The sequence below is a fragment of the Chryseobacterium sp. PvR013 genome (genome assembly GCF_017833095.1).
GTDB classification, from domain to species: Bacteria; Bacteroidota; Bacteroidia; order Flavobacteriales; family Weeksellaceae; genus Chryseobacterium; species Chryseobacterium culicis_A.
Genome location: NZ_JAFIBT010000001.1, coordinates 3,107,398 through 3,222,740, shown reverse-complemented (window position 1 = coordinate 3,222,740; position 115,343 = coordinate 3,107,398). Strand labels below are relative to the sequence as shown.

Sequence of the window (115,343 nt, the reverse complement as noted above, 5' to 3'; positions counted from 1 at the left end):
AATTTCTGTCCGGAATATAATAGTCCAGATATTTTTTCTCAACAATTTTGCTGAGGTATAGGTACATCAAGGCAACTGCTGTGGTTCCGTCCACATCATAGTCACCATATACCAATATTTTTTCACCATTTTCAATTGCAGTGGCAATACGCTCTACGGCTTTTTGCATGTCTGCCATTAAAAACGGATTGTGTATATCGTTAAGATTAGGTTTGAAGAATTCTCTGGCCTTTTGATAATTGTCAATTCCCCTAAGAACGAGGACTTTAGATTCAAAAGTACCAAAACCAAGTGACGAACTTAGTCTGTCCACAACTTCCTCATCGGGTTCAGGCTTGTAAATCCATTTTTGACTCATTTCACAAAAATAAGGAAAAAAAATAGCATTCTGTGAAGAACTGAAACGAAGTTTTGACTTAATAATTGTTAAAAAAAAGCTACCTTCGTGCTCCAAATTTTAAATGACTATGAAAAAAATTACTCTATGCCTTCTTTTAGTGGGGGCTGCGTATTCGATCAACGCACAGAAAATTAACCTCGGAAAAGCTGCCGGAATGGTTTCAAATAGTGCAAAAGCCTTAACATTTACCAACGAAGATGCGATCAAATTATCCAAAGAATCTGTAGATTGGATGGATAAAAATAACCCTGTAGCAGGACCAAAAGATCCATACACTGTGAGACTGAACAAATTGTTTGGAAAACACAAATCTCAGGACGGTCTGAACTTAAACTATAAAGTCTATAAAGTGAAAGATATCAATGCATTTGCCTGTGCAGACGGAAGCGTACGTGTATTCTCTTCATTAATGGATATCATGACTGATAATGAATTACTCGCTGTAATCGGACACGAAATAGGTCACGTAAAAAATCAGGATACCAAAGATGCGATGAAATCAGCTTACCTGAAGGCTGCTGCTTTAGATGCCGCATCATCAGCTTCTTCTGCTGTAGCTACTCTTAATGAAACTCAGGTAGGAAAGATGGCCAATGCATTTTTAGATGCTTCCCACAGTAAAAAACAGGAGTCGGAAGCAGATACTTACTCTTATGATTTTATGAAAGCGAATAAATATGATGTAGTAGGAGCTTATACGGCATTCAAAAAGCTAGCTTTACTTTCAGAAGGAAGTACACAAACGAATTTTGAGAAAATGTTCAATTCTCACCCGGATAGTAATAAAAGGGCAGAGGCTGTTAAAAAGAAAGCTGAAAAAGAAGGGTTATGGAAAGATCCGGGAACGGTTTCTTTACCTACAGCAAAATTGACGAAATAATTATTTTATTTATTGTTTAAACAAAAATACCTCAAAGCACAGCTTTGAGGTATTTTTATATAGATTTTAATGTTGTTCGGATTAAGAATACATTTTTTCTCTTAATTCTTTTACCTTTTTATCAGCAAGGTATTCGTCATACGTCATTTCTCTGTCGATGATTCCTGCAGGAGTCAGTTCAATGATTCTGTTACAGACTGTTGAGAGCATTTCGTGGTCATGAGATGCCAGTAAAAGATTTCCTTTGAAGTTGGATAAAGAGTTGTTCAAAGTGGTGATACTTTCAAGGTCTAAGTGGTTGGTTGGTTCATCCAGTAAAAGAACGTTAGCTTTCTGAAGCATCATTCTACTGAACATACATCTCATTTTTTCACCTCCTGAAAGTACTTTACATGATTTTAAAGCCTCGTCACCTGAGAAAAGCATTCTTCCCAAAAATCCTCTTACGAATTCTTCGTGGCGCTCTTCGTCATTTTTTGTAAACTGTCTTAACCAGTCCACTAAACTTAGGTCTTCCTGGAAGAAATTGGTGTTGTCCAAAGGCATGTGAGACTGATTGGTAGTAACTCCCCAAGCAACAGTTCCTTTGTCAGCCTGAACATTTCCGGCTAGAATCTCAAAAAATTCTGTAATTGCTAAAGAGTTTTTAGAAAGTACAGCTACTTTATCTCCTTTTTTAAGGTTTAAATCAATATTAGAGAATAGTAATTCTCCATCTTTTGTTTTCTCAAGACCTTTTACATCTAGAATCTGATCCCCGGCCTCTCTTTCCATTTCGAAAATAATGGCAGGATATCTTCTTGAAGATGGTTTGATATCGTCAATATTTAATTTGTCGATCATTTTCTTTCTTGCAGTAGCCTGTTTTGCCTTAGCAACGTTAGAACTGAATCTGGCGATGAAATCCTGAAGTTCTTTTTTCTTCTCTTCAGCTTTCTTGTTTGCCTGAGCTCTTTGTCTTGTTGCCAGCTGAGATGCCTGATACCAGAAAGAGTAGTTCCCTGTATAAAGGTTAAGCTTAGAATAATCAAGGTCACCAATGTGTGTACAAACCGTATCTAAGAAGTGACGGTCGTGAGATACAACAATTACTGTGTTTTCATAGTCTGCAAGGAAATCCTCCAACCATGAGATGGTATCAATGTCAAGGTCATTGGTAGGCTCGTCCAGAATCAATACATCAGGATTTCCGAAAAGTGCCTGAGCCAAAAGAACCTTTACTTTGTCTTTGTTCTCGAGTTCACCCATCAGCTGCCAGTGCATATCATCAGTGATTCCTACGTTAGAAAGCATCGTCTGAGCATCAGATTCTGCTGTCCATCCTCCCATTTCATCATAAACTACACCTAGTTCACCGGCTTTAATACCGTCTTCGTCAGAGAAATCTTCTTTTGCGTATAACGCATCCATTTCCTCTTTTATCTCAAATAATTTCTTATTACCTCTTAAGACCGCTTCAAGAACAGTAAACTGATCATAAGCAAAGTGATCCTGCTCCAAAACTGACATTCTTTTCCCTGGTTCCAGAGATACGTGTCCTGTTGTAGGATCCTGCTTTCCTGTTAATATTTTCAGGAATGTAGACTTTCCCGCACCGTTTGCTCCGATGATTCCGTAGCAGTTTCCTTTGGTAAACATAATATTTACCTCGTCAAAAAGAATTCTTTTCCCGAATTGTAAAGATAAGTTAGATACTGTTAACATATAGTTTTGTAAATTTGGCGCAAAAATACGAAAAGAATTTGGGTATTTTGTAATATTATAATAGTCAAGTTTTTAAATGTATGGTATTTTTTATATATTTCATTAACGAAATTTTAAAATGATGAAGATTGAGAAAACAGTTAACATATTAAACAAAAGAGCCCGCTTTGAGTATGAAATTCTTGAAGAATACGAAGCCGGAATGGTTTTGACGGGTACAGAAATAAAATCTTTACGTTCATCCAAAGCATCTATAACAGAATCGTTCTGTCAGTTTATTGATGGGGAATTGTACATCATCAACATGATGATTGATGAGTATAAATTAGGAACTTTTTACAATCATAAAACAAAAAGGGAACGGAAATTGCTCTTGCACAAAAAAGAATTACAAAAACTTGAAAAAAAGTTAAAGGATGCTGGGAACACCATAGTACCTTTAAAATTATATATCACTGAAAGAGGGAAAGCGAAGGTGCTGATAGCGCTTGGTAGAGGGAAAAAGCTTTTCGATAAAAGGGAAGCAATAAAAGATAGAGAAAATAAACGGAACCTCGACAGAATATTAAAGAAAAGTTAAAAATCATTTGAAAAACTTTGTATATAAAGAAAAATTATATTTATTTTGCATTATCAATTATTTAATCATTTAATTCTATGAAAAATCTAAAATTAGGAATTTCAGCATTGGCGCTTACTGTTGCCTCTACTGTTTTCGCACAGACTACCAACAATCCGTGGTTAATCGGAGTTGGTGCTCATGCTGAAAACCATGTAGCAGCAAGAGGTAACTTCAGTAATACGTTCTCTGCTAACAATTTGACAAAAAGTATGTTCAATGTGAACAACTTTTCTATTACACCTCCACTATCTAAGTTAACAGTTGCTAGAAACGTTGGTAAAGGTTTAGTAATTGACTGGCAAACTTCTGTTGGAAATGTTGAAAACAAAAGATTCAACATGGGGAAAGAATTTTTCCTAATGACAGGTCTTGGTTTCCAGGCTCACGCTGCAGGTCTTTTATGGAACGAAGAATCTTGGTTTGATCCATATTTAAGAGTTGGTGCTAACTACTTAAGACATGACTATACAGCTCTTACTTTCCCTAGAACATCTGTTGATGCTAACGGTAACGCAATCGAAACTGTAACTAACGGTAAGGATGGTAATGAAAACGGTAAAGCTAACCACTTTACTGTAGCTACAGGTGCTGGTGCTAACTTCTGGGTAACTAAAAACTTCGGTCTTGGTGTACAAGGAGATTACGTATCAACTCCAGGTGACAAATCTACTGTTGCTAACTTTTGGCAAGCTTCTGCTTCTATCTTATTCAGATTTGGAAACAGAGACAGAGATAAGGATGGTATCCTAGATAAAGATGACCTTTGTCCAGATACTCCAGGTTTACCAGAATTCCAAGGATGTCCTGATACTGACGGTGACGGAGTTCCAGATAAAGACGATCAATGTCCAGAAGTGGCAGGTCCAGTTGAAAACAACGGATGCCCTTGGCCAGATACTGACGGTGATGGTGTAATCGACAAAGATGACGCTTGTCCTACAGTAGCAGGTCCTGCTGAAAACAATGGTTGTCCTTGGCCAGATACAGACGGTGACGGTATCCTAGATAAAGATGATGCTTGTCCTACTGTTCCAGGTCTTCCAGAATACAACGGATGTCCTAAACCAAAAGAAGTAACAGCTACTGATGTTGAGAAAAACCTTAAGAGTGTATACTTCGATTTCAACAAAGCTACAATCAAGCCTGAATCTAAAGGAGCTTTAGATACTGCTTCTGAAATCATTAAGAAAGATGGTGGTAGATTCCTATTAGTTGGTGAAACTGACAAAAAAGGAAGTGATGCTTACAACTTGAAATTATCTAAAGAAAGAGCTGCTTCTGTAGTTGCTGCTTTAGATGCAAGAGGTGTAGATATCAACGCATTAAAATCAGTTGGTATTGGAGAGCAAAATGCTAAAGTTGCAGAATCTGCTTCTGATGCTGAAAGACAAGCTGATAGAAAAGTAACTGTTAGATACATTGGTGATGACAGCGAATGGAACAAATATCAGAAATCTGATGTTGTTGCTCCAGCGAAAAAAGCTACTAAAAAAGCTACTAAAAAAGCTCCAGCTAAGAAAAAAGCTGCTGCTAAAAAGAAAAAATAATTAATTTTTCTAAATAATGAATACCTCCAATTTGATTGGAGGTATTTTTTTTTTGTTGACTTTTGAGTAATTTTGTTGGAAATTTAAAAATTAAAATGGGAAGAGCATTTGAATATAGAAAAGCGTCTAAAATGGCCAGATGGGATAAAATGGCCAAAACATTCTCTAAAATAGGAAAGGATATTGCACTGGCTGTAAAAGCTGGTGGAACAGATCCGGAATCCAATCCGGCCCTGAGAAGATGTATCCAGAATGCGAAAGGAGCAAACATGCCTAAGGATAATGTAGAACGTGCAATTAAGAAAGCTAGCGGTGCTGATGCTGAGAACTATGAAGAAATCACATATGAAGGTTACGGACAAGGTGGTGTTGCTTTTTTTGTAGAATGTACTACAAACAATACAACAAGAACGGTTGCCAACGTAAGAGCTGTTTTCAATAAGTTTGATGGTAACCTTGGGAAAAATGGTGAACTGGCATTTATCTTCGACAGAAAAGGAATTTTCACAATTGATTTGGCTCAGATCAAAATGGATTGGGATGATTTTGAAATGGAAATGATTGATGGCGGTGCTGAAGACGTAGAAAAAGACGAAGAGGAAGTAATGATTACAACTGCTTTTGAAGATTTCGGTTTGCTATCTCACAAGTTAGATGATCTGGGGATTGAAGCAAAAAGTGCAGAACTTCAAAGAATTCCAAACAATACAAAAGAAGTTAATGCAGAACAGTTCAAAGCTAATATGAAAATGCTTGAACGTTTCGAAGAGGATGACGACGTGCAAAACGTTTACCACAACATGGAAATCACAGAAGAGCTGATGAACTCTTTATAAAAAATAATATAGCATTCATATACAGTTAATTTTCAATTAGTTTCTTTGTACAAAACTATGAAAAGAAACGTTGAATTAGTTGTTATATCGGATGTTCATTTGGGAACTTATGGATGTAAGGCTAAAGAATTGTTGAGATATCTCAATTCCATCCAGCCTAAAACTTTAGTTTTAAACGGTGATATTATTGATATCTGGCAGTTTAAAAAGTCTTACTTCCCTAAACCTCATTTGAAAGTAATCAGAAAGATTCTTTCATTGGCTACCAAGAACACAGATGTCTATTACATTACAGGCAATCACGATGAAATGTTCCGTAAGTTCACAGATTTTGAATTGGGAAAGCTGAAAGTCTGTAATAAGATCTGTCTGAATATTGATCAGAAAAAGACCTGGATATTTCATGGAGATGTTTTCGATGCATCCGTCCAGCATTCAAAATGGATCGCCAAACTTGGCGGAAAAGGCTATGACCTTTTAATTGTTATCAATAATGTTGTAAATTGGTTCTTAGAAAAAATGGGTAAAGAGAAATACTCGTTTTCGAAAAAGATCAAAAACAATGTGAAAAAAGCAGTAAAATATATCGGTGATTTCGAACTGACCGCTTCTGAGCTGGCTATTGACAATCACTATGATTATGTGGTGTGTGGCCATATCCACCAGCCACAGATTCGTGAGGTTGTTAATAAAAAAGGATCCTGCACTTATCTGAATTCAGGTGACTGGATTGAAAATCTCTCCGCTTTAGAATACCATGATAAAGAATGGAAGATTTTTTATTATGATGAGCATAAACATTTACTGAAAGATGATGAAGCAGAAGACATTCCTGAAATGGATAATTCTGCGCTTTTAAAAATTGTAACCAACTTTTCCTAAATGAAGATTTTGTATGCATTCCAGGGTACTGGAAACGGACATGTAGCCAGAGCTCAGGAAATTATTCCTCTTCTCAAAAAATATGCATCTGTTGATACCCTGATCAGTGGACACCAATCGCAATTAAAGGCTGATTTCGACATTAATTACCAATACAGGGGTATTTCACTTCTTTATAACAAAACAGGCGGTTTATCCTACCGAAAAACGTTCACGGAAAATAAATTCCTTGAAGCTGCCAAAACAATCAGAGAACTGGAACTCTCCCGATATGATTTAATAATTAATGATTATGAGCCTTTGACAGGTTGGGCTGCCAAGCTGAAAAAGCTCCCGATGATAGAGCTTAGCCATCAGGCTTCCATGAGTTTTGCGGAAACACCCAAGCCAAAGGAAAAGGATTTTCTGGGTGAAATGATCTTAAAATACTACGTTCCCAGTGAAAGGAAAATCGGGTTTCATTTTGAAAACTATCATCCACAGATTAAAAAACCTGTGATCAGAAGAAAAATAAGAAATCTTAATCCTTATAAACAGGGATATTATCTTGTTTACCTTCCCAGTTTTGCAGATGAAAATATCATTAAGGTTTTAAGAAAGATTCCTGTGGAGTGGAAAGTATTTTCAAAATACAGCAAGGTACAGGTAAAAGTAAAAAATGTAGAAGTATTTCCTATAGATGAAAGCCAGTATCTGAAATATTTCGAAGGATGCGAGGGAATATTATGTAACGCAGGTTTTGAAACTCCGGCAGAAGCACTGTTTATGGATAAAAAACTATTTGTGATTCCTATCCACAATCAATATGAACAGGAATGTAATGCATGTGCTCTGGACAAAATGGGGATTCCCAATTCCAAGGTTTTAGATCTTCAGGAAATTATGGAGTGGGTAGCTTCTGACCATCATCTAAAAGTGGATTATCAGGATGATATTGAAGATATCTTGCTCAATGAAGTTTTAATTCTTTAAAAATATATCGTCCACATCACTCATTCTCATCATTACGGATCTTGCGTAAGAACAGTGAGGATATACTTTCCAGTTGTTTTCTCTGGCAAATCTGATGGCTTCTTCTACTAAAAATTTTCCCATTCCTCTTCCTTCAAATTCCGGATGTACAAGTACAAAAGAAATAATGAATTTATGGTCTTCAGGAAAAATGGTATAGGTAAGCCTACCAACTTCTTTTATTTCGTTATTTAAAGTAAGAACTCCGCCGTTTCCGGATTTATTGTTTTCAAATTTCATAATTCTGAACTTTAGGATTAAAGATACAAAAATTGCACCGACCTTTGCACAATCAACAATCAACAATCAACAATCAACAATCAACAATCAACAATCAATGGTCAATTTATAATACTATCAATTCTCGATTGACAATTCACTTGCGAAGCAAAATTCACGATTGACCGGACTAATTATCTTTCCCCGTATAATAGTTATAATCCTTAATAATAACATTAATAAACTGTCTTTCCGTCATTTTAGTGGCGTCTACTTCCAGTTTCAGAATGCTTTTGATTTTATCAGACAGTTTACTGATGATCTGGCGGTCATCAACTTTTAAGGCTTTTGTATAGTTATCTTTGATGATCCTCATATCATTATCACTCAAAGCAATTACCTGTGGGAAAGAAGGGATATAATTTTCATGGATATTCTCCAGGATGGTATGGGAGATATTGATATTGTTTTTTAGAGAAATAACAGCTGTTCCGGAAGCAATGTCACCCAAACGCTGGTTGTTTTTAGAAACAATCATAGAAATAAGTCCTACTACTCCGGCAAATGAAACATCTACAATTCTGAAAACCCAACGGATCATATAATCCGCGAAACTGGCCTGGTAACCGTCAATCTTTACCACTTTGATTTTCATGAGTTTTTTACCGGGAGTCTGCCCTTCCATAAGGCTTTCCAGAACAAGAGGATAAATATAAATAGGGAAAGTAAGAATGAGATATACCGCTCGTATGGACCAGTCATCAAGACCATCTAACAAATATCCCAAATCGAAAATATTGAAGAACAAATACAGGATAATCACCACATAAGCAATCCTGATCAGAAGATCAATAATGAAGGCAAGCATCCTTTCTCCTACGCCTGCAATATTAAAATTAATATTTACATTTTGTGAGGTATTTATCGCAATTTGAGACATATTTTTTATTATTTTAGCCTTAACAATTATGAGAGAAGTTTATTTCATTAAACAAAATAAAGAAAAATGGTTGGGAATAGAACAGGTTATTCAAGGGAAAATTAAAAAAAATCCTGATGACCTGTCTTCATTGTATATAAACCTGATCAATGATCTTTCTTTTGCCCAGACTTATTATCCTAAAAGCAATACTACAGTTTATCTGAATCATTTATCTGCCCAGATTTTCCAGAAGATCTATAAAACAAAAAGGGTAGAGGAGAACAGGTTCATTTATTTTTTCAAAACTGAGGTCCCATTGCTGATGTATCAGTACCGGCGATATCTGATGTATGCGTTTCTTTTTTTCATATTATTTACTTCAATCGGAGTACTTTCTGCCATTTACGACAAAGACTTTGTGAATATTATTTTGGGGGAAGGATATGTGAACGAAACCATTGAAAATATTAAGAATAATAATGCTGTAGGGGTTTATCAGAGTGGAAGTACCTGGGGCAGTACAATCGGGATTATTTTCAATAATATTCAGGTAGGGGCAAAACTGTATATTTATGGAATTGCAGGAGGAGTAGGGACATTATTTGCGTTGCTTTCCAACAGTGTGATGCTGGGAGCTTTCCAATACTTTTTCTATGATTATGGAGCATTGAAAGATAGTGCAAGAGGAATATGGCTTCATGGAGTTTTTGAAATTTTTGCGATGGTAGTAGAAGCGATGTGCGGATTGATTCTGGGAGCTTCTATTTTATTTCCGAGAACATTTTCAAGATTCAACTCTTTTAAAAAAGGATTTAAAGATTCATTTAAAATATTTTTAAGTACAGTTCCTTTCACTATTTGTGCGGGGATCATAGAAGGTTATGTCACAAGACATGCACTGAAGATGCCTTTGTTTCTGAACATAATCATTATTTTTGGTTCACTGGCAATTATAGGATTCTACTATTTTGTATATCCGTCTGTTGTCTATAAAAAAACTAATAAGCACATCAATGATACAATTTTATAAAAAAAGAGATTTTGGAACTTTTATCAGTGACAGTTTCAATTTTTTCAAATTATACGGAAAGAATTACTTTAAAAACTATATCCTGATCAATGGCTTACTGTTGATTTTAATGATAACTGTTGTAGTATTTGGGTATAAAGAACTCTTTTCACAGATATTCGGATCTAATCTAGGCGGTGAGAGCTATTATTTTGAACAATATTTTTCAGAAAACTCCGGTATGCTGATTACCGTAGGGCTGCTTACCTTCCTGCTTTTCATGGTTCTGATGATCGTCAATTATCTGTATCCGGTCTTTTACTTAAAAAGAATTGCACAAGGTGCAGAAAAGATAAAAGCTGATGAAATTCTGGGTGACTTTAAGAATAATGCCGGAAGAATTGCGAAGCTGTGTCTGGGAATGATCTTTATCGTTACTCCGATCATATTGTTCGTCGTAGGATTTTCTTACATCCTTATTTTTATTATTATCGGATTGTTCCTGATAATGCTTCTTTATCCTACCATATTTAATTTCACTACATTTCTGATGTATGATTATTTTAATTCGGACAGAGGTTTCTGGGAAAGCCTGAGCTATGCTTTAAGATCACAGTTTTCTTACCCGAATGGCAGTGAAAAATCACCGTACTGGAAATATTGGGGTGCTGCATTTGTAATGTTTATTATTATTTACATTGTAACCTCAATCTTCACATTTATTCCGATGATGTTTTTTTACGGATCGCTCCTTACGACAACACCGGATGGAAACTTTGAACAAAATCCTTTTACCGGAACGGTCGGCATTTTGTTTTTTGTTTTCTACGGAATTTCAATGCTGCTTTCATTTTTCCTTTCAAATCTGATGTATGTGAATGCAGGATTAATGTATTACGACAGCAGAACAGATCTTCATCAGAAAGTAGAACTTGCAGAAATAGACACGATTGGAATCAATGAATAAAATTATTTTTTTATTACTGCTTTTTTTCTCTCTTGGGTTAGTTCGCGCTCAGGACGATAATCCTACTACTGATGATCTGGTAGATTCATTATATACAACCGGGCATTATAGAAACATGCTGCGTGCAGATTCTGTAATGATGAAATATCCGGTATCAGAAAATGAGGTGTATCCGAAAACATTCAAAGAAAATATTCCATCAAGATATAAAGGAAATGAGTTTGATTATTCAGTATCAAAACCTAGGGAATCTTTCTTTCAAAAGTTGATGCGAAAGCTTAATCAGATTATACAGGGAATTTTTGGTGAAACCACATTAACGAAGTCTGCAGAGTTTACAACGGTTCTTATTCGCCTGTTTGCCATTATTCTTGTAGGTTTTCTGCTTTACTTCATTATTAAATACATCATGGGAAGAGATGGGAATTTTATTTTTGGTAAAAAGAATAAAAAGCTGGATCTTAACGTTCAGGAACTCCATGAGAATATCCATGAAATCAATTTCCCTGAAAGTATTGCAAAATTTGAACATGCAGGAGATTACCGTTCAGCAGTCCGTTATCAGTTTCTGTTTATTCTTAAAAAACTGAGTGATAAAAAACTGATTAACTGGAATCCGGAAAAAACCAATAAGGATTATGCCACAGAGATAAAGGCTCCCCATCTGAAAAACGATTTCTCTAATCTGTCTTATATTTTTGATTATGTCTGGTATGGAGAATTCAGTATTGAAGAACAGAGCTACCAGAAATTTAAAAATCAGTATCAGGCATTTAAACCATAACAATAACAACCATGAATAAAACTTTCAAAACATATGCTGCAATTTTCATCATTGTGATGGTTATTCTGGCATTGCTTGAAGTTAACAAAAAAGAAACGACAGACTGGCGCAAGAATTTTGATATCAATGAAAAATCTCCGTTCGGGCTGTTTGTTTTTAATAATGAAGCGAAAGCTCTTTTTAAAAATAACCTGAAGAAAATTGAGCAGGTTCCTTACGAATACTACAGCCAGCATAAAAAACAAGCCCACAATATTGTTGTTATTGAAAACAACCTTGATGGAGAATCATGGAAAAAGATACTGACTCAGGTGTCTGAAGGCTCAGATGCTTTTTTGATGGTAACCCGTATGCCTAAAGAAATTTCAGACAGCATCGGATATTACGATTCCGAGATCTCTTTTGAAGAAGAAAATGTATTGAAACTGACTGATAAAAAATTTCAGAATGATTTTATTAATCTGGATAAATTTCCATCGGGTAGAGGATTTTCATTTATAAAACCTAAAGTGGAAGTTTTAGGAAAAACGGTGGAGAAAAAAAATACAGATCAGGCCAACTTTATTAAAGTAAAGTTTGGAAAAGGAACTATTTATGCTCACTCTGAACCTCTTTTTCTGACCAATTATTATCTTCTGAAACCTGGGAATACGAAATATGCACAGGATGTATTTTCCTATCTTCAGGATAGAGAAACTCTTTGGTTTGTATCCAACAAAAGTTCAACATCACGTTTCTTTATGAGATTTGTATTGTCAAATCCGGCTTTAAAATATGCCTGGTGGGTGTTTTTAGGAGGACTTGTCTTGTTTATTTTCTTTAATGCAAAAAGAAAACAGAGAATAGTACCTGTCACAGAGCCATTAAGAAATACTTCCCTGGATTTTGTGAAAAGTATTGGAAATCTGTATCTTCAGGAAGGCGATTTTCATGATATGATGGCAAAGAAAGCTCAATATTTTCTGAACAAAGTGAGAATGGATTTGTTGATAGACACCCAGAATTTAGATGAGGAGTTTGCCAAAAAACTGCATCTGAAAACCGGAAAAACCATGGAGATGATCAATGAAGCTATACTGCTTATCAAAAAAGCGCAGGATCCTTACGCCAGTGTAATTAAAGAAGACCTTACAAGGATTAATAAACTCCTTGATGAAATATTTAAATAATATAATAATTAGATAATAATATAACGATGCAGCGAATGATAATGACAATCATGAGTATTCCCAGTAAGGGATGTAATTATTGCATTGATAATCGTTAGATCGGTAAATAAATTTTATTATGGAAAACTTTGATAACCCCAATATAGAAAACCAAAGCTCTATCAATCTTAATAAACAGGAAGAGCAGTTTCAGTCGAGAATTGATATGATTGAACTTCGTGCAAGCCTGGAGAAAGTAAAATCTGAGATCGGGAAAGTAATTGTAGGACAGGAGAAGATGATTGAGCATCTTTTAGCGGCATTGCTTTCAAACGGGCACGTCCTTATTGAAGGTGTTCCGGGAGTCGCCAAAACGATCACTGCAAAATTACTGGCCAAAACAATTGATGTAGGCTTCAGCAGAATTCAGTTTACACCGGATCTGATGCCTTCCGATATTCTGGGAACATCCGTATTTAATGTGAAAAACTCAGAGTTTGAATTTAAGAAAGGACCTATTTTTTCCAACTTCATCCTGATTGATGAGATCAACAGATCGCCTGCAAAAACACAATCAGCATTATTTGAAGTAATGGAAGAAAGGCAGATCACCATGGATGGTAACCGCTATACCCTGGAAGAACCTTTCCTGGTTATAGCGACTCAAAACCCTATTGAGCATGAAGGAACATACAGACTTCCGGAAGCTCAGTTAGACCGTTTTTTATTCAAAATCAATGTAGGATATCCTAATCTTGAGCAGGAAATTGCCATCATTAAAAATCAGCACGAAAGTAAAAAAGAAGATAAAACAGAAGGAATCAACCGTGTTATCACCGCTGAACAATTGAAAAACTACCAGAATCTGGTAAAAGAAATCATTGTGGAAAATCAGCTGATGGAATATATTGCTAAAATAATTATCAATACCAGAGAAAATCAATTCTTATATCTGGGTGCTTCTCCGAGAGCTTCACTGGCACTTCTTACGGCATCGAAAGCCTTTGCTGCTATAAAAGGAAGAGACTTTGTAACGCCTGAAGATATTAAAGAAGCAAGCTACGCTGTTTTAAGACACAGAGTCATTGTATCTCCGGAAAGAGAAATGGAAGGGCTTACTGCCGATGAAATTATCCGCCAGATTTTGGAAGGAATAGAGATTCCTAGGTAGGGAGTAGTTAATAGGTGGCAGGTAGCAGGTGGTGAATGTTTAAATAGTTACAAAATTATTATATATGGCAAACTTTAAAGAACTTTTAGTCTGGCAGAAGTCTATTGATTTTGTGACGGAAGTTTATAGAACTACTGAAATTTTTCCTAAAGCCGAAATCTATGGATTAGTATCACAGATCAGACGAGCCGCCATTTCTATACCATCTAATATTGCCGAAGGAAACTCTAGACGAAGTAAACCAGATTATCTGCAATTTTTAAAAATATCAAGAGGCAGTTGTGCAGAAGTAGAAACACAATTAGTTATTTCAAAAAATCTCAATTTTTTAAGCGAAGATGAGTATTTAAAATTAAATGAAAAGATTATAGAAATATCTAAAATGTTGAATGGGTTAATTAATTCCCTGCAATAATAATGAATGTGAAAAAGTTAAAAAACGACCCCCTAAAACCTTTCATCTGCAACCAGCAACCTAACCAATGAAAAACTTATACATCAATACACGTTTCTTTTTTACACTCATCGGAGTGGGGATTCTGTATGTTCTGGCATTTTTCTTTCCGGTGCTGATGTGGGCAGCCCATATCGTACTGTTGATCTGTTTTCTGGCAGCAATGGTAGATTTTCTGTTGCTTTTTAATCAAAAGAATGCATTGCAGGCTCAAAGGATTCTGCCGGAAAAGCTGTCCAACGGAGATGAGAATTTTGTGAAAATTGATATTAAAAATAATTACAGCTTTAGCATAAGCACCAAGATTATTGATGAAATTCCGTTCCAGTTTCAGAAAAGAGATTTTTTGATTGAAAAACAAATTGCTTCCGGAGCAAATACATTCTTTCAATACTCACTGGAGCCCAAGGAAAGGGGAGAATATAATTTTGGAGGCCTAAATATCTATGCATCTTCCCCATTAGGACTGATCTCAAAAAGATTCATTTTCCAGAAAGATGCGATGCTGCCTGCTTATCCGTCTTTTATTCATCTCAGAAAATATGAACTCATGGCGATTCAAAGTGAGTTTTTATTGGGCGGAATCAAAAAAGTCAGAAAGCTGGGACACACTATGGAATTTGAGCAGATCAAGGAATATGTACCCGGAGATGATATCAGAACAATCAACTGGAAAGCAACCTCTAAAACAAATCGTTTAATGGTCAACCAGTTTCAGGATGAAAAATCGCAGCGTATTTTTATGTTGATTGATAAAGGAAGAACCATGAAAATGCCTTTCAACGGATTAAGCTTACTGGATTATTCTATCAATGCCACGATGGCTTTATCTCATATTATTTTAAGAAAAGGTGACAGAGCCGGTATGATGACTTTTTCTAAAAAAGCTGAAAATAAAATTGCTGCTGATAATAAATCCGGACAACTGAAAAAAATCTCCGAAGCTCTTTATAATATTAAAACAGATTTCTTTGAAAGTGATTTCAACCGTTTGTATCAGGATGTAAAATATTCTATCAATCAAAGAAGCTTAATTCTGCTTTTTACCAATTTTGAAACGTTGGACGGACTGAACCGACAATTGAAATATCTCCGGGGAATTGCTAAAAACCATTTGCTGGTAGTTGTATTTTTCAAAAACTCAGAACTGCAGACACTGATCAACAAAAATCCTGAAAATATGCAGGAAATTTATGATGAGATCATTGCTGAAAAGTTCGAATTTGAAAAGAAACTGATCATTCAGGAACTCCGCAAATACGGAATCTATACCGTTTATACCCTTCCGGAAAATTTGAATATTGATGTTATCAATAAATATCTGGAGATAAAAGCGAGAGGAATTTTATAACTTTGTAGAAGCAATAAGCAATAAGCAATAAGCAATAAGCAATGAAAATTACACTTAACAGAATAAACGACGATTTTTTATTTGAATGTACCAATGCACAAGGGAATTCCATTCTTTTGGATAATACTTCCCAGCCAGGAGCAAAAGGAGTTTCTCCAATGGAAAGTGTACTGATGGCAGTAGCAGGCTGCAGCGGAATTGATGTGGTTTCTATTTTAAAGAAACAGCGTCAGGATATCAAAAGTTTTCAGGCAGAGGTAGAAGGAGAAAGAATACAGGTAGAAGATGCAAAACCTTTTAAGTCAATTACCGTTAAATTCCTTTTAGAAGGAGAAATTGATCCTAAAAAAGCATTAAAGGCTGCAGAACTTTCTTTTGAGAAATACTGTTCTGTATCCAAAACGTTAGAACCTAATGTCGAAATCGGTTACGAAGTCTATGTGAACGGAGAAAAAATATAATCTCTTATTTAAAAATAGAAAAAGCCGGATGAATCATCCGGCTTTTTTATTACTCATTACCTGTTACTGATTACTCATCTAGAAGGTAAGTCTTGGTTTTATCAATTTCGCCACAGTAGCAGTCCATCCTGTTTGGTGAGAAGCTCCTACACCGCGGCCGTTGTCTCCATGAAAATATTCAAAGAAGGTGATATAATCTCTGAAATGCTCATCATAATTGAACTTTGGATTACCTCCATTGAAAGCCCTTTGCCCATGTTCATCCTTTAAAAATATGGAGCAGAGCCTTTTGCTGATGTTTTGTGCCACTTCATCAAGATTTCTTTTATCACCACTTCCGGTTGGAAATTCTACTTTTAAACTATTTCCATAATAAAAATGGAAGCGTTGCAGACTTTCTACAATCAGGAAGTTGATAGGAAACCAGATGGGACCTCGCCAGTTGCTGTTTCCGCCAAACATCCGGCTGTCACTCTCTGCAGGAGTATAATACACCATATTTTCTGATCCGTGTACAGAGAATACAAAAGGATTTTCTTCATATACTTTAGACATTGCCCGAATTCCGTAAGAACTTAGAAACTCATTTTCATCCAGCATTCTGGTCAATACCTTTGTCAGTCTGTTTTTTCGAAGAATACTCATCAGGTGTTTTCTTCCATGTCCTTCCTCATCCCAGTGAGAGACCAGTTTGGTGAGTTCCGGTTTATTTTTTAGAATCCATTCCATTCTGGTTTTGAAATTCGGCATCTTTTCCAGTAAATGATGATCTACAATTTCAACCGCAAACATAGGAATCAAACCTACAATACTTCTTAATCTTAAAGAAACGCTTTCTCCATTTCCCAGCTGCAGAACATCATAGAAAAATCCGTCTTCTTCATTCCACAGGCCTTTCGTGCTTTCACCCAGATTTTCCATGGCCTCGGCGATATAAAGATAATGCTCAAAAAATTTAATAGCCATATCTTCATATACCTGATAATACTGGGCCAGTTCCATGGCAATACGCATCATATTCAATGCATACATCGCCATCCAGCTTGTGCCATCAGCCTGTTCAAGATGCTGGCCATCCTTTAATTCCATATTCCGGTCAAAGGCTCCGATATTATCAAGACCAAGGAATCCTCCACCAAAGATGTTTTTTCCGTTCTTATCCTTTCGGTTTACCCACCAGGTGAAATTAAGAAGCAGTTTCTGGAATACTTTTTCTAAGAATAGTAAATCCGGTTTTCCATTATTTTTTTCATCAATTTTAAAAACACGGAAGCACGACCACGCATGTACAGGCGGGTTCACGTCACTCATATTCCATTCATAAGCAGGAAGCTGTCCGTTAGGATGCATATACCATTCTTTGGTAAGGAGCAAAAGCTGTCCTTTGGCAAATTCTGCATCTATAATGGAGAAAGGCACACAATGAAATGCCAGATCCCATGTAGCATACCACGGATACTCCCATTTATCAGGCATGGAAATAATATCTTTATTATGAAGATGATTCCATTCTGTATTTCTTACATATTCATTGAAGTTTCTTGGAGCTTCCAAATTAGGATCTCCTTTCAGCCATTTTCCGATATTGTAATGATAGAACTGCTTATTCCAGAGAAGCCCTGCAAAAGCCTGTCGCTGAACATTTCTTTCATCTTCGTTAACGGTATCATTCTGAATTCCTTTATAAAACTCTTCGGCTTCCGCTTTACGGGTTTCAAAAATAGAGTCAAAGTTTTCAAAAGGCTTATCTGCCTCATCAGGACATAGCCTGAACTCAAAAACTTTTGATTCCCCGGCATCAATAATCTCATCAATAAGAAAAGCAGCTTTACTCCCTCTTTTTTCAGGATTTACAGTGTTTCCCTGATGAATAATAAAATCATTAATTCCATCCTTAAAATAGGTGTTTTCAGATGGGGGAGCTCCGTAAAGCTTTGGAGTATTGGTTTCATTGTCACAAAATACACTTTGTGCATTTGAATTTCGGGAATACAGTTTTTTGATTGAAATACTGTCGTGTCCAATATTGATACTTCCGTCGTGAGAAGTATTGAGCTCTCCTTTATAAGTATTGTATCCCCATTTCCAGTTGTTTCTAAACCATGCAGTAGGAGCCACAAGAATAGGGGCAGCATGCTGACTTCGGTTGCAGACTGTTACTCTGACCAGAATATCATTGTGATCCGCTTTACAATATTCGATGAAAATATCAAAATATTCATCATTATCGAAAATTCCGGTATCGAAAATCTCATACTCCGGTTCTTTCTTGCTACGTTTTCCGTTTTCTGCAACAAGCTCATCATAAGGAAACGCATTGATAGGATATTTATATACCATCTTCATATAGCTATGAGTAGGCGTATTGTCCAGATAATAAAAGATTTCTTTGATGTCTTCTCCATGATTCCCCTGAGGGTTACTCAATCCGAAGAATCGTTCTTTTACCATTTTATCTTTCTTATTCCAAAACGAAAAAGCAAAACAGAACAGCTGCTTTACATCAGAAATTCCGGCGATGCCTTCCTCTCCCCAGCGGTAAGTGTAGCTTTCAGCATTATTATGATTGGTAAAATTCCAGGCGTTTCCGTTTGGGCTATAATCTTCGCGTACATTTCCCCACTGCCGGTTGCTTACATAAGGTCCCCAGTTTTTCCATTTGGTATCTTGTAATCTTTCTTTTTCAGCGGTCATATCTCATCATTTTTCCATACGAAGTTAGTTTTTTTGAGAAGTAATTCCAATTTTTTTCATCTGAATAATTATTAATATAGTCTTGAAATACTTGTGTTTAAGGGCTTTTAAAAATATTAAAATAATTTTTTTTTGAAATTAAAAGAAAAGAACTACCTTTGCACCATTCGTTCATTCAAATATTGAAAATGTTATCAAGAAAGGTTGAGGGATTAGACCCTATGAAACCTTAGCAACCCTTTGTGCAAGCAAAGAAGGTGCTACGTTCTACCAAAATTATTTTGGACAGATAACTTACTGAAGTTCTTTTCAGCCATTTCCTGTGGCATTTTCAATTGTATTAAAATTTAATAGAATTGAAAATAGAACTAAACTATATTAATCTTTCGTATCAAACTTATTCTCAAAAGGAATACAATATCTCATTAAGCTATCAGCTTTTTGGGAAAGATCTGTTTACAGCCCCGATCATTTTAATCAACCATGCTCTTACCGGAAATTCAAATGTATCCGGAGAAAAAGGCTGGTGGAAACAATTGGTAGGAGAAAATCAGATTGTTGATACTGATCAATACACTGTTTTGTGTTTCAATATACCCGGAAACGGATATGACAATTTTTTAATTGAAGATTATGAAGACTTCACGCCTTCAGATATCGCTGCGATATTTCTGAAAGGTCTTGAAGCTTTACATATCAAAAATATATATGCCATTATTGGAGGTTCTCTGGGAGGAGGGATTGCCTGGGAAATGCTTGCCAAGCAGCCGGATCTCGCAGAAATATTTATTCCCATAGCCTGTGATTACAGAACACACGATTGGCTGCATGCCCAATGTCTGGTTCAGAAATTCTTATTGAATGATAAAGAAGAACCATTACAGAAAGCAAGAATTCATGCCATGTTGTGTTACAGAACTCCACAATCACTCAATGACAGATTTCAAAACCAATATAATAAGGAAAATCAACGCCTGGAATCAGAAGACTGGTTGGTTTATCATGGTAATGCATTAAACGAAAGGTTTAGTTTACAAGCGTACAAGCTGATGAATCATCTCCTGATGAATATCAATGCTGATGAAACAGCACTGGAGAGGATACAGGCACGAATGCACATGATCTCCGTAGATACAGACTTATTCTTCCCGGCTTCTGAAATCCGAATGTGTTTTGAAAACTTAAAAGAGAAAAATAAGGATGTTTCTTATCACGAGATCCAATCTATACACGGGCATGATGCCTTCCTAATGGAATATCAACAATTAAATAATATCATAAAAAACATTTTACAGAAGTAATGAAAAATGCTAACGAAATAAAATTTTTGAAGAACAGATCAATCGTCAAATTTGAAGGAGAAGATTTCCTTGGAGAAATTGGGATTGACGGACGTATTTTTAAGGCGCTTACTTTAGCGCGTATCAGTGTAGGAGTAATTTCTCAACAAGCTATAGAAAACGGAATTTCTATTTTGGTTCACGAAAATGATGCAGAAAAAGCAGTTGCTTGCCTTATTGATGAATTCGAAACAGAAAGAAAATCTGGAAAAGTTTCTCAGATCTATAGTATCAATAATGTTTCTGTGATTGGTTTTGTGGCAGAAGATTTCAATAAAGTCTTTGCTGAACTGGCCAGAAACAATGTTTTCCCATTATTGCTGAATCAGGTAGCTGGAGAAAACAGAGTCAACATCGTAGTGACTTCTTCACAGGATGAGAAAACAAGAAATATCATAGAATCTGAAATTTTCAAAAAACCAAAAACAGTTCATCTGGCAATTATTGGTCACGGAAACGTAGGAAAGACTTTGATAGAACAGGTTTTGGGATCTGCAGAAGAAATTAAGAAACGTAAAAAAATAGATCTTAAAGTAGTTGCTGTAGCCAACTCAAAGAAAATAGCCTTCAATAAAAAAGGATTTGATGCCAATTGGGGGGATGAGGTTTTAGCCGCGCAACATTCTTCTAACGTTGAAGAATTAATTAATTTCTCCAATGAAAATCAACTGGAGAACCTGATCGTTGTGGATAACACTGCAAGTAAGGATTTTGTGAAAAACTATCACGCTTTGGCAGAAAACGGATTCGATTTGGTTTCTTCCAATAAAATTTTCAATACCCTTCCTATTGAGGAATACAGAAAACTAAGATATACGTTGAGTAAAAATAACAGACGTTATCTGTATGAAACTAATGTAGGAGCCGGTCTTCCGTTAATTGACACCATCAAGTTATTACACCTTTCAGGAGAAAATATCACAAGAATCAAGGGCGTATTCTCTGGAACATTGAGCTATGTTTTCAATAATTTTTCTTTGAGAGACGATAAATTTTCAACCATCATCAGCGAAGCTTTGGAAAAAGGGTATACAGAACCGGATCCAAGAGAAGATTTATCAGGAAATGATGTAGCAAGAAAATTATTAATTCTGGCAAGAGAACTGGACTTAATCAATGAATTTGGAGATATCAATATCCAAAATCTGGTTCCTGAAAGCCTGCTTGAAGTTTCAAAATCAGAATTCCTTTCAAGATTGAATGAATTGGATGAAGAATACCAGAAAATTAAAGAAAATCAGGAGCCTGGTCATGTGCTGAGATATGTAGGTGATTTACATGGTGATCTGCAGAAAGACAAAGGAGAACTGGATGTGAAACTGATTTCTGTTCCTGCCACTTCAGCATTAGGACAGCTGAAAGGTTCAGATTCCATCTTTGAAATTTATACAGAAAGTTACGGAGAAAATCCGATTGTGATCATGGGAGCCGGAGCCGGAGCCCAGGTAACAGCAAGAGGGGTATTCGGAGATATTTTAAGAGTAAGTGAAACTAAATAATATTTAATATAACAATCTGATAATGTATCAGTTTACCAATAATTGGTGTCGTTATTCTGAGCAAAGCGAAGAATTTCATTGGTACATTGTTAGACTGCTATATTGATAAATCAATTAAAACTATATGGAAAATTTTGAAACATCAGCAATAAGAACGCAGACTGAAAGATCTCAGTTTGATGAGCATTCTACGCCATTATATCTTACTTCCAGTTTTATATTCCAGGATGCAGAGGATATGAGAGCAAGCTTTGCCGAAGAAAAACCTAAAAACCTATACAGCCGTTTTTCCAATCCGAATGTAACGGAGTTTACAGATAAAATAGCTAAAATGGAAGGGGCAGAAGCAGGATATGCCTTTGCAACGGGAATGGCAGCCATCTATTCTACATTTGCTGCCCTACTGAATGCCGGAGATCATATCATAAGCTGCCAGTCAGTTTTTGGATCTACACACACATTGTTTACCAAATATTTCCCGAAATGGAATATTGAAAGTTCTTATTTCAAAGCAGGAGATGCTGAGAATGTTGAACAATATATTAAACCCAATACAAAGATCTTATACCTTGAAACTCCTACCAATCCGGCGATTGAAATTTTGGATCTGGAGTTCTTCGGGCAGATTGCAAAAAAATACAATCTTATCTTTATTGTAGATAACTGTTTTGCAACGCCTTACCTTCAGCAACCGATTAAATATGGTGCAGATATTGTTGTACACTCCGCAACAAAACTGATTGACGGACAGGGAAGAGTGTTAGGAGGAATAGCAGTAGGAAAAGAAGACCTGATCAGAGAAATTTATCTTTTCGCAAGAAATACAGGGCCTGCATTGTCTCCTTTTAATGCATGGGTATTATCAAAAAGTCTGGAAACATTGTCTATTCGTGTAGAAAAGCACTGTGAGAATGCATTGAAGGTAGCAGAGTTTTTAGAAAGCCATCCTAACGTAGAATTAGTAAAATATCCATTCCTGAAATCTCACCCGAATTATGAAGTAGCCAAAAAGCAGATGAAACTTGGAGGAAATATCGTAGCATTTGAAATCAAAGGCGGAATAGAGGGCGGAAGAAACTTTTTAGATAAGATACAAATGTGTTCGCTGTCGGCTAACTTAGGTGATACAAGAACGATCGTTACCCATCCGGCATCTACAACCCACTCCAAACTTTCAGACGAAGAAAGAAATGAAGTAGGGATTACGGCAGGATTGGTTCGTTGCTCAGTAGGACTGGAAAATGTAGAGGATATCATAGCAGACTTGAAACAGGCTTTAGATTAATTAATCGTTCACAGTTTATAGAGCCAAATGGATAGAAACTACACAGAATTAGTAATTTGGAGAGAAGGAAGACAGTTGGTTACTCTAACTTATATTCTTACTGCAAATTTTCCTAAAGAAGAATTATTGGCTTTAACGAGTCACATAAGAAGAATGGCAACTTCAGTTTCGTTCAATATAACGGAAGGAAGTAGAACACAGGCTCCTGAAGATACTTTACAGTTCCTGCATATGGCCGGGAAATCTCTTTATAAACTGGAAACTCAATTCCATTTGGCTTTAGACCAACACTATATTTCTAAAGAAGATTTTGAAATAATCAATAAAAAAATCCTCTTATGTAAAAAACTGGTGAGCGGATTTATAAACTATAAATTGATAGAAAATGAAAAATTCAGAACAATTATATAAAGCTCTATCCGAAAGAATTTTAATTCTTGATGGTGCGATGGGAACTATGCTTCAGAGATACAAGTTTGAAGAAGAAGACTATCGTGGAGAGCGTTTCAAAGATTGGGAACATCCGGTGAAAGGAAATAATGACTTGCTTTCTCTGACACAGCCTCAGGCTATTGAAGAAGTTCATAAGAAATACCTGGAAGCAGGAGCTGATATCATTGAAACCAATACTTTCTCAGGAACTACCATTGCGATGGCAGATTATCACATGGAAGAATTGGTATATGACCTGAACTATGAGTCGGCAAAAATTGCCAGAAAAGCCTGTGACGAGTACACGGCAAAAAATCCGGACAAACCGAGATTTGTAGCGGGATCTATCGGGCCAACAAACAGAACGGCAAGTTTAAGTCCGGACGTTAATGATCCAGGATACAGAGCCATCACTTTCGAAGAATTGAGAGTGGCTTACAAACAGCAATGTGAAGCTTTGCTGGATGGTGGTTCAGATATTCTGTTGGTAGAAACCATCTTTGATACCCTGAATGCAAAAGCAGCCTTGTTTGCTATTGACGAACTACAGGATGAAAGAGGAATCAAAATTCCAATCATGGTGTCAGGAACGATTACCGATGCTTCAGGAAGAACTTTGAGTGGTCAGACCGCAGAAGCTTTTCTGATTTCAGTTTCCCATCTGAATTTATTAAGTGTAGGCTTTAACTGTGCATTGGGGGCAGATCAGCTGACTCCTTACCTTGAAACACTGGCCCATAATTCAGAATTCTACGTTTCAGCCTATCCGAATGCCGGTTTACCCAATGCTTTCGGAAAATATGATGAGACCCCGGAAGATATGGCAAGACAGATCAAAGAATATGTAGAAAAAGGATTAATCAATATTATCGGAGGATGCTGTGGGACTACACCTGAGCATATTAAGGCAATTGCGGATCTGGTAGAACAATATCCACCAAGGAAATTGAAGGAATTTGTGTGATTTGATAGATTTTTTTAATTAAAATCAAGAATGAAGGCTAAATTATAAATAGTAACTTTATGTAAACCACAAAGTTAAATATAATGGAAAAGCCAATTTATTTAAAAGATTCGGAAGATATCAGATTATTTAATGAGCTGAGAAAGAAAGTAAACCAGAGAGTGGAAGCCATTTCTGAGAACAGAGATATCTACATTCAGATCAAAGCGGTTGTGCTGCCATTGGTCTATATCGGGTTGTATTTCCTGGCTCTTTTGAATGCCGAAAAGCACTGGATCTATATTCTGAGTTTTGTTTTAATGGGAATTTTTTTGGTTTTAATTTATTTAAACTTAATTCATGAAGCCGCTCATAACAATATCTATAAAAGTAAAAGACTGAACGGGCTGGTTCTTCACATTTTTGATTTTATAGGAGCTAATTCCTACATCTGGAAAAAAAGACATATCGCAAGTCACCATGCTTATCCTAATGTGGATGGATGGGATACAGATATTGAACAGAGCGGATTGCTTTTAATTGTACCATGGATCAAAGCAAAAGGAGTACAGAAATATCAGGATAAGTTTTTCTTTTTAGTCTATCCGTTGTATCTATTCAATTGGATGTTTATAAGAGACTTCAGGGACTTCTTTGATAAGGAAAGGGTGATTTTAAAGACCCAGGGAAGAATACCTGTCATTGAGAAAGTAAAAATGATCAGTTATAAACTGTTCTATTTCTTTTATCAGATTGTGGTTCCTGTGATGTTCTTTAAAGTATCAATAGGATTGGCTTTAGGAGCATGGTTTTTACAGGTGATTTCAGCAAGTATTTTTGCATTGCTTGTTTTACTGCCTTTGCATCCGCTTCCTGATAATGCTTTTCCAAAATTAAATAAAGAAAATGGTCTCCCGTTTAGCTGGCTTCGTCACCAGTTTGAAGTGACCAATGATTTAAAAGAAAATAACTGGTGGGTAAGAAATGTGTTGGGAAATTTCAATTTTCATGTAGCCCATCATCTGTTCCCGAATTACAGTTATATGTATTATAACGAAATCACAGAGGAGATTGAGGAATTTGCTAAAGAACATGATTTAGCTTACAAAAGGTTTCCGCTGATTACAGCTTTAAGCAAGCATAGGGATTTATTGAGGCAGAATGCCCATAATGCCTACTATATTTTAGAAGAATAAAATGAAATATTTAAGATTATCAGGCCTCGAGCCTCTTATCATAACCCCGGAAAGTAATTTCATCAATGTTGGTGAAAGGACTAACGTTGCCGGATCCAAAAAGTTTTTAAGACTCATTAAAGAGGAGAAATTCTCTGAAGCATTAGATATTGCCCGCCATCAGGTAGAAGGAGGTGCCCAGATTCTGGATGTCAACTTCGATGATGGATTGATTGATGGAAAAGCATCCATGATCAAATTCCTGAACTTAATTGCTTCAGAACCGGATATCGCAAGAATTCCAATCATGGTAGACTCTTCCAAATGGGAAATCCTGGAGGCAGGTCTTCAGGTTGCTCAGGGAAAATGTGTAGTGAATTCTATCAGTTTAAAAGAAGGAGAGACAGAATTTATCAAACATGCCAAAGCCATTAAAAGATACGGTGCAGCAGTTATTGTAATGGCATTTGATGAGGTAGGGCAGGCTGACAGTTTTGAACGAAGAATTGAAATCTCAAAACGTTCTTATGATATTCTGGTGAACCAGATTGGCTTTCCTGCAGAAGATATCATTTTCGACTTAAATATCTTTCCGGTGGCAACAGGAATGGATGAACACAGAAGAAACGCCATCGATTTTATTGAAGCTACGCGCTGGGTAAGACAAAATCTTCCCTATGCATCCGTAAGTGGAGGAGTGAGTAATGTTTCTTTCTCCTTCCGTGGAAATGATACGGTGAGAGAAGCCATGCATTCTGTATTCCTTTACCATGCCATCCAGGCAGGAATGAATATTGGTATTGTAAACCCGGCGATGCTGGAGGTGTATGATGAAATCAATAAAGAACTTCTGGAACTTGTAGAAGATGTAATTCTGGATAAAAGAGAAGATGCTACAGAAAGACTTCTCGATTATTCAGAAAAACACAAATCTGTAAAAAAAGAAAAGACCGAAGACTTGGAATGGAGAAATAATCCATTACAGGAAAGAATTACTTATGCCCTGGTAAAAGGTATTGACCGTTTTATTGAAGAAGATGTAGAAGAAGCAAGACAATTGGCCGCAAGACCGCTTCATGTCATAGAAATCAATCTGATGACCGGAATGGGAGTGGTGGGAGATTTATTCGGAAGCGGAAAAATGTTCTTACCACAGGTTGTAAAGTCTGCAAGGGTAATGAAAAAAGCCGTGGCTTATTTACAGCCTTTCATTGAAGCTGAAAAAGACGGAGCAAAACCTGCCAACGGAAAAATATTAATGGCAACTGTAAAAGGTGACGTTCATGATATCGGTAAAAATATTGTGAGTGTCGTTTTAGGTTGTAACAATTATGAAATCGTTGACCTTGGAGTAATGGTTCCCGCTGAAAAGATTATCCAGACTGCTATTGAAGAAAAAGTAGACGTTATCGGACTGAGCGGACTGATTACCCCAAGTTTGGATGAAATGGTATACATCGCTTCAGAATTAGAAAGACAAAATTTAGATTTTCCGTTATTGATAGGTGGTGCTACAACGTCCAAGGCACATACTGCAGTGAAAATCGATTTAAAATATAAAAATGCTGTCGTTCACGTGAATGATGCATCAAGAGCCGTAAACGTCGTAAGCTCATTGCTGGGCGACAGGAATAAAGAATATGTTTCGGATTTAAAGAATGACTATTCCGATTTCAGGGAAAAGTTCCTGAACAGACAGGTAGATAAAGATTATGTCTCCATTGAAGAAGCAAGAGAGAATCATTTTAAAATTGATTGGGAAAACGAAGAAATTTTCACTCCGAATACGATAGGAATAAAAGTGATCGAAAATCAGGACCTGAGAGAAATTCTTCCTTTTATCGACTGGTCACCGTTTTTCAGAAGCTGGGATCTTCACGGAAAATACCCGAATATCCTGGAAGATGAGGTCGTAGGCGTTCAGGCGAAAGAATTATTCAAAGATGCCCAGGTGATTCTAAAGAGAATTCTTGATGAAAAGCTTTTAACAGCAAAAGCCATTTTCGGAATTTTTAAAGCCAACTCCAACGAATCTGATGATATCTTAATTTTTGATGAAAATAACAATGAGCAGGCTAAGTTTTTAACCCTAAGACAACAGGCTCAGAGATCAAAAGGAAAAGACTATCTGGCGCTAAGTGATTTCATTGCTCCTCAAAGTTCAGGAAAAACCGATTATGTAGGAGCATTCTGTGTAACCACCGGATTCGGAACTGATGAACTGTCTGCAGAATATGAAAAAGCCAACGATGATTACAATTCCATCATGGTGAAAGCCCTGGCAGACCGTTTTGCAGAAGCCTATGCTGAATTTTTACATAAAAAAGTAAGAACCGAGTACTGGGGATATGCCAATCAGGAAAGTTTAAGCAACGAAGAATTGATTGCCGAAAAATACAAAGGAATCCGTCCGGCACCGGGATATCCGGCTTGCCCTGATCACCTGGAAAAGAAAACCATCTGGGATCTTTTAAAAGTAGAAGAAAATACAGGCGTTTTCCTTACAGAAAGCCTTGCCATGTTCCCAACAGCATCAGTTTCCGGATATTATTTCGGAAGCCCGCACGCCAAATATTTCGGATTAGGAAAAATTACAGAAGACCAGCTTAAAGATTATGCAGCAAGAAGAGGTTGTAGCATCCAGGAAGCGAGAAAATGGTTGTCACCCAATTTAGCAGATTAACATTGACATGAAGATAACAGAACACATTAAAAACGCAAATGGAAAAACTTTATTCTCCTTAGAAGTTGTTCCGCCACAGAAAGGAATCGGGATTGAAGATCTCTATACCAATATAGATCCGCTAATGGAGTTCAAACCGCCTTTCATTGACGTTACCACATCCAGAGAAGAATACATTTATCTGGACAAAGGAAACGGCCTGATGGAACGCCGTATCACAAGAATGCGTCCGGGAACATTAGGAATCTGTGCGGCGATTCAGCATAAATACAATGTAGATACAGTACCCCATCTGCTTTGTGGAGGTTTCACAAAAGAAGAAACAGAATATCTGTTGGTAGACTGTATGTATCTGGGGATAGACAATGTAATGGCTTTAAGGGGAGATGCCATGAAAGGACATCAGTACTTTGAACCTACTCATGGCGGGCATGCAAGTGCTATGGATCTTGTGGGACAAATTAATAATCTGGGAAGAGGAAAATACCTTCATAACGAAGAACAGGTTTGTGATGAATTAAATAAATTCTGTATCGGAGTTGCCGGATATCCTGAAAAACATATGGAAGCTCCTTCCATGAATTATGACTTGAAATGGCTGAAGCAAAAAGTAGATGCTGGAGCAGATTATATTGTTACTCAAATGTTTTTTGACAATAAAAAGTACATTGAATTCGTTCAGAAAGCAAGAGAAATGGGAATTACCGTTCCTATTATTCCGGGGATCAAACCTATTGCCACCAAGAAACATTTGAAAATCCTGCCACAGGTATTCAAAATAGACCTTCCCGAAGAACTGATTAGTGAAGTGGAAAATGCAAAAAATAATGAAGCTGTAAAGCAGATCGGAATAGAATGGTCCATTGCCCAATGCAAAGAACTGCTGGATTTCGGAGTTCCTGTTTTGCATTTCTACTCAATGGGTAAAAGCGATAACATAAAAAAAGTAGCCGGTGAGCTATTCTAATAAAAGTACCAAAATGAAGGAACCCTGCTGTAAAAGGCAGGGTTTTTATTTTAATCAGAATCCGATACAGAAAATAAGATGAACTAAGTAAGCCGCAGGCTATACATCCGCTTAGAAAGAATCAATAAAGTTGATTCAACCTTTGCTCCATCAAAAATATAACAGTTGCAAATAAAGACTCTGCATCAAATAGCTTACAGTATTAAAAAAAAGTAAACTTGAACTTTTAGTTAATAAACACGCTTCAATAACTCCCATCTTCCTTACCCTAAAGAATCTCATGTCTCTCAAATTCCTTATTCCTGTCAAACAAATATCGATAAGTTACCAGTTTTCGGGTAACGGTTGTATCAAGAGCTTCAGCAATCTTAATCATTTTGGGATTAAAATCACCAATCCACTGCAGTTCTGTAATCGTAAAATCTGTATGCTTTCTCAAATGTAGAGTTCCTTCCCAGATCATATACCCGTCAATGCCCTTTTTCTGCCATTCCGGTACAACACCAAAAACAAGCCCCACCATTTTCTCATTCTTTTTAAATCGTTTTAAAAACAAGAACTTGAGTTTTTCGAAAATTCCAAACTTCCCATTCAGATATTTAAACCACTGATTGAGGTCAGGCATATTAATCCACATGGCAATAGGTTTTTCATTCTCATACACAAACCAGGAGATATGCTCATTGATAATAGGTTTCATTGTGTTGAACATTTTCAGAACCTTGGCTTCTTCCAGTTGTTTTCCTTCTCCATGGCAGGCCCATGCTTTGTTATAAACCTCAGTAAAGTCTTTCGCAAACTTAGCCAGGTTATTCTTTTTCATGGGTTGCGCTGAAATAGCAGGATTTCTTCTGTTTTTTTCGTGAGCAATGGTGAAAATCCTCGAAACTTCTGAAAATACAAGCCGGGTAAAACAAAGCTGTTCAAAATAAACCTGAAACCCATAATTTTCAAAGAGCTCTTTATAATAAGGGAGATTGTAATTCATCCCAAATAAAGGCTCAATAAAACCTTCCGTTAAAAGTCCCCAGAATTTATCCCGCTCCCCAAAATTGATAGGTCCGTCCATGGCTTCCATACCTTTTTCCAGAAGCCAGTTTTTACAGTGGTCAAAAATAAAGTTGGCAGTTTCCTGATCATTGATACAGTCGAAAAAACCAATTCCTCCCGTAGGTTGCTTTTGCTCATAACACCCATTGATAAAAACGGCTACTTTACCTACTGTTTGATTGTTCTTTTTAAACAGAAACCTTTTACATGTCCCATTTTTAAAGAACTTATTTTTTTCAGGATCAAAAATCTCCTCAATATGTTGATCTAAAGGGCGGATATAATTTTTGTCGCGTTCATAAAGGCGGACTGGGAATTCCAGAAATTCCCTTTTATGGTGTTTATTTTGTACTTCCTCGACAATAATCATAGGCTTTTTAATCAGAAATGGCTATAAAAGATAATGTTTTTCACCTTATTTGAAATAGAGAAATAGATATTATCCGTATTTTTGCTGCAAATTAAATAAAAATGGTTGATTTTACTGATAACGACGATGATATTTTCACTGGAAAAGAACATACGCCTATAAGGAAAGATGCTTTTGATAAATCGCCACAGGAAAAAATAGAAAAAATTACTGAGCTTTTTGGGGAGATTATGGAAACACTAGGAATGGATATGACAGATGATTCTCTGAAAGACTCTCCAAGACGTGTTGCCAAAATGTATGTGAACGAGATTTTCGGAGGACTTCTTCCTGAAAACAAACCAGGAATCTCTACTTTCTCCAATAAATACAAATACCGCCAGATGTTGGTGGAAAAAGATATCACCGTATACTCTTTCTGCGAACATCACTTTTTACCCATCATAGGAAGAGCCCACGTAGCTTATATTTCCAATGGTGAAGTAATCGGTCTCTCAAAAATCAACAGAATTGTTGATTACTATGCGAAAAGACCACAGGTTCAGGAAAGACTTACCATGCAGATTGTAGATGCTTTGAAAGAAGCATTGGGAACAAAAGATGTAGCCTGTATCATTGATGCAAAACACCTTTGTGTAAACTGCAGAGGAATAAAAGACACCGCAAGTTCTACGATTACCGCAGAATTAAGTGGTATTTTCAGAACAAACCCTATTACAAGACAGGAGTTCTTACATTATGTAGGAAGCCATGCCAAACTGGATTATTAATCAATGAAATACGAAATCCTTAAAAACATTATTGATGCCGAACTTCAGAGATTTCAAAATATCCCTGAAGAAGAATGGTCACATAGAAGTTTTTCAGAAAAATGGTCTAAAAAAGAAATTATTGGTCATCTTTGTGACAGTGCTTTTACAAATATCCGTAGATTTGTGGTAACCCAATACAAAGAGAACGAAAATATTGTATATGACCAGAATTTCTGGGTAAAAGCTCAGAACTATCAGAATGTTCCTACTTCAGATCTTATTGATCTTTGGAAGTCTTTGAACTATCAGATTGTTCATATCGTGGAAAATATTCCGGATGAAGCATTACAAAGAACCTGCGATACAACTAAAACAGAACCTCGGGTGTATACGTTGGAGTTTATTATCAATGATTATGTAGATCATTTACAGCATCATTTAAAAGCGATTTAATTATGATAAAATTTAAAAAAGTTTCACATAAGATTTTTATCACAACAATTATTTGTTGTGACAAAAGTAATTTTTAACTCAATTTTGAATCTTTAAAATCATTAAATCTTTTAACTTAAAAATACATGCAATTAAAAATATATAACTCTCTTACTGCGGAAAAAGAAATATTCAAACCTATTTTAGAAGGAAATGTCGGAATGTATGTCTGCGGACCTACAGTGTACAGCAATGTACATTTGGGAAATGTAAGAACTTTTCTTTCCTTCGATTTTATCTACCGTACCCTGACGCATTTGGGGTATAAAGTAAGATATGTAAGAAATATTACTGATGCAGGTCACCTTACCGATGATGGGAATGTAGATAACGACAGATTCGTAAAACAAACCAGGTTGGAAAAGCTGGAACCCATGGAAATCGTACAGAAATATACGGTAGACTTCCATAAAGTATTGGATATGTTCAATCTGTTGCCTCCTAATATCGAACCTACAGCTACAGGACATATTGTAGAACAGATAGAGCTGACTCAAAAACTGATTGAAAGAGGATTCGCTTACGAAAGCAACGGTTCAGTATACTTTGATGTATTAGAATACAACAAAAGGGGATTGAACTATGGTGAACTTTCAAAACGTAATATAGAAGAACTTTTTGCCAATACGAGAGATCTTGACGGACAGGGAGAAAAGAAAAACCCGCAGGATTTTGCATTGTGGAAAAAAGCATCTCCGGCTCACATTATGAGATGGAACTCTCCTTGGGGAGAAGGATTCCCGGGATGGCATCTTGAGTGTACTGCAATGAGTACTAAATATTTAGGTGAAACATTCGACATCCATGGAGGAGGAATGGATCTTAAATTCCCTCACCACGAATGTGAAATAGCACAAGGGAAAGCTTGCAATGACGCAGCACCGGTAAATTACTGGATGCATGCCAATATGTTGACAATGAACTCACAACGTATGAGCAAGTCTACAGGAAACTATATCCTTCCTATGCAATTGGTTACAGGAGACAATGATTTCTTTGAAAAACCTTTCCACCCTTCAATTGTACGTTTCTGCTTCCTGCAGGCACATTACAGAAGTGTGCTGGATATTTCAAACGATGCAATGCTGGCCAGTGAAAAAGGATTTATCAGACTGATGGAAGCCGTAAAAGTATTGAATTCCATTACGCCTGATGATACAAAACAATCCGGTTTCAGCCTGAAGGAGTGGAAAAATAAAGCATATGAAGCTTTAACAGACGATTTCAATTCACCAATCCTGATTGCTCACCTGTTTGAAGCAGTAAAATACATCTTCGCTTTGAATGATGGGAAAGAAACAATCTCAACTGCAGATCTTGAAGATTTAAAATCAACATTGAATGCCTTTATCTTTGACGTTTTGGGATTACAGACCATAGAAGAAAATAATAATGAAAAGCTTGATCAGACCCTAAAGGTGTTGATCGAACTGAGAAACCAGGCAAGAAAATCTAAGAATTTTGACCTTTCAGATCAGATCAGAGACAAACTGCTTGCTGAAGGAATCGAATTAAAAGACGGAAGAGACGGAACATCATACGTTCTGAACTAAAAATATAACTTCGTTTTATACCCATTCCGTAGGAGTCCCACATTTAGGATTCTTACGGAATGTTTTTTTTTACCCCTTTTACAAATATTAAATTACTTCTTTCACTCATCAACTCTCAATCTCTCAATCTCTCAAACTCTCAAACCCTCAAACTTAATGAGGAGCTATTTCCTGCTATCCATTCATACTCCTCACGCCTGCACGCTCCCACACTCAGACCCATCCACTCTCCAACCCAAGCTGCGGGGTAACCATTTCTATCAGGGCTAGGGGAGAGGTGTTGTTAATTATAAATGATGAATGATGAATGATGAATGATGAATGATGAATTCGGGGTTTGGGTCTTGAGTTTCGGGTTTCGTGTTCTGTTTTTTGATATTTGAGTTCCGGATTTTCAGGCTTCGTATTATTACGATCCTCATTTTATATTATCCTCATCAGTATTTATATTCCATAAGAACAAGCTTTATCTAGTTTTCATAACACACTTTTTTTGTATACCTATATTATATATTATATCCAGTATCCTCTGTGCAAGTCTGTGCCATCTGTGGGAAAAAATAACCACGCATCCCAACCAATACCCATTCTCACTACAATCATATTCAATATTAGCGTTGCTTGATCCCGTTTTCATTACACACTTTTTTTGTATACCTATATTATATCCATCATCCTCTGTGCAAATCCGTGCCATCTGTGGGAAAAAATAACCACGCATCCCAACCAATACCCATTCTCACTACAATCATATTCAATATTAGCATGCTTTATCCTGTTTTCACTACACATCTTTTTTGTATGCTATATTATATCTATGCTCCTCTTTGTAAATCTGTGCCACCTGTGGGAAAAAATTACAATGCATCCCAACCAATACCCATTCCCACTACAATCATATTCAATAGAAACGGGCTTTAGCCCGTTTTATTAAAAATATTCCTTTACTATGGCTTTAGCCAAAACTTACTCTTTACCTATATATAGTATATAAAAGACACCATACCTTCCATTACCCATTACCCATTACCCATTACTCATTACTCATGATTCCCCCTTTCGCGCTCAAACCCTCAAATTCTCAAATTCTCCCACCCTCAACCCCTCCCACTCGTAATCCCAAACATTTGTTTAAAATTTTTCTCACTTTGTATCAGTGGCTTATGTTCAAATATTACGAGGATATAACATTTATGTTAAATAAAGTTGTTTTGCGTTGCAATAAGTTGTTATCTTTGCCCCACTGAAAAACGAGAGTAGTTCAGTAGCGCAGAAGAGCTTTTAGCTAAGCAGAAACAATATGATACTTCAAAAAGAGACAAACAAAAAACTTTAATTTTTTTACAAAAAAGAGTTGTGAGTTTAAAAAGAGTTTGTATCTTTGCAGTCCCAATTACAGGGAGCGCAGGAGTAGGATGATTGAGGGTTTAGGAGAGATTAAGGTTACTTAAAAAACTTTAAAATTTTCTTCAAAAACATTTGGTCATTAAGAAATAAAGTTTTACTTTTGCACTCGCAAATACGGAGCGACACTGACAGAGAGATTGCTTCGTTACAAAGCGAAAGATATAAAGATCATTGACATACAATATAACAACCAAGTAAGGAAAAACTAAAGCGTTAAAAAACTTTGAGTGAGTCAGACAAACATACAATGGAGAGTTTGATCCTGGCTCAGGATGAACGCTAGCGGGAGGCCTAACACATGCAAGCCGAGCGGTAGAGATCTTTCGGGATCTTGAGAGCGGCGTACGGGTGCGGAACACGTGTGCAACCTGCCTTTATCTGGGGGATAGCCTTTCGAAAGGAAGATTAATACCCCATAATATTTTGAATGGCATCATTTAAAATTGAAAACTCCGGTGGATAGAGATGGGCACGCGCAAGATTAGATAGTTGGTGAGGTAACGGCTCACCAAGTCTGCGATCTTTAGGGGGCCTGAGAGGGTGATCCCCCACACTGGTACTGAGACACGGACCAGACTCCTACGGGAGGCAGCAGTGAGGAATATTGGACAATGGGTGAGAGCCTGATCCAGCCATCCCGCGTGAAGGACGACGGCCCTATGGGTTGTAAACTTCTTTTGTATAGGGATAAACCTTTCCACGTGTGGGAAGCTGAAGGTACTATACGAATAAGCACCGGCTAACTCCGTGCCAGCAGCCGCGGTAATACGGAGGGTGCAAGCGTTATCCGGATTTATTGGGTTTAAAGGGTCCGTAGGCGGATCTGTAAGTCAGTGGTGAAATCTCACAGCTTAACTGTGAAACTGCCATTGATACTGCAGGTCTTGAGTGTTATTGAAGTAGCTGGAATAAGTAGTGTAGCGGTGAAATGCATAGATATTACTTAGAACACCAATTGCGAAGGCAGGTTACTAAGCAACAACTGACGCTGATGGACGAAAGCGTGGGGAGCGAACAGGATTAGATACCCTGGTAGTCCACGCCGTAAACGATGCTAACTCGTTTTTGGGCTTTTGGGCTCAGAGACTAAGCGAAAGTGATAAGTTAGCCACCTGGGGAGTACGTTCGCAAGAATGAAACTCAAAGGAATTGACGGGGGCCCGCACAAGCGGTGGATTATGTGGTTTAATTCGATGATACGCGAGGAACCTTACCAAGGCTTAAATGGGAAATGACAGGTTTAGAAATAGACTTTTCTTCGGACATTTTTCAAGGTGCTGCATGGTTGTCGTCAGCTCGTGCCGTGAGGTGTTAGGTTAAGTCCTGCAACGAGCGCAACCCCTGTCACTAGTTGCCATCATTAAGTTGGGGACTCTAGTGAGACTGCCTACGCAAGTAGAGAGGAAGGTGGGGATGACGTCAAATCATCACGGCCCTTACGCCTTGGGCCACACACGTAATACAATGGCCAGTACAGAGGGCAGCTACACAGCGATGTGATGCAAATCTCGAAAGCTGGTCTCAGTTCGGATTGGAGTCTGCAACTCGACTCTATGAAGCTGGAATCGCTAGTAATCGCGCATCAGCCATGGCGCGGTGAATACGTTCCCGGGCCTTGTACACACCGCCCGTCAAGCCATGGAAGTCTGGGGTACCTGAAGTCGGTGACCGTAACAGGAGCTGCCTAGGGTAAAACAGGTAACTAGGGCTAAGTCGTAACAAGGTAGCCGTACCGGAAGGTGCGGCTGGAACATCTCATTTTAGAGCGTCTTTAGACGATAAACAAAATTAGTATCGTAAGATACAGTACTTACTTAAAGTTCAAGCTTTAGTTTTTTGTTTGGTTGCTATATAAAAATACAAAACCCACTAGAAATTAGTAAAGGGATAGAGAGATTTTAGATTATAAATTATAGATTTTAGATTTAAATAATCATTTAAAATTTTCAATTTAAAATTTAAAATTAATAATGAAGTCTCGTAGCTCAGCTGGTTAGAGCGCTACACTGATAATGTAGAGGTCGGCAGTTCGAGCCTGCCCGAGACTACTAATTGAAGGGATTATAGATTATAAATTATAGATTTTAGATTATAACGCATGTTTCATTTAAAATTTATAATCTAGAATTTACAATTTCTACTAGAGGGGAATTAGCTCAGCTGGCTAGAGCGCCTGCCTTGCACGCAGGAGGTCAAGGGTTCGACTCCCTTATTCTCCACAGTTTTGAAAGCTTAATTTAAAAGTTACGGATAGAGCCAAAAACAATATCTGTTCATTAAGCGGACAAGAAGACATTAAGATCATTGACATTAACGGTAAAGACATCACAAAGAGATAACCGAGCACTTTCGAGTGCCGAGTTTATAAAAATATCGATAGACGAGAGTTTATCAAAAAATACTGAACTAATTTAAATATTAGGAAAGAAATCGTTAAGGGCGTATGGCGGATGCCTAGGCTTTCAGAGGCGACGAAGGACGTGGTAAGCTGCGAAAAGCTGCGGGGATTGGCACACACGAATTGATCCGCAGATGTCCGAATGGGGCAACCCGGCTGGTTGAAGACCAGTCACCTCTTAGGAGGAGCAAACCCGGAGAACTGAAACATCTAAGTACCCGGAGGAAAAGAAATCGAAGAGATTCCGTAAGTAGTGGCGAGCGAAAGCGGATTAGCCCAAAAGTCTTTATATGTTTAGAGGAATGTTCTGGAAAGAACAATCATAGAAGGTGATAATCCTGTACTCGAAAGGCATATTTGGATGATAAATGAGTAGGGCGGGACACGTGAAATCCTGTCTGAATATGGGGGGACCATCCTCCAAGGCTAAATACTCCTGAAAGACCGATAGTGAACAAGTACTGTGAAGGAAAGGTGAAAAGCACTTCGAATAGAAGGGTGAAATAGAACCTGAAACCGTACGCCTACAAGCGGTCGGAGCACCTATATGGTGTGACGGCGTGCCTTTTGCATAATGAGCCTACGAGTTAATTTTACTAGCGAGGTTAAGGTATTAAGTACCGGAGCCGGAGCGAAAGCGAGTCTGAATAGGGCGTATAGTTAGTAGGATTAGACGCGAAACCTTGTGATCTACCCATGGGCAGGTTGAAGCTCTGGTAACACAGAGTGGAGGACCGAACCGGTTGACGTTGAAAAGTCTTCGGATGACCTGTGGGTAGGGGTGAAAGGCCAATCAAACTGGGAGATAGCTCGTACTCTCCGAAATGCATTTAGGTGCAGCGTCGTATATAAGTTTATTAGAGGTAGAGCTACTGATTGGATGCGGGGGTTTCATCGCCTACCAATTCCTGACAAACTCCGAATGCTAATAAATGTTCTACGGCAGTGAGGGCATGGGTGCTAAGGTCCATGTCCGAGAGGGAAAGAACCCAGACCAACAGCTAAGGTCCCAAAATATATGTTAAGTTGAAGCAACGCGGTTGGACTGCATTGACAGCTAGGATGTTGGCTTGGAAGCAGCCATTCATTTAAAGAGTGCGTAACAGCTCACTAGTCGAGCGGTCCGGCATGGATAATAATCGGGCATAAACATATTACCGAAGCTATGGATTTGTATTTTAGATACATCTGGTAGGAGAGCATTCTATTTGCGCCGAAGCAGTACTGTGAGGTATTGTGGAGCGGATAGAAAAGAAAATGTAGGCATAAGTAACGATAAAGCGGGCGAGAAACCCGCTCACCGAAAGACTAAGGTTTCCTCAGCCATGCTAATCAGCTGAGGGTTAGTCGGGACCTAACGCGAACCCGAAAGGGGTAGTGGATGGACAATGGGTTAATATTCCCATACTTGCTCACACTAAAAAGGGGACGGAGTGCCGTACTTACTGGAGACTGACGGAATAGTCAAGGCCTAGCCTTCGGGCGAAGCTGCTGTAGGGAAAGTGCTTCCAAGAAAAGCCGAAGTGAAGCAACCCGTACCAAAACCGACACAGGTAGTCGAGGAGAGAATCCTAAGGTGCTAGAGTGAATCATGGTTAAGGAACTAGGCAAAATAGTCTCGTAACTTCGGGAGAAGAGACGCCATCAGCAATGGTGGCCGCAGTAAAGAGGCCCAGGCGACTGTTTATCAAAAACACAGGACTCTGCAAAATCGAAAGATGCAGTATAGGGTCTGACACCTGCCCGGTGCTGGAAGGTTAAGGAAGGTGCTTAGGGTTAAACCGAAGGCATTGACTGAAGCCCCAGTAAACGGCGGCCGTAACTATAACGGTCCTAAGGTAGCGAAATTCCTTGTCGGGTAAGTTCCGACCTGCACGAATGGTGTAACGATCTGGGCACTGTCTCAACCATGAGCTCTGTGAAATTGTAGTATCGGTGAAGATGCCGATTACCCGCAATGGGACGAAAAGACCCTGTGAACCTTTACTATAACTTCGTATTGACTTTGAGTAAGTAATGTGTAGGATAGGTGGGAGGCTTTGAAGCAGGCACGCTAGTGTTTGTGGAGCCAACGTTGAAATACCACCCTTTACTTACTTGGAGCCTAACTTCTTTTAGAAGGACATTGCGTGGTGGGTAGTTTGACTGGGGTGGTCGCCTCCAAAAGAGTAACGGAGGCTTTCAAAGGTACCCTCAGCACGCTTGGTAACCGTGCGTAGAGTGTAATGGCATAAGGGTGCTTGACTGTGAGACCTACAAGTCGATCAGGTGCGAAAGCAGGACATAGTGATCCGGTGGTTCCGTATGGAAGGGCCATCGCTCATAGGATAAAAGGTACTCCGGGGATAACAGGCTAGTCTCCCCCAAGAGCTCACATCGACGGGGAGGTTCGGCACCTCGATGTCGGCTCGTCACATCCTGGGGCTGGAGAAGGTCCCAAGGGTTGGGCTGTTCGCCCATTAAAGTGGCACGCGAGCTGGGTTCAGAACGTCGTGAGACAGTTCGGTCTCTATCTATTGCGGGCGTTAGATGTTTGAGAGGGCTTGATTCTAGTACGAGAGGACCGAATTGAACAAACCTCTGGTGTATCAGTTGTACCGCCAGGTGCACTGCTGAGTAGCTACGTTTGGAAGAGATAAGCACTGAAAGCATATAAGTGCGAAACTCGCCTCAAGATGAGACATCTTTTAAGGGTCGTTGGAGATGACGACGTTGATAGGCTATAGGTGTAAAGACAGTAATGTCATAGCCAAGTAGTACTAATTACCCGTAGATTTATAGCCTGATATGGCGCACGGAAGTGCAGCAAGGTTACCTCTTTGTGAAAGTTTTTATCGATAAAATAGAAGTTAGAATCTAGATATTAGAAGTTAGTTTTTACTAATCTCTAAGTACTAATCTCTAACCTCTTATATACAACCTTTAGGGTGGTTTTAGCGGTGGGGCTCACCTGTTCCCATTCCGAACACAGAAGTTAAGCCCACCAGCGCCGATGGTACTGCTAACGCGGGAGAGTAGGCCGCCGCCAGTTTTTATTTTATTTTTAAAAATCCTTTATCTGATGATAAAGGATTTTTTTTGTTGTATACTATCCCCATAGCTACCTGCTTACCCTGACAAATCCCAACCCAACATAAATAATCAATAATGAGTAATAAGTAATATCTAACGTATGCTATCATTACCCATTACCCATTACCCATCTTTACCCCAACACACTTGTCACTCCGTAGGAGCCTCAATGATCCGGTACAAAATAAAATACGCTTTACTTAATATATCATCATAAACTTCTCTTTTTAAAACTTCAGCAAACTCCCATAGTGGTATTTGCATTCGAAGCTAAATCTAATTGAGTTTCTACCTTTAGTAAACTTCAGAATTTTCTTCCACAAGAAGAAGCTTGTTTTTTCCATTATCATTTTCTTTATGATATCTCATTCACATTTCGAAAAATTTAAGCAAGCAAAATAGATTTTTCCTATTTCCTTTCTCTGGCTTTTCTACGAATCTGTAAATATCTTTACAATACTCCACCGTTTATAATCTATCTTTTACCGATTAAAGCCTAACTCATTTTTTTAATCTTACAAATTAAATGCAGGTATGACTACAGTATTCAAATGCTGATTTAAAAAATAAATTACCAGAACTTGCCTCACACCTGTTTAGGTGATTACCATCTATTGATTCATTATTACTTGAAATTCACCTTATGAAACTGAATTTTATATACTATTTTTTTATGTGTCTCTGTATTTGCATATTGTGGATAAGTATATTTTATGTATAATGAATTGTTTATTAGGTTATTATGTGAATACTTTTCCACTTTTGGTATTTTTATCTTGCATAAAGTTGCGGGGTATGGTATAAGTTTCTATCTTTGCCCCACTGAAAAACGAGAGTAGTTCAGTAGCGCAGAAGAGCTTTTAGCTAAGCAGAAACAATATGATACTTCAAAAAGAGACAAACAAAAAACTTTAATTTTTTTATTAAAAAGAGTTGCGGGTTTAAAAAGAGTTTGTATCTTTGCAGTCCCAATTACAGGGAGCGCAGGAGTAGGATGATTGAGGGTTTGGGAGAGATTAAGGTTACTTAAAAAACTTTAAAATTTTCTTCAAAAACATTTGGTCATTAAGAAATAAAGTTTTACTTTTGCACTCGCAAATACGGAGCGACACTGACAGAGAGATTGCTTCGTTACAAAGCGAAAGATATAAAGATCATTGACATACAATATAACAACCAAGTAAGGAAAAACTAAAGCGTTAAAAAACTTTGAGTGAGTCAGACAAACATACAATGGAGAGTTTGATCCTGGCTCAGGATGAACGCTAGCGGGAGGCCTAACACATGCAAGCCGAGCGGTAGAGATCTTTCGGGATCTTGAGAGCGGCGTACGGGTGCGGAACACGTGTGCAACCTGCCTTTATCTGGGGGATAGCCTTTCGAAAGGAAGATTAATACCCCATAATATTTTGAATGGCATCATTTAAAATTGAAAACTCCGGTGGATAGAGATGGGCACGCGCAAGATTAGATAGTTGGTGAGGTAACGGCTCACCAAGTCTGCGATCTTTAGGGGGCCTGAGAGGGTGATCCCCCACACTGGTACTGAGACACGGACCAGACTCCTACGGGAGGCAGCAGTGAGGAATATTGGACAATGGGTGAGAGCCTGATCCAGCCATCCCGCGTGAAGGACGACGGCCCTATGGGTTGTAAACTTCTTTTGTATAGGGATAAACCTTTCCACGTGTGGGAAGCTGAAGGTACTATACGAATAAGCACCGGCTAACTCCGTGCCAGCAGCCGCGGTAATACGGAGGGTGCAAGCGTTATCCGGATTTATTGGGTTTAAAGGGTCCGTAGGCGGATCTGTAAGTCAGTGGTGAAATCTCACAGCTTAACTGTGAAACTGCCATTGATACTGCAGGTCTTGAGTGTTATTGAAGTAGCTGGAATAAGTAGTGTAGCGGTGAAATGCATAGATATTACTTAGAACACCAATTGCGAAGGCAGGTTACTAAGCAACAACTGACGCTGATGGACGAAAGCGTGGGGAGCGAACAGGATTAGATACCCTGGTAGTCCACGCCGTAAACGATGCTAACTCGTTTTTGGGCTTTTGGGCTCAGAGACTAAGCGAAAGTGATAAGTTAGCCACCTGGGGAGTACGTTCGCAAGAATGAAACTCAAAGGAATTGACGGGGGCCCGCACAAGCGGTGGATTATGTGGTTTAATTCGATGATACGCGAGGAACCTTACCAAGGCTTAAATGGGAAATGACAGGTTTAGAAATAGACTTTTCTTCGGACATTTTTCAAGGTGCTGCATGGTTGTCGTCAGCTCGTGCCGTGAGGTGTTAGGTTAAGTCCTGCAACGAGCGCAACCCCTGTCACTAGTTGCCATCATTAAGTTGGGGACTCTAGTGAGACTGCCTACGCAAGTAGAGAGGAAGGTGGGGATGACGTCAAATCATCACGGCCCTTACGCCTTGGGCCACACACGTAATACAATGGCCAGTACAGAGGGCAGCTACACAGCGATGTGATGCAAATCTCGAAAGCTGGTCTCAGTTCGGATTGGAGTCTGCAACTCGACTCTATGAAGCTGGAATCGCTAGTAATCGCGCATCAGCCATGGCGCGGTGAATACGTTCCCGGGCCTTGTACACACCGCCCGTCAAGCCATGGAAGTCTGGGGTACCTGAAGTCGGTGACCGTAACAGGAGCTGCCTAGGGTAAAACAGGTAACTAGGGCTAAGTCGTAACAAGGTAGCCGTACCGGAAGGTGCGGCTGGAACATCTCATTTTAGAGCGTCTTTAGACGATAAACAAAATTAGTATCGTAAGATACAGTACTTACTTAAAGTTCAAGCTTTAGTTTTTTGTTTGGTTGCTATATAAAAATACAAAACCCACTAGAAATTAGTAAAGGGATAGAGAGATTTTAGATTATAAATTATAGATTTTAGATTTAAATAATCATTTAAAATTTTCAATTTAAAATTTAAAATTAATAATGAAGTCTCGTAGCTCAGCTGGTTAGAGCGCTACACTGATAATGTAGAGGTCGGCAGTTCGAGCCTGCCCGAGACTACTAATTGAAGGGATTATAGATTATAAATTATAGATTTTAGATTATAACGCATGTTTCATTTAAAATTTATAATCTAGAATTTACAATTTCTACTAGAGGGGAATTAGCTCAGCTGGCTAGAGCGCCTGCCTTGCACGCAGGAGGTCAAGGGTTCGACTCCCTTATTCTCCACAGTTTTGAAAGCTTAATTTAAAAGTTACGGATAGAGCCAAAAACAATATCTGTTCATTAAGCGGACAAGAAGACATTAAGATCATTGACATTAACGGTAAAGACATCACAAAGAGATAACCGAGCACTTTCGAGTGCCGAGTTTATAAAAATATCGATAGACGAGAGTTTATCAAAAAATACTGAACTAATTTAAATATTAGGAAAGAAATCGTTAAGGGCGTATGGCGGATGCCTAGGCTTTCAGAGGCGACGAAGGACGTGGTAAGCTGCGAAAAGCTGCGGGGATTGGCACACACGAATTGATCCGCAGATGTCCGAATGGGGCAACCCGGCTGGTTGAAGACCAGTCACCTCTTAGGAGGAGCAAACCCGGAGAACTGAAACATCTAAGTACCCGGAGGAAAAGAAATCGAAGAGATTCCGTAAGTAGTGGCGAGCGAAAGCGGATTAGCCCAAAAGTCTTTATATGTTTAGAGGAATGTTCTGGAAAGAACAATCATAGAAGGTGATAATCCTGTACTCGAAAGGCATATTTGGATGATAAATGAGTAGGGCGGGACACGTGAAATCCTGTCTGAATATGGGGGGACCATCCTCCAAGGCTAAATACTCCTGAAAGACCGATAGTGAACAAGTACTGTGAAGGAAAGGTGAAAAGCACTTCGAATAGAAGGGTGAAATAGAACCTGAAACCGTACGCCTACAAGCGGTCGGAGCACCTATATGGTGTGACGGCGTGCCTTTTGCATAATGAGCCTACGAGTTAATTTTACTAGCGAGGTTAAGGTATTAAGTACCGGAGCCGGAGCGAAAGCGAGTCTGAATAGGGCGTATAGTTAGTAGGATTAGACGCGAAACCTTGTGATCTACCCATGGGCAGGTTGAAGCTCTGGTAACACAGAGTGGAGGACCGAACCGGTTGACGTTGAAAAGTCTTCGGATGACCTGTGGGTAGGGGTGAAAGGCCAATCAAACTGGGAGATAGCTCGTACTCTCCGAAATGCATTTAGGTGCAGCGTCGTATATAAGTTTATTAGAGGTAGAGCTACTGATTGGATGCGGGGGTTTCATCGCCTACCAATTCCTGACAAACTCCGAATGCTAATAAATGTTCTACGGCAGTGAGGGCATGGGTGCTAAGGTCCATGTCCGAGAGGGAAAGAACCCAGACCAACAGCTAAGGTCCCAAAATATATGTTAAGTTGAAGCAACGCGGTTGGACTGCATTGACAGCTAGGATGTTGGCTTGGAAGCAGCCATTCATTTAAAGAGTGCGTAACAGCTCACTAGTCGAGCGGTCCGGCATGGATAATAATCGGGCATAAACATATTACCGAAGCTATGGATTTGTATTTTAGATACATCTGGTAGGAGAGCATTCTATTTGCGCCGAAGCAGTACTGTGAGGTATTGTGGAGCGGATAGAAAAGAAAATGTAGGCATAAGTAACGATAAAGCGGGCGAGAAACCCGCTCACCGAAAGACTAAGGTTTCCTCAGCCATGCTAATCAGCTGAGGGTTAGTCGGGACCTAACGCGAACCCGAAAGGGGTAGTGGATGGACAATGGGTTAATATTCCCATACTTGCTCACACTAAAAAGGGGACGGAGTGCCGTACTTACTGGAGACTGACGGAATAGTCAAGGCCTAGCCTTCGGGCGAAGCTGCTGTAGGGAAAGTGCTTCCAAGAAAAGCCGAAGTGAAGCAACCCGTACCAAAACCGACACAGGTAGTCGAGGAGAGAATCCTAAGGTGCTAGAGTGAATCATGGTTAAGGAACTAGGCAAAATAGTCTCGTAACTTCGGGAGAAGAGACGCCATCAGCAATGGTGGCCGCAGTAAAGAGGCCCAGGCGACTGTTTATCAAAAACACAGGACTCTGCAAAATCGAAAGATGCAGTATAGGGTCTGACACCTGCCCGGTGCTGGAAGGTTAAGGAAGGTGCTTAGGGTTAAACCGAAGGCATTGACTGAAGCCCCAGTAAACGGCGGCCGTAACTATAACGGTCCTAAGGTAGCGAAATTCCTTGTCGGGTAAGTTCCGACCTGCACGAATGGTGTAACGATCTGGGCACTGTCTCAACCATGAGCTCTGTGAAATTGTAGTATCGGTGAAGATGCCGATTACCCGCAATGGGACGAAAAGACCCTGTGAACCTTTACTATAACTTCGTATTGACTTTGAGTAAGTAATGTGTAGGATAGGTGGGAGGCTTTGAAGCAGGCACGCTAGTGTTTGTGGAGCCAACGTTGAAATACCACCCTTTACTTACTTGGAGCCTAACTTCTTTTAGAAGGACATTGCGTGGTGGGTAGTTTGACTGGGGTGGTCGCCTCCAAAAGAGTAACGGAGGCTTTCAAAGGTACCCTCAGCACGCTTGGTAACCGTGCGTAGAGTGTAATGGCATAAGGGTGCTTGACTGTGAGACCTACAAGTCGATCAGGTGCGAAAGCAGGACATAGTGATCCGGTGGTTCCGTATGGAAGGGCCATCGCTCATAGGATAAAAGGTACTCCGGGGATAACAGGCTAGTCTCCCCCAAGAGCTCACATCGACGGGGAGGTTCGGCACCTCGATGTCGGCTCGTCACATCCTGGGGCTGGAGAAGGTCCCAAGGGTTGGGCTGTTCGCCCATTAAAGTGGCACGCGAGCTGGGTTCAGAACGTCGTGAGACAGTTCGGTCTCTATCTATTGCGGGCGTTAGATGTTTGAGAGGGCTTGATTCTAGTACGAGAGGACCGAATTGAACAAACCTCTGGTGTATCAGTTGTACCGCCAGGTGCACTGCTGAGTAGCTACGTTTGGAAGAGATAAGCACTGAAAGCATATAAGTGCGAAACTCGCCTCAAGATGAGACATCTTTTAAGGGTCGTTGGAGATGACGACGTTGATAGGCTATAGGTGTAAAGACAGTAATGTCATAGCCAAGTAGTACTAATTACCCGTAGATTTATAGCCTGATATGGCGCACGGAAGTGCAGCAAGGTTACCTCTTTGTGAAAGTTTTTATCGATAAAATAGAAGTTAGAATCTAGATATTAGAAGTTAGTTTTTACTAATCTCTAAGTACTAATCTCTAACCTCTTATATACAACCTTTAGGGTGGTTTTAGCGGTGGGGCTCACCTGTTCCCATTCCGAACACAGAAGTTAAGCCCACCAGCGCCGATGGTACTGCTAACGCGGGAGAGTAGGCCGCCGCCAGTTTTTATTTTATTTTTAAAAATCCTTTATCTGATGATAAAGGATTTTTTTTGTTGTATACTATCCCCATAGCTACCTGCTTACCGTACAAATCCCAACCCAACATAAATAATCAGCAATCAGCAATGAGTAATATCCAACGTATGCTATCATTACTTATTACCTATTACTCATCTCTACCCAACACTATTGTCACTCTGCAGGTGTCTAAACAATCCATTTAAAATTCTGTAGTTTATCCTTTGAATTATTCTTTAGACTCTAATAAATGTGGCTAGATTCCTACGGAATGACATCATCGGAACTATTAAATCTCACGATATAAAACCAATCATTCTTAAATAGGATGCCGAAACTCATCATTCATAACTTATAATTCATAATTGACTTTCTCCTAGCCCCGATAGCAATGGTTACCCCGCAGCTTGCGTGGGAGCGTGCAGGCGCGAGGAGTATGAATGGATAGCGGGATACACCTCCTCTTATTACCCATTACTCATTACCCATCCATTTATCTATATTACTCTGAAATCATTAGTTAACTTTTATTCAAATAGCGGGGATTTTTTATTTTTTAATTCGAAAATTGTGTAACTTAGTAATATCAAATAATTACGAATCTAAAGATATATACTATGAAAAAACATTTATTCCCTTTATTTTTACTGCTATTAGGTGTGAATGCACAAGCACAACAGGATTTCTTTGCGATTACAGGAAAAGAGAGACAAAGTATTACTTTCAATGATTTTCGTGCAATTGATGGGATTAACGGAACTTCAGGAGAGAAGTATTTTACAGCAGATTCTGCAGCCAAAGTATTTTCGCAAACCAGAAAAGGCATTGTAGCGGAAGACAAAAATTCTTACAGCAATTCTCAAGCCGTAACTTTAGCCGCTCTTGCATATGATTCTTCAAATAATAATCTGGTGTATATGCCAATGTTTTCATCGAATATCTATGTATTGAATCCCAAGACAAAGGAAATCACTTTAGTGGAAAACAATGTTGCAAGAGTATCATCATGCGATATTAACTCTCATATTACCAGAATGACAACCGGATATAACGGGAAAATTTATGCGGTAAATAATGCAGGAACACAGTTTTTGGAAATCAGCAGAAATGGTGAACAATATGTAGTAAATGATCTTGGTATTATTAAAGATGATAACTCTAATGGACGAAATTCATTTACGGCGATGGAAACTGGATTTGGAGGTGATATGATTGCTGATGCGGATAATAACTTTTATATTTTCGCTGCTTCAGGAAATGTTTTTAAAGTTCTTACAAAAGATTTAAAAGCTAAATTTATCGGTAAAATTGCAGGTATTCCAGATAACTATTCAGTAAATGGTTCTGCAGTAAATGCTCAGGGCAAAATTGTAATAGCGAGTGCAAAAGGAGGTGCTTTATACGAGGTAGATCTGGCTACTTTGCAAGCTAAGCAGCTTCCGGGAGAGCAGGGACTGCATATTTATGATTTGGCAAGTAAATATTTTGCTAACGATAAATCTTCAGTATCCAATAGCCTGAACGCCAATCTTGATATTTATCCAACAAGAGTAGATGAACACTATATCAACGTCCATGTTAATAATAATGTAAAAGGTAGTATTAAACTGAACATTTTCGATATGGCTGGTAAAAATGTAATGATTCAGAATCTGTCTGTGAAAGATGGCTCATTAGATGAAAAAGTATATCTTAATGGATTGGTAGCCGGAGCTTATATTGTAAATATAGCTGATGAATCAGGAAAAATACTATTCAATAAAAAGATTCTGGTAACGAGATAATAGAGTCCTATGGCTCAGAATATAAAGACCTTTTCAAATTGTTTTGAGAAGGTTTTTTAATGATTATTTGATCTTCAATAAGTTTTATTTTTCGATATTAAAATGTACTTTTATAAAAAAATATAGATGAAACTATACTTTAATGTAGGATATGTTGTAAAAGCAGGAGAAAATTTGCAGCTGGTATTTGGTGAAGATGAGAATGCCTTACATATCCATACTATGTTTTATGCGGAGAATGGTGTATGGAAATGTGAAGTAGACTATTTCTCAAAATTCATTTCTTATCATTATCGCGTGGTGAATGAAAAAGGAAATGTAGTAAGAGAAGAATTTGTGGGACATCATTTGAGTTTCCCCCATAATTATAAGGAGTTTGTCATTTTTGACGAATGGAATAATAAAAACTTTCCTGAGAATTATTTAAACAATAAAATCCTTTACAATAAACTGCATGATTTTGTTCCCGATAAAGTAACAGTTTTAAAAAAACATACCCATCTGTTCAGAATAGAGGCTCCTATTTATAATCCGGATTGGAAGATTGTCCTTTTTGGAAGTACAGCATCTTTAGGAAATTGGAACTATGACAAAGTTGTTCATCTGCATCAGACAGATTTTGGGATGTGGGAAACTTCTGTCGAGATTCCTGAAAATGAATTTATCCAATTTAAATATTGTATTTACGATACCCAAGAAAACAGGGTTATAGATGTAGAAACAGGTGAAAACAGATTTACTGTGGCCAATCCATTGAATGATGTACTGCAGATTGTTTCCAACCATTATTTTAGATTTAAAGGCTATCAGATGTACCATGATGCCGGTGTTGCTGTTCCGGTATTCTCTCTGAGAAGCGAGGATGGATTTGGAGTAGGTGAATTTGCAGATATTAAAAAACTGGCAGATTGGACGAAAGAAACCAATCTTGGTATTATTCAGATTCTTCCGATCAATGATACAACAGCGAATTATTCATGGACAGATTCCTATCCCTATGCTGCCGTATCCGTATATGCTTTGCACCCACAATATATTTCTTTAGAAAACCTTGATTATTCTTTACCGAAAGAATTAGTTAATGAGTATTTGTCTGAAAAAGAGAAGTTAAACACTCTGGATCTGATTGATTATGAAAAGATGATCGAAAGCAAATGGAAATATCTTACAGCAGTTTTCAATAAGGAAAAAGACAAAATTTATAAGGACAGAAACTTCAAAAAATTCATCAAGGATAATGAATACTGGCTTGTTCCTTATTCAGCTTTCTGTGTTTTAAGAGATAAATATAAGACCCCAAACTTCAACGAGTGGAAAACCCACAAAAAATATATTGCAGGAAAAATCTTACAGTTTTTTACAACGAAAAATAAAGATTATGATACCTCAATGCTTCACGCCTGGGTACAGTATCAACTGCATATACAACTTAAAGATGCCGTTGATTATACCCATAACCTGGGAGTTTCGTTGAAGGGAGATCTTCCCATCGGTATCTACAGATATTCTGTAGAAGCCTGGACAGAACCGGAATTATTCGGAATGGATTTCCAGGCTGGGGCACCTCCTGACCAGTTTACAGAGCTGGGGCAAAACTGGGAATTCCCAACTTACAACTGGGAAGCGATGAAAGCAGATGATTACAGATGGTGGAAAAATAGATTCAAAGCTCTTGAACAGTATTTTGATGCCATGAGAATTGACCATATTTTAGGCTTCTTCAGAATATGGAGGATGCCTATTTCTGCCGTACAAGGAATTTTAGGATACTTTTATCCGGCTGTTCCTATTGTTGTGGAGGAATTCAAAGCCTGGCAGATTCCATTCAATTTTAACAGGTACTGTAAGCCTTTTATCAACAACGAGATCTTATGGGAATATTTTGGAGAAGAAAATGGGAAAGCTCTTGAATTTATGAACCGTAATGAAGACGGTACTTATACTTTCAAAGAAGAATTTGATACCCAGAGAAAGCTAGTCAACTTCTTTAAGAAAAAATCATATGGTACTCTTGAAGAAAAATTGGTTTCTCTCTGCGCCAATGTTTTGTTTTTAACAGAAGAAAGAAATGGGAAAACGGTTTATCATCCTAGATTCAATGTTTACAATACAGAGTCTTATAAATACCTTCCGGAGTCCGAACAGAAAAGCATTTATGATTTGTACCACGACTATTTCTTCAGGAGACAGGATCATTTATGGTTTGAAAAAGCTATGGAAAAACTTCCGGTTATCTTGAACGCTACCAAAATGCTGATCTGTGGCGAAGATTTGGGAATGGTTCCTGCCTGTGTACCTGTTGTGATGGATGAATTGGCTATTATAGCACTTAAGGTACAAAGAATGCCTGCCGAAAATATACCATTCTATAATCCTAAGAATGCCAATTATATGAATGTGGTAACTGCTTCTTCCCATGACAGTTCAACCTTGAGACAATGGTGGAAAGAAGATCGTGTACTTACCCAGAAATATTATAATCAGCAGCTGATACAATACGGAAAAGCTCCTGAAGAGCTGAACCCTCACCTTGCAGAAATCATTATGAAGCAGCATTTATATAATGAGGCTATGCTTGCTATATTCCCGATTCAGGAATTCTTTGCAACAGATATAGAGCTTACCAATAAAAAAATGGATAACGAAAGAATTAACAATCCTGCAGTCTTTCCACATTACTGGCGTTATAGAATGCACATAAAGCTGGAAGGCCTGAAAGAGAAAAAATCTTTCAATAACAAAATAGCTCATTGGATAAAAGATAGTGGGAGGATGTAAATTTAACACCTGATTATCAATTAGTTAATAATATTTTAAAAGAAGTTTGATCTTATGATTTAACTTCTTTTTTTTATTTGTATCAAAAAGATAGAATTAAGATATTCTGCTATATATTAACCAATTAACGACTATAGAAATGAAAAAAATATTTTTGGGATTAGCTCTTGGGTTAGGCGTTTTGACGTCAGCTCAGCAGTATCCGAATAATGGTTGGGATGATGATGGTTATTATCAGAATGATGGAGGTTATTACAATGATGAAGATGACAGGAATTATTTCCCTGACGATTATTATTACAATTATCCTCAGGACTATTATCCAAGTAATTATTACCAAAGCTACTATAACGACTACAGAGGAAGTATTATTAATATCGACTGGAACGGGTTTTTCGTACAGAACAGATTAAGCAGATGGCAGGTAGATCAGATTATGAGATTGAATAATCTGTATGCAAGTTTTACAGTATGGAATAATTTCTATAGATATAATCCGGATAGATGGTATTATGACAGGTTTTATGCTTTGGAAAGAATTTTAGGACCAAGAGTATTTGTTGTTTTCCAAAATAACTATTACAGAGGTTCCAGCCCGATTGTATATTTCCAGAATTACAGAAGATCCTATTATGTTCCGAGATATACGGTAATGCCTAGATACAGAAATATCAATATCAATATTTACAGGGTAGACCGATCAAGATTCCGCAGAATGGATAATCCTACTTTTGATATTATCAGAAGAGACAGCAGACCTGACAATGGTTTCCGAAACACAAGAAGTAATGGAGATAATGGAGGATTCCGAGGTAATAACGGAAGTAACAATAATTCAGGTTTCAGAAATGACAATAACGGAGGATTCAGAAACAACAATGGAGGTGGCTTCAGAGGGAATTCTGATAATGGAGGAAATAGAGGGAATTCAAATAATGGAGGCTTCAGAAATAGCAATGGAGGTGGTTTCAGAGGAAATAATGAAGGAAGAGAAGCTCCGAAAAGAGAAAATAATGGCGGATTCAGAGGAAATAATGGAGGCTTCAGACAGAAATCTGAAAATGCTGCTCCAAGACAAGAGAACCGTGGTAATAGCGGTGGCGGTTTTAGAGGCAGTTTAGTTAGGAATTAATTTTCATATATTATATTTAAGTGGTGTGAAGGGCAGGTTTTTATAATCTGTCCTTTTTTTTGTTGTTTTTCTAATTTATTTTAGTTAAAATTTAACATTATTTATGAATTTGTTAATTTAACTTGTGTTTTAATTCATAATCAAAAAGATATAATAACAAAATAACAATTAATTAAATTTTAAAAAGATGAAAAAATTAGTTTTAGCAATAGCATTTATCGGAATGGGAAGTTTTGCAATGGCACAACAGACAACAACTCCACAAGACAGACAAGCAAGAGCCGTTGAAATGAAGCAGAGAATGGAGCAGAAACAACAGGAACGTTTGGATCAGATGCAAAAAGATCTTAATCTTAACCCATCTCAGGTAGCTCAGATAAAAACGCTTCAGGATAAAAGAAAAGCTGAAATGAAGGCGGAATTTGACAAAAATAAGGTAGACAGACAAGCTAAAATGCAGGAAATGCAGGCCAAAAGAGCACAAATGGATGCTGATATGAAAAAAATCCTTACTCCTGATCAATATGATAAATGGCAGGCTGACAGAAAAGCAAAAGCAGAGAAAATGAAGATGGCTATGAAAGAAAGAAGAATGATGAAAAAGCCGATGAATACGGGAACTGCTGAAGTAAAATAACAGTTTGTAATTTTAGTTTTTTAATGTGTTAAGGATGGATGTTTTTCCATCCTTTTTGTATTAATTTTCTTTAAAACTTTTGATTTCGGGCTTTTATTCCCTATTTTTGAATATAAATTTAATACTTATGGTTAGCGAAAAAATTGCGAAATTAATTAACGAACAAATTGCCCACGAACAATACGCCGCTCAATATTATCTTTCAATGTCTGCATGGTTTTCTGGAAAAGATCTGGATGGAATTGCCAACTATTTCAGAGTGCAGAGCAAAGAAGAATTGATGCATGCAGATAAAATGTTTGATTATTTGAATGATGTAGGCGGGGAAATTATCATCGGAGAAATTCCAAAACCTCCACATGAGTTTGAAAATGCAACTGATATTTTTGAAAAAGCATTGGCTCATGAGAAAATAGTAACTAAAAGTATTTTCAATATTGTAAAGAATGCTAACGAGGAGGGAGATTTTGCAACAACATCATTCCTGCAGTGGTTTATCAACGAACAGGTAGAAGAAGAAGCAAGTGCTTCTCAATATGTAACAAAAATCAAAATGGTATGCGATAATCCATCCGCATTATACCTTTTTGACCAGGAATTGTCTCAGAGAGTATTTACTCCTACGACAACAGCTTAAGATTGAAAATTCTCCAAAATATTAAACCGTTATCCTCTGGGATAGCGGTTTTTTATTGTATAATGATAAAATCTATCTCTTAGGAGTCTGCCTTTGTAATCTCACCGCAGAAATAAAAACTATTGCTCCCAATACAAAACTTAGAAACATTGATTTTACAATGTTTTCAGTGGGGAAATGATGATCATCTTCTGTAACAGGCGGATCTAAACAATCAACAATATTATAAATGACCATGGCCGAAAATAACATCATGATCAGGCTTATTGCAAAGGAATTTAAATATATTCTCATGGTTGGTTAGTTGTATTCAAATATAATCAAAGACTATATTTTTATTCGTACAAAATAAAAATAGTTAATCCTTTTATATTTTGAAGGGTTTTTTATGAGAATTATTATAATAATCTTTTGGTACTGTATAGAGTTATAGATAAATAATCTGAGTTTTAAGAACTTTTTTGCCCAGACGCTCCAGAATATTTTTATATCCTTCTACCTGTGCTTCATCCTTAGCCTTTTGTTCACCGGTTTTAAAATCTACAATGATATAACCTTCCTGACCCTTTAAAATGCGGTCTGGTCTGAATATATGGCTTTCTCCTTTTTCAGAGATCATAATATCTTTTTCGTTGATTACTTCCCATTTCTCATCAAAGAACTCTGCGTAAGTTCTGACAATTTCCTGTAGGGTAACCTGTATTTCATTTTTCTCTTCCAGTGTAATTTGTCCTTCTAAAGCATATCCGTCCAAAACCTTGATGATATCTTTCTCAGTATTGATTTTTGATAAAAGCTCATGGACAAAAAGCCCGATTCTTACCTTTTCATTTCGTACCTGATAATTTTTTGACGGCGTAGCAATCTTGATAGAAGTACTTTTTTCATTGACATTTTTCAGATCCTGAATATTCTGGGTTTTAAATAATGAACTTTTATCTTTAGAATGTTTCTTCAGCATCTCAGGATTTACTTCATACACATCAAATTCATCAGCCTGTTCCGCGTTTTTTGCCTGAAGGAATTCTAAAATTTCCAGATTGTTAGACGTTTTATTTGCTTTTTGCAGATAGAAAAACAGTTGTTCAACAGGTCTCGTGGTAGCCACATACTGCAGGCACAATCTGTCAATCAGGTTTTTGTAAGCATTTTTACTGTTGAAAAACAGAATCTCTTCATCATAGGCTTCCAGATTTTTGCTGAACTGATTGATATTCACTGATTTTAATGCTTCACTTTCATTCGTATCAAACCAGTTGGTAAATTCACTGTCACGGTTTTTATTCATCATAGGAATAAAAACAATGGGAAATTCCAGACCTTTAGACTTATGAATGGTCATGATTTGGATGGCATCAATGTTTTCCGAAGCCTGTATGGTATATGAAGAAGCTTCTTCATCCCAATATTTCAAAAACTCTTTGGTACTGGCTCCTGCATTCTGCGTGAAGTTGAAAAGCATTTCCAGAAAGTTCAGTAAAAAGTCTGTTTCTTTGTTTTCAACAGAAAATTCATTGATGTAATATTCAATAAAATTATACAGATTGAATCTCGGGAAATTATCCTGTTTAAGCTGTAGTAGATATTTCTCCTGAATGAATTGTAATATTTCTTCATGCCCCTCAATATTCAGAATTTCTTTCATTCCCAAAGTGAAATCCGGCATATGAATTTTCCCCAGTGTATTCAGATGATACATCATCATGATCAGGCAGGTTTTATTCTTAGGATTGAGTTCCCAGCGGAGGAACTCTATAACAGCCTTTAAAGTATTGGAAAGTTCCAGTGTAAGACCCTTATCAGAGATTGTTTTAATATTGGTTTCCTCTCCTTTATACTTAACCTTTAAATTTCCCAGTTTTTGAGAATAGCTGAAAATATCAAAATTTCCGCGGCAAAGGATCGTAATATCAGAGAATTTAAAGCCATTATCCAAACATTCCTGGATATCTTTTTGCATTCTTTCCGAAGTATCAGTATAAAACTCTTCATTCGTAAGATTTTTGATCAGATTTACCTTTACCCGTCCATCCATTTTGGATTTTGGATTTTGCTCAGCATCTGCCCCGAAAATATTCTTATGCTCTTCCAGCAATCCTTCAGAATGAAAACGATACAATTCATTATTGAACTGTACAATATTTCGGGCACTTCTCCAGTTGTCTTTTAATACCAGAAGATCAGCCTCTTTTGGAGAGAACTCTTTTTTGTTGATAATATCCAGCATCAACTTACTTTCTCCACCACGGAAGCGGTAAATACTCTGCTTGGGATCACCCACCAATGTGAATGAAGTATATTCCGAAGAAACACTGTGATCTCTCAGCGGAACAAAATTCTGCCACTGCAGTTCTGATGTATCCTGAAACTCATCAAAGAAATAATGCTGAAACTGTGCGCCTACTTTTTCATAAATAAAAGCCGAAGGTTCATTTTTAAGATTTTCATTAATCAGGATATTAAACTTAGAAAGAAGAACAAGATCATTTTCCTCCTCAATTTTTTGAAGTTCATCCTGAATATCTTTATTAACCTTTAAAGGAAGAAGAGCAGACAAAACTTTCTCTTTCTTCTGAGTCTCAATGTACAGAATAATAAGTTTCATCCTATTGTCAAGAAGCTGATCAAGAATCTCCAAAATATCGGACTCTTTATGCTTTGATTTTGAAGAAGCTCCTTTCCTGTAATTGTTAATCACAGATTCTTCCTGGGTGGTTGGAAAAGGAAAACCGGCCCTTTTCTGTTGATAAAAATCGATGACCTTAGTAAAGAAACCTCCGATTCCGTTTTTACCCTGGGCAAAATCTTCAATTTCTATATTTCTTGATTTGAATAATTCAATGGAGTGGGCTGCCAGTTCAGCAGACTGCTTTTTGTTTTGTACGATTTCTTTACGGAGTGTATTCTTTATATTCTCATAATTGGCATCATCAAAACTTTTGTTGCTTTTCAGATGTTCGTAGTGAATATCTTTTACAAATTCCTTAGCCGAATCATAAAGGTTTTTATTAAGATTAATCCTTTCATTGTTTTCAAGACTGTAGTCTACATAATCCATGAAAGAATTGGAAATCTTTTCATTCTCACCGATCTGATCCAGCATTTTATCAACCGCTTCTATCAGAAATGGTTCAGCTTCAATTTCAAGATTGAAATTTTTAGCCAGTCCCAGTTCATAAGAAAAGCTTCTTACCAGCCTTGAATTAAAACGGTCAATCGTTCCGATATTCAATGTGGAATAATTGTGGAGAACATAGTCAAGCAATTTTTTTGAACGGTGGTGAAGTTCATCAATGGTAATTTTTAAACCCTGTTCTTCAAATGCTTTCTGGATATTTTTCAGATCTGTATTCTCTGCATAGTCTTTAGATGAAAAATTTCCCAGCCATGATAAAATTCTTTCCTTCATCTCGTTGGCTGCTTTATTGGTAAAAGTCAGGGCGAGAATATTCCTGATCGACTGCTGTTGATTAGGATAGCGGAGACAGATCATCAGAAGCCTTTGTACCAAGGCATACGTTTTCCCGGATCCGGCAGAAGCATTGATGACTGTGTAAGAATTTTGCATTGTTAAAGGAGAATTGAGACTGCAAGTTAGCTAAAATTTAAAAAAAACTTTAACAATTTAATTAGGCTATTTAACACTTTACAAGGCAAAAATCAAAAAGAAATATTAAAACGCGTTAACTGTGGTTAAACTTATGGGATAAATTAAAAATAATTTTAGCTTTGCTTTATAAAAAATAGCCCGTGAAACTTAAACTATACTTTTTCTTATCCTTTATTCTTTTTATCCATACCCATGCCCAAAGCTATATATTTGGTAAGATTACTTCCGAAAACGGTACTGAAATGCAGGATGTGAATGTAGTTAATATCAGAACGGACGAGATCGTAGTTTCCAACCGGGACGGACATTTTATGATTTCCGGAAAACAGGGAGATGAATTACGTTTTATAAAAGCAGGTTATGAACGTCTGACAAGAAAAGTTACTCAGGAAAATACCCAGTCTCCTATGAATATAAATATGGTTCGGCAAACCATTGAGATCCCTGAAGTAGAAGTGAAACAAGGGCTTACCGGAAACCTGAAAATTGATTCAAAACTTTATAATAAACCTAAAAAGGTAGAAAAATTAATCAAAGACATTGATCAGTATATTGCTCAGAAATCAGATCCTAGAATACTGGCCGCAAAACCTGGAGAATTTGTACAGCCGAAAGGCCAAGGATTTTCTATAGGGAAAGTTAAAGATAAATGGGATGATGTAGATCTAATGAAATACATCAGGGCAAGCCTGGGTGACGATTACTTTACCAATCTTAAAATAGAGAAACCTCTGATAGATCATTTCATTTATTATGTTTTTGCAGGCGGCTTCGAAAGAAAGAAAATTCTGAAATACGGATTCTGCAGCGATGCGGATCTGAACAGGTTTCAACGTTTTGTTCTGACAAGGATTTCTTCTTACCGTGCTCCACAAACTCAAAGATAAATGGAAAAAAGATATATCAATAGATTTTTATTTCTCGTGCTTTTTTGTATCACTTCAGGATTGTGGGGACAGCAGAAAATATCAGGGAAAGTTATTACAGGAGATGAACTGGATTTTGCTCCTGTACTCATCGTTAATATTTCAGGAAACAAAAGCATATTAAGTGATATGTCCGGAAAATTTGAGATCGAAGCCAAAGAAAATGATGAAATCAGATTTGTCAAAGAAGGATATTACCGGGTTGATAAAAAAATTACGAATGAAGATCTCAGCTCTCCCTTAAATATCATTTTGAAAAAAATGGAGATACAGATCCCTGAAGTGAAAATTAAGTACAGACCTACCGGAAATCTGGCAAAAGACAATCAGCATTTGAATGAATCCAGAAAACTTCAGTCCTTAAAATCAGATATGGAGGAATATATGAGAAGCCCGCTGAATCAACCCTTACCCAATAATACGCTGTCAAAAACTTTTACAGGACATGATTTTAATGTGGGGCAGGTTAATTTGTTTGGCGTATTTAATGCTGTATCAGGTTTAGTAAAGAAAGCAACAAAGCCTAAAATTACTAAAGCGAATTACAATGAAACCCAGGATTTCCTACGCAGAGTAAAAAATGAAATAAACCTGAGTTTCCTGAAAAAATACGGAATGGATGAGGAACAGATTGATACATTTCTGCTGTATGCCGATAAGACCCGTTCATTGGCAAAAAGATACCGTAAGGATTTTAGTATCGATGTCGTTGAATACGAGCTTAAAATTGCCTTCGGGGAATACAGTAAAACGAACAAATTAGAAGGAAGTCAAGATAATACTTATAAAAATTAGAAGTTGGACTATATCACTGAAAATACTGAAACATCCGGGCAAAGAAAAATTTTTCTCTTCCTGATGCTTCTGTGCAGTACTTTCTTTTTTTCTCAGCAGACAGTGACGGGACGAATAGTGGAAGATAATGGAGAGAATTTGAGTAAAGTAATTGTTATCAATATGTCTACTGACAAGAAGGTATATTCTGATGCAGAAGGAATATTTTCTATTGAAGCCAGGCCTAATGATGAACTGAGATTTGTAAAAGAAGATTTCAACAGAACATCCAGAAGGGTCCTCACCAATGGTACCAATTTACCTCTGTTTATTACTCTTTATCAGATTCCGAAAGATGTGGGTGAGGTGAAGATTGTTAAAAAACTTACCGGAGATCTGGAAGCGGATTCCCGGATTGTAGCAAAAGTAGATAAAGGAGAACAGGTGAGAGATGCTGTAGGTCTTCCGCAGCCGGTAGGAAAAATGAGAGAAAAACCCGCTGAAGTAAAAAGTGTTCTTTTGCCGATACTCTTAGGAAATCTGAATGTTCAGGGAGTTTATGATCTGATAAGCGGTAAAGCCAGAAGACAGAAAAGACAATATAGATATGACGATCTTCAGGAACATGTTGCCTGGATTCGGGACAGGATAGATGATGATTATTTTGTAAAAGCCGGAATTCCAGCCGACAGAATTTCAGAATTTATTCAGTTTTCATTTTTAGCAAAGCCTCAGGTGAGAACCTATGTGAAAGCAAAAAATCTTTCAGGCGTAATGTTGAGGTTAGAAGAAACAGTGCCGCTTTTTATGGAGAGACTGAAGCAAGATTAAAAGTAATTTAAATGTTAATAAATTCTTAAAATATTGGAATAGAAATTGATACAGTCTAATGGTAACAACCCAAATTCACAAGTTTTATGAATAAAAATATTTTTGCAGTGGCTATAGCCGCCTTAGGTTTTGTGATTGGTCTTGCATTTTTAGGAAATGCTATAAAGAACAGGAATAAATCTGAAAACACAATTTCCGTAACAGGGCTCGGTACAAAACAATTTACTTCAGATCTGATTACCTGGTCCGGAAGTTTTTCCAAAAATAATGTAGATCTGAAATCGGCTTATGATGAGCTTGCGACAGACAGAAAAGTAATTAATGATTATCTGCTTTCAAAAGGGATACAGCAGAAGGAGATTGTATTTTCCTCCGTGGATATTCAAAAACAATTCAGAAGTTATAATGATGCTAACGGAAACTATGTGCAGGGAGAATTCTCCGGTTATAATCTTACCCAAAAAGTTTCTATTGAAAGCAAAGAAGTTGGCAAAATAGAAAATCTTTCCAGAAATATTACCGAAATTATCAACCGCAGGATTGAATTCACTTCTTCTTCACCGGCTTATTTTTATACTAAATTGGCTACCGTGAAGCAGGAAATGATTGCGAGTGCAACAAAAGATGCCAAAGAACGCGCTGAAAAAATTGCGGAAAATTCGGGAAGTGATCTGGGAAATCTGAAGAAAGCTACAATGGGAGTGATTCAGATTACAGCACCCAATTCTAATGAAGACTATTCTTATGGCGGAACTTTCAATACTTCATCCAAAGAAAAAGAAGCCAGTATTACGATCAAACTGGAGTATGAAGTAAATTAATATAAAATATCAGTAAAAGAAAAGCGCCGGAAAACTATTCCGGCGTTTTATATTTTAATGATAAATGATATCAAGAATCTCTTTTTTAGCTTCCTCCACATTTTCAGGAGTATAATTGGCCAGCAGCCATAAATTCAAAGATTTTTTTCCTTCACCATAACTAGGCTGTATATGATTGGTATCAATAAGTGTGAAATTATTTCTCTGATAAAAAGAATAACGTCTTGATGCATCTTCACTCAATTCTGTAGGCTCAATTTCCAGGATAATACGGGGGTAATTTTCTGATAGATGATTCATAATATATGAACCCAGTTTTTTACTTCGAAATGATTCAAATACTTCGAAATGCTCTACAAAAACAAAAGAACTCAGCTCCCAAAGGATGAGGTAGCCAATAGCTTCTGATTCATGGATAACCGACATGAATTTTACATAGGGATTTGAAAATAAGCTTTCAAACTGATCTTTATCTCTTTGCTCGTCTACAGGAAAAGTGGTGGTATAAGAAGTATAGATTTCCTGAACTCTATGATCTTCAGCAGAAGTAATGGGTGAAAATTCCATAATTTATAAATCAAAGACACTGGGTCTTCTGGTGATAAAAATATCTTTAATCCAAAGTGTAAATGCCAATCCCAGATAGATCAGAAAGAAAAATCCAGCGGTTGCAAAAGTAGAGTAGATGAAGAAAATTCTCAATTTAGAAACAGGAATTCCCAGCTTGGCACCTGTTCTAGTCAGTACACCAAACCATTCTCTTTCCATTTTATGACGGATATTACTCAGCATTTTTCAGATTGTTATTTAACAGTTTTGAATCCAATACTGCAAGTTAAGGATTTTTTTTGACAACGATTTTTAGGTGATTTGAACTTTTCAATACATTCATTCTTTTAAAAGTTTGAATCCAATAGCGCAGGACAAACAGTTCTTCGGCTCACAACAGGTCTTGTGATGATAAATCAGGCTTTGGCTTTCTAAAGCATTATTCACTTTCAAACCCAGCTTTTCCCAGTTTTTAATAACCGTATTTTTTTCAGCAGAAATAGTGCTGTAACGTTCAATGATTTCATCGGCAATTTCTTCGTGATGATCTTTTTGGTAGGCATATTGTAATGGAAGTACAGTGTTTAGAATGAGAAGATCAATAAAATCTTTACTCAATGCTTTAGGCTGTACTTTGGAAATACTTCCGAAATTAAAATGAAAATTCCAGTACTCAGAGGCTTTTACAGATTTGAAAATGTCATACAGCTGCTCTGTGCTTTTCGCTTCCATAATTTTTGAGAATAAATGCTGATGTTTGTAAAGGTCTGCTAATTGTGACAATCGGATGGTAGGGAAATTGGGAGGTCTTAATCTTAAAAATTTAGGATGAAACTTTAAATCAGAAACTGGAAATTTGGCTTTAATGAATTCAAATTCTCTTTTCCATATTTTCATCTGCCCGTCCTGTGGATCATCCAGCCATCCCGAAATTCCGAACAATAAGGCTTCAAGCTGAAGGGGATTCTGACGGATTTTATTAATAATCCTGTACTCTACACTTTCTGCAATCTGCCGGAAAATAAGGGCATTTACTTTTAAGCCAAATGAATAGGCAAAACTGTGAAATAAAACAGCCTCGAAATTATTTTTGTATTGATATAAACTCTGCTCAATCTCCAAGGATTTTTCATCCAGTTTTTTCAGAATATTCTCTTCATGGAAGTTGAACGGTATTTTTTTTGGATCAAAAATATTTTCACAGGCAATAAATTGATCTCCGTTATTGAGTTTTTCATATCTCCAAAGGATATTTTTATCGATATAGTTTTGCAGCTCCAATGTCGGAACCCGTTTTTCGGTAAGGTCATGAATTTCTATGTCGTGCTGAAAAACAACATGAAGAATGATATTCTGATAATTGGGATCTATGGAATGATGGTGGAAAATCCAGTCTGAGGAACGGATATGCAGTTCTATGTTTCCTGCGAGAAGTAAGCCGTTGATTTTGATTTTGGCGTCCAGAAAATCGGGACCTGCGTTTTTATTCCATTTTCCGAAATGGATGATCTCAACGGAATTTCCTTCAATATCTTTGAAGTCAAAATGTTTGAAAACCTTATAGTTCCAAAGATATTGAAGTAGTTTTTCCGTCATAAGTGTGACGTAAATATAATAGAAATATTATACTTTCGTCAGCTCCTTATTAAAATTTTCTATGGTCGTTCTATACATTTTCTCATAGATAGGAAGAATGTTTTTCAAATCGAATTTTATGGCCTGATCTTTCGCATTTTGCTTCATTTTGGCTAAAAGTTCATCATTGCTCAACAGCTTGATCGTATAGTTGCTCATGGCTTCTACATTTCCGATTTCAGCAAGATATCCGGTTTCTCCCTGAATGTTCACTTCAGGAATTCCTCCTGCATTGGAACTAATCACCGGTGTATATGCTGCCATCGCTTCCAGTGCTGCCAGACCAAAACTTTCCTGCTCCGAAGGAAGAAGAAATACATCCGAAAGCTGTAAGATTTTATACAAATCATTTACCTTTCCTAAAAGACGTATTTTGGAAATAAGCTCCGGGTTTTCTTCTAAAAACTGATTTACTTTTTCCATATCCGGACCTTCACCAATGATGATCAGTTTGGATTTAACCTTTTTCTCCACATTTTTAAAGATCTGGAGTACCTCGTCCACACGTTTTACAGGACGAAGATTAGATACGTGAATCAGGATTTTTTCATCAGGATTGGCAAACTGTGTTCTCTGGCACTCAGAGCAGTCATCAAATTCAGAATTGTCAATAAAATTGGTAATCACCTGAATTTCCTTTTTGATGTTGAAGAACTGAAGGGTATCTTTTTTCAGGCTTTCCGAAACTGAAGTAATAGCGTCAGACTGATTGATTGAAAACTCTACAGCATGTTTATAACTAGGGTGCTGACCAACAAGGGTAATATCTGTCCCATGCAATGTTGTTACCAACGGAATATCATTATTGTCTTCTTTAAGCATTTGTTTGGCTGTAAAAGCAGCATATGCATAAGGAATGGCATAATGTGCGTGAAGAAGATCCAGTTTATAAAGATTGACAACCCTGTAGATCATCGAGCTTAGCGCAATATCATAAGGCTGATACTGGAAAAGCGGATAGGTCTGAACATTTACTCTATGAAAGAAAATATTCGGGTTGGTGATATCTAATCTTGCGGGAAGTGCAGAACTGATGAAATGTACTTCATATCCTTTATTGGCAAGAGACATTCCTAATTCTGTTGCTACAATTCCGCTTCCCCCATAAGTGGGATAGCAAAGTATGCCTATTTTCATTAGATTATTGTTGTTTTTGATGTTGTATTATTTGATAGTTGTTGAGGTATTGGTAGTAAGTTCTATACCCATTCCCGGTTTTAGCTGGTCATTTACCAGTACAGGAAGTTTTCCCCATATTTTTGTTTTTCCGTTTAATGCATCAGCTGTCGCATTCATTGAATCATCGTTGTTTTCATAAGAAACAAGAACTGTTGAAACTTTTGAAATATCAATATCTTTTAATGCATAAGCACTTCCGAATACATTGAGAATTACATTTTGATTTCTTGTAAGATCGGAAAGTATTTTTTTCGATTCTGCAGATATTTTGTAAGGTTTATAAGCGGTTGAGTTGTCTTTATGGAAACCTACAATAACGGTAGAACCTGCCGGAATCGTAGTAATTTCTCCTGCTTTTTTGATCACCACATTACTTCCTAATCTGTTGGCGAAAGTCTGATAAGGAGCTTCTTCAAGAGGAACATAATATATCTGTTTTCCTGTAAGAGGCAGTAATTTCTTTTCATCTTTTAATAAAGTCAATGCATTGGAATAAAGATTTTGTACCAATTGGATGTGAGAATCATTATTCAAATCAGCATTGATGTTTTCAGGATTTTTTGGGGTGTATTGAGTTAATCCAAGGAAATATTTGGTCAACAGAATTTTCTTCACGCTTTCTTCTACTCTTGATTGAGGAATTTCTCCTTTATCAAGAGCTTTCTGGATGAGTTTTTTACCTTCAGAAACCCCTTGAGAGAAAAGCATAATATCATTTCCTGCTTTAAAAGCCATGGCATCCAGCTCACCTGGTTTGTATTTATTCGCTACAGCGCCCATATTTAAGGCATCAGTAATGATTAAACCTTTATAACCCAGCTTATCTTTTAGTAATCCTGTAATGATATTTTTAGAAACAGAAGCCGGAATTCCTTTTCCTGATTCTAAGCTCGGGACATATAAATGAGCTACCATTACGCCGCCGATTCCTTTATTCATCAACGCTTTAAATGGTGCCAGTTCGACCGTATTAAGCCTGTCAATAGTGTGGGAAACTACAGGGAGATCAAGGTGAGAATCTGTGCTGGTATCCCCATGTCCTGGAAAGTGTTTAATAGCTGCCAGTATATTATTGTCCTGAAGACCATTAGAATAGGATAGGGCAGAGCTGATTACATTATTCACTTCAGATCCAAAACTTCTGTTACCGATAATCGGATTATTAGGATTGGTGTTTACATCCACTACAGGGGCAAAATCCCAATTTATTCCCATTCTGTGGCAATCCTCTGCAATTTTCGCAGCCATCTGATAGACTAGGTTTTTATCCTGGATAGCTCCTAATGTCATTGCCCATGGAAATTTATGAGCCGTGGCAATTCTCTGGTATAATCCCCATTCTGCATCCATCCCGATCATCAAAGGAACTTTTGATTTTTGCTGAAATTCATTCACCAGATTGATTTCTCTTGCTGCATCATCCTGCATTAAAATAAGACCCCCTATTTTATCATTGGCAACAATAGTTCTTACCTGGCTGATATAATCTTCTCCTTTATTGGTATACAGTGCTACAATAAAAAGCTGTCCTAGTTTTTCATCCTGAGAAAGATTTTTGTAGGTTTTATCAACCCATTGCTGAGCTTTTTTCAAATCTTCTTTGGATGCATTTTTTGGCTGATACTGAGCCTTAATCGTAGGGCTTATCAATGCAACAATAAAGAGTGAAGTATATAATAATTTCTTCATGACTTTTTGAATAAGAACAAAAATACAATTAAAAAAATGAGGAAAACAAAGTTTTTGAGATTTTTGGTATATGATTTGAATACGCAATATAAATAATAACTAAACTTTACTAAAAATGAAAAAAATACTTCTCTTTTTATTCCTGGGGGCTGTAGGTTTTACCGCTTATAGCTGTGACAATAGTGATGATGTTGTGGTAGCAAAAGATTATGATACAATAAATCAGTCATTTGATATTAGCCCTAATTTTACAAGAGTTACTGATAATCTTTACAGATGGAGTGATGACTTTAACAGTCCATTAGTACAGTCTGATATGGTGCTTATTTATATGCAGAATGGGACTGACGGAGATTCTCCTGTATGGAAACTTCTTCCTTATACATCGTATGTGGGGAACGCCAATAATGATGCTGTAGATTATATTTTTGATTTCAGCAAGTATGCTGCTACTATTAATATTAACTCTACCAATACATTTAGCTTAACAGCTAACCCAACGTATTATCAGAATAAAAAATTCAGAGTTCTTATCCTTCCTGCAAATGGAACAGGTACAGGTGGTGCGAAAGCGGCTAAAGGTTCTGCTGTAGATTACAACGATTACAAAAGCGTAATTAAATATTACAATATTGACGAGTCTAAAATCAAGACTAAATAATTTAGAATATCTTTTCAGTTTTTTATAATTAAAAAAGCTCCGGGAGAAATATCTCTCGGGGCTTTTGATTTATAAACGTTATGGATAATGATCAGATCATTTGAGTCATGGGTATCGCTGGCGAGAAGATTTCTTGTTAAGAATATTTAGAATGGTATTTTATATACAGAAGCTTTTAGGCTAAAGTATGAACAAGATAAACGGCAAAAGAAAAGCTTCAGAATATTCTGAAGCTTTTCTTTCTATTTTATTTAGTTATCATTGTCATCCAGAAGATGTCCAAAGAAGTCTTTTTTTGTCTGCAGATATCCTTTGCTTATTTCATTAGCCGGAATCTGTAATGGTACTCTTGAATTAAGGTGAATATTGCTGTCTACAACATATTTTACCTTTTCAGGATTATTGGTAAGAAGGTTGATATCTTTTACCTCCAATAGATTAAGGATTTCAATGGCTACGCCAAAGTTTCTGTCATCTGCGGGAAGTCCCAGTTCAAGGTTAGCCTGTACGGTGTCCAGTCCTTTTTCCTGTAGTGAGTATGCCTTCAGTTTGTTAATGATCCCGATGTTTCTTCCTTCCTGTCGAAGGTAGATGATAATTCCACCGTTTTCATGGATATATTTCATTGCAGCATCCAATTGTTGGCCGCATTCACATTTTTTTGAATGGAAAACTTCTCCGGTAATACATTCTGAATGGAAACGAACATTAACTGGTTTTGAGAAATCTGTATTTTCAGCAACGATGGCCATATGAGGCATCCAGTCGTTTTCGTTTTCGGAGAAAGCTATCATTCGGAAAGTGCCGTGCTCTGTGGGAACATTGGCTTCCGCCTGAATTTTAATCATTGATCGTTCAATTAGTTTTTAACTTCCTGGCAAAGTATCTTCAATAACAGAAATATTTGTTTTTAAACGTACAAGATATCTGTTAAGAACTTCATCGTCGTCTCTGTCAAGATTCTGCCTTAGCTTTTGAATTTTTTTGTATGATTTTTCGAAGCTTTTAAGGGCTCTGCTCTTTCCGGCAGAATTACTGGCATCAATAGCATATAAATAATTCTGAAGGCTGTATTTCAAGCTGGTAATCTCATCATTTAATCCGTTGTTTTTAAACTTGGGAAAAGTAGAGATCATATTTGAAATTTCAGAAGCATTTACATTCTGCTTAATATTGATATTAAAATTCTTCTTTGAGCTTCTGTCTGAATCAGATCCTTTAGCATCACTATAAAAATTATTTGACAACGGAGAAAGATTAAGCTTTTCCGTTGCGCAGGAAGATGTTAATATGATAAGTACTCCAAAGAAAAATAGTCGTTTCATTTCTGTTGCCCTTTTTGATAAAGGATTGGGTTAAGACTTTCATCGTTGTACATTTTCATTTGTTTGTACACTTTCATCTTAACGTTACCGTTTTCAATATCAGTAAGCAACTGATCTATAGAAGTTGATAGGTCTTCTTTCTGAGTAAGCAGAACATCCAGTTTAGCCTGGCAGTTGTTTCTGTGTTCTTCAGAAGCGGATTCTCTATTAGCTTCTAACGACATATGATAAACCTTTAATGCAAGAATTGATAGTCTGTCTACTGCCCAAGCGGGAGTTTCCGTATTTATTTTTGCTTCAGGTTTAGGAGTTATATTTTCAAACGTATTAAGAAACCAGCCGTCAATATATTCTACCAGATCAGTTCTTTTCTGATTGGAGGCGTCTATTGTTCTCTTCAGTTGAAGAGCCTCTGCCGGATCAATATTTTCATCTCTAATTATATCTTCCAAATGCCATTGAACGGTATCAATCCAGTTCTTTGCATACAAAATCCGTTCCAAACTATCTTTTTCGAACGGGTTATTAATTAGAGTGTTAACGTCATCAGACACGTGATAGTCTTCAATAGCTTGATTGAAGACTTTCCATGCAGTCTCAGTAAATTTCATTAATTCTACGGAATTTTAGTTGCTGGAAGAATTGTTATTATTGGAAGCCGACTTATTATTTTCAGAACCAGGTTTATCTTCTTCTTTTACTGCATCTTTAAATTCCTTGATTCCTGAACCTACTCCTCTCATTAATTCCGGAATTTTCTTTCCTCCAAAAAGTAATACTAAAAGTATTGCTACGATAAGGATGTGCTGCCAAGATAAGGCAAGTATTGTTAGTGTATTCATCTCTTAAAATTTTTGTAAAGTTACACTTTTTTTAATATGAAATCCAACCTAATGGATCAACTGGTGTACTTCCGTTCCATACTTGGAAATCAAGTGTATAAGCGCCATCAAAATCCTGAGCTATTGTACCTACCGGAGTTCCTGATGAAACCTGCTGCCCTTTGGAAACACTTACATTTCCTAAGTTGGAATAAATGGTAAAATAACTTCCGTGTTTGATGATTACGGTCTTTGTTCCGTCATTATTGGCCAGTACCGAAGATACTGATCCCGGGAACACAGATTTTGCACGTGTACCCGAAGGAACGGAAATTTTGATACCGTTATTTTCTTCAGTAATATTTTTGAAAACAGGGTGTGGTTGTCTTCCGAAACGGTGAGTGATCTGTCCGGCTCTGTCTGCAGGATAGCCAAGTCTTCCTCTGCTATCTGCAAAACTGTTTCCTGTGGCAGTGGAAACTCCGTAGCTTGTCATTGCTTTAGCTTCAGCAGCTTTTTTCTCTTCTTCTTTTCTCTTGGTAAGGGCAGCTTCTGCGGCTCTTGCTGCTGTCAATTTATCTGCTGCTTCTTTAGCTCTTACATTAGCTTCATCTGAAGCTTTTTTAGCGGCTAATCGTCTGGATTCATCTCTTGCACTCGCTTCTGCTTTTGCTGCTTCCTCGTTACGTTTTCTTTCTTCTTCAGCTCTTTTTGCTGCCAGATCTGCTGCTCTCTTAGCTTCTGCTTCTGCCAGTCTTCTTTCTCTTTCAAGGGCTTCTGCTCTTGCTTTAGCTTCAGCTTCGATTCTTGCTTTTTCTCTTTCAGCAGCTAATTTCGCTAAACGAATTTTTTCTGCTTCCGCTTTTTTCCTTGCTTCTTCTTCCGCTTTAGCAATTCTGATTTCCTCCGCAATAATAGCTCTGATCTGTCCTTCCAATGCTTTAGACTGAACTTGTTTTTGTTTAAGTTCAGCAGTCAGCTTAGATTCGTTTTTCTTAAATTCTGCTACTAATTGTTCTTTTTGAGTTCTTTCAGTATTGATGGTTGCCAGATCTTTCTGTTGATTTACCAAAAGGGATTCCTTCGCTTTTACAGAGTTTTGTTTTTGTGCGATGGTCTTTTTGATGAGGTTGGCCGCGTCTGTGATTTCAGCCGCTTTTTTATCCTGGTAGTCTGAGTATTGTTTCAGATATTGAACTCTTCGTATGGCTTCTCCTAAATTTTTAGCAGAAAGTATGAAAGTTACTTTGTTCTGTACTCCTTTGTTTTTATAAGCATTCACCAAAACTTCAGCATAGTTTTTTCTCAAAACAGCCAGTTCTTTATTCTGACGGTTGATTTCCAGCTGACGTAAATAGATATCATCCTCGATGAATCTTTTTTCTTTCTGTGTATTATTATAAACCTTTTCTCTTAAAATCAACTTTTGGTTGACGTTAGAAAGATAGGCTACAGAAAGTTTAGATTCACTTCTGGTCTTGGCTAAATCGGTATTTATTTGTGCAATTTGTTTTTTAAGTTCGGCATTCTGCTTCTGCAGCTGTTCTTTGGTCTGCTGTCCCTGGTGCAGTCCGAACATCAAAACACCTATTAAAAAGCTAAATTTTCTAATCATTTAATCTCAATTTTCTTATAACTGGATGGTACAGAATAAGGTGTTTCCATCCTGGAAAAGTCAAATTTCGTGTTTTCCAGTAAAATCTGACTAGATTTTGAACCTTTTATAATTATTTTAACATTTTTCGGAAGGCGGATTCCTTCGTATTCATTCCAGTCACTATAAGAAACATCCAGTTCGTCTGATGACAGAATATCCTTTAAATTGACAGATAGTAAATCGTAATTGGTATCGTATTGGATAGCAATCTTATATTCCCTGTTTTTTTCATCGGTTACAATTTTCTGGTTGATCGTGGAAACAATATTAAACCCTTGTGCATTTTGAGTCAGGTTAAACTGCTTGTCGTTGATTTTTACAAAGGTTCTTCCCAGTAAAATTTTTTCCAGAGATTTATAATCAATGAAATTAACATTCAGTAGATTATTAAGATAGTCAAAATCAGAGTCGATATAAGTTTTATTGATTTTATCCTGCCCTTTGATTCCTTCCGGAGTGGCAATACCTCTTGCCGCATTGATGAACAAGGCTCGGAGGTTCATCCATACCTTTTTGTCATTTTCAATATAGATGGTTGCATCCAGTGTAGGAACATAGCTTCCTGTTTCTACTTTTACCTTGCTGTCTATTTTGATCTGTTCAAATTTTGGAGGGATCAGTACATGTTCATAAAAGGTGTATTTGTCTTTCACCGGTTCATTCACATCTTTTGGATCTCCATTATCTTTTGTAGTATTAATGCTGTCCCGTGTATGATCTGTATCATTTTGAGCAGTGTTACGGGTCTTACAGGACGATAAGGCAAGAAGCAATAAAAGAAAAGGGATCCAATTTTTCATGTATTTATCTTTAATTAAAAATACGGTGCAATATTAACGCCAAACCACACAAAAGATATTGTGTGGCTTGATGATGTGTTGTTTATGTTAAATGTTTTCTATTCTTATTTAGATAAAAAATCTAAAACTGAATAATCACCTAAAGAAATTTCTCTGGCAACTCCGAAGTACTGTGCAGAATTACCGATCATAGAATTGGAAAGGTTTCCATGATTGATTTTTGTGTTTTCCTGGATCAGAGAGTTTTCAATATTAGAGTTTATAACAGTGGTATTGTTTCCTAAAGAAACACCGGGACCTACTTTTGAATTAGAAACTTTTACATTTTCCCCAATAAAGCAAGGCTGAATAATCAGAGAATTTTCAATTACAGCAGAAGCTGGATAATGCATCATTTCCTCTCTTTCATATTCAAGGATTTTACTGTTGGTTTCTACGGTAGCATTTTTGTTACCGCAATCCATCCAGTCGTTTACTTTTCCAAGCGTAAACTTAGCTCCTTTTGCTCTAAGATTTTCAAGGGCTGTTGTCAATTGATATTCACCCCCGTTTTTAATATCATTATCCATGATATAGTTGATCTCTTCCATCAGTTTTTCAGCACTGTTGAAGTAATAAATACCGATAATGGCAAGATCTGAAACGTAAGTCGTTGGTTTTTCAACAAAGTCGGTAATGAAACCGTAATTGTCCAATTTTACTACTCCGAAAGCAGATGGATCTTCCACACTTTTCACCCAGATTACACCGTCGGAATTTTTATCCAACTGGAAATCTGCACGGAAAAGGGTATCTGCAAAAGCAATAACAATATCTCCCTGCATAGACTGTTCAGCACATTTGATGGCATGAGCGGTTCCAAGAGGATCGTTCTGATAATATATACTTCCTTTTGCTCCCAGCTTTTCAGCAATCTGAATAAGGGATTTTTCGATCTCAGGGCCAAAATCTCCGATGATAAAAGCTACCTCTTCAATATTTTCTCCTGCAACTTTAGCAATATCTTCCACCAACCTCTGTACGATAGGTTTTCCTGCAATAGGAATAAGAGGTTTTGGAACTGTCAGTGTATGTGGACGTAATCTGGAACCACGTCCAGCCATAGGGACAATAATTTTCATAAATTATATGTATAAAAGATGTTTTATTCGTTGTTTTTAATATTTAGGTTAAAGGTAATAATTAAAATCTTTGATAGACTATGATTAATATCTTTTTAAATATTTGTTTAAATTGGAAATAGGTTTGTTTACAAGCAAAATAAAGACCAAAGTTTAATTCTTTCTGATTCTCGATAGAATAAGGTTTTTTTCAGAATAAATCAACATTCCGGTAAAGACCAAAAAGAGAAGATTACTTGTTATAATATTATAGTGAAGGTATTTTACAATGATGAAACTAAAAACGCCAAGCAGGATCAGGAAAAAGGATATTTTCTTCATTCTGTAAGGAATAGGATAGTATTTCTGACCTAGCAGATAAGAGACGATCATCATAATAACATACGCTCCGAAAGTAGCCCATGCAGAACCGATCATGCTGTGATAGTAATTTAAAGCTAAAAGGTTAAGAGCAATGTTGATTCCAGCCCCAAGCCATGAAATAACCGTTCCCATACTGGTTCTGTCTGTTACTTTATACCATGTTGAAAAGTTATAATAGATTCCAAAACAAAGGTTGGCAATAACAATAATCGGGATGATATCTATAGCGATCCAATACGATTTATTAGGAATAAAAACGGCTTTCAGCCACGATACATTTGCAATAATTCCTAAGGCAACAGCACAGGCGAAAAAAGCAAAATATTCCGCTACTTTGGCATATGTCTTTTTAGCATCACCTTTATCCATTTGCTTAAAGAAGAAAGGTTCAATACCCATTCGGTAAGCGGTAACAAACAATGTCATCAATACAGCAAGCTTATAGCAGCCACCGTAAGCACCAGCTTCTTCGTCTGAAATATGATTTCTCTGAATGGATTTATCAAAATTTTCATTGACCATGAAAGCCAGACCTGCCAGCATAAGAGGAAAAGAATATTTGATCATGCGTCTGAACAATGAAGTGACAAACTGGAATCTTACTTTTAATATAATTGGAAATAATAATAGAAAACCCAATGCACTTCCTGCAAGATTGCTGAAGAACGGGTAGTCTACATTTTGATCCAATCCCATACTTTTTGATAGGCTTTCCGGGATCCAAAAGAAGAGTGCAGCTGTGAAAACAGCCTGAAATATGGACTGAACAATTCGTACAGCAGAATATTTGATAGGTTTATTATGAAAACGCAGCCATGCAAAAGGAATAACCAATAGATTGTCAAAAAATGCAATCAGCGCAAACCATCTGATATACTCAGGGTTATCATGATATCCGGCATAATCTGCAATTGGCTGATTAAATAAATAACACAAGGCAAGGAAAAGAGTGGAAGTAGAAAATAAAAACCAGAACGAGGTATTGAAAGTTTTTTTCTCGTTATCTTCTTCAGCTGAAAATCTGAAATAGGCGGTTTCAAAACCAAAAGAAAGAATAATATTAACAAATGAGATCCACGCATAAAGCTGTGTGAAAATTGCAAAACCTTCATTGGGAATCTTATAGATCAAAAGTGGATTAAGGATGAATAGAATGATTCTTGGTGCTATTGCCCCTACTCCGTAGATGATTGTCTGTCCTAATAGTTTCTTATACAAAGTCGAATTTTTTTGCAAATGTAAAACTTTAAGTATTCGTTTTGCGATTTTGGGGTGAATTAAAACTTAAAATATTAATTTTACAGGGAAATAAATTGAAATGAAAGTTCTTATAAAAAACGTAAATATTGTTAACGAAGGAAAAGTCTTTGAAAGCGATATCCTGATAGAAAATGATTTGATTGCTAAAATAGCCGGCGGTATTTCTGAAGATGCCGATCAGATTATTGATGGTTCAGGAAAGTACCTTCTTCCCGGAGTAATAGACGATCAGGTGCATTTCCGTGAGCCAGGGCTTACTCATAAAGGTGATATTGAAAGTGAATCAAGGTCTGCCATCGCAGGGGGAACAACGAGTTTCATTGATCAGCCGAATACGGTTCCTAATGCTGTTACTCAGGAATTATTAGCAGACAAGTATGAGATTGCTTCTCAAAAAGCGTATGCCAACTATGGTTTTATGATGGGAGGAACGAACGATAATCTTGAGGAAGTTTTGAAAACAAATCCAAGAAATGTTCCGGGGATCAAATTATTCTTAGGATCCTCTACAGGAAATATGCTGGTGGATAATCCGGAAACACTGGAGAATATTTTCAGCAATACAAAAATGCTGATTGCCGTTCACTGTGAAGATGAAGCCACCATCAGAGCCAATACTCAGAAATATATGGATGAATATGGGGATGATATTCCTGTAAAATTCCATCACCTGATCAGAAGTGAAGAGGCATGTTATAAATCTTCATCCAAAGCGATTGAACTTGCAAAAAAAACAGGAGCGAGACTTCACGTTTTCCACCTTTCAACAGCAAAGGAAATGGAGCTTTTCCGAAATGATATTCCTTTAAAAGATAAAAAGATCACGGCTGAGGTATGTGTTCACCACCTTACTTTTACCAATGAAGATTATGACACAAGAGGAGGTCTTATCAAATGGAATCCGGCGGTAAAAACTCAAAAAGATAAAGATGCTCTTTGGGAGGCATTACTGGATGACAGAATTGATGTGATTGCTACAGACCATGCTCCGCATACAGCAGAAGAGAAGAATAATGTATATACAAAGTGTCCTTCAGGAGCACCCTTGGTACAGCATTCATTAGTTGTGATGTTGGAAAATTATAAAAACGGTAAAATATCCCTTGAGAAAATCGTTGAAAAGATGTGTCATAATCCCGCTATTCTTTTCAAAGTTGAAAAAAGAGGTTTTGTGAGAGAAGGATATAAAGCGGATCTTGTTTTAGTTGATTTAAATGAAAACTGGACTGTTTCCAAAGATAATTTACTCTATAAATGCGGTTGGAGCCCATTAGAAGGGATGAATTTCCATTCAAAAGTTACGCACACCTTTGTGAATGGACATCTGGTGTATGACAATGGTAAAATTGCAGAAGAGAAATTCGGAGAGCGATTACTTTTTGAAGCAAGGGATTAATAAGATATATTCGAAGAATAGTCTTAGATTAATCTGAGATTGTCAAGATAATTCAATAGGAGCGGGCTTTAGCCCGCTCTCTTTATTTGGAATCTTCCATTGGCTTTAGCCAAAACTTATTATTCAACTCTCGCAGATTAAGGTGATTACAGTTTTTTTGATCCCGATTATTAACTAAATTTGATTAATTTGTGAAAATATTTTACATTTTTACTTTATTTTCCGTATAATAGGTAAACTTTAATCTATTTGTAAGTCGTATTGTTTTCAATAAACTTTTATTTAGCTAGTTTTGCGTGGAAAAATAATAACCATGTATAGAATCCTTTTAATCCTATTTCTCTCCATTTCATTACAGTTTAGTTCACAAATAAATACCCAATTACTTTCAAACTCTTCATGGACAAGAGTGAAATTTAGTATGTTAGATGGCAGTCGAGATTTATCGCAAATACCATCACAGTTTTTAATATGGAAAATTAAAGGAAATAACCTTTGTTCATTTACTGATGCTTTGATTTTAGATAAAAAGAGTTGTATGGACTTCAAATTAGAAAAAGAATTAATGAAGACATCAGACCTTTCGGCTTATCAAATTGAAAAACTAACTTCAGATTCTTTAGTTGTAATACAAAAAGTTGCAGGTATAGACTCTCCAGATAAAATAAGAAAGATGTGGTTCATAAAGAGTTCAATTGTACTGAATAATTTTGTGAAAGAGAAAAAGAAAGATTCTGTTATAATTGCTTCTAAAAATTTTACCCCAGCATTAAAAAGAAATATTATTTCTGAAATATTCGATAATTATACACAAAAAGATTTTTCTCACGATTTTCATCTAAAAGGGAGTATTTTAATTTTTCCTAAAAAACAAAAGATTGAAGTAGAGACTGAAAATACAGAACAAACTAAAGCGAGTCAAAAAGGTATTGCTTTTTTCAAAACAACCCTTGAGAAAAATTATCACCTTTGGGATTTAACAGGTTTTGAAAATTTTGAAAAAATTATTATTCCTTATGATATAACCAGTAAGAATGGAAACTCAGGAAATGATATAAACACAATAGGTATTCTATTTTTTAATGTTTCAAATGACACCAAAGGATTTCCTGTTTCTATAAAAAATAAAAAACTTTCTTTAGACAACTTTGATAAAGGACTGGATGCTAGTAATAGTAATAAATTTGATAAAGCCATTCAGTTCTTCAATGAAGCTCATGAATATGATAATACCAATACTGATGCACTGTATAATATAGTTTCAATTTCCTTAACCCAAAACAAAATAGATATAGCATGTAAGGGACTGAAAAGATTAAAAGATCTGGAACAAACAGAAGGAATGAAATTATTTAAAGAAAAATGTTTAGAAAAATAAAAGCGGTGATTACACCGCTTTCTTTTTTATTTTTTCGTTTTGTTACCCATATAAAAAGTAAGCTTTCCTCCCTTCATAATTTCAGAATGTTTCAAAGTAAAATTCTTTATTTCTTTTTCATTCAGAAGAACTTTCTGAACATATACATTTTTCGGACTTTGGTTGATGGCTTCAATTTCAAAAGTTTTTCCATTTTCCAGATTCAGTACAGCATGGTCAATTGCAGGACTTCCAATTGAATAATCTTCTGAACCGGGAGCTACAGGATAAAAACCTAATGAACTTAGAATATACCAAGCGCTCATTTGCCCTGCATCATCATTTCCTCCCAATCCGTCCGGTGTTGCTTTATACTGCATTTCCAGAATACGGCGGATCTGTGCCTGTGCTTTCCATGGCTGGCCTGCCCAGTTATAGAAATACGCAACATGGTGAGCAGGTTCATTCCCGTGAACATATCCACCGATAATTCCTTCCCGTGTAATATCTTCAGTGTCTGCAAAGAATTCATCAGGTAAATGCATGGTAAACAGTTCGTCCAGTTTTGATGCAAATTTTTTCTTTCCACCCATCATGGTGATCAGCTCATTCGGATTTTGTGGAACAAAGAAACTGTAGTTCCATGAGTTTCCTTCAATAAAGCCTTGTCCATGGGTGCTTAACACATCAAAATCTTTTTTAAAGCTTCCATCTGCCAGACGTGGACGCATAAACCCAATCGTTTTATCAAAATTATTTTTCCAGTTTTCAGATCGTTTGATAAACTGATTGTAAATTTCTGTTTTATTTAAATGCTTTGCCAGCTGAGCAATAGCCCAGTCATCATAGGCGTATTCTAATGTATTGGAAACTGAAGTTCCGTTTTTTTCTTCCGGAATGTATCCAAGATCAATATATTGCCCAATGCCCTCGTAATTTCTTTTGTTAGCCGTTTCTACACATGCTTTTAAAGCTTCTTCAGGATCACCCTCATAATTCCCTTTAATAATGGCATCTGCAACAACACTTACACTGTGGTAGCCACTCATACACCAGTTATCATTAGCATAATGTGACCAGATAGGCAGCATTTTCATTGAAAACTGATGATAATGAGCCATCATAGATTTTACCATATCCCCATTTCGTTTAGGCTGGATAATATTAAAGAAAGGATGTAGCGTACGGTAGGTATCCCATAAAGAAAAGGTTGTATAATTGGTAAAGCCATCTGCTTGATGAACATTCTGATCCAGACCTTTATATTCTCCATTAACATCCATGTACGTAGTAGGATTAATAAAGGTATGGTACATGGCTGTATAGAAGTTGGTTTTTTCCGTATCGGAACCTTTAATGACAATTTTATTTAATTCTTTATTCCAGTTGTTCTGGGCTTGAGTTTTAGCCTGATCAAAAGTTATATTTCCGGCTTCTTTTTCCAGGTTTTCCAAAGCATTGGTCTGGCTTACCGGAGAAATAGCAAGTTTGACTTCAATGGCTTCATTTTCATTAGTATCAAAGTCAAAATACATTTTCAGGTTCTTACCTGCAATTTCAGGGAAATTCTGATTTTGGTCGAATTTTCTCCAAAACCCTTTGTAAACCTGCTTTTCATCATAATTTTTCTGGCCATAAGATTTAAACGGTTTTGAAAACTTCATTGCAAAATAAACCGTTCTGGTTCTTGCCCAACCGTTGGTCTGGCGATAGCCTGTGATGGTATTTCCGTTTTCTACCCGAACATAGGTCCAGACATTTTTCCCATCATAGTTGTAAATACCGGCCATCAGATCCAGAATAATATGAGCCTGGTCGGATTTTGGGAAAGTATAGCGGTGAATTCCCACTCGTGGTGTTGCCGTAAGCTCTGCCAGAATATTGTGGTCATCCAGTTTTACTTTATAATATCCTGCTTCTGCCGTTTCGTTCTGATGAGAAAACCTGCTTCTGTAGCCACTTTCAGGGTGGGAAGCCGTTCCCGGATTCAGCTGAAGTTTTCCTACAGTAGGCATGATCAGAAAATCTCCGAGGTCGGAATGTCCCGTTCCGCTGAAATGGGTAGAACTGAACCCTACGATGGTTTTATCTTCATAACGGTAGCCGGCGCAGTATTTATAAACTTCACCATTGTACTTCCCGTTAAGCTCATAAGAAATGGAATCCGTTTCAGGGCTTAGCTGTACTGCCCCAAAAGGAACCGTTGCTCCGGGATAAGTATGTCCCATCTTTTCGGTACCGATCAGAGGATTGACATATTGTATTAATTTTTCAAATTTTTGAGCTTTAAATTGGATACTTAAAAATAAAAGAAATAGAAAAACAGTGGGTTTGTGATTTTTCATTAATGACAAATTTTCAAAGTTTAAAATTAATTAAAATCATCATTTGCTGTTGTGTTTTTAAGTGATTCGGTATTATTTATTCTTTTTCAGAAAAACGGAAACCTATTCCATGCAGGTTTTCTATTAAAATATTCTGTTCTTCGGCCAGTACCTTTCGCAATCGGGAAATAAATACATCAAGACTTCGTCCCATAAAATAATCATCATCACCCCAGATAGCCTTTAGAATTTCCTGCCTTTTGACTACCAGATTCTTGTGGCGGATAAAATATAAAAGCAGGTCAGATTCTCTTTGTGTAAGCGTGATACTGTTTTCTGTACCCTGCAGAGTATAGTTTTTAGGATCAAAATCATATTTCCCAACTTTATACTTTAGAGGAGTGGTATCTGTTTTCTTGGTACGTTTCAGGAAAACCTCAATTTTCAGCATCAGTTCTTCAATACTGAATGGTTTTACCAGATAATCATCAGCGCCTATTTTAAGTCCTTTGATTCTGTCTTCTTTTAAAGCTTTTGCAGAAATAAAGATAATCGGAATTTCAGAATTTTTACTGCGTATCCTTTGTGCCACTTCAAACCCGTTAATTCCGGGCATCATAATATCCAGCAGGCAAATGTCGAAATCTTTGCTGTTAAATGCCTCCAATGCAGATTCACCATCAGAATAACAGCTGATATCATAATAACTTTCCAAGCTGTCCTCTACCAGAAAAGCTATGGTTTTGTCATCTTCGGCATATAAAATTTTAGATTTCTCCATACTTATATTTAATTAAACTGAAAACGGGCAAAAGAGGGTTGTGGTAATTCCTTTGTCTTCATTATTCTCAACAGAAATTTTCCAGTGATGCTGCTGAACTACTTTTTTTACATAAAATAATCCCAACCCGAAACCATTCACTTCTTCACTTCTTTTGGTATGTACCCGATAAAATTTTTCAAAAATATGAGGAATATTTTTAGCCGGAATCCCCATTCCGTTGTCTTTAAACTTTAAATATAATCCTTTTGAGTCTTTATGAGCTGAAATTTTAATAACAGGCTTTGTTTCGCAATACTTTACGGAGTTATCTAAAAGGTTATAGATGATGTTGGTAAAGTGAAATTCATCGGCCATTACTGAAGTGCTGTTTTCAATATCAATCTCGATGCTGAGGTCTTTATTTTTTTGCTGTATAGTGTCTGAAATCTCCTGAATAAAAGGAAGAAGGAGAATTTTCTGAGGCTTTAACGAAAGTCCTGCTGCATCATTCTTAGCAATATTCAGAATTTTCTCAATATGACTATTAAGCTTGTGGCTTTGATTGATGATAATAGAGGTATAGGTCTGCAGTTTGGAGTTTTCTATCACCATTTCCTGCTTATTGAGTGCCTCAGATGCTAAAAGTATCGAAGATAAAGGCGTTTTAAACTCATGAGTCATATTATTGATAAAGTCACGTTGCAGCTCCGAAAACTTCTTCTGCTGAATAATGGTATAAATAGAATAAACATATACCAAAAGAATGATAATAAGAGCAAATGTAAGAAGATACCAGAACCTTAATGAACTGATCAGATAAGTTGTTTTATCAGGAAAACGGATGGAAAAGTAATAGATCAGATTTTTATGCTTAGGAAAATTGATCACTTTGTTACTGGGGCTTTCCTGATGAGAAGTCATATACTTTCCATATACCATCTTATCGCTGTGGCAGTTGTATAATGCATACACATAGTCTGTATTGATTTGAAAACGGGTAAATTCTGTTTTCAGGTAATATTCCAGAACGACAGGATGAAATTCATTATTAATATTAACTACGTAATAGTCATTGGCAATATTCTGAACAGGGTTTTCGGTATAGGAGGTCTTTCCTCCGGAGAGTTTTTCAGCCACCTCCATTAAGGCAATATTGACCTTCTGATTGAATTTTTTATCTTCAAGATTATAAGCCTGCCGGGTCCACATCAGCTGTGCTATTAAAATTCCGATAATAGCAATAAATCCCAGCGTTATTATAATATTGAGTCTTTTTATTTTCATTTACTGAGGCAATATTATCCAAAAATATCTATTTATCTTTTATTATTAACAACTCGTTAACAAATGTTTGACAGCGGTTAACAAGTTATCATCATTCTCTGCTTTACATTTGTTACATCGAAAGAAAATAATCAGTTTCAAATATTAAATTTATACTCATGAAAAAACTAAAAATTACAGCTCTTTTAGCAGTGTTAGCATGCTCTCCTTTTTATGCAAATGTACTGACTACAGATGCTCCATCCATTGTAAAAATGGTAGCTGATGCTATTAAATGGAAATCAGAATCAATAGATGTGGGAAATATCCCTCAGGGAAAACCAAAATTGATCAGATTTGAATTTACCAACACAAGTTCAAAGCCAATCATTATTCAGAATGTAGCGCCTTCATGCGGATGTACTACAGCTGATTATACAAAAACTCCTATCCAGCCAGGAAAAAAAGGATTTGTAGAAGCCAGCTATAACGCAGCAGCGGTAGGACCATTTATGAAGACTGTAAATGTTACGACTAGTGACAGCAAAACTCCTAAGACACTTTCATTCAAAGGGGTGGTAGCTTCTTAATACATTGTTTTAACAAATGAAAAAATAGCCTGGTAATTGTTATCAGGCTATTTTCTTTTGGAATAGTTTATAAAGACGCCTAAACTTCATAAAACCGCAAAAGGCACAAAAGCTTTCATTTTGTCTGCTTAAGTAAGTTTAAAATAATGCTGGAAAAAAGTTCAAATAAGATGAAAATCTTTGATGTACTTATTTACATAAAGTTGGCCTCTGAAAACTTAAGCACTTAAAACTTTTATGTCTTTTGGGGTTAAAATCATGAATATAAAAGTTGAGAGAGCTTTTATGTGAAGAATAATTATTTGTAGCATTATTTATCAAACTATTTTAAGGGATTGCATTTCAATATTTATTATTTTTAAGAAAAAATATTTTATGAGTCTATATACACAACCTATGCTGCGCGAAGGTGCACTAAAAGATAAAGTAGCAATTGTAACAGGAGGCGGAAGCGGTCTTGGAAAAGCGATGACCAAATACTTTCTTGAACTGGGCGCCAAAGTAGTCATTACTTCCAGAAATCTGGAAAAACTACAAACTACAGCTAAGGAACTGGAAGACGAAACAGGTGGTAAAGTTCTTTGTGTAGCTTGTGATGTAAGAAACTGGGATGAAGTGGAAGCCATGAAAGAAGCTGCGTTAAAAGAATTCGGGAAGATTGATATTTTGTTGAATAACGCTGCCGGAAACTTTATTTCTCCAACAGAAAAACTGACTCATTCCGCTTTTGATTCTATTCTGGATATTGTTCTGAAAGGAACAAAAAACTGTACTCTTTCCATAGGAAAACACTGGATAGATTCTAAAACTCCGGGAACTGTATTGAATATCGTAACAACCTATGCATGGACAGGTTCTGCCTATGTAGTACCATCTGCCTGTGCAAAAGCCGGAGTTCTGGCGATGACCAGATCATTGGCGGTAGAATGGGCAAAATACGGAATCCGTTTCAATGCTATTGCTCCGGGACCTTTCCCTACAAAAGGGGCTTGGGACAGACTTCTTCCGGGAGATCTTCAGGAAAAATTCGATATGAAAAAGAAAGTTCCGTTGAGAAGAGTAGGAGAACACCAGGAGCTTGCCAACCTTGCTGCTTATCTGGTTTCTGATTATTCAGCGTATATGAATGGTGAAGTAGTGACCATTGATGGCGGAGAATGGCTTCAGGGAGCCGGAGAATTTAATATGCTTGAAGAAATTCCTCGTGAAATGTGGGATGCTTTAGAAGCGATGATTAAAGCAAAAAAATCGAATTAAATAAAACTTATAGTAAAAAAACTCCCGGATGTGTAACAAATCCGGGAGTTTTTTTTACCTATACAGTTAAATAATACTTTTTCAAATGAATTTTAAACTTCCAACCCTTGTTTCGACGCTTGCAGTGGTTCTGTTCTCAGGATCTGCATACGCACAACAAACTCCGAAATACGATTACGTAGAAGCATTTAAGCCGTTCTTTTATCCACAGACAGGCACGGCAACCCGTTCTGCAAGCGGACAGCCGGGACATGCTTATTGGCAGAATTCAGCAGATTATCATTTGAATGTCAGCCTGAATGAAAATAAAAAAGAGATTACAGGTACAGCAGAAATTACTTATACCAACAACAGTCCTGACAAATTAGGTTTTCTGTGGCTGCAGCTGGATCAGAATCTGTTTGCAAAAGATTCCAGAGGAAATGGTGTCGTTCCGCTTTCGGGAAGCAGAAATGGAGCGCATGGTGAAGAATTTAATGGTGGATATAGCATTAAATCAGTAAAGCTAGACGGTAAAAAAGAAGTAAAATATACCATTACCGATACAAGGATGCAGATTGATCTTCCAAAAGAACTGAAAGCCAATGGAGGAGTTGCCAAAATAGAAATTGAATATTCCTTTATTTCTCCTGATTATGGTTCAGACAGAATGGGAATACAGGATACGAAAAACGGTAAAATTTTTACCATGGCACAATGGTATCCCAGAATGTGTGTGTATGATGATGTTATGGGATGGAATACGCTTCCCTATATTGGAGCTTCGGAGTTTTATTTGGAATATGGGAACATTACAGCCAATATTACGGTTCCTGCCAATCATTATGTAGTAGCATCCGGAGAACTTCTGAATGAGAAAGAAGTATACAGCAAAGAAGAAATTAACAGATGGAACGAGGCAAGAAACAGCGATAAAACGGTAATGATCCGTCCTGAGTCTGAAATCGGTAAAAATAAAGCTTCCGGTACAAAAACCTGGAAATTTAAAATTACGCAGACAAGAGATTTTGCGTGGGCATCTTCTGCCGGATTTATTTTAGATGCTGCAAAAATCAATTTACCTAGTGGAAAAAAATCTCTGGCTATCTCTGCTTACCCTGCAGAAAGTGCCGGTGAGAAAGCATGGGGTAGATCTACAGAATATACGAAGGCTGCCATAGAACATTATTCGAAAAAATGGTACGAATACACTTATCCGGCTGCTACCAATGTTGCAGGAAATGAAGGCGGAATGGAGTATCCGGGAATCGTATTCTGTCATATGGATTCCAAAGGAGAAGACCTTTGGGGCGTTACAGATCACGAGTTTGGACACAACTGGTTTCCTATGATCGTAGGATCTAACGAAAGACTGTTTGCATGGATGGATGAAGGATTTAATACTTTCATTAACGGACTTTCAACAGAGGCTTTCAATAAAGGAGAATATTATAATAAACCCAATCTGGCAAGATCAGGAACATATTTGTTGACTGACAATCTTGAGCCTGTAATGGTAGGTCCGGATAATATGAAAGAAAGAAGTATCGGTGCTTTGGCTTACTATAAGCCTGGAACAGGATTGGATGTTTTAAGAGGAACCATTCTCGGACCTGAAAAATTTGACAAAGCATTCAGAACGTATATAGACCGTTGGGCTTTTAAACATCCTACACCATGGGATTTCTTCCATACGATGGAAAATGTTTCCGGAGAAGAACTGAACTGGTTCTGGAGAGGATGGTTCTTTAATAAATGGAAAATTGATCAGGCTGTTAAAAACGTAAAATATATCAACGGAGATTTTAAGAACGGAGTTCAGATCACGGTGGAAAATATTGGTCAGCTACCAATGCCTACAACCGTGCAGATCAAATTCAAAGATGGAACGGCACAGACTATGAAAATCCCTGTTGAGGTCTGGAAAAGAAATACAGAATGGACATTCAAAGTAGATTCTACGAAAGAAATAGATGAGGTAAAACTGGATCCGAATTCTGAAGTTCCTGATATCAATCTGGAAAACAATAGCAAAAAACCTGCATAGAAATATGGGATTCATTTAAATGTAACGCAAAGATTTAATATCTCATGTTGAATTTTAAGGAGGCAAAGGGAGGAATCAATGAAATTGATTCTTTCTAAGCGTAAGTATATTCATGTGCCTTCATCAGCAACATTGGTGCTTTCTTAGCCTACTTAAAAATTAAGAAGAATTCATATAATCTTTGGGTTTTATACCAGATTAAGAGTAACAAAATATACCCGCCATAAAAGCCTGAGCTTACCATTGTAAGTTCAGGCTTTTATTTTTTAGGGTGTTTTTCCGGGTGAGGTAGAGGGGTTTTCCTACAATCTTTTGACTGTCAGTGATATAATTTTGTCCCACAATATTAATCAAAAACAAAAAACATGGAAACATTAAAATCAGTGCTTGAAGCAAGCCACGCCAAAAAAACAAAAAATGAGTTAATTGATCTCTTATCGGGAGTAGAAAAAGTTCTTACCCCTGCAGTCTATGAAAAAGTATCTGGAATTGAAACTTCGGAACTGAGTTCATTGACGAATAAAGAATTATTAGCTATTGTAGAAGAATTCAAAAAGAACTATGATGAAAAGTGGGAAAAATCTTTTTCAGGTACATCTGCAGAAATTATGAAGCTGATTGCCGGTAAGATGGCTGCCGATGAAGAGATTTTCAGAACTTCCGATGCTGCCAGTGCGGATTTTGCTGCAGAATTGGGAAGTATCGATTTTGCTACCATTATTGGCGGACCTTTGGATGCTTGTGTAAAAGCGCAGTCTAATGCCTCTATCGCAACCGTTAATTTCATCAATGAAGTTGGATTCGAACTTACAGATCCTTCCAATGCTGCCAGTCCTAAAAAACTGAGAATGGCAGAATTCAAATACAAAAAAAATATTCCGAATCCGGATTTTAAGGAAGATGAGCCGGTAAGTGCTACCAATCCTAAAACGATTCCGAATGATGTAGAAATTTCAGTGCCTTTTATTGCCCTGCTGAATGTTCCAAGTTTCAGAATTGAAACCTGTGAAGTAGACTTTAATGTGAAGCTTAATTCTACGTACACGAAAGACGTAAGTGATGAGTTTGGTATTAATGCCGGAGTATCCGGTGGTTGGGGACCTGTAAAATTCAAAGTGGATGTATCTTATAAAAGAACTTCCAGCACAGGAATTAAAGTGGAAAAAGAATATTCTCTTGGGGTGAAAGTACGTGCAACCAATGACGAAATGCCTGCAGGATTAGAAAAAGTTCTTGGACTTCTTTCACAATAATATTTTTACGAAAGATGATAAAATTATCAGATTACCTGGATTATCTCAACAACGAGATAATTCAGGCTCGTAAAAAAGCAGACGAGAATGCGGTTCTTATTGCTAAAGAATATGCCCGTCATGAATACCTTAAGTATTTTAAGGTTCCAAGATATGCATTGCCCAGCGTAAAGATGGATATTCCGATCAAAATCACGGATATAGATTCAGACTCTAAATATAATTTTAAACTGAATCAGGATCAGTTTGTCACAGAACTCAATGAGAGAATCCGTCTTGCAAATAAAGAGAAAAGACTGAATATTTCTGAAATCAGCAAAAGACAGCTCCAGACCGAAGAGTTCAAAACACTGTTCAGTAATCTGGAGAAAAATGATCAGAAATTTGGTAAACTCCCTGCGAACGAAGTTCTTAAACTGGACCTCAGAAAGAAAGTGCAGCTTCTTAATTCCGGGATTTTTCGACCTCAGGATGGGACAACCGAAGAAGAAACAGAGGAACTGAAAGAGATTTTTTCAAAGGTTTTACTCAACAAATATACACTGGTGAATGCCAAGCTGAACAATATTTACATAGATCCGAATACCAGCGCTGCGGAAGATAAAGATAAACTATTCATCAACCTTCACGTAGAAATGGAGGAAGAAGGAATCAGGATTGTTTCTTACAAAGATAAAGACGGTAACGAAATAGAACAGATAACTTTTGAGTAATGCAGGAACTTATTCACTTTACAGTACAGAAAATTAAGGAACTTCTGGAGCACTTCAATGATGTTCAGGCTTTATATCTTTCCAAATCCTTTGACTTTGATGTGCGGTTTGAGGTATTCCTTAATGAGGTTTTAGAGTATTTCCGTACCAAAGGAAACACCAGCCATGAATCTGAAGTTCTGAAAATTATGAATATGATTTCCACGGTTAAAAGAGGTTTTAACCCTATCAAAATGGAAAAAATAATTACCGGAAGACGGGAAATTCTTGGAGGATTTTCATTCAATGGAATGGAAAGCATGTATGGTATTCTCATGGAAATCTATACTAAGGAAAATAAAAAGCTTGATGATGCAGAAGAACTTATTTCAGGAATCATCGTGTCATTATATCAAAATGGTCTTCTGGATGATGAAAAGCTGAAAGAAATGAATTCTGTTCCCAAAATTGAACGTTTCTGGGCTTCACTGGTTGAACAGAATACAGCCATATCCGGAATTAATAAAAAACTCAGGCTGACCATTATTCCGGAGGATATTTTTCTGATCCTGGAAAAGGTATTTCTGAAATTAATTTAAAAAAGATCATTATGGAAACCGGAAGATATATCGTTCTGTTGCAAGACCAGCAGAAAAATGCACTCAAAAAAATTGAGAAAGAACTGGAAGTGAATATTACTTCTTCAGAATTTCTCTCCAAAGAAAACCGTTCATATGAAATTATAGATCAGGATAACGGTGTACTTTACAAAAACCTGGGAGTTCTTGTGGTGGATAATATGGATGAAGATCAATTGAAAAGCGCCGTAAAAAATGAATCGAATTCTATTATTTATTATGAAAAAGAACGGGAGTTTTTTCCTGCAGATGAATTGCAGTTGATCAGTGAACTTAAAAAACAATCCGCCGGACTCGCAGAAAAAATTGCAGAACTTGAAAAATATATCATCAGCAAACCCTTGCCTCAAAAATCATTTGTTGAAATGGAATGGGGACTTAAGGCTGTTGGGCTGGAAAATTCCAACTATACAGGCAAAGGAATTGATGTCTGCATTCTCGATACAGGTCTTGAAACTTCCCATCCCGATTTTTCCTCTGAAGAAATTGAAGGCAAATCTTTCATAGATGGCCAGGACTGGAACAGAGATCCCAACGGACATGGTACACACTGTTCAGGAGTGGCAACAGGGAATACCAGAAGTGATAACGGAAACCGCTATGGAATAGCTAAGAATTGCAATCTGAAAATAGCAAAAGTACTCGCCGATAACGGAAGAGGAACTACCAGCAGTGTGATTGATGCCATAGACTGGGCTATTAGTAAAAAATTCAGAATACTGTCTCTTTCGCTGGCATCTCCGGTGAAGCTGGATGACCAACCTTCCGTTCTGTTTGAAACCATTGGAGAAAGAGCGCTGGAAAATAACTGTCTTATTATAGCGGCTGCCGGAAATGACAGCAACAGGCCACAGATTCCGCAGCCTGTTTCAATGCCGGCCAATTCAAAATCTATTATGGCTGTGGGAGCTATTGACAGTCAGATGAAGATTGCCCGATTTTCAAATGCAGGGATTAACCCGTCCACAGGAGGAAATATCAATGTCTGTGCTCCCGGGGTAGATATTATCAGTGCATATCCCAAAAACACAAAGAACAAAAATAATTTGTATTACAGCATGAGTGGTACAAGCATGGCAGCACCGCATGTTTCCGGGCTAGCGGCTTTATACATGGAACAGTTTCCTGATAAATCTGCAAAAGAAATCTGGGAACTGATTGAAAAAAAGGCAAGGCCTATTGAAGGCATAAAATACAGAGATATAGGAAATGGTTTAATACAAGTATACATATGATAACCTATCTGGCAGTTTTAAAGAAAGATATAAATTTAAAAAAGCTTGAAGCATTTCTGAAAAGCAAAGGGATTAAACTGGCTGCTCACTATAAAACCATAGGCGTTATAAAACTTGAAAGTGACAACCCGGTTTCCGAAACCGAATTTGAGGAGTATTTTATATCTATAGAAGAAGAAAAAGATAATTTAACAATATAATCACATCAATAAAGCTTTTCTGTCGCAGAGAAGTTTTATTTTTGTCTCTTACTGATAAAATAATAGATGAATTTCAGATTTTCAATGATATTTCTGATGCTTTTTGCATTAGGATTTTCACAGGACCTTACCGTAATGAGTTTCAATATCAGATTAAATGTTGAATCTGATAAAGACAACGCCTGGCCTAAAAGAAAGCAGGATGTTGCAGATTTACTAACCTATTATCATCCTGATTATTTCGGAGTACAGGAAGCGCTTCCGGAACAGATGAAAGATATTAAAACAGGATTAAAGAACTATGACTATATAGGCGTAGGAAGAGATGATGGTAAAGAAAAGGGCGAATTTTCTGCTATTTTTTATGATACCAATAAACTTGAAGTGGTAAAATCAGGGACATTCTGGCTGTCTGAAACTCCGGAAAAACCTTCAAAAGGCTGGGATGCTGCATTGAACAGAATCTGTACTTATGCTGTATTTAAAGATAAAAAATCAAAAAAAGAATTCCTTGCCATGAATCTTCACTTTGATCATGTAGGAAATGTAGCCAGAGTAAAATCTTCAGAACTCATTCTGAAAAAAATCAAAGAACTGAATCCAAAGAATCTTCCGGTAGCTTTAAGCGGAGATTTTAACCTGACAGATGATTCGGAGCCGATTAAAATTCTTTCCCAGCATATGAAAGATACTTTTTATCATTCCGAAACCAAACATTATGGCCCGGTAGGAACGTTTACAGGCTTCAACGTCAATGAAGTTCCAAAGGATAGAATTGATTATATTTTTACGCAAGGCTTTAGAATAAAATCTCACCGACATATCAATGACAGAAGGGAAAATCTTTTGTATCCATCAGATCATTTCCCTGTGATTGTGAACCTGTCGTTATAAAAAATCAATTGGTTGGAAAATCAATCTCAAATCCAATTCCTCTCAGGGATTGGATTTTTATTTTAGGATCACTATTGAAATACTTACGAAGCCTGCTGATAAACACATCAAGACTTCTTCCGGTAAAATAATCATTGGTTTCCCAAAGATTGTCCAGAATATTATCTCTGGTGATGATTGTACGATTGTGTTTCAGAAGATACAGGAGCAGCTCCTGTTCACGTATGGTTAACCGGTTATTTCCGTTAGGATGTGATAGCAAAAGTTTGGTAGTATCCAGTGAAAATTCTCCAATTCTTATTTGAGTTTCTGTAACAGCCGGAAGGCTTCTCTTCAGGATATTTTTAATCCGTAAAACAAGCTCTTCAGGATCACAGGGTTTGGCAATATAATCGTCTGCACCTATTTTCAATCCGGTAAGGCGGTCTATTTTTTGATTTTTAGCCGTTAAAAATAACAGGGGAAAATTATTCCTCTCCTTTAAAATTATTTTAGCCAGAGAAAAACCGTCAATGTTTGGCATCATAACATCCAGAATTCCCATTTGAAAAGAAAAATCAGATTGAAGTAATGGGACTACATCTTCAGGATTCTGAAACCAGCTGACTTCAAAATCTTCCAATTCAAGATACTGCTTCAGAATCATTCCGAAATCCGGATCATCTTCAGCCAGAAGGATTTTAGTTTTCATAAGGAATTGATATTGTAAAAGTGCTACCCAAATTAAGCTGGCTTGAAACATGTATTTTTCCACCATAATTGGCAATGATTTTCTTCACAAAATAAAGCCCCAGTCCAAGCCCTTTGCTGTTGTGGATATTGTTGTTCTGTATTCTGTAGAATTTTTCAAAAATGTTGTTCAGTTCTTTCGTTTCCATGCCCTGTCCGTTATCCGAAACTTTGATTTCCAATTGTTGAGAAGAGCTGCTGATGTTTACTTTAACAGCAGATGCCCCATATTTTACACTGTTTTCACAAAGGTTTTTAATCACTGTTTCCATCAGGTTTTTATCAAAAGGAAGATTTTGTGAAATTGCATTTTCAAGGTTAAAATCAATATCAGGATACGTAACAGAAAGATCCTGAATGAAAAAGTTCCAGTCCTCAGGTTGTATTTTAATCATTTCATCCGGTATTTCATCCTTATGAAGCTGAAACATCAGACTTTCAAGCCGTGAAATCTGACGGTCAACCAGAGGAAGTGTTTCCGGATTCCATTCTTTTTTTAATGCCTTTGATGCTATTTTTAACGTAGCGATCGGAGTTTTAAATTCGTGCGAAATGTTATCCACAATGGTATGGAGAAATTCTACCTGCTTTTGCTGCTTAATCAGATTTCTGATCGTGAAAATATAAAGCAAAAGAACTCCTGAAAGCAGTATAATACAGCAAATGATCAATAGAGTAAGCTCTTTGAAAACAATACTTTTTATATTTCTGATCTCAAAATCAGTTTGGGTTTTAACAAGAAAAGTATTCCTTTTCTCAACATGGCCCTTATCTGAATCATTTCTTTTGGTGGTAGACGTTTCCCAACTTCCGTTACTGGCAATATGTGGGTTTTTAATCTTATCTTGTGTTTCAAAAATAACAATAGGTTCTGTGATTACTTTAGTGCTGTCCGGAAGATGTACAATAGAAAGGTATCGTATTCTTGAGGAAATCTCATAACCATCTTTCTGGTAACGGCTTTCGATATAATGGATCAGTCTTTCTCTGGCTGACTTTCTGTTTTCTATGAAATAATGTAAAAAATCTTTTTTACTGATCTCCTTATTATGATATTGTATAATGATTTCCTGAAGAGAATCATCATTCCTTTCTTTGGCTTCCTGGATATCCTCAAGGTTGTCCGTGTAATGAGTAAGGCCGTCATTCACGGATCTGTAGATATCTCTTTCTTTTACCTGATAGGTTTTGTACATAAAATAAACCTGAATTCCCAGTAAAAGCAGGAACAGAGCGGCAAAAACCGAAATCAGAATTTTACTCTTGGCTATCATTAAAACAAAGATAAACCTTTAGGCGTTTTCCGGAAGTGATTATTTTATTATTAACCTTCCATTAACCATCGTTTCAAATCGTAAAAAACAAAGCATAATCCATTCCTCTGAATTTGGGAATATTGATAACAGAAAATACATTAACCCATCATTAACCTTCTATTAACCGTATTTCTTATAGCCAATATAGAATTTTGTACCCGCAGAACAGAACTACAGTTTTGTTGAGTAGGATAAAAAAATAGCCATGTATAAGATTCTTTTTTTACTGTGTTTTCCAGTCTTGATTTTTGCCCAGAAACAAAAACCTGGAGGAACCATTATGAATACCGATAATGAAAAACTCTCATCCATAAAGGTGGAAGTATATAATGCTCAAAATGAATTAATCAAAGAATTAAAAACGGATGATAACGGAAAATTTGTATTGGAAAATATTGCGGAGCAGGATGTAAGACTAGTTGTTAAAAATCAGGGATATTCTTTATTTGAGAAAAAACTTGATCTGAAAGAAGCAGAACCTCTGAATATCATTCTTAAAAAGGAATCACAGGAAATAGAAGGAGTGGTTATGACGAAACGTAAACCGCTGGTGAAAAGAAAAGTAGACCGCCTGGAATTTAATGTGGAAAACAGTAATATTTCATCACTCAATGCCTGGGAAATTTTAAAAAATACACCAAGTGTCACCATCAATAATAGTGTATTGAGTGTAAAAGGGAGCACCGGAATTCTGGTAACAATTAATGATAAAAAAGTAATGCTGACGGGTGATGAACTCAAGAACCTTCTGGAAAATACACAGGGAGATGAGGTGAAATCAGTAGAAGTAATTACCAATCCGCCCGCAAAATATGAAGCCTCAGGCAGTGCAGTACTGAATATTGTACTGAAAAAGAATAAAATCGAAGGCTACCGTGGAATTCTCTCCTCCAAATATATACAGACACAATATGCGAAAGGAGTTTTTGGTCTTTCCCAATATTATAAAAAAGATAAACTTTCCTTTATGGGAAGCTATTATAGAGGGCTGGGGACGTACTACCGGGAAGGAACAGATTATGTAAACTATCCCGAGAGCCAAACCCGATGGGTAAGTACAATTAACAGGAAGGATAAAAACACTAACCAGAATACCCTGAATTTTAATGCGGAATATGAATTGGATAGTTTAACCAATATCAGCCTCAACTACTCAGGGTATTTTTCTCCAAAATCTTTCGGAATTTATAATGTTCCTACACTCATCTATAACCAACAGGATGCTGTAGAATCTAATTATACCACGATCAATGACCATCGTTCACGTTCCATCAATAACTCTGTAAGTTTTCAGATAGACCGTAAGCTTAATAAGAAAAGCAGCCTTTCGTGGATTAATTATTTTACAGGAAATAATACAGATAAATATCAGAATGTGATCACCTATCTGAACTTTGCAGGGCAGCCGCCAGGAGAAGATAATTTTCTTACCCATAATAAAGCAGATGTTCAGTTATATTCTACCCAGCTGGATTATCAGTGGAAAGCGGATAAACTGGAGGTGGAATCCGGAGCGAAGTATAGTTTTGTAAAGACAAACAGTCAGCTTGATTTCTCAGACAATGAGAATGGAATCCTGCAATACCGTCCTGAAAAGAGTAGTATTTTCGATTATAAAGAACACAATTTTGCGCTGTATTCTTCATTGGCTTATGATATTGGAAAATGGAGTTTCAAAGGAGGACTCCGTGCAGAAATGACAGATCTTGAAGGAATTGTTTCCGAACCCTACGAAATGAATAAAAGTAACTATTGGAAACTTTTTCCTACTTTTTACGCACAGTATACCACAGAAAATAAACAGGAATTCGGGTTCTCCTATGGAAAGAGGATCAGCAGACCTTCCTATTCATGGCTGAATCCTGCGAAATCTTATTATAACCTGTTTTCCTATTATCAGGGAGATCCAAAATTGAAAGCAACCATTACCCATAATCTCAATCTTACCTATTCCTGGAAAGACTGGAACCTGGATTTGTATTACCGAAAAGAAATATATCCCTCTATGGAAATTTCATATCAGGAACCAAGTACCAACAGTCTCATTTATTATTTCACCAATATTGAAAAAGGAGAAGCTTTCGGATTGAGCCTGTATAAAAACTTTCAGGTGAAGCCATGGTGGAATATCATCCTCTCTGAAAATCTGGAACACAATGAAAACTACTTCAAAGGAACGGACGGAATGCTGTATAAAAATCAGGTGTGGAACTGGGTGTCCAGTATTTCTACAAGCTTTACTCTGGATAAAAACAGCGATTGGAAAATGGAAATGGGGCACCGCTACTATTCACCCGGTATACAGGGAACCTTTAGAATTTCTTCTCTCTGGTCAGCCTATTTTGTAATGAACAGAAAGTTTTTCAGCAAAAAACTGGAAGCCAGTCTTATTTTTACCGATATTTTCAGATCCACGGGTCAGAAAGTCAGCACAAAATATGCGAATCAGGATAATTATTTTCTTGATTATTCAGATACCCAGGGAATAACGTTTGCATTGAAATTCAATTTTGGAAATCAATCCGTTAAAAATGCAAAAACAATCAAGAAGACAGCCGAACAGGAGAGATTATAGAATATTTTAATATAAAAGTTAATTGCGACAAAATATTGTTACTAAAGAATGATCGCCTGATGTTACATTTTCGCTATTTTTGATACCTATCTTTAAAAAGATCGCTATGAAGAAAATTTTTTCCGGAATGCTGATGGCAGTTTCTTTACTGCAATTGTCAGCTCAGGAATTGTATATGCCGAGGAATATCAAAAAAGCATATGAAACAGGAACACGTGACATCTCCGGTGCACCAGGTAAAAACTACTGGCAGAATAAAGGAGTGTATAATGTAGAGGTGAAAGTGGATGCCGGTACAAAGGTGGTTTACGGAAAAGAAACCATTGTTTATACCAACAACAGTCCCGATAATCTTAATGAACTTGCTATACGATTTGTGAATAATCTTCACAAGCCACAGTCGCCAAGATCAGGATTTGTATCCAAAGATTTTCTGTCGTCTGGGCTAAAGATTAAATCTTTCATCGTAAACAATGTAAAATATGATATCGACAGTGACGACTGGAGTACCGTTGAAAAAGTAAAATTAAAATCAGCTTTAAAATCTAAGTCGAAAGCTGAGGTTAAAATAGAATGGGAATATCCATTATCAGTACAGAGCGAGAGAGAAGGGCAGATTGATCCTGAAACATTCTACGTGGCCTATTCTTTTCCAAGAATTTCCGTATATGATGATTACAATGGGTGGGATATGCTTCAGCACTCAGACAGACAGGAGTTTTATAATGATTTTAATGACTATAGTTTTGCCATCACGGCACCCAAAAATTATGTAGTCTGGGCTACCGGAGATTTTCTGAATCCGGAAGCTGTACTTCAGCCGGAATATTTAAAAAGATATAAAGCTTCCTTAAAAAGCGACAAGCTGATGCATGTTGCTACAGAGCAGGAAATGAAATCCGGAAAAGTAACAAAGCAGAATAAATGGAATGTCTGGAAGTTTAAAGCCAGTCATATTACAGATTTTTGTTTTGCGATGAGCAACCATTATGTTTGGGATGCTGCCAGCGTACAGTTAAAAACAAAAAGAGCCAGCGTTCAGGCCGGATATAAATCAGGAGCTAAAGATTTTGAACATTATGTAGACTGGATGCGCTATAATCTGGATTGGTTCTCGAAAAACTGGCCGGGCGTAGAATATCCTTACAATGTAATGACAGCAATTCAGGGATATGCAGATATGGAATATCCAATGATGATCAATGATACCAGTATTCCTGATGACCTTCAGGATGCAAGACTGACTGCAGATCATGAAATTGCCCATACCTATTTCCCTTTTTACATGGGAATCAATGAGACAAGATATGCATTCATGGATGAAGGATGGGCTACCACGCTGGAATATCTGATTGGAATTGATGAAAACGGAGAAGCTGCTGCCAAAGAATTTTATAAAAACTTCCGTGTTAAAAGATGGATTAATGATGCATCTGCAGAACAGGATCAGCCCGTTATTACAATGAGCACCCAGGTGAGTGGAGCAGGATATGGAAACAATTCCTATGTGAAATCTTCTTTGTCTTATCTGGCTCTGAAAGATTATCTGGGAGACGAATTATTCAAAAAAGCATTACATCATTATATGGACAACTGGAATGGAAAGCACCCTGTTCCATGGGATTATTTCAATTCTATGAATACCGGCTCAGGGAAAAACCTGAACTGGTTCTTCCAGAATTGGTTTTATACCAATAATTATATTGATTTAAAAGTAACCGGAGCTTCCCAGATGAATGATATGCTTACTATAAACGTAGCTAATGTTGGGGGATTTGCCATTCCGTTTGATGCTATATTAGCCTATGAAGACGGAACTACAGAGAAACTGCATTTCTCACCTTCTGTCTGGGAAAAAGATCAGAAACTTACGGATCTGGTAATTCCTATTAAAAAGAAAGTAAAGTCTGTACAGTTGGATGGAGATCTGTTTATGGATTATACCCCGGAAGATAATTACAAAAAATTATAAAAGAAAAGCCTTCAGAATTGAAGGCTTTTGTATTTTAAAAATAAGCAGTTAATCGTAAACCTAAGGTGATATAGCTGATTTTTTCTTTGGCAATCATGTTGTTAAGTTCCTGATCCAGTTCATCACTGTCTTTAATCTCATCACTGAACTGGTAACGGATTGTAGAGTTGATCTGATTATAATCTGTATAAAAGGTAAGGCCTACTCCCGGATTGAATTTGTAGGTCATAGAAGCTCCTGTATTCCAGCGGAAAGCTGGTTTAGGTTTATATCTGGCAATCTGAAGCTCGTGATTTGGAGCATCAATATCATCTCCTTTTACAAATACTTTTCCACTGGCAGTTGCAGCATATCCTCCGGTTAGCTTTACCATGAGCTGCCATTTGTCTGAGAACTCATGAGAGAAATAAGGGCCAATGCCTGCAGACAGGAAGCCCATGGATTGTGTTTTTAATTCATGGTTGCCAAAATCCTGCCCGTCATCAATGGTTATTCTTTGAGATTTAATTGGGAAGCTGCTGAAAGTTATATCTGCACCCACACCCCATTTTTTTGAAAAGAAATAAGCGCCTTCCAATCCGCCCTCAAAACCGTTTTGCTTTTTGTCATCCAGTTCAGATTCTCTCAGGAAGTTGGTTGTACCTAGTGCTATCCCTGACTTTAGAGCAAGAAAGGAAGGATAATCGTTTCCTTGTATCCTGGATAATATACTTAAATTATCACCCTTATTTTTATAAATCTTATCAATAAAAAAATATCCTAGTTCTGTGGATATAATTCCAATACCGGCACCAGCAAGAATATCAGGAACCCAGTGTCTGTTATTTAAATTTCTTCCGAGTCCTGTAATCGTAGCAGAGCCATACCCTGCAATACTGTAAGCCGGATTTACCATTCCATATTCCTTGTGTAGAAAGCTAGCATTCGTAAATGCCATGGCCGCATGTCCTGAAGGAAAAGAATTGTTTTTAGAGCCATCCGGGCGTTCAACTTTTGTTGTATATTTAATAGAATTGACTAAAATAGCCATAATAGCTAAACTCGTCCCATAAGATAAGGTGGCCCTTCCAAGATTATTCCTTCCTTTTACGCCTGCTAATTTTAATCCATAAACAGCAACGGCCGGAGCATATTGAAGATAATCATCATACTTAACTTTGAAGTTGGGAAGATATCGGTTTCTTACCTCACGAATATTCTCTTTTTCTCCCCATGTTGCAGCGGCCGCTGTAAAAAGAAGGGCTGGAGCTACTGATTTTTTAACCCATTCTTTTTGGAAAAAAGGAGTTTTCTGCTGGATGGGATCAACTGAACTAAGTAATGTAAGATCTTCCTTGAGATTCCGGACCTGGATAGTATCCTGCGCTTTAATACAGTGTAAGTGCAATAGTATTCCTGATGCTAGTGCTATTTTTTTCATCGTAGTGGTGCTGAAATTTAAATCGGGTAAAAATATTAAAAAAATCTATCCCAAAAATTGAGATAGACTATTTTAATATTTTTATAATATTCGGATGAGGCTGTTGATTATCTTAATCCAGCTCTAGGTCCGGATGCAGCTACTACAGCCTGCATTCTTGTTTTTTGATTAGCCGAGAACATAAACATAGATTTGTCATCTACATAATCCATATAGTTCATGAACATCTGAGAGCGGCTTACTCCTCCACAAACTCTGTTTAGAGGATAGGTAGGATTACCGTAGTTAGGGCCAGGAGAAGTAGGTGTGTCATTAGAGTAATCTGTCTGGCATCCTGCATCAGAAGATCCCCAAAGGTGTGGAAGGTTTAGGTAGTGTCCTACTTCGTGAGTTACTGTTCTTCCTAAATTGAACGGAGCAGAAGCACCTGTTTTTCCTATGTACTGGTAACCTATTACAAGACCGTCATACCATTGTCCTGCATTTTCCGGGTAATAAGCGTAGCCTAAAGTTCCAGGTTGGTTGTTTTCGTCAAGTATTGAATTGACAACCCAAATATTCATGTTTTTAGTTACATCAGTAGCATCAATCCCTCCTGTACTGGCTTTTTTCATCTGTTCTAGATCAGATCTCCAACCTGTTTTTGTGCTCTGCTTACGGTTGGTTGCCACTAATTTGAAACGGATTTTTACATCGCCTGCTGCTGAAGGCTGAAATGCAGAAGGAATTTTTGTAACGTCAGAATTGGTTCCTCCATAGTCAGCATTGAGTACGGCAATTTGCTCTGCAATTCTTGCATCAGAAACATTTTGCGTAGAAGTGTTATAGATTACATTGAAAACAACCGGGATTTCAACAGTTCCATCTGCAAGAACTTTTCCTACTTTCAGGTCATTGATGAAGCTTTGGGTACGCGATTCGATTTCTTCTGCTTTTAAGCGTAATGAAGGATCTTTTTGTAACATTTTAGCTCTCAATTCTTCAGAAGGGCAGCTTCTTTTAAGCGCGCTTCCGGTAGCAGGCTCCTGAGTGGGCGGAGTTTCATTTTGATTGGTTAAATTGTCAGTGTTACACGCCGACATAAAGCCCAGAACTAGGGCTCCAAATAGGAATTTTTTCATATCGTTATAATATAATTTGGTTGAGGGTGTGAAATTATATTATTTGAAATTAATATGCAAGGTTTTTCTTAAAATGTTTGATAAATGTTTAAATTATCATTGTTTTGTTTGAATTAAAATCAAATAAAATAACATTGTGTTGAATTTTAGTTAATTTTATTTATTTGTTTTATATTTCACATTTAAGTGTATTTTAAATTTAAATAATTTTATTGTTTTTCTATTATTTATAGAATATTTTTTACATTAAAGCAGGTTGTGAATGATCTTTAAAAGCGGTAGATTTATTATCGTATTCTCTTCAATGCTCCTGTAGGATTTGTGGTTTTAATACCTTTTATTGTTATATTCCTGAAGTTTAAGTAAAGTAGAAGCATAAAAAAAATCTATCTCAAAGCTGAGATAGATTTAAATTATATAAAAAAAATATTTTAGTACACTCTTAATCCTGATCTTGCACCAGAAGAGGCTACTACAGACTGCATTCTTGTTTTTTGTCCTGCAGAGAACATAAACATTGCTGCATCATCTACATAATCCATGTAGTTCATAAACATTACAGATCTTTGTACACCACTGCAAGTGTTGTAAAGTGGATAAGAAGGTTTTCCGTAATTGGCAGTAGTTTGCGTAGGAGTATCGCTTACCTGGTCATTTCCGCAATTAGCATCTCCCCAGATATGTCTTAAGTTTAAGTAATGACCTACTTCATGCGTTGCTGTTCTTCCCAGGTTGAAAGGAGATGAAGCTCCTGTTTTTCCAAAATATGGAGCGGCTATTACAACACCATCATTCCATAATCCTGAAGATTCCGGGAAAGTGGCATATCCAAGAATTGTGCGTCCCTGGCTGGTCATTTTGCCTACAACCCATAAGTTTAGATAATTGGTAGGGTTAGTGGCATCAATTCCTCCTTTAGAAGCTTTTTTCATATCATCATTAGTTGCCCAGCTGGTTTTTGAAGTGGATTTTCTAACGGTGTTTACGAGTCTGAATTTTACTTTTGTATCCCCAGAACTTACGGGTTGGAATTCGGTTGGAATTTTATTAACATCACTGTTCGTGCCTGTATAGTCTGCATTCAATACTGCAATTTGCTCAGCAATTCTTGCATCAGAAACGTTTTCAGCTGTAGTTTTGTATATCACATTTACCACCACCGGAATTTCTACCGTACCGTCTGCAAGAACTTTTCCGAATTTCAGATCATTGGCAAATTTCTCTGTATTGGCTTCCAGTGCAGCAAATCTTTGTTGAAGTTCAGGGCTTTTTTTCAATGCTTCCTGTCTGATTTCCTCAGAAGCGCAGCCTCTTTGAGCTAAACTGGCAGAAGTTGTGGGTTCGTCAGTTGTGTTTTCGTTTTGATTGGTGATGCTGTCATTGTTACACGCAGCCATTACACTGAGCATAAAAGCTCCAAATAATAGTTTTTTCATATCAAAATCATTTAGGTTGAGGATGTGAAATTATATTATTTGAAATTGATATGCAAGTGTTTTTTAAATTTCTTTAAAGAATCTTTATTTTTTGTTATTGTTTGGTGGTTTTAATTCAATATTTTTTAAAATGTATTGAATTTTAATCAATTTTACGAAATTTACTAATGTGTTTTTTGATTTTACTTGTTTTACATTGATACTTTTCGTTTAAATTTATTTTTATAAGAATTTTTTAATGGCAAAAAACTTAATTTGCAAAACCATTTTTAATGGCAAAAACAGCCAGTCCTACACGTGTTTTCAGATCCAGTTTTTCACAAAGCTGATCACGGTAGCTTTCCACTGTTCTTGGGCTGCAGCACATTCTGTCTGCAATTTCCTTATAGCTGAGTTCCGTTACAGTATATTTCAGGAATTCTTTTTCTCTGTCGGAAATTTTTATGGCAATCTCAGATTCTGTTTCTTTATTAAGGTTAGAGAATATGATTTTGGAAGCCCAGTCCGGATAAAAGAAACCATCACTGTTGAGTCGGGTGAGAGCGGTTTCCAGATCTCTTGGATGGGTATTTTTTAGAAGATAACCTTTTGCGCCGCTTTTGATCATCTTAATCACACTGTTGTCGTCTCCCTGCATACTGAGCGCCATAATTTTAACATCAGGATGATTTTTTGTAAGCCAGACTGCGGTTTCAAAACCATCCATAATCGGCATACTGATATCCAGGAGAATAATATCGGGAATTGCATTGCCTTCTTCAAATTTTTGGATGAGGTCTTTTCCGTTTTCACTTACATAGATTACTTCAAATTCACTGAAATTACCAATAATCCCTTCCAGGGCTTTTGCAATAAGTATGTGGTCGTCAACAATTACAATAGTTTTTTTCATGACTGTTTTTTTAAGATAATATTGATTTGAGTTCCCTTATTTTCCTGGCTTTCCATACGAAAACGTGCTCCTATAATTTCAGCTCTGTTTTTCATATTGGTCAAACCTATTCCGTTGGATTTGATTTCTGAGGTATCAAACCCGATTCCGTCATCTTGAATATTAAGTTCCCAAAGGATATCTTCGGAAGTATTCAGGCTGATAAGAATATTTTTACAGCGGGAATGTTTTATACTGTTCTGAATAAACTCCTGAGTAATTCTCAGAAGGACATTTTTATGAACAAAGCCTAAATCCAGTTGTTTAAAATTGTGCTCAAAACTTACATGACATTTTTTAAAGGAATTGGTGTTATCTACTTCTTCCTGTATCAGCGTTACAATTTCCTTCTGGTTGATATTGTCATCCGTTAATGTTTTAGACAGGCTTCGAAGATCCTGTAGAGATTGATTAATAATCTGGGAAACCTGATCAATTCTTTCACTGGCTTCGGATACTTTATTTTCATACAGCATCTGCTGTATATAGAGACTTACCAGGGTAAGCTTTTGGCCAATGTTGTCATGCAGTTCCCTGCCGATCTGCTGCATGGTAGCCTGCTGGATTTCCAATTGGGTAGCCAGGAGCTCTCTCTGATGAATTTCATTTTTCATCTCGATTTCATTCAGATATTCTTTTTTGCGCTGTCTGTAACTTCGGATATATACCAATACGGCTGTTACAAACATTACAAAAAGTATGTTGAATAGAATGATAACTATTAAGAGCTCTGTTTTCCCCATATAAATGAACTTGCAAATAAGATATACATCACTGAAACTGAGAGTAGAAAATAACTAAAATAGATATCCCAAATTTCCTTGTATTTTACCAGAAGTGATAAAAATGCCATGAAAGGTAATGTTCCTATATAGGATAGCGTAATCCCAAGATTAATATAAAACATTTTGTTTTTATTGAAATTGAGAATCTCTTGTGAAGTAATTTGTTTGTAATACTCCATTATTACCAAAAGCATCAGAATAAGGCAGCCAAACGTATAGTTGAAAGCAAATACAATTTTACTTTTGGCAAAATATAATTCATTGGGAATAAATGAAAGGAGATATAAAATGGATATTATCCAAAATAATTTGGGCTTTCCCAAAGATTTTGCAGCATATAACCAGTAAAAAAATATAAACTGGATCGGCATTAAAAGGTAGTTATAATACTGAGCTTTGGTAAAATGGACAAAACTTCCCCATTTACCATACGCTTCCCCAAGAAAAATAAATACCAGATAAAACACAAAAAACTTCCAATGTTGTCCTTTTAAACGGTTATAGTGGAAAAGAGCGATGACTGCAGCAAGTCCTTCAGCCCAAAGCAGACTTTTTTGTGCAAATTCCTGGAACTCTGTCATACAGTGTGTTAAGTATATATATTACAATTAGAAAGACTCGCCTATAGGTGTTTTGGGTGGAATAAGGACTCCGTTATTCTCTCCGAGAGTATCATCATCATCATCTTCTCCGGCACCTTTGGCAGAGAGGAAATTTAAAGCTAAAGAACTTCCTCCAGTATTCTGGAAGGGATTGAAATCATAATCGTGAAACTCCCCTGTTTCATTTGTTTTTTTCAGAGTAGGAATCATTACCAGTGTATGTTTTCCCGCATATTCCTCAGGAACAGGATGAGAATCCATCATAGACCAGTTTTCTGATTTCGGATAAGTTGCATAATAAAATCTGATTCCAAGATCTTCTTGAGAGGTTGCCGGATTTACTTTCGCAGCTTCTTCTTCGATTTTTGCAATAAAGCTTTTTAATTTAGGAAGATCAAACCAAATGGAATGTGCGTCTTCTATTCCCAAAGTGGTATTAATAGCACTTAGATGATTTTGACGGTAATTGTCGATCAGAGCCTGGATAAGACTGTTTGACATGATCCCGGGTTGTAGTGGGTTGTTTGATTCTGTATTCATAGCTTAGTGTTTTACGGTAAAACTCAATTAATATGCAAATCTCGTAAAAAATATTCTAGAAAATGTATTCATGAATTGGGAATTACCCTGTTATTTTTACCGTGTTTTTACGGATTGTATGGATGGGATAGAGGTTTTGCAGGAAGGAGGCGCTGATTCAGCCAAAAAAAACGGAGAAAATCTCCGTTTATATTAATTAAATGCATCCGTAATCTTTTGGATCCCTGCAGATCAGTCCTGCTGTGCAGCAAAGGCCGATGGGGCAGTTCCAGTTCTCGTCACAGACTATCATGGATTGAATGAGTCCGCCTTCAATTTTCTTTAATTCGTTTCTTTTTAACTTTTTCATTCTGATTTTGTTTGAGTTATTAGTTGATTTGTATCGTAAATATAATAATATTTCACTAGTAAAGGAAAAAATGTAAAAAAAATAAGTGCTGCAGATCATTCTACAGCACTTATTCACAAAAATAATGTATATGAAAAAAACTATTTATTGCTCAGTAGGTCTGAAAACCAAACCTGTTTCTACAAAATAATCCAGCGTGATTCTGTCTCCATCGTTTACATTTCCTGCAAGGATTTCTTTAGAAAGTTTATTTAATACTTCCTGTTGGATTACTCTTTTCAATGGTCTTGCTCCAAAAGCAGGATCATAACCTTTATTCATCAGATAATCTACCGCATCCTGAGTGAATGTCATAATGATGTTTCGTTTAGATAACATTTCATTGAATCCTCTCAACTGATACTGAACGATTTTTCCGATTTCTTTTTTTCTTAAAGGCTGGAACAGTACAATTTCATCAATTCTGTTCAGGAATTCCGGACGTAGGGTTTGTTTTAAAAGATCAAAAACTTCATCTTTTGTTTTATCCACAATTTCATCCTGGTTTTCCTCCGTAAGATTCTCAAAATTTTCCTGAATAAGGTGGGAACCTAAATTCGAGGTCATAATGATAATTGAATTCTTGAAATTCACTACGCGCCCTTTATTATCTGTAAGACGTCCATCATCCAAAACCTGAAGTAAGGTGTTGAAAACATCTGGATGTGCTTTTTCAATCTCGTCCAGAAGTACTACGGAATAAGGTCTTCTTCTCACGGCTTCGGTCAGCTGCCCGCCTTCATCATATCCTACATATCCCGGAGGCGCTCCTACCAATCTTGAAACACTGTGACGCTCCTGATATTCACTCATATCAATTCTGGTCATATTGTTTTCATCATCGAATAAGAATTCTGCTAATGCTTTTGCCAGCTCGGTTTTACCTACTCCGGTTGTTCCCAGGAATAAGAAGGATCCGATAGGTTTCTTATCATCGCTTAACCCGGCTCTGTTTCTTCTGATAGCATCTGCAACCGCCTGAATGGCTTCGTCTTGTCCTACCACTCTGTGATGCAGCTCAGATTCAAGATTCAATAATTTATCTCTTTCAGACTGCAGTAACTTGGTTACAGGAATACCTGTCCATTTACCAATTACTTCAGAGATGTTTTCGGCCGTAACCTCTTCTTTGATCAGCTCATTCTGATGGTTCTGCATTTCCAGCTCCATCTTGGTGAGTTCTTCCTCTTTTTCACGGAGTTTTCCGTATTGGATTTCCGCTACTTTGGCATAGTCTCCGGCTCTGGAAGCTCTTTCTGCTTCATGTTTCAGAGATTCAATATCTTTTTTGATCTGGGTAAGATCTTCACTTTTCTGTTTTTCTTTCAGCCATTTGGCATTGATCTCATTTCTTTGTTCAGAAATTTTTGCAATATCTTCCTTCAGGTGATCAATTTTTGTCTGATTCCCTTCTCTTGAAATGGCTGCTAATTCAATTTCCAGCTGCATCAGTTTTCTGTCCAGAACGTCCAGTTCTTCCGGCTTTGAATTGATTTCCATTCTCAGTTTTGCGGAAGCCTCATCAATAAGGTCAATCGCTTTGTCCGGTAAAAAACGGTCTGAAATATATCTTTGAGACATTTCTACCGCAGCGATAATTGCTTCATCTTTAATTCTTACTTTGTGGTGGGCTTCATATTTATCTTTAATACCACGAAGGATAGAAATAGCAGATTCTGTATCCGGTTCTTCCACCATTACTTTCTGGAAACGTCTTTCTAAGGCTTTATCTTTTTCAAAATATTTTTGATATTCATTCAGCGTAGTGGCTCCTATCGCTCTTAATTCTCCTCTTGCTAAAGCGGGTTTTAAAATGTTGGCAGCATCCATTGCTCCTTCACCACCACCGGCTCCTACTAAAGTATGGATCTCATCAATGAAAAGAATAATCTGTCCGTCAGATTTGATAACCTCATTCACCACAGATTTCAGACGCTCTTCAAACTCACCTTTGTATTTTGCTCCGGCGATCAATGCTCCCATATCCAATGAGAATAAAGTTTTATCCATAAGGTTTTCCGGAACATCACCGCTGATGATTCTATGGGCAATTCCTTCAGCAATTGCTGTTTTACCTACACCCGGTTCCCCAATTAAGATTGGATTGTTTTTAGTTCTTCTGGAGAGAATCTGTAAAACCCTTCTGATTTCTTCATCTCGCCCGATTACAGGATCCAGTTTCCCTTCCGCTGCCAGCTCGTTGAAGTTCTTAGCATATTTATTTAAAGACTGATAGGTTTCTTCTGAGCTTGCAGAAGTTGCTTTGCTTCCTTTTCTTAATTCTTTGATAGCGCCTTCCAGTAGGTTTTTAGTTACCCCCATATCTTTCAGCATTTTGGATACTTCAGAACTGGTTTCCAGAAGTGATAACCATAAATGTTCAATTGTTACATATTCATCACCCATCTTTTTAGCGATATTGGGTGCATCCAGTAATACTTTGTTGGCTGATTGTGAAAGATAAATGTTGCCTCCCTGTACTTTTGGAAGTTTTTCTAAATTTTCACGGTTGCGCTCTCTTACTAAGTTGGCATCTGCTTCAGATTTCTTTAATAAGAAAGGCGATATATTTTCATCCACCTGGAAAATTCCTTCAAGGAGATGTTGAGGTTCAATACTTTGATTGCCCAGCTCCATAGCAACCTGTTGTGCTGCCTGGATGGCTTCCTGTGATTTTACAGTATATTGGTTTAAGTTCATATCTTTTATATTTTTGGTAATGGTTAATATTAAGTTTAGCTTTAAAAAACATCAAGAAACCAAATTTTAAGGCTCAGTTTCTTAATGCCATCAATTATTTAATCATTTATTCGATGACTGTATCGCAAAAACTGTTCAATTATTAAATTTACAAAAAAATAGGACAAATTTTCCGGATATTGTATTTTTAACGGAAATTTAACTTGACAAAATTTCCGATTTCGTAATTATTTCTTTGAAATTGATGAACAAATAGTCAGAATCAGGTAAAATAATTACATCATAAAACTGAAATTGAAGAGTCTTTTGCTTTTTATGATCAAAAAATAAGCAGTTTAAATCAGAATAGTTACTTTTGCATTTTACCAGATGGAACTAAAGGAAAAACAGAGAAAAATACTAGACGTAGCAGTAGAACTTTTCAAAGAGAAGGGCTATATGGGAAGCTCGGTAAGAGATCTGGCTACGAAACTCAATATCAAGGCAGCATCACTGTACGCGCATATCCGTTCAAAGGAAGAAATTTTGGAATGGATCTGTTTTGGCATTGCTCAGGAGTTTTTCGATGAACTTCAGGAAGTAAAAAATACGGATATTGCACCCAGAGAAAAACTGAATCTGCTTTTGGATAAACACCTTTCGGTTGTTCTTAAAAACCGTGATGTTACCCATATTTATTCCAATGAGTGGAGGCATCTTGAAGAAAGACTTCCTGAATTTGTAGAATTAAGAAAAAACTACCAGCAGGAAGTTGAAGAACTGATTTCTGAGATCTACAAAGCAGAAAAATGGGAGCTGAAATCACCTTCATTTACCACAAGATTTATTCTTCATACTTTAAATAATTCATACTTCTGGTTCAAAAGAAGCAGTGATTCTACCGATGAAATTACCGATGAGATCAGAGATAAAATTCTTTTTGGTCTGCTTGGAAATCAGCATTCATAGAATTTTGGTAAATAGAATCATTACTACATTTTATATTATACGTTTTACAAAATAAGCATTTTAGCTTTTATTTTGTTATTTAGAATCATTCAAAATATGACAAAAGTCATAAAAATTTTGCCAGCTAGCAAAATCTTTTTAAATTTACACCTAACAAATGTTAGTTAGTTTTATGGATTTTTCAGTTGAATATCTGGAGCTGGGTCAGTTGAGACAGCTTCAATCCGACCGGTTGATCAGCCTGATCAGCTATTTGGAAGAGAAGTCGGAATTTTATAAAAAGAAATTTGATGAATTGCAAATATCTCCACAGGATATAAGGTCGATTGAAGATATCACGAAACTTCCTATTACTTACAAGCAGGATTTAAGAGATAACTATCCGTTCGGGTTATTTACCGTTCCAAAAAATGAGCTTCAGCGCATTCACTGTTCAAGCGGAACTACAGGAAAACCGACCGTGGTAGGATATACCAAAGAAGACGTAGATCTTTTTAGTGAAGTGGTGGCAAGATCTTTACATGCGGCAGGCGCAAGACCAGGAATGCAGTTGCATAATGCCTATGGCTACGGGATTTTTACAGGAGGTTTAGGTCTTCATTACGGAGCAGAAATGTTGGGAATGAGCGTACTTCCTATTTCCGGAGGCATGACAGCAAGACAGGTAGATCTGATTGTAGACTTTAAGCCGGAAGTGATCTGCTGTTCTCCTTCATACGCTTTAACCATAGCCGATGAGTTTGCCAGAAGAGGAATTTCTGCAGACGAAATCAGTCTTAAATATGCGGTACTAGGGTCAGAACCATGGACGGAAATTATCAGAGGCCATATCGAAGAAAGATTAGGTGTTCATGCAACCAATATCTATGGATTGAGTGAAATCATCGGGCCTGGAGTTTCCATGGAGGATTTCGAAGAGAAAGGTGGAGGCTATATCTGGGAAGATCATTTCTATCCGGAAATTTTAGATCCTGTAACCAAACAGCCGGTTCCTTTCGGGGAAGAGGGCGTATTGGTGATCACTACTTTAACGAAAAAAGCAATGCCGCTTTTACGATATTGGACAAATGATATCACAAGCCTTTACTACGATGAAAATGCGAAAAGAACAATGGTGAAAATGAAACCCATTGTCGGCAGAGCAGATGATATGCTGATTGTAAGAGGAGTAAATGTGTATCCAAGTCAGATTGAAGATGCCTTTTCATATGTAAAAGGAGTGGTTCCCAACTACTATTTGACCCCTGTGGAAAAAGAACATATGTGTATTGCTCTGGACATTGATGTTGAAATAGATGATGAACTGGTGAAATCTCAGAAAATAAGTGCCAATACCGATGATTATTTTAATTTTGTCGGGAACTTTGGAAAAAATATAGAAAACGAAATAAAAAAGAGGGTAGGGATTACTACGAAAGTAAAAGTTCATGCTCAGGACAGTTTGCCGAAGTGCGAAGGTGGAAAAATTAATAGAATACTAAAAAAATAATGAATTCATTTTATAAACTTAAAACAGTTAAGGTTCAGAAAGATACCTCCGAAGCAGTGAATGTAGCGGTGGAAATCCCTGAAGAACTGAAAGATAAGTTCAGGTTCAAGCAAGGGCAGTATCTGAATTTCCGTATGATCATCAACGGAAATGAAGAAAGACGTTCTTATTCTATCTGTAATGCTCCAAGTGAAAAAGGCAATACGCTGGAAGTATTGGTGAAATTGCTTGAAGGCGGAAAGGTATCCGGGTATTTCAATGAGCATCTTCATATGGATGAAGTATTGGAAGTGATGCCTCCGATGGGTGGTTTTAATACCTCTTATCACCCGACAAATGTAAAAACTTATGTTGGTCTGGCGGCAGGTAGCGGAATTACTCCAGTATTATCCAATATCAAAGAAAGTCTTTATCAGGAACCTAAAAGTATTGCTTACCTGTTCTATAGCAACAGAAGCATGAATCATGTTTTAAGAAAAGCAGAGATCGACAAACTGGTAGAGCATTTCAACGGAAGACTGAAAGTTGTTTATTTAGTGAGCCGTGAAAAGCATGAAGACCCTGTTTTTGAAGGAAGAATTTCATCAGAAAAGCTGGAGCAGCTATTTGAAAGATATACAGATATTGACATCAAAGAAGCAACTTACTTTATTTGCGGACCTTCAGAAATGATCAAAGGGATTGCCGATTATCTGAAGAAAGATAAAAAAGTACCTGCTATTCAGGTTTTGTTTGAATATTTCACCGCTCCGGATGAAGAAAATACGGAGGAAATGAGTGATGAATTCAAGGCCATTGCCAATATTGAAAGTATGGTAACGGTAATCATTGATGATGATGAATATTCGTTCCACCTTAATTCTAAAAAAGAGAGTATCTTAGATAAAGCATTGAAAGATCAGCTTCCGGTTCCTTTCGCATGTAAAGGAGGCGTTTGCTGTACGTGTAAAGCGCAGGTTTTAGAAGGAGAAGTTTTCATGGAGAAAAACTATGCACTTACCGAAGAAGAAGTAGCCAGAGGCTTCGTTCTTACCTGCCAATGTCACCCAACGACCAATGTGGTGATGCTTAATTATGATGTTTAATTTTTTGTAAAATGTAAAACGTATAATGTAAAACGTATATCGAAAATACATTGTACAACCGACATTTTACTTTAGTACAAAAGACAAAAAAATGGACTTAGAAAAATTTGTTCAATACGTTCACGAGGAAAATAAAGTAGAACCAAAAGATGTAATGCCAGATGATTACAGAAAATTATTGGTTCGTCAGATTTCACAGCACGCACATTCTGAAATTGTAGGAATGCTGCCGGAAGCTAACTGGATTTCCAGAGCGCCTTCATTGAGAAGAAAAATGGCTCTTCTGGCAAAAGTTCAGGATGAAGCAGGTCATGGTTTATATCTTTATTCTGCCACTGAAACTTTAGGAGACGGAAGCATCAGAGCAGACAGAGATGCTACTTATGATGATATGCTGGAAGGAAAAGCAAAATATTCAAGTATTTTCAATTATCCCACGCTAAGCTGGGCAGATATTGGTGCCATCGGCTGGTTGGTAGATGGTGCTGCTATTATGAATCAGGTAATGCTGATGGGGAATTCTTATGGTCCTTATTCAAGAGCGATGGTGAAAATCTGTAAAGAAGAATCTTTCCACCAAAGACAGGGATATGAGATTTTAATGGCACTGTGCCGTGGAACAAAACAACAGAAAGAAATGGCTCAGGCTTCATTAAACCGTTTCTGGTGGCCGGCTCTGATGATGTTCGGACCAAACGATGACAGCTCTCCAAACTCTAAAATCTCTATGAATTACAGAGTAAAAAGAGAAAGTAATGATAACCTTCGTCAAAGATTTATCGATGTTACCGTTTCTCAGGCTGAATTCTTAGGATTAACTATTCCGGATAAAGATTTGAAATGGAATGAGGAAAGACAACATTACGATTTTGGTCAACTTCCCTGGGATGAATTCATGGAAATCTTAAAAGGAAACGGACCTTGCAACAAGAAGCGTATCGAAACGAAGAGAAAAGCGCAAAGAGAAAACTCTTGGGTGAAAGAAGCAGCAGCAGCTTTTGCAGAGAAACAACAAAAAGAAGTAATATAATAATGTAACAATATACCAATGTAGAAATGTAACAATCATTGTCATGCTGAGCTTGTCGAAGCATCTCATTATTAAACTGGTACATTGATACATTGTTAAATTAATTTGACTATGGCAAATTTAGATATGTGGGAAGTGTTTATTCAGACTAAACCGGGATTATCTCACAAACATGTTGGAATTGTACAGGCACCAACAGCAGAAATGGCTTTGCAAAATGCAAGAGACGTTTATACAAGAAGAAAAGAAGGTACTTCTGTTTGGGTTGTTCCAAGCAAATATATTGTAACTTCGGAAGGGATTGATAAAGAAGCATTCTTTGATCCGGCTGATGATAAATTATACCGTCATCCAACGTTCTACGATATCCCCAACGACGTAAAAAATATGTAATCTTCTGTAAAATGTCCGTTGTAAAAAGTATATTGTACATCCGACATTTTACATTTTACAAAAAATTAAACAATGAACCCATTATATAATTATTTATTAAAACTAGCAGACGACAGTTTCATTATGGGACAGCGTTTGTCTGCATGGTGCGGTGAAGGTCCTTATTTAGAGGAAGATATTGCATTGACAAATATTGCATTGGATGAGCTAGGGCAGGCGAACAACTTTTATGTGTACGCTTCAAGAGTGATAGACAATGGTAAAAGTGAAGATGATATTGCATTTTTAAGATACGAACACGAATACGTCAATGCACATTGGGTAGAACTTCCTAATGAAGATTATGCACAGACTATTCTTAAAGTATATGTGTTGGCTGTATATCAGAAACTGATGTATGAAGCGTTATCAAACTCTGCGAATGAAGAGCTGTCAGCGATTGCTCAAAAATCTTTAAAAGAAGTTAGATACCATTACACCCATGCTTCTTCCTGGATGAAAATCTTCGCTCAGGGAACAGAAGAAAGTCGTGAACGTCTGGTAAAAGGGATTGAAAATATCTGGGAGTATACAAAAGGTCTTTTTGCTAAAACAGAAGGCGAAGAGGATCTTGTTGCTTTAAATATTGCTCCCAATGCAGACGCTCTTTACGAAGAATTCCTTGCAGTTACCCAAAAAGATTTTGCAGATTTCGGTTTAGAATATCCTGAAAATCCTTTCATGCAGCCAAAATCAAGAACAGGATATCACACGGAATATTTCGGATTTATCCTTTGCGAGCTTCAGTATATGCAGAGAGCGTATCCTGGATGTACTTGGTAGGTTTCGAATGTAACAATGAAACAATTTAATAATCTATCAATATGGATGGTCAGAATAATAATGCAATCATTAATAAGACACTTCAGTTTTCGTTGGACATTATTGAATATTGTGAAAAATTAGATACTGCTGGAAAATATGTGATATCCAAACAACTATTACGTTCGGGAACAAGTATAGGAGCCAATGCTCATGAAGCTCAAAACCCTTCAAGCAAAAATGATTTTATCCATAAGATGAAAATTGCTGCAAAAGAAGCAGAGGAAACAAAATATTGGCTGTATTTATGCGAACATTCGAAAAATTATCCCTTTGATGATCGATTGAAAAATCAAATATTGGAAATTTCTAAAATTATTTACAAAATTTTAAGTACCAGTCTACAATCGAAATAAGGACAAGGCTATTGGTATATTTTTACATTGCTAAACTGTTAGATTAAAAAAATTGAACAAATTATTAGATTTATTAAAAACCATTCCCGATCCGGAAATTCCCGTGATTGATATTGTAGAATTAGGAATTGTAAGAGAGGCACAGATTACAGGTGAAAATACCTGTGAAGTGATCATTACACCTACTTATTCTGCCTGTCCCGCTATGTTTACCATTGAAGAGGATATTATCAAAATGATGAAAGAAAACGGATGGGAAGCTAAAGTTGTAACCAAGATGTTTCCGATCTGGACAACAGATTGGTTGACGGATGAAGCGAGAGAAAAACTTCGTGCTTACGGAATCACACCTCCGGAAAAAGGGGCAGATGAACATCATATCGGAAAACCAAAAAAATGTCCGCGTTGCGGTTCCGAACATACCAAGCAGATCAGCAGATTTGGGTCTACCCTGTGTAAGGCTTCTTATCAGTGCTTAGACTGCCTGGAGCCATTTGATTATTTTAAATGTCATTGATGAGTTATCCATCTGTCTGCAATATACTTTACGGCTATGCAAAGCATAACGAAGGAATTGTTAGATTGTCAAATTATTAGACGGTTACATTGATTTATATTGTTAAATTAGTGCGTTGTTAAATAATAAATTAATAAAAACTATGTATACACAACTTGATATTGAAACGCATTTTGACGGAAAGCTTAAAATCGCATATCTTAATCAACCGGAAACAATGAACGCTCTTACCAAGCCGGCTTTATCAGATCTTAGAGATTTTGTTAAAGAATGCAGCGATGACGAAACGGTAAGATGTGTTGCTATTTCCGGAAGAGGAAGAGCGTTTTGCTCAGGTCAGAATCTGGATGAAGCATTTGTGGTAGGCAAAGAACACCATGATCATGACATCATCAGAAAAATTGTGGTAGACTACTATAATCCCTTAGTGCTGGAAGTTACCCGTTGCAAAAAACCGGTTATTGCTTTAGTAAACGGACCTGCAGTAGGTGCCGGAGCTATGTTGGCTTTAATCTCTGATTTCGTTTTGGCGAATGAGAAAGCATATTTTGCTCAGGCATTTTCAAATATCGGTTTAATTCCTGATACAGGAGGAACGTACTTCTTACCGAAGCTTTTAGGTAGACAGTTGGCTAATTATTTAGCATTTACAGGTAAAAAATTATCAGCAGAAGAATCTAAAGTTCACGGTCTTGTAGCAGAAGTGTTCACTGAAGAAGAATTCGTTCCAAAATCTATGGAAATTCTTGAAAGAATGGCAAACATGCCTACCGCAGCAATTAAGCTGACAAAAAAAGCGTTCGCTAATTCTTATACCAATACCCTGAAAGAACAGCTTGAGCTGGAAGGAGATCTTCAGCAGGAAGCGGCAGGCACAGAAGACTTCATTGAAGGAGTAAATGCCTTTTTACAGAAAAGAAAACCTAATTATAAAGGAAAATAAAAAATTGTACAATGTAGAAAGTACAATGTACAACGTACACAATTAAATACTTTTTACATTGTACATTTTACATTGTACAAAATGAAAAATATTGGAATTATCGGTGCCGGAACAATGGGAATCGGCATTGCACAAGTAGCCGCAACGAACGGATGCAAGGTTTGGGTATATGATGCCAATCCAAAACAAGTAGAAACGGCAACGGTAGGTCTGGAAAAAACATTAACGAAATTGGTTGATAAACAGAAAATTTCATCAGAAAAAATGGTTGAAATTTTATCTAACATTTCCATTGCTACAGAATTAAAAGACTTCAAAGATTGTGAACTGATCATTGAAGCGATTATTGAAAATAAGGATATCAAAACCAAAGTATTTACAGAACTTGAAAATTACGTTTCAGAAAGCTGTATCCTTAGTTCCAATACCTCATCTATTTCTATCACCTCTCTCGGTGCAGAACTAAAGAAACCGGAGCGCTTCATCGGAATTCACTTTTTCAATCCGGCTCCGTTGATGCCTTTAGTGGAAGTTATTCCTTCCTTATTAACAGAAAAAACATTAGCAGAAAAACTCTATAACCTCATGAAAGAGTGGGGGAAAACTCCTGTTATTGCCAAAGATATTCCCGGATTTATCGTCAACAGAATTGCTAGACCTTATTATGGAGAAGCCCTAAGAATTGTTGAAGAAAATATTGCTACCCCGGAACAGGTAGATGATGCTATGAAAACGTTAGGGAACTTCAAAATGGGTCCTTTCGAATTGATGGATCTTATCGGAGTGGATGTGAACTTTGCCGTAACAACAACTGTTTACAAAGACTATTTCTATGACCCGAAATACAAGCCATCTTTATTGCAGCAAAGAATGTCTGAAGCCAAACTTCACGGCAGAAAAACAGGAAAAGGTTTCTACGATTACAGCGAAGGAGCAGAAAAAACTGTCGCTCAGAAAGATGATGTTTTGTATCAGCAGATTTTTTTAAGAATCATTTCCATGCTGATCAACGAAGCGGTTGAGGCCAAAAGATTAGGCGTTGCCAATGATGAAGATATTGAACTGGCAATGCAGAAAGGTGTAAACTATCCAAAAGGATTATTAGGCTGGGGTAAAGAAATCGGGTATGCAAAAATCTCCGGAACCTTACAGAGCCTTTACGAAGAATATCAGGAAGAAAGATACAGACAAAGTCCTTTGCTTCGTAAAATGAATTAAATAATTTGAAAATGTGTCAGTTTGAAAATTGTATAATGGGTTTTCATTTTCAAATTCTCAAATTTATTTAATTTTCAAATTAATATTATGAATATAGAAGAATTCAGAGCAGAGCTGGAGACAAGGCTTTCAATAGAGAAACAATATTTAACTCAGGAAGCTTCCTCTGTTGATGAGCAGGAAAGACTTGAGCTTTTAGG

94 protein-coding genes, 4 tRNA genes, 6 rRNA genes and 1 riboswitch (2 of these 105 only partly in view) are annotated in these 115,343 nt (G+C 36.9%); of the genes, 69 read left to right on the top strand and 35 right to left on the bottom strand.

Annotated features, from left to right (window positions below; all coding sequences use genetic code 11):
* Positions 1–358: the start of a single-stranded-DNA-specific exonuclease RecJ gene (gene recJ / locus JOE44_RS14640; protein WP_209786142.1), read on the bottom strand. It extends 1,355 nt beyond the left edge of the window; only the first 358 of its 1,713 coding nucleotides appear in the window; its start codon is at positions 356–358; its stop codon lies beyond the left edge, outside the window.
* Between the two features lie 109 nt (positions 359–467).
* Between recJ and JOE44_RS14635 the strand changes: the two genes are divergently transcribed.
* Positions 468–1,280, top strand: a complete 813-nt coding sequence (locus tag JOE44_RS14635; protein ID WP_209786141.1) for a M48 family metalloprotease — start codon at positions 468–470, stop codon at positions 1,278–1,280.
* Between the two features lie 81 nt (positions 1,281–1,361).
* Here the strand turns inward: JOE44_RS14635 and JOE44_RS14630 are convergent, their stop codons facing one another.
* Positions 1,362–2,984, bottom strand: coding sequence for an ATP-binding cassette domain-containing protein (locus JOE44_RS14630; protein WP_209786140.1), 1,623 nt, complete (start codon positions 2,982–2,984; stop codon positions 1,362–1,364).
* 121 nt (positions 2,985–3,105) lie between these two features.
* Here JOE44_RS14630 and smpB point away from each other — a divergent pair, with 121 nt between their 5' ends.
* From smpB to JOE44_RS14605, 5 genes are all read left to right on the top strand, one after another.
* Positions 3,106–3,564 (top strand): SsrA-binding protein SmpB, encoded by a 459-nt coding sequence (smpB, locus tag JOE44_RS14625; RefSeq protein WP_105683426.1) that lies wholly within the window; start codon positions 3,106–3,108, stop codon positions 3,562–3,564.
* A gap of 77 nt (positions 3,565–3,641) precedes the next feature.
* The gene (locus tag JOE44_RS14620; RefSeq protein ID WP_209786139.1) at positions 3,642–5,153 is read left to right on the top strand and encodes an OmpA family protein; all 1,512 of its coding nucleotides are present in this window, start codon (positions 3,642–3,644) and stop codon (positions 5,151–5,153) included.
* 95 nt (positions 5,154–5,248) lie between these two features.
* Entirely contained in the window at positions 5,249–5,989 is a 741-nt protein-coding gene (locus JOE44_RS14615) for a YebC/PmpR family DNA-binding transcriptional regulator (RefSeq protein ID WP_105683368.1), read from the top strand.
* A gap of 57 nt (positions 5,990–6,046) precedes the next feature.
* The gene (locus JOE44_RS14610; protein ID WP_209786138.1) at positions 6,047–6,871 is read left to right on the top strand and encodes a UDP-2,3-diacylglucosamine diphosphatase; all 825 of its coding nucleotides are present in this window, start codon (positions 6,047–6,049) and stop codon (positions 6,869–6,871) included.
* On the top strand, positions 6,872–7,843 hold the full coding sequence (locus JOE44_RS14605; RefSeq protein WP_209786137.1) for a glycosyltransferase family protein: 972 nt from the start codon (positions 6,872–6,874) through the stop codon (positions 7,841–7,843). It begins immediately after the preceding gene.
* Here the strand turns inward: JOE44_RS14605 and JOE44_RS14600 are convergent.
* Positions 7,832–8,122: a GNAT family N-acetyltransferase gene (locus tag JOE44_RS14600; RefSeq protein ID WP_105683371.1), complete on the bottom strand. Its 291-nt coding sequence runs from the start codon at positions 8,120–8,122 to the stop codon at positions 7,832–7,834. The two genes, JOE44_RS14605 and JOE44_RS14600, sit on opposite strands and share 12 nt — an antisense overlap.
* 169 nt (positions 8,123–8,291) lie before the next feature.
* Positions 8,292–9,041, bottom strand: a complete 750-nt coding sequence (locus tag JOE44_RS14595) for an RDD family protein (RefSeq protein ID WP_209786136.1) — start codon at positions 9,039–9,041, stop codon at positions 8,292–8,294.
* Between the two features lie 28 nt (positions 9,042–9,069).
* Here JOE44_RS14595 and JOE44_RS14590 point away from each other — a divergent pair, with 28 nt between their 5' ends.
* The 8 genes from JOE44_RS14590 to JOE44_RS14555 all read left to right on the top strand — a co-directional run bounded on the left by JOE44_RS14590 (position 9,070) and on the right by JOE44_RS14555 (position 16,368).
* Positions 9,070–10,053, top strand: coding sequence for a stage II sporulation protein M (locus JOE44_RS14590; RefSeq protein ID WP_105683373.1), 984 nt, complete (start codon positions 9,070–9,072; stop codon positions 10,051–10,053).
* Positions 10,037–10,999 carry a DUF4013 domain-containing protein gene (locus tag JOE44_RS14585; protein ID WP_209786135.1) on the top strand — a complete coding sequence of 321 codons (963 nt, stop codon included), beginning with the start codon at positions 10,037–10,039 and terminating at the stop codon, positions 10,997–10,999. Before JOE44_RS14590 ends, JOE44_RS14585 begins: the two co-directional genes overlap by 17 nt.
* A complete protein-coding gene (locus tag JOE44_RS14580; protein ID WP_209786134.1) occupies positions 10,992–11,783 on the top strand; it encodes a DUF4129 domain-containing protein in 792 nt (263 codons plus the stop codon). Before JOE44_RS14585 ends, JOE44_RS14580 begins: the two co-directional genes overlap by 8 nt.
* An 11-nt stretch (positions 11,784–11,794) precedes the next feature.
* A complete protein-coding gene (locus JOE44_RS14575) occupies positions 11,795–12,952 on the top strand; it encodes a hypothetical protein (protein ID WP_209786133.1) in 1,158 nt (385 codons plus the stop codon).
* 118 nt (positions 12,953–13,070) lie between these two features.
* Entirely contained in the window at positions 13,071–14,102 is a 1,032-nt protein-coding gene (locus JOE44_RS14570; RefSeq protein WP_209786132.1) for a MoxR family ATPase, read from the top strand.
* A 64-nt stretch (positions 14,103–14,166) separates the two neighbouring features.
* Positions 14,167–14,517 (top strand): four helix bundle protein, encoded by a 351-nt coding sequence (locus tag JOE44_RS14565; protein WP_209786131.1) that lies wholly within the window; start codon positions 14,167–14,169, stop codon positions 14,515–14,517.
* 67 nt (positions 14,518–14,584) lie between these two features.
* Positions 14,585–15,907, top strand: a complete 1,323-nt coding sequence (locus JOE44_RS14560; protein ID WP_209786130.1) for a DUF58 domain-containing protein — start codon at positions 14,585–14,587, stop codon at positions 15,905–15,907.
* Between the two features lie 41 nt (positions 15,908–15,948).
* A complete protein-coding gene (locus tag JOE44_RS14555) occupies positions 15,949–16,368 on the top strand; it encodes an OsmC family protein (RefSeq protein ID WP_209786129.1) in 420 nt (139 codons plus the stop codon).
* A gap of 78 nt (positions 16,369–16,446) precedes the next feature.
* On the opposite strand, the gene JOE44_RS14550 is transcribed toward JOE44_RS14555, so the two are convergent.
* Positions 16,447–19,062 (bottom strand): glucosidase, encoded by a 2,616-nt coding sequence (locus JOE44_RS14550; RefSeq protein ID WP_209786128.1) that lies wholly within the window; start codon positions 19,060–19,062, stop codon positions 16,447–16,449.
* Positions 19,063–19,250: 188 nt separating this feature from the next.
* A riboswitch (SAM riboswitch) is annotated at positions 19,251–19,358 on the top strand.
* Between the two features lie 60 nt (positions 19,359–19,418).
* Here JOE44_RS14550 and JOE44_RS14545 point away from each other — a divergent pair.
* The 8 genes from JOE44_RS14545 to metF all read left to right on the top strand — a co-directional run bounded on the left by JOE44_RS14545 (position 19,419) and on the right by metF (position 29,386).
* On the top strand, positions 19,419–20,363 hold the full coding sequence (locus JOE44_RS14545; RefSeq protein WP_209786127.1) for an alpha/beta fold hydrolase: 945 nt from the start codon (positions 19,419–19,421) through the stop codon (positions 20,361–20,363).
* Positions 20,363–21,901, top strand: coding sequence for a homoserine dehydrogenase (locus JOE44_RS14540; RefSeq protein WP_209786126.1), 1,539 nt, complete (start codon positions 20,363–20,365; stop codon positions 21,899–21,901). The genes JOE44_RS14545 and JOE44_RS14540 overlap by 1 nt, the downstream gene beginning before the upstream one ends.
* A 124-nt stretch (positions 21,902–22,025) precedes the next feature.
* Positions 22,026–23,186: an O-succinylhomoserine sulfhydrylase gene (locus JOE44_RS14535; protein WP_209786125.1), complete on the top strand. Its 1,161-nt coding sequence runs from the start codon at positions 22,026–22,028 to the stop codon at positions 23,184–23,186.
* A 27-nt stretch (positions 23,187–23,213) separates the two neighbouring features.
* Entirely contained in the window at positions 23,214–23,597 is a 384-nt protein-coding gene (locus JOE44_RS14530; RefSeq protein ID WP_209786124.1) for a four helix bundle protein, read from the top strand.
* Positions 23,572–24,582, top strand: coding sequence for a homocysteine S-methyltransferase family protein (locus JOE44_RS14525; protein ID WP_105683385.1), 1,011 nt, complete (start codon positions 23,572–23,574; stop codon positions 24,580–24,582). Before JOE44_RS14530 ends, JOE44_RS14525 begins: the two co-directional genes overlap by 26 nt.
* Before the next feature lie 83 nt (positions 24,583–24,665).
* Entirely contained in the window at positions 24,666–25,757 is a 1,092-nt protein-coding gene (locus JOE44_RS14520; RefSeq protein WP_209786123.1) for a fatty acid desaturase, read from the top strand.
* A 1-nt stretch (position 25,758) separates the two neighbouring features.
* Complete coding sequence (gene metH / locus JOE44_RS14515) at positions 25,759–28,419, top strand: methionine synthase (protein WP_209786122.1); 2,661 nt, start codon at positions 25,759–25,761, stop codon at positions 28,417–28,419.
* 7 nt (positions 28,420–28,426) lie between these two features.
* Positions 28,427–29,386 carry a methylenetetrahydrofolate reductase [NAD(P)H] gene (gene metF / locus JOE44_RS14510; RefSeq protein ID WP_209786121.1) on the top strand — a complete coding sequence of 320 codons (960 nt, stop codon included), beginning with the start codon at positions 28,427–28,429 and terminating at the stop codon, positions 29,384–29,386.
* Positions 29,387–29,654: 268 nt separating this feature from the next.
* Here metF and JOE44_RS14505 read toward each other — a convergent pair whose 3' ends face one another.
* Positions 29,655–30,806 (bottom strand): hypothetical protein, encoded by a 1,152-nt coding sequence (locus JOE44_RS14505; protein WP_209786120.1) that lies wholly within the window; start codon positions 30,804–30,806, stop codon positions 29,655–29,657.
* Between the two features lie 101 nt (positions 30,807–30,907).
* Between JOE44_RS14505 and folE the strand changes: the two genes are divergently transcribed.
* From folE to JOE44_RS14415, 18 genes are all read left to right on the top strand, one after another.
* Positions 30,908–31,576 (top strand): GTP cyclohydrolase I FolE, encoded by a 669-nt coding sequence (folE, locus tag JOE44_RS14500; protein WP_047376638.1) that lies wholly within the window; start codon positions 30,908–30,910, stop codon positions 31,574–31,576.
* 3 nt (positions 31,577–31,579) lie between these two features.
* Positions 31,580–32,011 (top strand): DinB family protein, encoded by a 432-nt coding sequence (locus tag JOE44_RS14495; RefSeq protein ID WP_209786119.1) that lies wholly within the window; start codon positions 31,580–31,582, stop codon positions 32,009–32,011.
* A 125-nt stretch (positions 32,012–32,136) separates the two neighbouring features.
* Positions 32,137–33,603 carry a cysteine--tRNA ligase gene (gene cysS / locus JOE44_RS14490; RefSeq protein ID WP_209786118.1) on the top strand — a complete coding sequence of 489 codons (1,467 nt, stop codon included), beginning with the start codon at positions 32,137–32,139 and terminating at the stop codon, positions 33,601–33,603.
* A 1,651-nt stretch (positions 33,604–35,254) separates the two neighbouring features.
* Positions 35,255–36,771, top strand: a 16S ribosomal RNA gene (locus JOE44_RS14485).
* 213 nt (positions 36,772–36,984) lie between these two features.
* Positions 36,985–37,058 (top strand) — tRNA-Ile (locus tag JOE44_RS14480).
* A gap of 97 nt (positions 37,059–37,155) precedes the next feature.
* Positions 37,156–37,229, top strand: a tRNA-Ala gene (locus JOE44_RS14475).
* Between the two features lie 204 nt (positions 37,230–37,433).
* A 23S ribosomal RNA gene (locus tag JOE44_RS14470) occupies positions 37,434–40,191 on the top strand.
* Between the two features lie 140 nt (positions 40,192–40,331).
* Positions 40,332–40,439: ribosomal RNA gene (gene rrf, locus JOE44_RS14465) — 5S ribosomal RNA — on the top strand.
* Positions 40,440–41,710: 1,271 nt separating this feature from the next.
* Positions 41,711–43,227: ribosomal RNA gene (locus JOE44_RS14460) — 16S ribosomal RNA — on the top strand.
* A gap of 213 nt (positions 43,228–43,440) precedes the next feature.
* A tRNA-Ile gene (locus tag JOE44_RS14455) sits at positions 43,441–43,514 on the top strand.
* A gap of 97 nt (positions 43,515–43,611) precedes the next feature.
* Positions 43,612–43,685, top strand: a tRNA-Ala gene (locus tag JOE44_RS14450).
* A gap of 204 nt (positions 43,686–43,889) precedes the next feature.
* Positions 43,890–46,647, top strand: a 23S ribosomal RNA gene (locus JOE44_RS14445).
* Between the two features lie 140 nt (positions 46,648–46,787).
* Positions 46,788–46,895 (top strand): 5S ribosomal RNA (rrf, locus tag JOE44_RS14440).
* The 16S, 23S and 5S rRNA genes sit together here with 4 tRNA genes alongside, the layout of an rRNA operon.
* Positions 46,896–47,527: 632 nt before the next feature.
* Positions 47,528–48,694, top strand: a complete 1,167-nt coding sequence (locus JOE44_RS14435) for a T9SS type A sorting domain-containing protein (protein ID WP_209786117.1) — start codon at positions 47,528–47,530, stop codon at positions 48,692–48,694.
* A 126-nt stretch (positions 48,695–48,820) separates the two neighbouring features.
* Entirely contained in the window at positions 48,821–51,472 is a 2,652-nt protein-coding gene (locus tag JOE44_RS14430) for a 4-alpha-glucanotransferase (protein WP_209786116.1), read from the top strand.
* Between the two features lie 139 nt (positions 51,473–51,611).
* Complete coding sequence (locus tag JOE44_RS14425) at positions 51,612–52,604, top strand: hypothetical protein (RefSeq protein ID WP_209786115.1); 993 nt, start codon at positions 51,612–51,614, stop codon at positions 52,602–52,604.
* 187 nt (positions 52,605–52,791) lie between these two features.
* Positions 52,792–53,241 (top strand): hypothetical protein, encoded by a 450-nt coding sequence (locus JOE44_RS14420; protein ID WP_209786114.1) that lies wholly within the window; start codon positions 52,792–52,794, stop codon positions 53,239–53,241.
* Positions 53,242–53,368: 127 nt separating this feature from the next.
* Entirely contained in the window at positions 53,369–53,878 is a 510-nt protein-coding gene (locus JOE44_RS14415) for a ferritin (protein ID WP_105684569.1), read from the top strand.
* 72 nt (positions 53,879–53,950) lie between these two features.
* On the opposite strand, the gene JOE44_RS14410 is transcribed toward JOE44_RS14415, so the two are convergent.
* Complete coding sequence (locus JOE44_RS14410) at positions 53,951–54,172, bottom strand: hypothetical protein (protein ID WP_209786113.1); 222 nt, start codon at positions 54,170–54,172, stop codon at positions 53,951–53,953.
* Positions 54,173–54,305: 133 nt separating this feature from the next.
* Positions 54,306–57,446, bottom strand: coding sequence for a UvrD-helicase domain-containing protein (locus JOE44_RS14405; RefSeq protein WP_209786112.1), 3,141 nt, complete (start codon positions 57,444–57,446; stop codon positions 54,306–54,308).
* Between the two features lie 182 nt (positions 57,447–57,628).
* Between JOE44_RS14405 and JOE44_RS14400 the strand changes: the two genes are divergently transcribed.
* From JOE44_RS14400 to JOE44_RS14385, 4 genes are all read left to right on the top strand, one after another.
* Positions 57,629–58,375, top strand: a complete 747-nt coding sequence (locus JOE44_RS14400) for a carboxypeptidase-like regulatory domain-containing protein (protein WP_209786111.1) — start codon at positions 57,629–57,631, stop codon at positions 58,373–58,375.
* Complete coding sequence (locus JOE44_RS14395) at positions 58,376–59,209, top strand: hypothetical protein (protein ID WP_209786110.1); 834 nt, start codon at positions 58,376–58,378, stop codon at positions 59,207–59,209.
* Between the two features lie 3 nt (positions 59,210–59,212).
* On the top strand, positions 59,213–60,019 hold the full coding sequence (locus JOE44_RS14390) for a carboxypeptidase regulatory-like domain-containing protein (protein ID WP_245169788.1): 807 nt from the start codon (positions 59,213–59,215) through the stop codon (positions 60,017–60,019).
* An 86-nt stretch (positions 60,020–60,105) separates the two neighbouring features.
* Positions 60,106–60,840 (top strand): SIMPL domain-containing protein, encoded by a 735-nt coding sequence (locus JOE44_RS14385; RefSeq protein WP_209786109.1) that lies wholly within the window; start codon positions 60,106–60,108, stop codon positions 60,838–60,840.
* 54 nt (positions 60,841–60,894) lie between these two features.
* On the opposite strand, the gene JOE44_RS14380 is transcribed toward JOE44_RS14385, so the two are convergent.
* From JOE44_RS14380 to JOE44_RS14360, 5 genes are all read right to left on the bottom strand, one after another.
* Positions 60,895–61,407: a GNAT family N-acetyltransferase gene (locus JOE44_RS14380; RefSeq protein WP_209786108.1), complete on the bottom strand. Its 513-nt coding sequence runs from the start codon at positions 61,405–61,407 to the stop codon at positions 60,895–60,897.
* 3 nt (positions 61,408–61,410) lie between these two features.
* Positions 61,411–61,632, bottom strand: coding sequence for a PspC family transcriptional regulator (locus JOE44_RS14375; protein ID WP_034695702.1), 222 nt, complete (start codon positions 61,630–61,632; stop codon positions 61,411–61,413).
* A 96-nt stretch (positions 61,633–61,728) separates the two neighbouring features.
* On the bottom strand, positions 61,729–62,985 hold the full coding sequence (locus JOE44_RS14370; RefSeq protein ID WP_209786107.1) for a DUF2851 family protein: 1,257 nt from the start codon (positions 62,983–62,985) through the stop codon (positions 61,729–61,731).
* A gap of 27 nt (positions 62,986–63,012) precedes the next feature.
* On the bottom strand, positions 63,013–64,161 hold the full coding sequence (gene bshA / locus JOE44_RS14365) for an N-acetyl-alpha-D-glucosaminyl L-malate synthase BshA (protein WP_105684577.1): 1,149 nt from the start codon (positions 64,159–64,161) through the stop codon (positions 63,013–63,015).
* A gap of 27 nt (positions 64,162–64,188) precedes the next feature.
* A complete protein-coding gene (locus JOE44_RS14360; protein WP_209786106.1) occupies positions 64,189–65,892 on the bottom strand; it encodes a glycoside hydrolase family 3 N-terminal domain-containing protein in 1,704 nt (567 codons plus the stop codon).
* Between the two features lie 115 nt (positions 65,893–66,007).
* Here JOE44_RS14360 and JOE44_RS14355 point away from each other — a divergent pair, with 115 nt between their 5' ends.
* Positions 66,008–66,553: a hypothetical protein gene (locus JOE44_RS14355; RefSeq protein ID WP_209786105.1), complete on the top strand. Its 546-nt coding sequence runs from the start codon at positions 66,008–66,010 to the stop codon at positions 66,551–66,553.
* Positions 66,554–66,804: 251 nt separating this feature from the next.
* Here JOE44_RS14355 and ribA read toward each other — a convergent pair whose 3' ends face one another.
* From ribA to JOE44_RS14315, 8 genes are all read right to left on the bottom strand, one after another.
* Positions 66,805–67,401: a GTP cyclohydrolase II gene (ribA, locus tag JOE44_RS14350; protein WP_052198528.1), complete on the bottom strand. Its 597-nt coding sequence runs from the start codon at positions 67,399–67,401 to the stop codon at positions 66,805–66,807.
* An 18-nt stretch (positions 67,402–67,419) separates the two neighbouring features.
* Entirely contained in the window at positions 67,420–67,878 is a 459-nt protein-coding gene (locus tag JOE44_RS14345) for a hypothetical protein (RefSeq protein WP_079240316.1), read from the bottom strand.
* Positions 67,875–68,489: a DUF4254 domain-containing protein gene (locus JOE44_RS14340; protein ID WP_105684581.1), complete on the bottom strand. Its 615-nt coding sequence runs from the start codon at positions 68,487–68,489 to the stop codon at positions 67,875–67,877. The genes JOE44_RS14345 and JOE44_RS14340 overlap by 4 nt, the downstream gene beginning before the upstream one ends.
* Before the next feature lie 15 nt (positions 68,490–68,504).
* Positions 68,505–68,720, bottom strand: a complete 216-nt coding sequence (locus tag JOE44_RS14335) for a twin-arginine translocase TatA/TatE family subunit (protein ID WP_047429099.1) — start codon at positions 68,718–68,720, stop codon at positions 68,505–68,507.
* A gap of 31 nt (positions 68,721–68,751) precedes the next feature.
* Positions 68,752–70,314 carry a M23 family metallopeptidase gene (locus JOE44_RS14330; protein WP_209786104.1) on the bottom strand — a complete coding sequence of 521 codons (1,563 nt, stop codon included), beginning with the start codon at positions 70,312–70,314 and terminating at the stop codon, positions 68,752–68,754.
* Positions 70,311–71,156 (bottom strand): DUF4292 domain-containing protein, encoded by an 846-nt coding sequence (locus tag JOE44_RS14325; RefSeq protein ID WP_209786103.1) that lies wholly within the window; start codon positions 71,154–71,156, stop codon positions 70,311–70,313. The genes JOE44_RS14330 and JOE44_RS14325 overlap by 4 nt, the downstream gene beginning before the upstream one ends.
* A 104-nt stretch (positions 71,157–71,260) precedes the next feature.
* Positions 71,261–72,277 (bottom strand): sugar phosphate nucleotidyltransferase, encoded by a 1,017-nt coding sequence (locus tag JOE44_RS14320; protein WP_209786102.1) that lies wholly within the window; start codon positions 72,275–72,277, stop codon positions 71,261–71,263.
* 153 nt (positions 72,278–72,430) lie between these two features.
* A complete protein-coding gene (locus JOE44_RS14315; RefSeq protein ID WP_209786101.1) occupies positions 72,431–73,858 on the bottom strand; it encodes an oligosaccharide flippase family protein in 1,428 nt (475 codons plus the stop codon).
* A gap of 100 nt (positions 73,859–73,958) precedes the next feature.
* On the opposite strand from JOE44_RS14315, the gene JOE44_RS14310 reads away from it, so the two are divergent.
* Both JOE44_RS14310 and JOE44_RS14305 read left to right on the top strand, forming a co-directional pair.
* Positions 73,959–75,296 (top strand): dihydroorotase, encoded by a 1,338-nt coding sequence (locus tag JOE44_RS14310; protein ID WP_209786100.1) that lies wholly within the window; start codon positions 73,959–73,961, stop codon positions 75,294–75,296.
* Between the two features lie 313 nt (positions 75,297–75,609).
* Complete coding sequence (locus JOE44_RS14305; protein ID WP_209786099.1) at positions 75,610–76,674, top strand: hypothetical protein; 1,065 nt, start codon at positions 75,610–75,612, stop codon at positions 76,672–76,674.
* A gap of 26 nt (positions 76,675–76,700) precedes the next feature.
* On the opposite strand, the gene JOE44_RS14300 is transcribed toward JOE44_RS14305, so the two are convergent.
* From JOE44_RS14300 to JOE44_RS14290, 3 genes are all read right to left on the bottom strand, one after another.
* Positions 76,701–78,998: a GH92 family glycosyl hydrolase gene (locus tag JOE44_RS14300; protein WP_209786098.1), complete on the bottom strand. Its 2,298-nt coding sequence runs from the start codon at positions 78,996–78,998 to the stop codon at positions 76,701–76,703.
* 76 nt (positions 78,999–79,074) lie between these two features.
* Entirely contained in the window at positions 79,075–79,758 is a 684-nt protein-coding gene (locus JOE44_RS14295) for a response regulator transcription factor (protein WP_209786097.1), read from the bottom strand.
* Between the two features lie 12 nt (positions 79,759–79,770).
* Entirely contained in the window at positions 79,771–81,024 is a 1,254-nt protein-coding gene (locus tag JOE44_RS14290; RefSeq protein ID WP_209786096.1) for a HAMP domain-containing sensor histidine kinase, read from the bottom strand.
* A gap of 158 nt (positions 81,025–81,182) precedes the next feature.
* Between JOE44_RS14290 and JOE44_RS14285 the strand changes: the two genes are divergently transcribed.
* The 9 genes from JOE44_RS14285 to JOE44_RS14245 all read left to right on the top strand — a co-directional run bounded on the left by JOE44_RS14285 (position 81,183) and on the right by JOE44_RS14245 (position 89,788).
* The gene (locus tag JOE44_RS14285) at positions 81,183–81,593 is read left to right on the top strand and encodes a DUF1573 domain-containing protein (protein ID WP_209786095.1); all 411 of its coding nucleotides are present in this window, start codon (positions 81,183–81,185) and stop codon (positions 81,591–81,593) included.
* Between the two features lie 375 nt (positions 81,594–81,968).
* The gene (locus JOE44_RS14280) at positions 81,969–82,850 is read left to right on the top strand and encodes an SDR family oxidoreductase (protein ID WP_209786094.1); all 882 of its coding nucleotides are present in this window, start codon (positions 81,969–81,971) and stop codon (positions 82,848–82,850) included.
* 85 nt (positions 82,851–82,935) lie between these two features.
* Entirely contained in the window at positions 82,936–84,876 is a 1,941-nt protein-coding gene (locus JOE44_RS14275; protein WP_209786093.1) for a M1 family metallopeptidase, read from the top strand.
* Positions 84,877–85,241: 365 nt separating this feature from the next.
* Positions 85,242–86,129 carry a DUF2589 domain-containing protein gene (locus JOE44_RS14270; protein WP_209786092.1) on the top strand — a complete coding sequence of 296 codons (888 nt, stop codon included), beginning with the start codon at positions 85,242–85,244 and terminating at the stop codon, positions 86,127–86,129.
* A gap of 14 nt (positions 86,130–86,143) precedes the next feature.
* Positions 86,144–86,842: a hypothetical protein gene (locus JOE44_RS14265; RefSeq protein WP_209786091.1), complete on the top strand. Its 699-nt coding sequence runs from the start codon at positions 86,144–86,146 to the stop codon at positions 86,840–86,842.
* Positions 86,842–87,420 (top strand): hypothetical protein, encoded by a 579-nt coding sequence (locus tag JOE44_RS14260; protein ID WP_209786090.1) that lies wholly within the window; start codon positions 86,842–86,844, stop codon positions 87,418–87,420. Before JOE44_RS14265 ends, JOE44_RS14260 begins: the two co-directional genes overlap by 1 nt.
* Before the next feature lie 11 nt (positions 87,421–87,431).
* Complete coding sequence (locus tag JOE44_RS14255) at positions 87,432–88,694, top strand: S8 family serine peptidase (protein ID WP_209786089.1); 1,263 nt, start codon at positions 87,432–87,434, stop codon at positions 88,692–88,694.
* Positions 88,691–88,894: a hypothetical protein gene (locus JOE44_RS14250; protein WP_209786088.1), complete on the top strand. Its 204-nt coding sequence runs from the start codon at positions 88,691–88,693 to the stop codon at positions 88,892–88,894. Before JOE44_RS14255 ends, JOE44_RS14250 begins: the two co-directional genes overlap by 4 nt.
* 66 nt (positions 88,895–88,960) lie before the next feature.
* Positions 88,961–89,788 (top strand): endonuclease/exonuclease/phosphatase family protein, encoded by an 828-nt coding sequence (locus JOE44_RS14245; RefSeq protein ID WP_209786087.1) that lies wholly within the window; start codon positions 88,961–88,963, stop codon positions 89,786–89,788.
* Between the two features lie 4 nt (positions 89,789–89,792).
* Here JOE44_RS14245 and JOE44_RS14240 read toward each other — a convergent pair whose 3' ends face one another.
* Both JOE44_RS14240 and JOE44_RS14235 read right to left on the bottom strand, forming a co-directional pair.
* Positions 89,793–90,479: a response regulator transcription factor gene (locus tag JOE44_RS14240; protein ID WP_209786086.1), complete on the bottom strand. Its 687-nt coding sequence runs from the start codon at positions 90,477–90,479 to the stop codon at positions 89,793–89,795.
* The gene (locus JOE44_RS14235; RefSeq protein WP_209786085.1) at positions 90,469–91,791 is read right to left on the bottom strand and encodes a HAMP domain-containing sensor histidine kinase; all 1,323 of its coding nucleotides are present in this window, start codon (positions 91,789–91,791) and stop codon (positions 90,469–90,471) included. Before JOE44_RS14235 ends, JOE44_RS14240 begins: the two co-directional genes overlap by 11 nt.
* Positions 91,792–92,038: 247 nt before the next feature.
* On the opposite strand from JOE44_RS14235, the gene JOE44_RS14230 reads away from it, so the two are divergent.
* Positions 92,039–94,408, top strand: coding sequence for an outer membrane beta-barrel family protein (locus tag JOE44_RS14230; protein WP_209786084.1), 2,370 nt, complete (start codon positions 92,039–92,041; stop codon positions 94,406–94,408).
* Between the two features lie 106 nt (positions 94,409–94,514).
* Positions 94,515–96,380 (top strand): M1 family metallopeptidase, encoded by a 1,866-nt coding sequence (locus JOE44_RS14225; protein ID WP_209786083.1) that lies wholly within the window; start codon positions 94,515–94,517, stop codon positions 96,378–96,380.
* A 34-nt stretch (positions 96,381–96,414) separates the two neighbouring features.
* On the opposite strand, the gene JOE44_RS14220 is transcribed toward JOE44_RS14225, so the two are convergent.
* From JOE44_RS14220 to clpB, 9 genes are all read right to left on the bottom strand, one after another.
* Positions 96,415–97,800 carry a phosphatase PAP2 family protein gene (locus tag JOE44_RS14220; RefSeq protein WP_209786082.1) on the bottom strand — a complete coding sequence of 462 codons (1,386 nt, stop codon included), beginning with the start codon at positions 97,798–97,800 and terminating at the stop codon, positions 96,415–96,417.
* Positions 97,801–97,907: 107 nt separating this feature from the next.
* A complete protein-coding gene (locus JOE44_RS14215; RefSeq protein ID WP_209786081.1) occupies positions 97,908–98,921 on the bottom strand; it encodes a zinc metalloprotease in 1,014 nt (337 codons plus the stop codon).
* 431 nt (positions 98,922–99,352) lie between these two features.
* A complete protein-coding gene (locus JOE44_RS14210) occupies positions 99,353–100,357 on the bottom strand; it encodes a zinc metalloprotease (protein ID WP_209786080.1) in 1,005 nt (334 codons plus the stop codon).
* Positions 100,358–100,607: 250 nt separating this feature from the next.
* Positions 100,608–101,249, bottom strand: coding sequence for a response regulator transcription factor (locus JOE44_RS14205; protein ID WP_105684606.1), 642 nt, complete (start codon positions 101,247–101,249; stop codon positions 100,608–100,610).
* Positions 101,246–101,977 (bottom strand): ATP-binding protein, encoded by a 732-nt coding sequence (locus JOE44_RS14200; protein WP_245169787.1) that lies wholly within the window; start codon positions 101,975–101,977, stop codon positions 101,246–101,248. Before JOE44_RS14200 ends, JOE44_RS14205 begins: the two co-directional genes overlap by 4 nt.
* Positions 101,978–102,009: 32 nt before the next feature.
* Positions 102,010–102,654, bottom strand: coding sequence for a hypothetical protein (locus JOE44_RS14195; protein WP_209786078.1), 645 nt, complete (start codon positions 102,652–102,654; stop codon positions 102,010–102,012).
* A gap of 27 nt (positions 102,655–102,681) precedes the next feature.
* Complete coding sequence (locus tag JOE44_RS14190; protein WP_209786077.1) at positions 102,682–103,215, bottom strand: hypothetical protein; 534 nt, start codon at positions 103,213–103,215, stop codon at positions 102,682–102,684.
* A gap of 196 nt (positions 103,216–103,411) precedes the next feature.
* Positions 103,412–103,564: a hypothetical protein gene (locus JOE44_RS14185; RefSeq protein WP_209786076.1), complete on the bottom strand. Its 153-nt coding sequence runs from the start codon at positions 103,562–103,564 to the stop codon at positions 103,412–103,414.
* A 144-nt stretch (positions 103,565–103,708) separates the two neighbouring features.
* Positions 103,709–106,303, bottom strand: a complete 2,595-nt coding sequence (gene clpB, locus JOE44_RS14180) for an ATP-dependent chaperone ClpB (protein WP_209786075.1) — start codon at positions 106,301–106,303, stop codon at positions 103,709–103,711.
* A gap of 369 nt (positions 106,304–106,672) precedes the next feature.
* Here clpB and JOE44_RS14175 point away from each other — a divergent pair, with 369 nt between their 5' ends.
* The 11 genes from JOE44_RS14175 to JOE44_RS14125 all read left to right on the top strand — a co-directional run.
* Entirely contained in the window at positions 106,673–107,251 is a 579-nt protein-coding gene (locus tag JOE44_RS14175; RefSeq protein ID WP_105684611.1) for a TetR/AcrR family transcriptional regulator, read from the top strand.
* A 172-nt stretch (positions 107,252–107,423) separates the two neighbouring features.
* On the top strand, positions 107,424–108,740 hold the full coding sequence (locus JOE44_RS14170) for an AMP-binding protein (protein WP_209786074.1): 1,317 nt from the start codon (positions 107,424–107,426) through the stop codon (positions 108,738–108,740).
* Positions 108,740–109,825: a 2Fe-2S iron-sulfur cluster-binding protein gene (locus JOE44_RS14165; protein WP_209786073.1), complete on the top strand. Its 1,086-nt coding sequence runs from the start codon at positions 108,740–108,742 to the stop codon at positions 109,823–109,825. The genes JOE44_RS14170 and JOE44_RS14165 overlap by 1 nt, the downstream gene beginning before the upstream one ends.
* 91 nt (positions 109,826–109,916) lie before the next feature.
* On the top strand, positions 109,917–110,855 hold the full coding sequence (gene paaA / locus JOE44_RS14160) for a 1,2-phenylacetyl-CoA epoxidase subunit PaaA (RefSeq protein WP_209786072.1): 939 nt from the start codon (positions 109,917–109,919) through the stop codon (positions 110,853–110,855).
* A gap of 111 nt (positions 110,856–110,966) precedes the next feature.
* On the top strand, positions 110,967–111,248 hold the full coding sequence (paaB, locus tag JOE44_RS14155; protein WP_034679196.1) for a 1,2-phenylacetyl-CoA epoxidase subunit PaaB: 282 nt from the start codon (positions 110,967–110,969) through the stop codon (positions 111,246–111,248).
* A gap of 72 nt (positions 111,249–111,320) precedes the next feature.
* A complete protein-coding gene (gene paaC, locus JOE44_RS14150) occupies positions 111,321–112,070 on the top strand; it encodes a 1,2-phenylacetyl-CoA epoxidase subunit PaaC (RefSeq protein WP_209786071.1) in 750 nt (249 codons plus the stop codon).
* A gap of 41 nt (positions 112,071–112,111) precedes the next feature.
* A complete protein-coding gene (locus JOE44_RS14145) occupies positions 112,112–112,465 on the top strand; it encodes a four helix bundle protein (RefSeq protein ID WP_209786070.1) in 354 nt (117 codons plus the stop codon).
* Between the two features lie 52 nt (positions 112,466–112,517).
* A complete protein-coding gene (gene paaD, locus JOE44_RS14140; RefSeq protein ID WP_209786069.1) occupies positions 112,518–112,982 on the top strand; it encodes a 1,2-phenylacetyl-CoA epoxidase subunit PaaD in 465 nt (154 codons plus the stop codon).
* Positions 112,983–113,124: 142 nt separating this feature from the next.
* Complete coding sequence (locus JOE44_RS14135) at positions 113,125–113,925, top strand: enoyl-CoA hydratase-related protein (RefSeq protein WP_105684618.1); 801 nt, start codon at positions 113,125–113,127, stop codon at positions 113,923–113,925.
* A gap of 81 nt (positions 113,926–114,006) precedes the next feature.
* The gene (locus tag JOE44_RS14130; RefSeq protein ID WP_209786068.1) at positions 114,007–115,143 is read left to right on the top strand and encodes a 3-hydroxyacyl-CoA dehydrogenase NAD-binding domain-containing protein; all 1,137 of its coding nucleotides are present in this window, start codon (positions 114,007–114,009) and stop codon (positions 115,141–115,143) included.
* Between the two features lie 87 nt (positions 115,144–115,230).
* Positions 115,231–115,343, top strand: partial view of a hypothetical protein gene (locus JOE44_RS14125; protein WP_209786067.1) — the beginning only. 196 nt of this gene lie beyond the right edge of the window; the window shows 113 of its 309 coding nt (coding positions 1–113); it begins with the start codon at positions 115,231–115,233; the stop codon falls past the right edge of the window.

What these genes read in the sequence shown, in the direction of transcription:
- JOE44_RS14635 (WP_209786141.1), top strand. Translation starts at nt 468, where the DNA reads ATGAAAAAAATTACTCTATGCCTTCTTTTAGTGGGGGCTGCGTATTCG.
- JOE44_RS14630 (WP_209786140.1), bottom strand. Translation starts at nt 2,984, where the DNA reads ATGTTAACAGTATCTAACTTATCTTTACAATTCGGGAAAAGAATTCTT.
- smpB (WP_105683426.1), top strand. Translation starts at nt 3,106, where the DNA reads ATGAAGATTGAGAAAACAGTTAACATATTAAACAAAAGAGCCCGCTTT.
- JOE44_RS14620 (WP_209786139.1), top strand. Translation starts at nt 3,642, where the DNA reads ATGAAAAATCTAAAATTAGGAATTTCAGCATTGGCGCTTACTGTTGCC.
- JOE44_RS14615 (WP_105683368.1), top strand. Translation starts at nt 5,249, where the DNA reads ATGGGAAGAGCATTTGAATATAGAAAAGCGTCTAAAATGGCCAGATGG.
- JOE44_RS14610 (WP_209786138.1), top strand. Translation starts at nt 6,047, where the DNA reads ATGAAAAGAAACGTTGAATTAGTTGTTATATCGGATGTTCATTTGGGA.
- JOE44_RS14605 (WP_209786137.1), top strand. Translation starts at nt 6,872, where the DNA reads ATGAAGATTTTGTATGCATTCCAGGGTACTGGAAACGGACATGTAGCC.
- JOE44_RS14600 (WP_105683371.1), bottom strand. Translation starts at nt 8,122, where the DNA reads ATGAAATTTGAAAACAATAAATCCGGAAACGGCGGAGTTCTTACTTTA.
- JOE44_RS14595 (WP_209786136.1), bottom strand. Translation starts at nt 9,041, where the DNA reads ATGTCTCAAATTGCGATAAATACCTCACAAAATGTAAATATTAATTTT.
- JOE44_RS14590 (WP_105683373.1), top strand. Translation starts at nt 9,070, where the DNA reads ATGAGAGAAGTTTATTTCATTAAACAAAATAAAGAAAAATGGTTGGGA.
- JOE44_RS14585 (WP_209786135.1), top strand. Translation starts at nt 10,037, where the DNA reads ATGATACAATTTTATAAAAAAAGAGATTTTGGAACTTTTATCAGTGAC.
- JOE44_RS14580 (WP_209786134.1), top strand. Translation starts at nt 10,992, where the DNA reads ATGAATAAAATTATTTTTTTATTACTGCTTTTTTTCTCTCTTGGGTTA.
- JOE44_RS14575 (WP_209786133.1), top strand. Translation starts at nt 11,795, where the DNA reads ATGAATAAAACTTTCAAAACATATGCTGCAATTTTCATCATTGTGATG.
- JOE44_RS14570 (WP_209786132.1), top strand. Translation starts at nt 13,071, where the DNA reads ATGGAAAACTTTGATAACCCCAATATAGAAAACCAAAGCTCTATCAAT.
- JOE44_RS14565 (WP_209786131.1), top strand. Translation starts at nt 14,167, where the DNA reads ATGGCAAACTTTAAAGAACTTTTAGTCTGGCAGAAGTCTATTGATTTT.
- JOE44_RS14560 (WP_209786130.1), top strand. Translation starts at nt 14,585, where the DNA reads ATGAAAAACTTATACATCAATACACGTTTCTTTTTTACACTCATCGGA.
- JOE44_RS14555 (WP_209786129.1), top strand. Translation starts at nt 15,949, where the DNA reads ATGAAAATTACACTTAACAGAATAAACGACGATTTTTTATTTGAATGT.
- JOE44_RS14550 (WP_209786128.1), bottom strand. Translation starts at nt 19,062, where the DNA reads ATGACCGCTGAAAAAGAAAGATTACAAGATACCAAATGGAAAAACTGG.
- JOE44_RS14540 (WP_209786126.1), top strand. Translation starts at nt 20,363, where the DNA reads ATGAAAAATGCTAACGAAATAAAATTTTTGAAGAACAGATCAATCGTC.
- JOE44_RS14535 (WP_209786125.1), top strand. Translation starts at nt 22,026, where the DNA reads ATGGAAAATTTTGAAACATCAGCAATAAGAACGCAGACTGAAAGATCT.
- JOE44_RS14530 (WP_209786124.1), top strand. Translation starts at nt 23,214, where the DNA reads ATGGATAGAAACTACACAGAATTAGTAATTTGGAGAGAAGGAAGACAG.
- JOE44_RS14525 (WP_105683385.1), top strand. Translation starts at nt 23,572, where the DNA reads ATGAAAAATTCAGAACAATTATATAAAGCTCTATCCGAAAGAATTTTA.
- JOE44_RS14520 (WP_209786123.1), top strand. Translation starts at nt 24,666, where the DNA reads ATGGAAAAGCCAATTTATTTAAAAGATTCGGAAGATATCAGATTATTT.
- metH (WP_209786122.1), top strand. Translation starts at nt 25,759, where the DNA reads ATGAAATATTTAAGATTATCAGGCCTCGAGCCTCTTATCATAACCCCG.
- metF (WP_209786121.1), top strand. Translation starts at nt 28,427, where the DNA reads ATGAAGATAACAGAACACATTAAAAACGCAAATGGAAAAACTTTATTC.
- JOE44_RS14505 (WP_209786120.1), bottom strand. Translation starts at nt 30,806, where the DNA reads ATGATTATTGTCGAGGAAGTACAAAATAAACACCATAAAAGGGAATTT.
- folE (WP_047376638.1), top strand. Translation starts at nt 30,908, where the DNA reads ATGGTTGATTTTACTGATAACGACGATGATATTTTCACTGGAAAAGAA.
- JOE44_RS14495 (WP_209786119.1), top strand. Translation starts at nt 31,580, where the DNA reads ATGAAATACGAAATCCTTAAAAACATTATTGATGCCGAACTTCAGAGA.
- cysS (WP_209786118.1), top strand. Translation starts at nt 32,137, where the DNA reads ATGCAATTAAAAATATATAACTCTCTTACTGCGGAAAAAGAAATATTC.
- JOE44_RS14435 (WP_209786117.1), top strand. Translation starts at nt 47,528, where the DNA reads ATGAAAAAACATTTATTCCCTTTATTTTTACTGCTATTAGGTGTGAAT.
- JOE44_RS14430 (WP_209786116.1), top strand. Translation starts at nt 48,821, where the DNA reads ATGAAACTATACTTTAATGTAGGATATGTTGTAAAAGCAGGAGAAAAT.
- JOE44_RS14425 (WP_209786115.1), top strand. Translation starts at nt 51,612, where the DNA reads ATGAAAAAAATATTTTTGGGATTAGCTCTTGGGTTAGGCGTTTTGACG.
- JOE44_RS14420 (WP_209786114.1), top strand. Translation starts at nt 52,792, where the DNA reads ATGAAAAAATTAGTTTTAGCAATAGCATTTATCGGAATGGGAAGTTTT.
- JOE44_RS14415 (WP_105684569.1), top strand. Translation starts at nt 53,369, where the DNA reads ATGGTTAGCGAAAAAATTGCGAAATTAATTAACGAACAAATTGCCCAC.
- JOE44_RS14410 (WP_209786113.1), bottom strand. Translation starts at nt 54,172, where the DNA reads ATGAGAATATATTTAAATTCCTTTGCAATAAGCCTGATCATGATGTTA.
- JOE44_RS14405 (WP_209786112.1), bottom strand. Translation starts at nt 57,446, where the DNA reads ATGCAAAATTCTTACACAGTCATCAATGCTTCTGCCGGATCCGGGAAA.
- JOE44_RS14395 (WP_209786110.1), top strand. Translation starts at nt 58,376, where the DNA reads ATGGAAAAAAGATATATCAATAGATTTTTATTTCTCGTGCTTTTTTGT.
- JOE44_RS14385 (WP_209786109.1), top strand. Translation starts at nt 60,106, where the DNA reads ATGAATAAAAATATTTTTGCAGTGGCTATAGCCGCCTTAGGTTTTGTG.
- JOE44_RS14380 (WP_209786108.1), bottom strand. Translation starts at nt 61,407, where the DNA reads ATGGAATTTTCACCCATTACTTCTGCTGAAGATCATAGAGTTCAGGAA.
- JOE44_RS14375 (WP_034695702.1), bottom strand. Translation starts at nt 61,632, where the DNA reads ATGCTGAGTAATATCCGTCATAAAATGGAAAGAGAATGGTTTGGTGTA.
- JOE44_RS14370 (WP_209786107.1), bottom strand. Translation starts at nt 62,985, where the DNA reads ATGACGGAAAAACTACTTCAATATCTTTGGAACTATAAGGTTTTCAAA.
- bshA (WP_105684577.1), bottom strand. Translation starts at nt 64,161, where the DNA reads ATGAAAATAGGCATACTTTGCTATCCCACTTATGGGGGAAGCGGAATT.
- JOE44_RS14360 (WP_209786106.1), bottom strand. Translation starts at nt 65,892, where the DNA reads ATGAAGAAATTATTATATACTTCACTCTTTATTGTTGCATTGATAAGC.
- JOE44_RS14355 (WP_209786105.1), top strand. Translation starts at nt 66,008, where the DNA reads ATGAAAAAAATACTTCTCTTTTTATTCCTGGGGGCTGTAGGTTTTACC.
- ribA (WP_052198528.1), bottom strand. Translation starts at nt 67,401, where the DNA reads ATGATTAAAATTCAGGCGGAAGCCAATGTTCCCACAGAGCACGGCACT.
- JOE44_RS14345 (WP_079240316.1), bottom strand. Translation starts at nt 67,878, where the DNA reads ATGAAACGACTATTTTTCTTTGGAGTACTTATCATATTAACATCTTCC.
- JOE44_RS14340 (WP_105684581.1), bottom strand. Translation starts at nt 68,489, where the DNA reads ATGAAATTTACTGAGACTGCATGGAAAGTCTTCAATCAAGCTATTGAA.
- JOE44_RS14335 (WP_047429099.1), bottom strand. Translation starts at nt 68,720, where the DNA reads ATGAATACACTAACAATACTTGCCTTATCTTGGCAGCACATCCTTATC.
- JOE44_RS14330 (WP_209786104.1), bottom strand. Translation starts at nt 70,314, where the DNA reads ATGATTAGAAAATTTAGCTTTTTAATAGGTGTTTTGATGTTCGGACTG.
- JOE44_RS14325 (WP_209786103.1), bottom strand. Translation starts at nt 71,156, where the DNA reads ATGAAAAATTGGATCCCTTTTCTTTTATTGCTTCTTGCCTTATCGTCC.
- JOE44_RS14320 (WP_209786102.1), bottom strand. Translation starts at nt 72,277, where the DNA reads ATGAAAATTATTGTCCCTATGGCTGGACGTGGTTCCAGATTACGTCCA.
- JOE44_RS14310 (WP_209786100.1), top strand. Translation starts at nt 73,959, where the DNA reads ATGAAAGTTCTTATAAAAAACGTAAATATTGTTAACGAAGGAAAAGTC.
- JOE44_RS14305 (WP_209786099.1), top strand. Translation starts at nt 75,610, where the DNA reads ATGTATAGAATCCTTTTAATCCTATTTCTCTCCATTTCATTACAGTTT.
- JOE44_RS14300 (WP_209786098.1), bottom strand. Translation starts at nt 78,998, where the DNA reads ATGAAAAATCACAAACCCACTGTTTTTCTATTTCTTTTATTTTTAAGT.
- JOE44_RS14295 (WP_209786097.1), bottom strand. Translation starts at nt 79,758, where the DNA reads ATGGAGAAATCTAAAATTTTATATGCCGAAGATGACAAAACCATAGCT.
- JOE44_RS14290 (WP_209786096.1), bottom strand. Translation starts at nt 81,024, where the DNA reads ATGAAAATAAAAAGACTCAATATTATAATAACGCTGGGATTTATTGCT.
- JOE44_RS14285 (WP_209786095.1), top strand. Translation starts at nt 81,183, where the DNA reads ATGAAAAAACTAAAAATTACAGCTCTTTTAGCAGTGTTAGCATGCTCT.
- JOE44_RS14280 (WP_209786094.1), top strand. Translation starts at nt 81,969, where the DNA reads ATGAGTCTATATACACAACCTATGCTGCGCGAAGGTGCACTAAAAGAT.
- JOE44_RS14275 (WP_209786093.1), top strand. Translation starts at nt 82,936, where the DNA reads ATGAATTTTAAACTTCCAACCCTTGTTTCGACGCTTGCAGTGGTTCTG.
- JOE44_RS14270 (WP_209786092.1), top strand. Translation starts at nt 85,242, where the DNA reads ATGGAAACATTAAAATCAGTGCTTGAAGCAAGCCACGCCAAAAAAACA.
- JOE44_RS14265 (WP_209786091.1), top strand. Translation starts at nt 86,144, where the DNA reads ATGATAAAATTATCAGATTACCTGGATTATCTCAACAACGAGATAATT.
- JOE44_RS14260 (WP_209786090.1), top strand. Translation starts at nt 86,842, where the DNA reads ATGCAGGAACTTATTCACTTTACAGTACAGAAAATTAAGGAACTTCTG.
- JOE44_RS14255 (WP_209786089.1), top strand. Translation starts at nt 87,432, where the DNA reads ATGGAAACCGGAAGATATATCGTTCTGTTGCAAGACCAGCAGAAAAAT.
- JOE44_RS14250 (WP_209786088.1), top strand. Translation starts at nt 88,691, where the DNA reads ATGATAACCTATCTGGCAGTTTTAAAGAAAGATATAAATTTAAAAAAG.
- JOE44_RS14245 (WP_209786087.1), top strand. Translation starts at nt 88,961, where the DNA reads ATGAATTTCAGATTTTCAATGATATTTCTGATGCTTTTTGCATTAGGA.
- JOE44_RS14240 (WP_209786086.1), bottom strand. Translation starts at nt 90,479, where the DNA reads ATGAAAACTAAAATCCTTCTGGCTGAAGATGATCCGGATTTCGGAATG.
- JOE44_RS14235 (WP_209786085.1), bottom strand. Translation starts at nt 91,791, where the DNA reads ATGATAGCCAAGAGTAAAATTCTGATTTCGGTTTTTGCCGCTCTGTTC.
- JOE44_RS14230 (WP_209786084.1), top strand. Translation starts at nt 92,039, where the DNA reads ATGTATAAGATTCTTTTTTTACTGTGTTTTCCAGTCTTGATTTTTGCC.
- JOE44_RS14225 (WP_209786083.1), top strand. Translation starts at nt 94,515, where the DNA reads ATGAAGAAAATTTTTTCCGGAATGCTGATGGCAGTTTCTTTACTGCAA.
- JOE44_RS14220 (WP_209786082.1), bottom strand. Translation starts at nt 97,800, where the DNA reads ATGAAAAAAATAGCACTAGCATCAGGAATACTATTGCACTTACACTGT.
- JOE44_RS14215 (WP_209786081.1), bottom strand. Translation starts at nt 98,921, where the DNA reads ATGAAAAAATTCCTATTTGGAGCCCTAGTTCTGGGCTTTATGTCGGCG.
- JOE44_RS14210 (WP_209786080.1), bottom strand. Translation starts at nt 100,357, where the DNA reads ATGAAAAAACTATTATTTGGAGCTTTTATGCTCAGTGTAATGGCTGCG.
- JOE44_RS14205 (WP_105684606.1), bottom strand. Translation starts at nt 101,249, where the DNA reads ATGAAAAAAACTATTGTAATTGTTGACGACCACATACTTATTGCAAAA.
- JOE44_RS14200 (WP_245169787.1), bottom strand. Translation starts at nt 101,977, where the DNA reads ATGTTTGTAACAGCCGTATTGGTATATATCCGAAGTTACAGACAGCGC.
- JOE44_RS14195 (WP_209786078.1), bottom strand. Translation starts at nt 102,654, where the DNA reads ATGACAGAGTTCCAGGAATTTGCACAAAAAAGTCTGCTTTGGGCTGAA.
- JOE44_RS14190 (WP_209786077.1), bottom strand. Translation starts at nt 103,215, where the DNA reads ATGAATACAGAATCAAACAACCCACTACAACCCGGGATCATGTCAAAC.
- JOE44_RS14185 (WP_209786076.1), bottom strand. Translation starts at nt 103,564, where the DNA reads ATGAAAAAGTTAAAAAGAAACGAATTAAAGAAAATTGAAGGCGGACTC.
- clpB (WP_209786075.1), bottom strand. Translation starts at nt 106,303, where the DNA reads ATGAACTTAAACCAATATACTGTAAAATCACAGGAAGCCATCCAGGCA.
- JOE44_RS14175 (WP_105684611.1), top strand. Translation starts at nt 106,673, where the DNA reads ATGGAACTAAAGGAAAAACAGAGAAAAATACTAGACGTAGCAGTAGAA.
- JOE44_RS14170 (WP_209786074.1), top strand. Translation starts at nt 107,424, where the DNA reads ATGGATTTTTCAGTTGAATATCTGGAGCTGGGTCAGTTGAGACAGCTT.
- JOE44_RS14165 (WP_209786073.1), top strand. Translation starts at nt 108,740, where the DNA reads ATGAATTCATTTTATAAACTTAAAACAGTTAAGGTTCAGAAAGATACC.
- paaA (WP_209786072.1), top strand. Translation starts at nt 109,917, where the DNA reads ATGGACTTAGAAAAATTTGTTCAATACGTTCACGAGGAAAATAAAGTA.
- paaB (WP_034679196.1), top strand. Translation starts at nt 110,967, where the DNA reads ATGGCAAATTTAGATATGTGGGAAGTGTTTATTCAGACTAAACCGGGA.
- paaC (WP_209786071.1), top strand. Translation starts at nt 111,321, where the DNA reads ATGAACCCATTATATAATTATTTATTAAAACTAGCAGACGACAGTTTC.
- JOE44_RS14145 (WP_209786070.1), top strand. Translation starts at nt 112,112, where the DNA reads ATGGATGGTCAGAATAATAATGCAATCATTAATAAGACACTTCAGTTT.
- JOE44_RS14135 (WP_105684618.1), top strand. Translation starts at nt 113,125, where the DNA reads ATGTATACACAACTTGATATTGAAACGCATTTTGACGGAAAGCTTAAA.
- JOE44_RS14130 (WP_209786068.1), top strand. Translation starts at nt 114,007, where the DNA reads ATGAAAAATATTGGAATTATCGGTGCCGGAACAATGGGAATCGGCATT.